General features: G+C 63.9%; 100 protein-coding genes, 1 tRNA gene and 1 pseudogene (2 of these 102 only partly in view). 62 read left to right on the plus strand and 40 right to left on the minus strand.

Going from position 1 to position 115,343, the window contains the following annotated elements:
• From ACUXVH_RS05930 to ACUXVH_RS05950, 5 genes are all read left to right on the plus strand, one after another.
• Positions 1–706 carry the 3' portion of an ABC transporter ATP-binding protein gene (locus ACUXVH_RS05930; RefSeq protein WP_011058719.1) on the plus strand. 68 nt of this gene lie to the left of the window's left edge, so the window shows 706 of its 774 coding nt (coding positions 69–774); its start codon lies off the left edge, out of view; its stop codon occupies positions 704–706.
• 13 nt (positions 707–719) lie between these two features.
• Positions 720–1,472 carry an ABC transporter substrate-binding protein gene (locus ACUXVH_RS05935; protein WP_047283533.1) on the plus strand — a complete coding sequence of 251 codons (753 nt, stop codon included), beginning with the start codon at positions 720–722 and terminating at the stop codon, positions 1,470–1,472.
• Between the two features lie 65 nt (positions 1,473–1,537).
• Positions 1,538–2,230, plus strand: a complete 693-nt coding sequence (locus ACUXVH_RS05940) for an ABC transporter permease (protein WP_047283532.1) — start codon at positions 1,538–1,540, stop codon at positions 2,228–2,230.
• The gene (locus tag ACUXVH_RS05945) at positions 2,230–2,919 is read left to right on the plus strand and encodes an ABC transporter permease (RefSeq protein WP_047283531.1); all 690 of its coding nucleotides are present in this window, start codon (positions 2,230–2,232) and stop codon (positions 2,917–2,919) included. Before ACUXVH_RS05940 ends, ACUXVH_RS05945 begins: the two co-directional genes overlap by 1 nt.
• A 48-nt stretch (positions 2,920–2,967) precedes the next feature.
• Positions 2,968–4,176 carry a methyltransferase gene (locus ACUXVH_RS05950; protein WP_065364816.1) on the plus strand — a complete coding sequence of 403 codons (1,209 nt, stop codon included), beginning with the start codon at positions 2,968–2,970 and terminating at the stop codon, positions 4,174–4,176.
• Between the two features lie 285 nt (positions 4,177–4,461).
• Here ACUXVH_RS05950 and ACUXVH_RS05955 read toward each other — a convergent pair whose 3' ends face one another.
• The gene (locus ACUXVH_RS05955) at positions 4,462–6,363 is read right to left on the minus strand and encodes an acyltransferase family protein (protein ID WP_065364815.1); all 1,902 of its coding nucleotides are present in this window, start codon (positions 6,361–6,363) and stop codon (positions 4,462–4,464) included.
• A gap of 144 nt (positions 6,364–6,507) precedes the next feature.
• Positions 6,508–8,091: a peptidase M20 gene (locus tag ACUXVH_RS05960; RefSeq protein WP_065364814.1), complete on the minus strand. Its 1,584-nt coding sequence runs from the start codon at positions 8,089–8,091 to the stop codon at positions 6,508–6,510.
• A 283-nt stretch (positions 8,092–8,374) separates the two neighbouring features.
• Here ACUXVH_RS05960 and ACUXVH_RS05965 point away from each other — a divergent pair, with 283 nt between their 5' ends.
• The 9 genes from ACUXVH_RS05965 (at position 8,375) to ACUXVH_RS06005 (ending at position 18,954) form a co-directional block, all read left to right on the plus strand.
• Complete coding sequence (locus ACUXVH_RS05965) at positions 8,375–9,292, plus strand: LysR substrate-binding domain-containing protein (RefSeq protein WP_011058712.1); 918 nt, start codon at positions 8,375–8,377, stop codon at positions 9,290–9,292.
• A 149-nt stretch (positions 9,293–9,441) separates the two neighbouring features.
• The gene (locus ACUXVH_RS05970) at positions 9,442–10,533 is read left to right on the plus strand and encodes an ABC transporter ATP-binding protein (RefSeq protein WP_019093895.1); all 1,092 of its coding nucleotides are present in this window, start codon (positions 9,442–9,444) and stop codon (positions 10,531–10,533) included.
• Positions 10,534–10,618: 85 nt separating this feature from the next.
• Positions 10,619–11,731 carry an ABC transporter substrate-binding protein gene (locus ACUXVH_RS05975; RefSeq protein ID WP_015633809.1) on the plus strand — a complete coding sequence of 371 codons (1,113 nt, stop codon included), beginning with the start codon at positions 10,619–10,621 and terminating at the stop codon, positions 11,729–11,731.
• Positions 11,732–11,741: 10 nt separating this feature from the next.
• Positions 11,742–12,578 carry an ABC transporter permease gene (locus ACUXVH_RS05980; RefSeq protein WP_047283525.1) on the plus strand — a complete coding sequence of 279 codons (837 nt, stop codon included), beginning with the start codon at positions 11,742–11,744 and terminating at the stop codon, positions 12,576–12,578.
• 7 nt (positions 12,579–12,585) lie between these two features.
• Positions 12,586–13,401, plus strand: coding sequence for an ABC transporter permease (locus ACUXVH_RS05985; protein ID WP_065364813.1), 816 nt, complete (start codon positions 12,586–12,588; stop codon positions 13,399–13,401).
• Positions 13,402–13,806: 405 nt separating this feature from the next.
• Entirely contained in the window at positions 13,807–14,283 is a 477-nt protein-coding gene (locus ACUXVH_RS05990) for a formate dehydrogenase subunit gamma (protein ID WP_065364812.1), read from the plus strand.
• On the plus strand, positions 14,283–15,842 hold the full coding sequence (locus ACUXVH_RS05995; RefSeq protein ID WP_065364811.1) for a formate dehydrogenase beta subunit: 1,560 nt from the start codon (positions 14,283–14,285) through the stop codon (positions 15,840–15,842). Before ACUXVH_RS05990 ends, ACUXVH_RS05995 begins: the two co-directional genes overlap by 1 nt.
• Entirely contained in the window at positions 15,839–18,736 is a 2,898-nt protein-coding gene (gene fdhF / locus ACUXVH_RS06000; RefSeq protein WP_445494204.1) for a formate dehydrogenase subunit alpha, read from the plus strand. The genes ACUXVH_RS05995 and fdhF overlap by 4 nt, the downstream gene beginning before the upstream one ends.
• Positions 18,733–18,954, plus strand: coding sequence for a formate dehydrogenase subunit delta (locus tag ACUXVH_RS06005; protein ID WP_011058705.1), 222 nt, complete (start codon positions 18,733–18,735; stop codon positions 18,952–18,954). The genes fdhF and ACUXVH_RS06005 overlap by 4 nt, the downstream gene beginning before the upstream one ends.
• Before the next feature lie 53 nt (positions 18,955–19,007).
• Here the strand turns inward: ACUXVH_RS06005 and ACUXVH_RS06010 are convergent, their stop codons facing one another.
• Positions 19,008–19,652: an amidase gene (locus ACUXVH_RS06010; RefSeq protein WP_065364809.1), complete on the minus strand. Its 645-nt coding sequence runs from the start codon at positions 19,650–19,652 to the stop codon at positions 19,008–19,010.
• Between the two features lie 198 nt (positions 19,653–19,850).
• On the opposite strand from ACUXVH_RS06010, the gene ACUXVH_RS06015 reads away from it, so the two are divergent.
• From ACUXVH_RS06015 to ACUXVH_RS06060, 10 genes and pseudogenes are all read left to right on the plus strand, one after another.
• Positions 19,851–21,236: a sodium:solute symporter gene (locus ACUXVH_RS06015; protein WP_065364808.1), complete on the plus strand. Its 1,386-nt coding sequence runs from the start codon at positions 19,851–19,853 to the stop codon at positions 21,234–21,236.
• A gap of 29 nt (positions 21,237–21,265) precedes the next feature.
• Complete coding sequence (gene speB / locus ACUXVH_RS06020) at positions 21,266–22,222, plus strand: agmatinase (protein WP_065364807.1); 957 nt, start codon at positions 21,266–21,268, stop codon at positions 22,220–22,222.
• A 113-nt stretch (positions 22,223–22,335) separates the two neighbouring features.
• Positions 22,336–22,411 (plus strand) — tRNA-Thr (locus ACUXVH_RS06025).
• A gap of 264 nt (positions 22,412–22,675) precedes the next feature.
• A complete protein-coding gene (locus tag ACUXVH_RS06030; RefSeq protein ID WP_065364806.1) occupies positions 22,676–23,659 on the plus strand; it encodes a helix-turn-helix domain-containing protein in 984 nt (327 codons plus the stop codon).
• Between the two features lie 161 nt (positions 23,660–23,820).
• Complete coding sequence (locus ACUXVH_RS06035; RefSeq protein ID WP_011058700.1) at positions 23,821–24,855, plus strand: DUF1254 domain-containing protein; 1,035 nt, start codon at positions 23,821–23,823, stop codon at positions 24,853–24,855.
• A gap of 213 nt (positions 24,856–25,068) precedes the next feature.
• Positions 25,069–25,920 carry a MipA/OmpV family protein gene (locus ACUXVH_RS06040; protein ID WP_342403516.1) on the plus strand — a complete coding sequence of 284 codons (852 nt, stop codon included), beginning with the start codon at positions 25,069–25,071 and terminating at the stop codon, positions 25,918–25,920.
• A gap of 35 nt (positions 25,921–25,955) precedes the next feature.
• Positions 25,956–26,784 (plus strand): annotated as a pseudogene (locus ACUXVH_RS06045) (acid phosphatase).
• 13 nt (positions 26,785–26,797) lie between these two features.
• Positions 26,798–27,592, plus strand: a complete 795-nt coding sequence (locus ACUXVH_RS06050) for a hypothetical protein (RefSeq protein WP_011058697.1) — start codon at positions 26,798–26,800, stop codon at positions 27,590–27,592.
• Positions 27,593–27,671: 79 nt separating this feature from the next.
• Entirely contained in the window at positions 27,672–28,058 is a 387-nt protein-coding gene (locus tag ACUXVH_RS06055) for a c-type cytochrome (protein WP_011058696.1), read from the plus strand.
• Positions 28,059–28,082: 24 nt separating this feature from the next.
• Positions 28,083–29,213 carry a lysozyme inhibitor LprI family protein gene (locus tag ACUXVH_RS06060; RefSeq protein WP_342403518.1) on the plus strand — a complete coding sequence of 377 codons (1,131 nt, stop codon included), beginning with the start codon at positions 28,083–28,085 and terminating at the stop codon, positions 29,211–29,213.
• Positions 29,214–29,285: 72 nt separating this feature from the next.
• On the opposite strand, the gene ACUXVH_RS06065 is transcribed toward ACUXVH_RS06060, so the two are convergent.
• The 5 genes from ACUXVH_RS06065 to ACUXVH_RS06085 form a co-directional block, all read right to left on the minus strand.
• Positions 29,286–29,981, minus strand: coding sequence for a tetratricopeptide repeat protein (locus ACUXVH_RS06065; protein ID WP_342403519.1), 696 nt, complete (start codon positions 29,979–29,981; stop codon positions 29,286–29,288).
• A 5-nt stretch (positions 29,982–29,986) separates the two neighbouring features.
• Complete coding sequence (locus ACUXVH_RS06070) at positions 29,987–30,652, minus strand: hypothetical protein (RefSeq protein ID WP_232643933.1); 666 nt, start codon at positions 30,650–30,652, stop codon at positions 29,987–29,989.
• Between the two features lie 208 nt (positions 30,653–30,860).
• Positions 30,861–32,144 carry an OprD family porin gene (locus tag ACUXVH_RS06075; protein ID WP_065364801.1) on the minus strand — a complete coding sequence of 428 codons (1,284 nt, stop codon included), beginning with the start codon at positions 32,142–32,144 and terminating at the stop codon, positions 30,861–30,863.
• A gap of 238 nt (positions 32,145–32,382) precedes the next feature.
• Positions 32,383–32,772 (minus strand): nuclear transport factor 2 family protein, encoded by a 390-nt coding sequence (locus tag ACUXVH_RS06080; protein WP_015633792.1) that lies wholly within the window; start codon positions 32,770–32,772, stop codon positions 32,383–32,385.
• A 27-nt stretch (positions 32,773–32,799) separates the two neighbouring features.
• A complete protein-coding gene (locus ACUXVH_RS06085) occupies positions 32,800–33,495 on the minus strand; it encodes a DsbA family protein (RefSeq protein ID WP_072443796.1) in 696 nt (231 codons plus the stop codon).
• A 262-nt stretch (positions 33,496–33,757) separates the two neighbouring features.
• Between ACUXVH_RS06085 and ACUXVH_RS06090 the strand changes: the two genes are divergently transcribed.
• Positions 33,758–35,857, plus strand: coding sequence for a TonB-dependent receptor (locus tag ACUXVH_RS06090; protein ID WP_065364800.1), 2,100 nt, complete (start codon positions 33,758–33,760; stop codon positions 35,855–35,857).
• A gap of 81 nt (positions 35,858–35,938) precedes the next feature.
• On the opposite strand, the gene ACUXVH_RS06095 is transcribed toward ACUXVH_RS06090, so the two are convergent.
• The 4 genes from ACUXVH_RS06095 to ACUXVH_RS06110 all read right to left on the minus strand — a co-directional run bounded on the left by ACUXVH_RS06095 (position 35,939) and on the right by ACUXVH_RS06110 (position 41,562).
• On the minus strand, positions 35,939–36,139 hold the full coding sequence (locus ACUXVH_RS06095; RefSeq protein ID WP_011058687.1) for a hypothetical protein: 201 nt from the start codon (positions 36,137–36,139) through the stop codon (positions 35,939–35,941).
• A gap of 244 nt (positions 36,140–36,383) precedes the next feature.
• Positions 36,384–37,490, minus strand: a complete 1,107-nt coding sequence (gene aguA, locus ACUXVH_RS06100) for an agmatine deiminase (RefSeq protein ID WP_065364799.1) — start codon at positions 37,488–37,490, stop codon at positions 36,384–36,386.
• A gap of 5 nt (positions 37,491–37,495) precedes the next feature.
• A complete protein-coding gene (gene aguB, locus ACUXVH_RS06105; RefSeq protein ID WP_011058685.1) occupies positions 37,496–38,374 on the minus strand; it encodes an N-carbamoylputrescine amidase in 879 nt (292 codons plus the stop codon).
• A 269-nt stretch (positions 38,375–38,643) separates the two neighbouring features.
• The gene (locus tag ACUXVH_RS06110) at positions 38,644–41,562 is read right to left on the minus strand and encodes an aminotransferase (RefSeq protein ID WP_065364798.1); all 2,919 of its coding nucleotides are present in this window, start codon (positions 41,560–41,562) and stop codon (positions 38,644–38,646) included.
• 238 nt (positions 41,563–41,800) lie between these two features.
• On the opposite strand from ACUXVH_RS06110, the gene rfbB reads away from it, so the two are divergent.
• From rfbB to ACUXVH_RS06145, 7 genes are all read left to right on the plus strand, one after another.
• Positions 41,801–42,883, plus strand: coding sequence for a dTDP-glucose 4,6-dehydratase (gene rfbB / locus ACUXVH_RS06115; protein WP_065364797.1), 1,083 nt, complete (start codon positions 41,801–41,803; stop codon positions 42,881–42,883).
• A complete protein-coding gene (gene rfbA, locus ACUXVH_RS06120; RefSeq protein ID WP_065364796.1) occupies positions 42,880–43,755 on the plus strand; it encodes a glucose-1-phosphate thymidylyltransferase RfbA in 876 nt (291 codons plus the stop codon). The genes rfbB and rfbA overlap by 4 nt, the downstream gene beginning before the upstream one ends.
• The gene (gene rfbC / locus ACUXVH_RS06125; RefSeq protein ID WP_015633784.1) at positions 43,752–44,297 is read left to right on the plus strand and encodes a dTDP-4-dehydrorhamnose 3,5-epimerase; all 546 of its coding nucleotides are present in this window, start codon (positions 43,752–43,754) and stop codon (positions 44,295–44,297) included. The genes rfbA and rfbC overlap by 4 nt, the downstream gene beginning before the upstream one ends.
• Positions 44,294–45,175 carry a dTDP-4-dehydrorhamnose reductase gene (gene rfbD / locus ACUXVH_RS06130; RefSeq protein ID WP_015633783.1) on the plus strand — a complete coding sequence of 294 codons (882 nt, stop codon included), beginning with the start codon at positions 44,294–44,296 and terminating at the stop codon, positions 45,173–45,175. Before rfbC ends, rfbD begins: the two co-directional genes overlap by 4 nt.
• A 34-nt stretch (positions 45,176–45,209) precedes the next feature.
• The gene (locus ACUXVH_RS06135) at positions 45,210–47,018 is read left to right on the plus strand and encodes a sensor histidine kinase (protein WP_011058679.1); all 1,809 of its coding nucleotides are present in this window, start codon (positions 45,210–45,212) and stop codon (positions 47,016–47,018) included.
• Between the two features lie 74 nt (positions 47,019–47,092).
• Complete coding sequence (locus tag ACUXVH_RS06140) at positions 47,093–48,499, plus strand: sigma-54-dependent transcriptional regulator (RefSeq protein ID WP_445494216.1); 1,407 nt, start codon at positions 47,093–47,095, stop codon at positions 48,497–48,499.
• A 37-nt stretch (positions 48,500–48,536) separates the two neighbouring features.
• On the plus strand, positions 48,537–48,992 hold the full coding sequence (locus tag ACUXVH_RS06145; RefSeq protein ID WP_011058677.1) for a YiiD C-terminal domain-containing protein: 456 nt from the start codon (positions 48,537–48,539) through the stop codon (positions 48,990–48,992).
• 141 nt (positions 48,993–49,133) lie between these two features.
• On the opposite strand, the gene cysQ is transcribed toward ACUXVH_RS06145, so the two are convergent.
• Entirely contained in the window at positions 49,134–49,961 is an 828-nt protein-coding gene (gene cysQ / locus ACUXVH_RS06150; RefSeq protein WP_011058676.1) for a 3'(2'),5'-bisphosphate nucleotidase CysQ, read from the minus strand.
• Positions 49,962–49,972: 11 nt separating this feature from the next.
• Positions 49,973–50,539: an ADP compounds hydrolase NudE gene (gene nudE, locus ACUXVH_RS06155; RefSeq protein ID WP_011058675.1), complete on the minus strand. Its 567-nt coding sequence runs from the start codon at positions 50,537–50,539 to the stop codon at positions 49,973–49,975.
• Between the two features lie 224 nt (positions 50,540–50,763).
• On the opposite strand from nudE, the gene yrfG reads away from it, so the two are divergent.
• Positions 50,764–51,426: a GMP/IMP nucleotidase gene (gene yrfG, locus ACUXVH_RS06160; protein WP_011058674.1), complete on the plus strand. Its 663-nt coding sequence runs from the start codon at positions 50,764–50,766 to the stop codon at positions 51,424–51,426.
• 68 nt (positions 51,427–51,494) lie between these two features.
• Here the strand turns inward: yrfG and lysM are convergent, their stop codons facing one another.
• Positions 51,495–51,935 (minus strand): peptidoglycan-binding protein LysM, encoded by a 441-nt coding sequence (lysM, locus tag ACUXVH_RS06165; protein ID WP_011058673.1) that lies wholly within the window; start codon positions 51,933–51,935, stop codon positions 51,495–51,497.
• A 136-nt stretch (positions 51,936–52,071) separates the two neighbouring features.
• Between lysM and ACUXVH_RS06170 the strand changes: the two genes are divergently transcribed.
• From ACUXVH_RS06170 to ACUXVH_RS06180, 3 genes are all read left to right on the plus strand, one after another.
• On the plus strand, positions 52,072–52,959 hold the full coding sequence (locus ACUXVH_RS06170; RefSeq protein WP_065364793.1) for a LysR family transcriptional regulator: 888 nt from the start codon (positions 52,072–52,074) through the stop codon (positions 52,957–52,959).
• Positions 52,960–53,240: 281 nt separating this feature from the next.
• Entirely contained in the window at positions 53,241–55,589 is a 2,349-nt protein-coding gene (locus ACUXVH_RS06175) for an FdhF/YdeP family oxidoreductase (protein WP_065364792.1), read from the plus strand.
• A gap of 291 nt (positions 55,590–55,880) precedes the next feature.
• Positions 55,881–56,354: a YMGG-like glycine zipper-containing protein gene (locus tag ACUXVH_RS06180; RefSeq protein ID WP_011058670.1), complete on the plus strand. Its 474-nt coding sequence runs from the start codon at positions 55,881–55,883 to the stop codon at positions 56,352–56,354.
• A 223-nt stretch (positions 56,355–56,577) separates the two neighbouring features.
• Here the strand turns inward: ACUXVH_RS06180 and ACUXVH_RS06185 are convergent, their stop codons facing one another.
• The 5 genes from ACUXVH_RS06185 to ACUXVH_RS06205 form a co-directional block, all read right to left on the minus strand.
• Entirely contained in the window at positions 56,578–57,012 is a 435-nt protein-coding gene (locus ACUXVH_RS06185) for an acyl-CoA thioesterase (RefSeq protein WP_011058669.1), read from the minus strand.
• Between the two features lie 67 nt (positions 57,013–57,079).
• Positions 57,080–58,306 carry a 3-hydroxyacyl-CoA dehydrogenase gene (locus ACUXVH_RS06190; protein ID WP_065364791.1) on the minus strand — a complete coding sequence of 409 codons (1,227 nt, stop codon included), beginning with the start codon at positions 58,304–58,306 and terminating at the stop codon, positions 57,080–57,082.
• Positions 58,307–58,410: 104 nt separating this feature from the next.
• Positions 58,411–60,345 (minus strand): RecQ family ATP-dependent DNA helicase, encoded by a 1,935-nt coding sequence (locus tag ACUXVH_RS06195; protein WP_065364790.1) that lies wholly within the window; start codon positions 60,343–60,345, stop codon positions 58,411–58,413.
• Between the two features lie 168 nt (positions 60,346–60,513).
• Complete coding sequence (locus ACUXVH_RS06200; protein WP_065364789.1) at positions 60,514–61,644, minus strand: polysaccharide deacetylase family protein; 1,131 nt, start codon at positions 61,642–61,644, stop codon at positions 60,514–60,516.
• A 67-nt stretch (positions 61,645–61,711) separates the two neighbouring features.
• Positions 61,712–62,869: a YfaP family protein gene (locus ACUXVH_RS06205; RefSeq protein WP_053148509.1), complete on the minus strand. Its 1,158-nt coding sequence runs from the start codon at positions 62,867–62,869 to the stop codon at positions 61,712–61,714.
• 233 nt (positions 62,870–63,102) lie between these two features.
• Between ACUXVH_RS06205 and ACUXVH_RS06210 the strand changes: the two genes are divergently transcribed.
• Both ACUXVH_RS06210 and ACUXVH_RS06215 read left to right on the plus strand, forming a co-directional pair.
• Entirely contained in the window at positions 63,103–63,456 is a 354-nt protein-coding gene (locus tag ACUXVH_RS06210; RefSeq protein ID WP_065364788.1) for a DUF1493 family protein, read from the plus strand.
• Positions 63,457–63,496: 40 nt separating this feature from the next.
• The gene (locus ACUXVH_RS06215; RefSeq protein WP_176707110.1) at positions 63,497–64,351 is read left to right on the plus strand and encodes a DMT family transporter; all 855 of its coding nucleotides are present in this window, start codon (positions 63,497–63,499) and stop codon (positions 64,349–64,351) included.
• 115 nt (positions 64,352–64,466) lie between these two features.
• Here the strand turns inward: ACUXVH_RS06215 and ACUXVH_RS06220 are convergent, their stop codons facing one another.
• Positions 64,467–66,011 carry a phosphoenolpyruvate carboxykinase gene (locus ACUXVH_RS06220; protein ID WP_011058662.1) on the minus strand — a complete coding sequence of 515 codons (1,545 nt, stop codon included), beginning with the start codon at positions 66,009–66,011 and terminating at the stop codon, positions 64,467–64,469.
• Positions 66,012–66,190: 179 nt separating this feature from the next.
• Positions 66,191–67,093 carry an Hsp33 family molecular chaperone HslO gene (gene hslO, locus ACUXVH_RS06225; protein WP_011058661.1) on the minus strand — a complete coding sequence of 301 codons (903 nt, stop codon included), beginning with the start codon at positions 67,091–67,093 and terminating at the stop codon, positions 66,191–66,193.
• A 98-nt stretch (positions 67,094–67,191) separates the two neighbouring features.
• Between hslO and ACUXVH_RS06230 the strand changes: the two genes are divergently transcribed.
• The gene (locus ACUXVH_RS06230) at positions 67,192–68,004 is read left to right on the plus strand and encodes a phosphatase PAP2 family protein (RefSeq protein ID WP_011058660.1); all 813 of its coding nucleotides are present in this window, start codon (positions 67,192–67,194) and stop codon (positions 68,002–68,004) included.
• Between the two features lie 38 nt (positions 68,005–68,042).
• Here the strand turns inward: ACUXVH_RS06230 and ACUXVH_RS06235 are convergent, their stop codons facing one another.
• Positions 68,043–68,447, minus strand: coding sequence for an RNA-binding S4 domain-containing protein (locus ACUXVH_RS06235; protein WP_011058659.1), 405 nt, complete (start codon positions 68,445–68,447; stop codon positions 68,043–68,045).
• A gap of 115 nt (positions 68,448–68,562) precedes the next feature.
• Here ACUXVH_RS06235 and rimA point away from each other — a divergent pair, with 115 nt between their 5' ends.
• Genes rimA through rimK form a run of 3 tightly spaced genes read left to right on the plus strand, consistent with a single transcriptional unit; the run spans position 68,563 to position 70,743 of the window.
• Positions 68,563–69,342 carry a S6 modification regulatory phosphodiesterase RimA gene (gene rimA, locus ACUXVH_RS06240; protein ID WP_065364786.1) on the plus strand — a complete coding sequence of 260 codons (780 nt, stop codon included), beginning with the start codon at positions 68,563–68,565 and terminating at the stop codon, positions 69,340–69,342.
• Between the two features lie 16 nt (positions 69,343–69,358).
• Positions 69,359–69,841 carry a retropepsin-like aspartic endopeptidase RimB gene (gene rimB / locus ACUXVH_RS06245; RefSeq protein ID WP_007931742.1) on the plus strand — a complete coding sequence of 161 codons (483 nt, stop codon included), beginning with the start codon at positions 69,359–69,361 and terminating at the stop codon, positions 69,839–69,841.
• On the plus strand, positions 69,838–70,743 hold the full coding sequence (rimK, locus tag ACUXVH_RS06250) for a 30S ribosomal protein S6--L-glutamate ligase (RefSeq protein ID WP_007931744.1): 906 nt from the start codon (positions 69,838–69,840) through the stop codon (positions 70,741–70,743). Before rimB ends, rimK begins: the two co-directional genes overlap by 4 nt.
• Before the next feature lie 75 nt (positions 70,744–70,818).
• Here the strand turns inward: rimK and ACUXVH_RS06255 are convergent, their stop codons facing one another.
• Positions 70,819–72,132, minus strand: a complete 1,314-nt coding sequence (locus tag ACUXVH_RS06255; protein WP_011058657.1) for an ATP-binding protein — start codon at positions 72,130–72,132, stop codon at positions 70,819–70,821.
• Between the two features lie 105 nt (positions 72,133–72,237).
• On the minus strand, positions 72,238–72,978 hold the full coding sequence (ompR, locus tag ACUXVH_RS06260; protein WP_011058656.1) for an osmolarity response regulator transcription factor OmpR: 741 nt from the start codon (positions 72,976–72,978) through the stop codon (positions 72,238–72,240).
• A 359-nt stretch (positions 72,979–73,337) separates the two neighbouring features.
• Here ompR and ACUXVH_RS06265 point away from each other — a divergent pair, with 359 nt between their 5' ends.
• The 7 genes from ACUXVH_RS06265 (at position 73,338) to tauD (ending at position 81,744) form a co-directional block, all read left to right on the plus strand.
• On the plus strand, positions 73,338–75,662 hold the full coding sequence (locus ACUXVH_RS06265; protein ID WP_011058655.1) for a Tex family protein: 2,325 nt from the start codon (positions 73,338–73,340) through the stop codon (positions 75,660–75,662).
• Positions 75,662–76,045: a PaaI family thioesterase gene (locus ACUXVH_RS06270; protein WP_011058654.1), complete on the plus strand. Its 384-nt coding sequence runs from the start codon at positions 75,662–75,664 to the stop codon at positions 76,043–76,045. The genes ACUXVH_RS06265 and ACUXVH_RS06270 overlap by 1 nt, the downstream gene beginning before the upstream one ends.
• A gap of 215 nt (positions 76,046–76,260) precedes the next feature.
• Entirely contained in the window at positions 76,261–77,844 is a 1,584-nt protein-coding gene (gshA, locus tag ACUXVH_RS06275) for a glutamate--cysteine ligase (protein WP_065364785.1), read from the plus strand.
• Between the two features lie 173 nt (positions 77,845–78,017).
• Positions 78,018–78,995, plus strand: coding sequence for a taurine ABC transporter substrate-binding protein (gene tauA, locus ACUXVH_RS06280; RefSeq protein ID WP_065364784.1), 978 nt, complete (start codon positions 78,018–78,020; stop codon positions 78,993–78,995).
• 27 nt (positions 78,996–79,022) lie between these two features.
• The gene (gene tauB, locus ACUXVH_RS06285) at positions 79,023–79,817 is read left to right on the plus strand and encodes a taurine ABC transporter ATP-binding subunit (RefSeq protein ID WP_011058651.1); all 795 of its coding nucleotides are present in this window, start codon (positions 79,023–79,025) and stop codon (positions 79,815–79,817) included.
• Entirely contained in the window at positions 79,814–80,653 is an 840-nt protein-coding gene (gene tauC / locus ACUXVH_RS06290) for a taurine ABC transporter permease TauC (RefSeq protein WP_053148493.1), read from the plus strand. The genes tauB and tauC overlap by 4 nt, the downstream gene beginning before the upstream one ends.
• A 251-nt stretch (positions 80,654–80,904) precedes the next feature.
• Positions 80,905–81,744, plus strand: a complete 840-nt coding sequence (gene tauD / locus ACUXVH_RS06295) for a taurine dioxygenase (RefSeq protein ID WP_065364783.1) — start codon at positions 80,905–80,907, stop codon at positions 81,742–81,744.
• Positions 81,745–81,801: 57 nt separating this feature from the next.
• On the opposite strand, the gene lpdA is transcribed toward tauD, so the two are convergent.
• From lpdA to ACUXVH_RS06335, 8 genes are all read right to left on the minus strand, one after another.
• A complete protein-coding gene (gene lpdA / locus ACUXVH_RS06300) occupies positions 81,802–83,256 on the minus strand; it encodes a dihydrolipoyl dehydrogenase (RefSeq protein WP_015633763.1) in 1,455 nt (484 codons plus the stop codon).
• Positions 83,253–84,014 carry an alpha/beta hydrolase gene (locus ACUXVH_RS06305; RefSeq protein WP_169892889.1) on the minus strand — a complete coding sequence of 254 codons (762 nt, stop codon included), beginning with the start codon at positions 84,012–84,014 and terminating at the stop codon, positions 83,253–83,255. The genes lpdA and ACUXVH_RS06305 overlap by 4 nt, the downstream gene beginning before the upstream one ends.
• Positions 84,015–84,216: 202 nt before the next feature.
• Positions 84,217–84,414: a rubredoxin gene (locus ACUXVH_RS06310; protein ID WP_011058646.1), complete on the minus strand. Its 198-nt coding sequence runs from the start codon at positions 84,412–84,414 to the stop codon at positions 84,217–84,219.
• Positions 84,415–84,451: 37 nt separating this feature from the next.
• The gene (locus tag ACUXVH_RS06315) at positions 84,452–86,431 is read right to left on the minus strand and encodes an alpha/beta fold hydrolase (protein WP_015633761.1); all 1,980 of its coding nucleotides are present in this window, start codon (positions 86,429–86,431) and stop codon (positions 84,452–84,454) included.
• An 18-nt stretch (positions 86,432–86,449) separates the two neighbouring features.
• Entirely contained in the window at positions 86,450–86,770 is a 321-nt protein-coding gene (locus ACUXVH_RS06320; RefSeq protein ID WP_011058644.1) for an acyl carrier protein, read from the minus strand.
• A gap of 52 nt (positions 86,771–86,822) precedes the next feature.
• Positions 86,823–87,779 carry an acyl-CoA desaturase gene (locus ACUXVH_RS06325; RefSeq protein WP_015633760.1) on the minus strand — a complete coding sequence of 319 codons (957 nt, stop codon included), beginning with the start codon at positions 87,777–87,779 and terminating at the stop codon, positions 86,823–86,825.
• 31 nt (positions 87,780–87,810) lie between these two features.
• Entirely contained in the window at positions 87,811–88,719 is a 909-nt protein-coding gene (locus ACUXVH_RS06330) for an acyl-CoA desaturase (RefSeq protein WP_015633759.1), read from the minus strand.
• Complete coding sequence (locus ACUXVH_RS06335) at positions 88,716–90,497, minus strand: fatty acyl-AMP ligase (protein WP_065364782.1); 1,782 nt, start codon at positions 90,495–90,497, stop codon at positions 88,716–88,718. The genes ACUXVH_RS06330 and ACUXVH_RS06335 overlap by 4 nt, the downstream gene beginning before the upstream one ends.
• A gap of 371 nt (positions 90,498–90,868) precedes the next feature.
• On the opposite strand from ACUXVH_RS06335, the gene ACUXVH_RS06340 reads away from it, so the two are divergent.
• Positions 90,869–91,915 (plus strand): GlxA family transcriptional regulator, encoded by a 1,047-nt coding sequence (locus tag ACUXVH_RS06340; protein ID WP_011058640.1) that lies wholly within the window; start codon positions 90,869–90,871, stop codon positions 91,913–91,915.
• A gap of 14 nt (positions 91,916–91,929) precedes the next feature.
• Here the strand turns inward: ACUXVH_RS06340 and ACUXVH_RS06345 are convergent, their stop codons facing one another.
• Complete coding sequence (locus ACUXVH_RS06345) at positions 91,930–93,525, minus strand: DHA2 family efflux MFS transporter permease subunit (protein WP_123431244.1); 1,596 nt, start codon at positions 93,523–93,525, stop codon at positions 91,930–91,932.
• Positions 93,526–93,602: 77 nt separating this feature from the next.
• Here ACUXVH_RS06345 and ACUXVH_RS06350 point away from each other — a divergent pair, with 77 nt between their 5' ends.
• Positions 93,603–94,790, plus strand: coding sequence for an HlyD family secretion protein (locus ACUXVH_RS06350; protein ID WP_072452145.1), 1,188 nt, complete (start codon positions 93,603–93,605; stop codon positions 94,788–94,790).
• Between the two features lie 95 nt (positions 94,791–94,885).
• On the opposite strand, the gene mgrA is transcribed toward ACUXVH_RS06350, so the two are convergent.
• The 3 genes from mgrA to ACUXVH_RS06365 form a co-directional block, all read right to left on the minus strand.
• On the minus strand, positions 94,886–95,923 hold the full coding sequence (gene mgrA / locus ACUXVH_RS06355; protein ID WP_019094917.1) for an L-glyceraldehyde 3-phosphate reductase: 1,038 nt from the start codon (positions 95,921–95,923) through the stop codon (positions 94,886–94,888).
• Between the two features lie 149 nt (positions 95,924–96,072).
• Positions 96,073–97,410, minus strand: coding sequence for an LLM class flavin-dependent oxidoreductase (locus tag ACUXVH_RS06360; RefSeq protein WP_445494238.1), 1,338 nt, complete (start codon positions 97,408–97,410; stop codon positions 96,073–96,075).
• A 143-nt stretch (positions 97,411–97,553) separates the two neighbouring features.
• Positions 97,554–99,812 (minus strand): TonB-dependent receptor, encoded by a 2,259-nt coding sequence (locus ACUXVH_RS06365; protein ID WP_103407114.1) that lies wholly within the window; start codon positions 99,810–99,812, stop codon positions 97,554–97,556.
• Between the two features lie 205 nt (positions 99,813–100,017).
• Between ACUXVH_RS06365 and ACUXVH_RS06370 the strand changes: the two genes are divergently transcribed.
• On the plus strand, positions 100,018–101,064 hold the full coding sequence (locus tag ACUXVH_RS06370) for a LacI family DNA-binding transcriptional regulator (RefSeq protein WP_011058634.1): 1,047 nt from the start codon (positions 100,018–100,020) through the stop codon (positions 101,062–101,064).
• 139 nt (positions 101,065–101,203) lie between these two features.
• Here the strand turns inward: ACUXVH_RS06370 and ACUXVH_RS06375 are convergent, their stop codons facing one another.
• Positions 101,204–102,094 carry a LysR family transcriptional regulator gene (locus tag ACUXVH_RS06375; protein ID WP_011058633.1) on the minus strand — a complete coding sequence of 297 codons (891 nt, stop codon included), beginning with the start codon at positions 102,092–102,094 and terminating at the stop codon, positions 101,204–101,206.
• A gap of 132 nt (positions 102,095–102,226) precedes the next feature.
• Between ACUXVH_RS06375 and ACUXVH_RS06380 the strand changes: the two genes are divergently transcribed.
• Entirely contained in the window at positions 102,227–102,967 is a 741-nt protein-coding gene (locus tag ACUXVH_RS06380) for an SDR family oxidoreductase (protein ID WP_019094920.1), read from the plus strand.
• A gap of 52 nt (positions 102,968–103,019) precedes the next feature.
• Positions 103,020–103,277, plus strand: a complete 258-nt coding sequence (locus tag ACUXVH_RS06385) for a hypothetical protein (RefSeq protein ID WP_015633747.1) — start codon at positions 103,020–103,022, stop codon at positions 103,275–103,277.
• A 9-nt stretch (positions 103,278–103,286) separates the two neighbouring features.
• Here the strand turns inward: ACUXVH_RS06385 and betT are convergent, their stop codons facing one another.
• A complete protein-coding gene (gene betT / locus ACUXVH_RS06390; protein WP_161466434.1) occupies positions 103,287–105,248 on the minus strand; it encodes a choline transporter BetT in 1,962 nt (653 codons plus the stop codon).
• 493 nt (positions 105,249–105,741) lie between these two features.
• Positions 105,742–106,668, minus strand: coding sequence for a serine O-acetyltransferase EpsC (gene epsC / locus ACUXVH_RS06395; RefSeq protein WP_011058630.1), 927 nt, complete (start codon positions 106,666–106,668; stop codon positions 105,742–105,744).
• Positions 106,669–106,857: 189 nt separating this feature from the next.
• Between epsC and ACUXVH_RS06400 the strand changes: the two genes are divergently transcribed.
• The 8 genes from ACUXVH_RS06400 to ACUXVH_RS06435 form a co-directional block, all read left to right on the plus strand.
• Positions 106,858–107,853: a D-cysteine desulfhydrase gene (locus ACUXVH_RS06400; RefSeq protein ID WP_123397757.1), complete on the plus strand. Its 996-nt coding sequence runs from the start codon at positions 106,858–106,860 to the stop codon at positions 107,851–107,853.
• Between the two features lie 273 nt (positions 107,854–108,126).
• Positions 108,127–108,924 (plus strand): cystine ABC transporter substrate-binding protein, encoded by a 798-nt coding sequence (gene tcyJ, locus ACUXVH_RS06405; RefSeq protein ID WP_445494243.1) that lies wholly within the window; start codon positions 108,127–108,129, stop codon positions 108,922–108,924.
• Entirely contained in the window at positions 108,924–109,589 is a 666-nt protein-coding gene (gene tcyL / locus ACUXVH_RS06410; protein ID WP_015633746.1) for a cystine ABC transporter permease, read from the plus strand. The genes tcyJ and tcyL overlap by 1 nt, the downstream gene beginning before the upstream one ends.
• 4 nt (positions 109,590–109,593) lie before the next feature.
• Positions 109,594–110,355 carry an L-cystine ABC transporter ATP-binding protein TcyN gene (tcyN, locus tag ACUXVH_RS06415; RefSeq protein ID WP_445494245.1) on the plus strand — a complete coding sequence of 254 codons (762 nt, stop codon included), beginning with the start codon at positions 109,594–109,596 and terminating at the stop codon, positions 110,353–110,355.
• Between the two features lie 590 nt (positions 110,356–110,945).
• Positions 110,946–112,187, plus strand: coding sequence for an SfnB family sulfur acquisition oxidoreductase (locus ACUXVH_RS06420; RefSeq protein ID WP_053148467.1), 1,242 nt, complete (start codon positions 110,946–110,948; stop codon positions 112,185–112,187).
• A gap of 39 nt (positions 112,188–112,226) precedes the next feature.
• On the plus strand, positions 112,227–113,426 hold the full coding sequence (locus ACUXVH_RS06425) for an SfnB family sulfur acquisition oxidoreductase (RefSeq protein WP_445494248.1): 1,200 nt from the start codon (positions 112,227–112,229) through the stop codon (positions 113,424–113,426).
• Complete coding sequence (locus tag ACUXVH_RS06430; protein WP_047335399.1) at positions 113,426–114,793, plus strand: LLM class flavin-dependent oxidoreductase; 1,368 nt, start codon at positions 113,426–113,428, stop codon at positions 114,791–114,793. The genes ACUXVH_RS06425 and ACUXVH_RS06430 overlap by 1 nt, the downstream gene beginning before the upstream one ends.
• Before the next feature lie 112 nt (positions 114,794–114,905).
• On the plus strand, positions 114,906–115,343 hold the 5' portion of the coding sequence (locus ACUXVH_RS06435; protein WP_445494250.1) for a MetQ/NlpA family ABC transporter substrate-binding protein. It continues 372 nt past the right edge of the window; 438 of the gene's 810 nt are visible here — the first part of the coding sequence; the start codon lies at positions 114,906–114,908; its stop codon lies beyond the right edge, outside the window.

Consider the following 115,343-nt stretch of genomic DNA (forward strand, 5'->3'; position numbering starts at 1 on the left):
CAAGGGTATCTCGCTGACCGCACGCGACGGTGACGTGATATCGATCCTGGGTTCCTCCGGCTCCGGCAAGTCCACTTTCCTGCGTTGCATCAACCTGCTGGAAAACCCGCACCAGGGCCAGATCCTGGTGGCCGGCGAAGAGCTCAAGCTCAAGGCCGCGAAAAACGGCGAGCTGGTAGCCGCCGACGGCAAGCAGATCAACCGCCTGCGCAGCGAAATCGGGTTCGTCTTCCAGAATTTCAATCTCTGGCCGCACATGAGCGTGCTCGACAACATCATCGAGGCGCCACGCCGGGTGCTGGGCCAGAGCAAGGCCGAGGCCATCGAAGTGGCCGAGGCGCTGCTGGCCAAGGTCGGCATCGCCGACAAGCGCCACGCCTACCCGGCACAACTGTCCGGCGGCCAGCAGCAGCGCGCCGCTATCGCCCGGACCCTGGCGATGCAACCCAAAGTCATCCTGTTCGACGAGCCGACCTCGGCCCTGGACCCGGAAATGGTCCAGGAAGTCCTCAACGTGATCCGCGCCCTCGCCGAAGAAGGCCGCACCATGCTGCTGGTCACCCACGAAATGAGCTTTGCCCGTCAGGTCTCCAGCGAAGTGGTGTTTCTGCACCAGGGTCTGGTAGAAGAGCAAGGATCGCCACAGCAGGTCTTCGAGAACCCGCTTTCGGCACGCTGCAAACAATTCATGTCCAGCAACCGCTAACGGAGCTACACGCATGCAGAGCTATAAGAAAATCCTCCTGGCCGCTGCCGTCACCCTGGCCTTCAGCGCCAGCGCTGCCGCCGAGACCCTGAAGATGGGCATCGAAGCAGCCTACCCACCGTTCAACAACAAGGATGCCAGCGGCCAAGTGGTCGGCTTCGACAAGGACATCGGCGACGCCCTGTGCGCCAAGATGAAAGTCGAGTGCACCGTGGTCACCTCCGACTGGGACGGCATCATCCCGGCCCTGAACGCGAAGAAGTTCGACTTCCTGATCTCCTCGCTGTCGATCACCGATGAGCGCAAGCAGGCGGTGGACTTCACCGACCCGTACTACTCCAACAAGCTGCAGTTCATCGCGCCCAAGGCCAACACCGACTTCAAGACCGACAAGGCCTCGCTCAAGGGCAAGATCATCGGCGCGCAACGGGCGACCCTGGCCGGCACCTGGCTGGAAGACAACCTGGGCGACGACATCACCATCAAGCTCTACGACACCCAGGAAAACGCTTACCTGGACCTGACCTCCGGCCGCCTGGACGCGATCCTGGCCGACAAGTACGTCAACTACGAGTGGCTCAAGAGCGACGCGGGCAAGCCTTATGAGTTCAAGGGCGAGCCAATGGTGGAAAGCGACAAGATCGGGATTGCCGTGCGCAAGAAAGATCCACTGCGCGAGAGGCTGAACGCCGCCCTGAAGGAAATCGTGGCCGACGGCACCTACAAGAAGATCAACGACAAGTACTTCCCGTTCAGCATCTATTGATACTGACTTGCCTGACCGGCGCTCACCCCCTGGGCGCCGGTCCTTAGCAAAGCCATCCAGACCCCATGAATATCGATCTCTTCGGATTCGGCCCGGCGCTCGCCGCCGGCGCGCTGATGACCGTCAAGCTGGCCCTCTCGGCGTTATGCCTGGGGCTGGTGCTCGGTCTGCTCGGCGCCTTGGCCAAGACTTCCCCGTACAAGCCGCTGCGCTGGCTTGGCGAAACCTATTCGACCATCGTGCGCGGCGTCCCGGAACTGCTGTGGGTGCTGCTGATCTACCTGGGCACGGTGAATACGATGAACGCGCTGGGGGAGCATTTCGGCAACCCCGACCTGGCCCTCAGCCCGTTCCTTGCCGGGGTGATCGCCCTCGGGCTGTGCTTCGGCGCCTATGCCACGGAAGTGTTTCGCGGCGCGATACTGGCCATCCCCAAGGGCCACCGCGAGGCCGGCACCGCGCTGGGCCTTTCCAAGTGGCGGATTTTCAGCCGCCTGATCCTGCCGCAGATGTGGCGCATCGCCCTGCCGGGCCTGGGCAACCTGTTCATGATCCTGATGAAGGACACCGCGCTGGTGTCGGTGATCGGTCTTGAAGAAATCATGCGCAACGCGCAGAACGCCGTGACCTTCGCCAAGCACCCGTTCACCTTCTACATGGTCGCGGCCGTCATGTACCTGGGCCTGACCGTGCTGGCCATGATCGGCATGCACTTCCTGGAAAAACGCGCCGCCCGCGGCTTTGTGAGGACGACGTAATGGAATGGGAAGTCATCTACAAATGGCTGCCGAAGTTCATCCAGGGCGCGACACTGACCCTGGAGCTGGTGGGCATCGCGGTGATTCTCGGCCTGCTGCTGGCCATCCCGCTGGGCATCGCCCGCTCGTCCAAGCTCTGGTACGTGCGCGCCCTGCCCTACGCCTACATCTTCTTCTTTCGCGGTACGCCGCTGCTGGTGCAGCTGTTCCTGGTGTATTACGGCCTGGCGCAGTTCGACGCGGTGCGCGAGAGCTTCATGTGGCCCTACCTGCGCGATCCGTTCTGGTGTGCCACCGCCACCATGACCCTGCACACCGCGGCCTATATCGCCGAGATCCTGCGTGGCGCAATCCAGGCCATTCCGCCCGGTGAAATCGAAGCGGCGCGGGCCCTGGGCATGTCCAGGCCCAAGGCGCTGTTCTACATCGTCCTGCCACGGGCGGCACGCATCGGCCTGCCGGCCTACAGCAACGAAGTCATCCTGATGCTCAAGGCCAGCTCCCTGGCCAGCACCGTGACCCTGCTGGAGCTGACCGGCATGGCGCGCACCATCATCGCCCGCAACTACCTGACGGTGGACATGTTCTTCACCGCCGGGGTGTTCTACCTGTTGATGTCGTTCATCCTGGTCCAGGCCTTCCGCCAACTGGAACGCTGGCTGCGGGTCGACGCCTGCCAGGGACGCTGACCCTCTCCCGCTCCCGCCAGGGAGCGGGCCTGCCCCGGACTCGACACCATGCCCGTCATCCTCCAAGGCCCCGCGCTGCTCGATCGCTTCCAGGCCCTGGACGGCTTCCTGCTTGAACACCAGGATCTCTGGCGGCCCCGTCCGTTCCAGTATCTGCAGCTGCCCTGGGAAACCTCCTACCCGGAACTCGCCCAGTGGCTGCGCCAGCGCACCCTGGAAGACGCCGAGGCTGCCCACAACCACCCGGAACACCTCCAGGCACCCGCCCCCTTCGGCGAATTGGCCGCGCGCTCCGGGGCCCTGTCTGCCGTGGCCGAATGGTCCGGCCAGGCATTGCCGCCCCTGCGCCAGCGCCTCAGTGTCGACGTCCCCGGGCGCAAATGGCAGCAGATCGAAGCCTTCGCCGGCCGCCTGCACTTCACCCGGGCAACCGAGCACTGGCTCGACTGGTGTTCGGGCAAGGGCCACCTGGGGCGGCGCCTGCTGCAGCCCGGGCAACAACTGACCTGCCTGGAATACGATCCGGCGCTGGTGACCAGCGGCGCGCAGCTGAGCCAGCACCACGGCCTGCCTGCCCGGCACCTGCACCAGGATGTACTGGCCGCCGACGCCGACCGCCACCTCGATGCCCGACACACCCCAGTGGCCCTGCACGCCTGCGGCGACCTGCATGTGCGCCTGATCCAGCTGGCCAGCCAGAACGGCTGCCAACAACTGGCCATTGCCCCTTGTTGCTACAACCGCACCAGCGCCAGCCACTATCAGGGGTTATCCACAGCGGCCCAGGCATCACACCTGCAACTGTCCCTGGAGGACCTGGCCCTGCCCATGAGCGAAACCGTCACCGCCGGCGCCCGGGTGCGGCGCCAGCGCGACAGCTCCATGGCCCGCCGCCTGGCTTTCGACCTGCTGCAGCGGCAAGTGCGCGGGGTCGATGAATACCTGTCTACCCCGTCGCTGCCCAGCCACTGGCTGGACAAGCCCTTCGCCGACTACTGCCGCGACCTTGCCGCGCTCAAGGAGTTATCCACAGTGGGCCAGCCAGACTGGCCGGCACTGGAAGCCGCCGGCTGGCAGCGCCTGGCCCAGGTGCGCAACCTGGAACTGCTGCGCGGCCTGTTCCGCCGGCCATTGGAACTGTGGCTGGTGCTGGACCGGGCATTGTTTCTGCAACAGCAGGGCTACCAGGTACGCCTGGGCACCTTCTGCCCTGCGCACCTGACCCCGCGCAATCTGCTGCTTCTGGCGGAGCGTTGAGAGCCTGCGACGGCCTGTCGCGACCTGTGGATAAGTCTGTTGATGGAATTCAATGAAAGCCCATGAAAGCCTGGCCTGGAGCCAAAAACATAGGCTGGTCATTTTTTGTTCACAAAATAAACCGTCGAAAAAACAGCCAGTTGCGCAAAAAATGAGAAACGGTCCACAAAACCGGTCCATCCAGGCCCTGGCAACCCATCCGTTGTGCATAAAGCCTTGGGCAAAGGGCATAAACAATGCGCTGTTCAGTCTATGTCGCGCAGCTTATGCCCTACCCCGTAGCCCTCAACTGTCCTTGATCAAGCCCTTGAACAACCCTCTGAGCAACTGGTTTCCGGAGTCGACCAAATGGTTGTCATCGAAGTACAGCGGCACACCATCCTGGGAGCCCATGCAACGGCCATTGGGACACAGATAAGGCGTGGGATCGAGGATCTGGGCGTTGCACGCTTGAGCGGCCACTTCAATGGCCTGGATCGCCAGGTGATTGCGGCGCTGGTAGTCCTCAAGAGAGGTGCTGATGTCAGAGGTCCGTCCAAAGATACGAGTATGCAGATTCAGGCCTTTGTAGACGCTGAAAGGCATCTCGGGAATAGGCTTGACGATGTAGACAGGGTGATCCTGGGCAATCGAACACACGGTTCGTGTGTACTCGGCCATGTAATCGCGAGCAAAGGCTGCCTGGTCCTGACGCTCATTGCCATTGAAGAACGCTCGGTAGCTATTGTCCCGATTGGTATCGGAATACATCGCGGCGCGACTGAAGAGAATGACCGGCACACCGTGATACTCCTCTTTCAGGCGCGTCAGGAACTCATTGTTAAACCCCAGGCACTGGCTCTGCTGCTTCTTGTCCCGCATCTCAAAGTGCTGAAGGGTTGGACAGCCGCCACGCGCCCAGGATATCGCCGCCTGCTTGTTCTCCAACTGCACCGCAGCACCGGTGGACTGAGCATGACTATCGCCAAAGAGAATGACCGAGACCCTGCCGGAGCCAAACTTGCAGGTGGCGGCACTGTAGTCATTGGGACTGCACTCTTGGGTGTAAAGCTTGCTCGTATATTGCGGCTGGCCCAGATCGACAAATGCAAATCGGACTTGAGGATAGTCTTTGACCACGGACGCGGTAATCGCCGAAACAGCAACTACCGCGACAGTAACACCGGCATATTTGAACAGTGTGTTTCGCGCTGAAGTGCTCTTACTGACTTTCGACTCCACCAGATAATAAGAGAACGCGCCCAACACAAAAGAAAGAACAATGGCGAACACAACCGCTTCCCACTGAATCAACAGCCCGCAGGTGTACAGAAACACCACAATTGGCCAGTGCCACAAGTAAGTTGAATAAGAAGTGCTCCCAAAAAACTGCAAGAACTTATTATTACTGAATAACGACTGGGTATTGCCGTAGATCACCAATACTGTCCCGAGCACAGGTACCAGGGCCAGGTAGCCTGGCCATAGATCACCCTCGGAGAAACCCAGGACACTGCCCAGAATCAACCCCAGACCCAGTAGCTCGAACACTTGCCCATGGCGTTTGCTCAGATGCAGCGGGAACAGGAATACCAGGCCGCCAGCGATCATTTCCCAGGCCCGGGTGGGCAACATATAGAAGGCAAAGACTGGATGGGTCTGGGTAACGATGGCAGAGGCCACCAGAGAAGCGGCAGCGCTGAACAGCAGCACCCACTTGGCTTTCTGCAAACTTAGGTACTTGCCGATGGCCATCAACAGCAACGGATAGATCAGATAGAACTGCCACTCCACAGACAACGACCAGGTATGCAGCAACCAGTTTTCGTGCAAGGGGGCATCAAAGTAGTTACCGCTCTTGGCGAAGTCGAAGTTGGAACTGAACAGCAAACTGCTCTTGATGGTTCTGATGGTGTCGCGATAGTCATCCAGAGGCAGAAATATAAAACCGAAGGCCAACAGCGCCAGACACAGTATCGCCAGAGCAGGAATGATCCGACGCGCCCTGGCAGCATAGAATCCGACCAAGGAGAAACGCTGCTCCCGTAGCCCGGAAAAGATAATTCCAGTCATCAAGTAGCCGGAAATTACAAAAAAGATATCGACCCCGGCAAAGCCTCCAGAAAACCCTGAAACTTTGAAGTGGAACAACACAACTGAAATAACGGCTATTGCCCGTAAGGCATTTATATTCTTTCTGAACTGCATCTGCCAATCCGTGATCAGGTCCTTCGTTCGCGGCCGGCATGGTATCCGAGAAGACACAATAGGACTACGAAAGATAAATAAATCGGCAGCTCATGTATGAGCTGCCTCGACCTTCATCCTTCATCCCGACGCAAACTGACGCGCCTACTCATCCGCTCGCGCCGGGATCCACCATTCTTCGCCCCGGGCGGTACTGATGTACTCCGGCCAACGGAAATCGTGGGGCACCTTGAAGTCCTCGGGCAGCAGTGGCGCCTGCCAGCGAGTGCCGCCGATACCGCCACCGGTGCGCTCCACGAACTCGGCCTTGGCCGCACTCAACAGGGCTTCGTCGGTCAGCAGGTCCACCAGGGTCGCGGCAATGGTCTTGGCCGCCACTTCGATCATCGGGTCGATGGTCTGGCGGATGCCGCCCAGGGCGTTGGACACCCAGTCCGGATAGACCGTGCCAGCTGGCGCGCTGAGCATCGGCCGGGCCACCAGCAGGCGCACGGTGGGGCAGTGCCAGGTGTATTCCGGGTAGTCATCGGAGGTCAGGTAGTTCTGCCAGGCGGGCATTTGCAGGCGCATCTGGCGCTCGCATTCCTGGGGTTCGATCAAGGCTTCGGTGGCCGGCAGAAATGGCCGTTCCATGGCTTCGAGGCCAAGGTTGCGCTGGATTTCCCGAGCGATCTCCCGGGCTTCTTCGTCCCACTGTGGAGCGCCCACCGCCGCCAGGTTGTCGTAGGTGGCCTGGGCCATGACGTGGTTGGGCAGGCCGCCCCGGGACTTGCACACCCAGGTCTTTTTCCAGCGGCAGCCGGTGGCCATGGCGGCCGCTGCGGCGTTGTTGTCCATGACCTGGGAGATGGTCTCGGCCTGCTCGATGGAATCGCAGCGCAGCAGGTACTGGATCTGCGACAGGTGCGGCGGCAGGTTGTCCGCGGTGGCCTGGCCGGCGGTGAGAATCGCCTCGTTGTAGCTCCACAGGCCGGTGAACGGCAGGGTCGAACGGCGCAGGCTTTCGTTCAGGGTGTAGAAATGCACCAGGGCGTCGTTGGCCCCCGGCGCCCGGGCCGCCAGATGGTTCTGCGGGATCGGGCTGTAGCGATCGGCGGCGATCCAGTTCTGCGGATCCTCGCAGGTGAAGCTGTAGATGTAGGCGTAGGCGATGCCGCAGTGGGTGTCCCAGGTGGTGGTGTTGTTCAGCGGCAACATGTAGGTGGGGTGGAAACTGATGGCGGCATCCAGGTCATCGTAGTAGCCCTTGGCGGCGTGGACCGGCTTGGAGGCGCGGAGCTTTTCCGCCGGCTCGCCAAAGAACCTGATGCTGCCCTGCAGGCCGAATTCCACCATGGTCGCCTTGGCCGCCAGGGCCCCGCCGAGGGCGCTGATGCCCAGGGCCGAGTGCGGGTCGGTGTGCCCCGGAGCGAAGCGCGACAGGCCATCGCGCGGCTGCTTGCGGGTAGTGGCCGCCTGGCAGTTGCCGGGCACCGCATCGTATTCGCCGTAGGTAGCCAGCAGCGGTCCCTGGCCCTGGGTGAAGGTGGCGCAGAAGGCCGTGGGCATGCCGCCGCTGGCGCGCTCGACGGTGAAGCCCTCGGCTTCCAGCAGTTGCACGTACCAGGCGCTGGACTTGTATTCACGAAAGGCCGGCTCGGCGTAATGCCAGATGATCTGGTGCCAGTCCGACAGTTGCTGGCGGTGGCGTTCAACCCAATCAATGGCGAATTCTTTGTAACGGGACATCCGCGGCACTCCTGGTTATCCAGGTTCCGGCCGGCCGGCGCCAGGACGCCACAGCGCCCCCACTCGGCCTGCGGGACCTCTTGTTGTTATTAGGCTTGTCCGGTCGGCTGAAGGCCGGATCGAGGCTCAGTATTGGTGAAGCACCGATTACATCAATCGAATTTTTTAGGCGGCAATGTCAAAGTAAATTGACCAGTTTGCCGAGAGGGCGGCCCATACTGCGCCGCACTATGTGCGGAATACGAACGCCGTCGAACACAGGTTCCCTTGACCCGGAGGTTGTATGCGCTACCCCTCGATCACCGCCCTGCGCGCCCTCGACGCGGTCGCCCGGCTGGGCAGCGTCACTGCTGCCGCCCAGCAACTGAGCCTGACCCGCAGCGCCATCAGCCACCAGATCATCAGCCTGGAACAGAGCCTGGGTTTTGCCCTCACCGAACGGGTCGGGCGCGGCATCGGCCTGACCTACCAGGGCCAGTGCTATGCCCGGGAGGTGCGGCGCATCCTGGCCGACATCCAGGACGCCGGGAGGCGTTTCGACGGCCTGTCGGTGTCCGGAAAACTGCGCATCAGCTGCAACCCGGGGTTCGCCAGTTTCTGGCTGTGCAATCACATCAACGGTTTCCTGCGCCAGTACCCCCAGGTGCAGTTGCAGGTGGTCAGCCCGCGCTCCCAGGACGACACCAGCGATGCCGAAGCCGACCTGTTCATCGCCTATGGCATCGGCGACTGGCCGGGGCTGCTGGTGGAGCAGATCGTTACCCTGCGCTTCTCGCCGGTGTGCAGCCCACGCCTGATCAACGCCATCGGCGGCCTGAAGACCCCACTGGACCTCAAGGACTTCCCGCTGATCCACATGAGCGACACCAGCGACTGGCGGGTCTGGCTGGCAGCGGCGGGCGCCAGCCAGGTCAACGCCGACAGCGGCATCACCTTCTCCGATGCGCACTGTGCCCAGTCGGCCTGCATCGCCGCCCAGGGCGTGGCGATTGGCGACAACCTGCTCAGTGGCGACGCCCTGGCCCGGGGCCTGCTGGTGCGCCCGTTCGACATCAGCATCAGCGCCTTGCGCGGCTACTTCCTGGTGATCGACCCGGCCAAGGCCGAGCGTTCGGTGGTCCAGGCCTTCAGCGCATGGTTGAAGAACCAGTTGCAGACCAGCGCCCAGCACATCTCGGACGCCCCCTCCGGCGAACCCTGAGGCGCTCGCGACTGGGAAATTTCACTCACCAATGAGACAAAAATTATTCCATTGATGTGGCGTTGCTTTTCACAATAATGAGCCGACCGCCTGCTGTTCCGACAATAAAAATTCCATAGCGCAGGCCGGCTTTGCGGGAGATCTCCGTAGTGTCCAGCAGTCCCTCGACTCAACTCAGCGCCCAAGGAATCAGCCAGTTCTACGGCAACTTCACTGCCCTGGACGGCATCGACCTCGACGTTCGCCAAGGCGAATTCCTCACCCTGCTCGGCCCCTCGGGCTCAGGCAAGACCACCCTGTTGATGATCCTCGCGGGCTTCCTCACCCCCAGCGCCGGCAAGCTGCTGGAGCGCGGTGTGGACATCAGCCGGCGGCCGGCGGAAAAACGCAACTACGGCATGGTGTTCCAGGGCTACGCGCTGTTTCCCCACATGAGCGTGGCCGACAACGTCGCCTACCCGTTGCGCATCCGAGGCGTGAAAGCCGAGGAGCGCCAGCGCCGGGTCAAGCACATCCTCGAAGTGGTGGGCCTGGGCGCCCACCTGAACAAGAAGCCGTCCGAACTTTCCGGTGGCCAGCAACAGCGCGTCGCCATCGCCCGGGCCCTGGTGTTCGAGCCGGACATGCTGCTGCTGGACGAGCCGCTCTCGGCCCTGGACAAGAACCTGCGCGAGCAACTGCAGACCGAGCTGCAACGCATTCATCGCCAGGTCGGCACCAGCTTCGTCTTCGTCACCCATGACCAGGGTGAAGCCCTGGCGCTGTCGACCCGCATCGCCATCTTCAACCAGGGGCGGTTGGCACAGATCGACACCCCGGAAACCATCTACGACCGCCCGCGCAACCGCTTCGTCGCCGAGTTCCTGGGCAAGATGAACCTGTTCCCGCTGCAAGGCATTTCCCGCAACGGCAGCCAGGCCAGCGGACGCTTTGGCGACAGCCCGCTGCAGGCCACCACGTCCGGGGAAATCAGCAGCCAGCCGCAATTGCTGGCGGTACGCCCGGAACACATGACCCTGCACACCGAGCGCCCGCAAGCCGGCGAGCACAACGTGCTGCCCGCCTGCCTCGGCGAGCGGGTGTACCAGGGCTCCAGCACCCACCTGGCGCTGAACATCAGCCCGGAACTGGCACCGGTGAACCTCTCGGTGCCCGGCGACCACCCCGGCGCCCGATTGCCCAGCGGCACCCCGGTGTGGCTGAGCTGGCCGGTACGCCACAGCTTCCTGCTGGAAGCCTGAGCCGGCCGCTCCCCCATCGCGCACAGCTCTCCCATAACAATAATCGGCCGGCGCGCCCTGCACCGGCCTCGCGAGGACTTGCCCCATGAGCCAGCACCATCAACGCGACTGCATTGAAATCCTCATCGAAAAAGCCCGCGGCGGGCAGGTCAGCCGCCGCACCTTCCTCCAGGCCATGGGCCTGCTGGCGGCGGTGCCCCTGGCATTGCGCAGCGGTATCAGCTGGGCCGCCGACAAGCCCCTGGTGGTGGTCAACTGGGGCGGCGACGCACTCAATGCCTTTCGCAGCGCCTGGACCGACAGCTTCACCAAGAGCACCGGCATCCCGGTGCGCATCGACGGCGCCGGCCCCACCGAAGGGGCCATCCGTTCGCAGCTGGCCAGCGGCCGGCCGAGCTGGGACGTGGTCGACGTGGACAGCTATAGCGCCATGACCCTGGGCCGCGACAAGGTCCTGCAACCCCTGGACTACAGCGTGGTGCAGCGGGACCTGGTGGCGCCGTCGCTGTCCCACGAGCACGGCATCGCCGGCTACCTGTTCAGCTACGTGATCGCCTGGGACAGCCAGAAGTTCGGCGACAACGGCCCCAAGGACTGGGCGGATTTCTGGAACGTGGAGAAATTCCCCGGCAAGCGCACCCTCTACAAGTGGATGAACGGCATGCTCGAAGCCGCGCTGCTGGCCGATGGCGTGGCCGCCGAGCAGTTGTACCCGCTGGACGTGCCCCGCGCCTTGCGCAAGATCGATGAGCTCAAGCCACATGTCCTGTCGTTCTGGGGCTCGGGCGCCGAAAGCCAGCAGCTGATGATCGAAGGCGAAGCCTCCATGGGCGCCATCTGGCACACCCGCGCCACCCTGCTCCACGAAGACAGCGGCGGCCGCATCAAGTGGGGCTTCGACCATGCCTTCCTCAACGCCAGCAGCTGGGGCGTGCTCAAGGACAACCCCGCGGGCACCGCACCGGCCATGCAGTTCATCCAGCACGCCTTGCAGCCGGCCGGGCAACTGAAGCTGTTCGAGGCCCTGGGCAACGGCCCATCCAACGCCGCCACCCAGCAACTGATGAGCGCCGAACAGCGGGAGATCAACTGCGCCTCCGAAGCCAACATGAAGAAGCAGATCTTCCTCGACACCCAGTGGTACGCCGACCACTACTCCAGCACCCTGGAGCAGTACCTGACCCACCTGTCCAAATGAGCCGCCAACCATGAGTGCAACCCGAACCGCACGCCTGGAACGCAGCCTGCTGCTGTTCCCGCTGCCGCTGCTGCTGGTGGTGTTCTATCTGTTGCCGTTCTTCGGCGTGGTGAGCTGGAGCTTCACCCTGCCGGAGACGGGCTTGGGGCAGTACCAGCGCATCGCAACCGACCCGGCGATCCACGACATGCTCCTGCGCACCCTGCGCCTGTGCCTGACCGTGAGCCTCTTGGCCCTGGTGATCGGCTACCTGCTGGCCTACTGCTGGGTGTTCAGCCCGCCGTTCTGGCAACGCATGGTGGAGATCTGCGTGTTCATCCCGTTCTGGATCTCGGTGCTGGTGCGGGCCTTCGGCTGGCTGATCGCCCTGCGCAGCAACGGCGTGGTCAACGACAGCCTGCTGTCCCTGGGCTGGATCGATCACCCCTTGCAACTGACCCGCAACGAACTGGGGGTGGTGATCGGCATGCTGCACTTCATGATCCCCTATGCCCTGTTCCCGCTGCTGTCGAGCATGCGCCAGCTGGATCAACGGGTGCTGCTGGCCTCACGCGGCCTGGGGGCCGGCGCCCTGCGCACCTTCTGGCAGGTGCTGCTGCCGCAGACCCTGCCGGGGCTGCTGGGGGCCTTCATCATGGTCTTCGTGTTCTGCCTGGGCTTCTTCATCACCCCGGTGCTGCTGGGCGGTGGGCAGACGGTGATGATTGCCGAATACGTGTTCCTGCAGATGTTCCAGACCAGCAACTGGGGCCTGGGCGCGGCCCTGAGCCTGGTGCTGCTGACCCTGGTCAGCGCGCTGATCTGGCTGCTGATGCGCATCACCCGTGTCAATCGACTGGTGGGTTGAGGTCACTATGAATACACATCGCACTGCCCTGAGTACCCGGCTGATCGCCGTGGTCGCCATGGCCTTCATGCTGTTCCCGCTGCTGACGGTGATCCCGGTTTCCTTCACCGCCAAACGCTACCTGTCGATGCCCGACGGCCACTGGTCGCTGCGCCACTACGAGGCGCTGCTAAGCAACCCCGACTGGCTGTCGAGCATCGGCCAGAGCCTGGCCATCGCCAGCGCCACCAGCCTGATCGCCACCCTGCTGGCGGTGAGTTTCAGCCTCGGCATCTGGTACCTGCGTTCGCGCCTGGCAACCCTGCTGATCGGCCTGGTGCTGCTGCCCATGGCCATTCCGCCGGTGATCTCGGCGCTGGTGCTGTACTTCATGGAAACCAACCTCGGGCGCATCGCCCCGGGCTGGGGCTACGACACCCTGCCCGGGGTGGTGATCGCCCATGTGGTGATGGTGGTGCCCTACGGCGTGGTGACCATGCTGGTGGCGCTGAGCCAGGTGGACCGGCGCATCGAACTGGCCTCGCGCAACCTGGGGGCGAGCCTGATGCAGACCACCTTCCTGGTGATGTTGCCGAACCTCAAGCTGGGGATCTTCTCCACCGCGCTGCTGAGCTTTGCCCTGTCCTGGGAGGAAGTGGCGGTGACCCTGTTCATCACCAGTGTCGACGTCAACACCCTGCCGCGGCGGATCTGGAGCGGCCTGCGCGATAACGTCGACCCCAGCGTGGCGGCGATCTCGGTGCTGCTGATCTGCCTGACCCTGCTGGTACTCATGGGCCGCCTGGCCTTGCAGTACGCCGCCCAGCGCCGCGCCCGCTCCTAGCGCCCTGTGGCGAGGGAGCTTGCTCCCTCGCCACAGGGCCCACCCTACTCCCTGGCTATTCGCTTCCGAGCTGACCGAAGTCATCCCTCACTCCCCGCGTTTTATCCGATAGTGCCCCGCTCGCCCACCCGGTTGCCCAGGCTCTTCTAGACTCAATGGGTGGTCGTAGATGGAACCGAACAAGTCGCTTTCGTGCAGATGAACCAGAAGCAGCGTGTCAAGCTGCCCTTTATGCCCTGAACAGGTGCGGCAACGACCGCGCCGGGTACAACAAGATGCCCATTCAGGGTGCATGGCCAACGGCCTGAAACGCTGCGCTACCGTGACGCGGCAACCAGCGCCGCAGCCGACACTTTCGGACAGCCGACAACCACCAGGTGTGTCCGTGACCGTGAGGAATGCTGTATGCCTGATGAAACACTGCACCTGCCTCTGATCCACCGCCTGCTGGAGCGCCACAAAGACTCCCCGGGCGCGCTGCTGCCGATCCTCCACCAGATCCAGGAAGAGCTCGGCTACATCCCCGATCCCGCCATCCCGGAAATAGCCCACAGCCTCAACCTGAGCCAGGCCGAAGTGCACGGGGTAATCAGCTTCTACCATGACTTTCGTACCTCGCCGCCGGCGCGGCACATCCTGCGCCTGTGCCGCGCCGAATCCTGCCAGAGCCGCGGCGCCGAGCAACTGGCGGCGCAACTGCGCGAGCGCCTGCAACTGGACGACCACGGCAGCAGCGCCGACGGCAACATCAGCCTGCGGCCGGTGTATTGCCTGGGGGCCTGCGCCTGCTCGCCAGCCCTGGAGCTGGATGGCCAGCTGCATGCACGCCTGAGCGCCGAGCGCCTGGACGCGCTGCTCGACAGCTGCCGGGAGGACGCGTGATGCCCAGCCTCTACCTGCCCTGTGATTCCCTGGCCCGCGCCGTGGGCGCCGATGAAGTGGCCAAGGCCATCGCCACCCAGGCCGAACAGCGCCAGCTGCCGCTGCAGCTGCAACGCACCAGCTCCCGTGGCCTGTACTGGCTGGAGCCGCTGCTGGAAGTCGACACCCCGGACGGGCGCCTGGGCTTCGGCCCGGTGGGCGCCGCCGACGTACCGGCGCTGCTGGACGCCCTGCAAGGCGATGCCGCAAGCCATCCCCTGGCCCTGGGCCGGGTCGAAGACCTGCCCTACCTGAAGAACCAGCAACGCCTGCTGTTCGCCCGCGCCGGCATTACCCGGCCGCTGTCCCTGGCCGACTACCGGGCCCACGGCGGCTTCGAGGGCCTGACCCGCTCCATCGCCCTGGGCGGCGAGCAGACCGTGGCCGCGGTGCTCGATTCCGGCCTGCGCGGCCGTGGCGGCGCGGCCTTCCCCGCCGGGATCAAATGGCGCACCGTGCGCGACACGCCGCAGCAGCAGAAGTACGTGGTGTGCAACGCCGACGAAGGCGACTCCGGCACCTTCGCCGACCGCATGCTGATGGAAGGCGACCCGTTCCTGCTGATCGAAGGCATGGCCATTGCCGGCATCGCAGTCGGCGCCAGCTACGGCTATATCTACGTGCGCTCGGAATATCCCCAGGCGGTGGCCACCCTGCGCGAAGCCCTGGACATCGCCCGGGATGCCGGTTATCTCGGGGCCAATGCCGGCGGTAGCGGCCAGGCCTTCGACATGGAGGTGCGGGTCGGTGCCGGGGCCTATATCTGCGGCGAGGAGACCGCCCTGCTGGATTCCCTGGAAGGCAAGCGCGGCATCGTTCGCGCCAAGCCGCCGATCCCGGCGCTGCAAGGCCTGTTCGGCCAGCCGACCCTGGTGCACAACGTGCTGACCCTGGCCTCGGTGCCGCTGATCCTGGCCAAGGGCGCGCCGTTCTATCGTGACTACGGCATGGGCCGGTCCCTGGGCACCATGCCCTTCCAACTGGCGGGCAACGTGCGCCACGGCGGTCTGGTGGAACGGGCCTTCGGCCTGACCCTGCGCGAGCTGGTGGAAGGCTATGGCGGCGGCACCGCCAGCGGCCGGCCACTGAAGGCGGCGCAAGTCGGTGGCCCCCTGGGCGCCTGGGTACCGCCTTCGCAGTTCGATACGCCGCTGGATTACGAAGCCTTCGCCGCCATGGGCGCGATGCTCGGCCACGGCGGCGTGGTGGTGGCCGATGACAGCCTGGACATGGCCCACATGGCGCGCTTCGCCCTGCAGTTCTGCGCCGAGGAATCCTGCGGCAAATGCACCCCGTGCCGCATCGGCTCGACCCGCGGCGTGGAGGTCATCGATCGCCTGCTGGCCGCTCCCGATCAAGGCCGCCGCGATGAGCAGGCGCTGATCCTCAAGGACCTGTGCGACACCCTGCAATACGGCTCGCTGTGCGCCCTGGGCGGGATGACCTCCTACCCGGTGGCCAGCGCCCTGAAGCACTTCCCCGCCGACTTCGGTCTGGCGCCCTCGGAGGCCGAGCAATGATCACTCTTTTCGACCCAGCCACAGATATCGATCTCAATGCCGTGGACTTCGGCACCCCGGCCCGCGACAGCCAGGTGCAGGTCAGCCTGAACATCGACGGGCGCAGCATCAGCGTGCCCCAGGGCACCTCGGTGATGCGCGCCGCAGCCTTGTTGGGCACCACAATCCCCAAACTCTGCGCCACCGACAGCCTGGAAGCCTTCGGTTCGTGCCGCATGTGCCTGGTGGAGATCGACGGCATGCGCGGCTACCCGGCCTCCTGCACCACCCCGGTCAGCGAAGGCATGGTGGTGCATACGCAAACGCCGAAACTGGCGACCCTGCGCCGCAACGTGATGGAGCTGTACATCTCCGACCACCCCCTGGACTGCCTGACCTGCTCGGCCAATGGCAACTGCGAACTGCAGACCGTCGCCGGCCAGGTGGGCCTGCGGGAAGTGCGCTACGGCTATGACGGCGCCAACCACCTGCAGGATCAGAAAGACACCTCCAACCCCTACTTCGACTACGACCCGAGCAAGTGCATCGTCTGCAACCGCTGCGTGCGCGCCTGCGAGGAAACCCAGGGCACCTTCGCCCTGACCATCAGCGGCCGCGGCTTCGAATCCCGGGTTGCGGCGGCCGGTGGCGACAACTTCCTGGACTCCGAATGCGTGTCCTGCGGCGCCTGCGTGCAGGCCTGCCCCACCGCCACCCTGATGGAAAAGAGCGTGGTGCAGATGGGCCAGCCGGAGCGGGCGGTGATCACCACCTGCGCCTACTGCGGCGTGGGTTGCTCGTTCCGCGCCGAGATGAAGGGCGACCAGCTGGTGCGCATGGTTCCGTACAAGAACGGCCAGGCCAACCACGGCCACTCCTGCGTCAAGGGCCGCTTCGCCTGGGGCTACGCCACCCACCCGGACCGCATCACCAAGCCGATGATTCGCAAGCACATCAGCGACCCGTGGCAGGAAGTCAGCTGGGACGAAGCAGTGACCTACGCCGCCAGCGAGCTGCGGCGCATCCAGTTCAAATATGGCCGCGATTCCATCGGCGGCATCACCTCCAGCCGGTGCACCAACGAGGAAACCTACCTGGTGCAGAAGCTGGTGCGGGCGGCCTTCGGCAACAACAACGTCGATACCTGCGCCCGGGTCTGCCACTCGCCTACCGGCTACGGCCTAAAGCAGACCCTGGGGGAATCCGCCGGGACCCAGAGCTTCGACTCGGTGATGCAGGCCGACGTAATCCTGGTGATGGGCGCCAACCCCAGCGACGCGCACCCGGTGTTCGGTTCCCAGCTCAAACGGCGCCTGCGTGAAGGGGCCAAGCTGATCGTCATCGACCCGCGGCGCATCGACCTGGTGGACTCGGTGCACGCCCGCGCCGAGCTGCACCTGGCCCTGCGCCCCGGCACCAACGTGGCCATGCTCAATGCCCTGGCGCATGTGATCGTCACTGAAGGGCTGGTCGACCAGGAGTTCGTCAGCGCCCGCTGCGAGCCCGAGGCCTTCGCCCTGTGGAGCGCTTTCGTCAGCCGCGCGGACAACTCGCCGGAAGTGCTCGGCGCCATCTGCGGCGTGCCCGCCGCCGACATCCGTGCCGCTGCCCGCCTCTACGCCACCGGCGGCAACGCGGCGATCTACTACGGCCTGGGGGTCACTGAGCACAGCCAGGGCAGCACCTCGGTCATGGGCATCGCCAACCTGGCCATGGCCACCGGCAACATCGGCCGCGAAGGGGTGGGCGTGAACCCGCTGCGAGGGCAGAACAACGTCCAGGGTTCCTGCGACATGGGCTCCTTCCCCCACGAGCTGCCGGGCTATCGGCACATCTCCAACCAGGCGGTGCGCCAGCAGTTCGAGCAGGCCTGGAACGTCACCCTGCAGGCCGATCCCGGGCTGCGCATTCCCAACATGTTCGAAGCAGCCCTGGGCGGCAGCTTCAAGGGCCTGTACTGCCAGGGCGAGGACATCGCCCAGAGCGACCCCAACACCCAGCACGTGACCGCGGCCCTGTCGGCCATGGAATGCGTGGTGGTGCAGGACATCTTCCTCAACGAAACCGCCAAGTTCGCCCACGTGTTCCTGCCGGGCAGCTCGTTCCTGGAAAAGGACGGCACTTTCACCAACGCCGAACGGCGCATCTCCCGGGTGCGCAAGGTCATGGAACCGCTGGGCGGCAAGGCCGACTGGGAAGGCACCCTGGCCCTGGCCGCGGCCCTGGGCTACCCGATGCACTACAGCCATCCCTCGGAAATCATGGATGAGATCGCCCGCCTGACCCCGACCTTCACCGGCGTCAGCTACGCCAGCCTGGACCGCCACGGCAGCCTGCAATGGCCGTGCAACGACGCCGCGCCGGACGGCACGCCGACCATGCACATCGACGAGTTCGTGCGTGGCAAGGGGCGCTTCATGCTCACCGGCTACGTGCCCACCGACGAGAAGGTCAACGGTCGCTACCCGCTGCTGCTGACCACCGGCCGCATCCTCAGCCAGTACAACGTCGGCGCCCAGACCCGACGCACCGACAACGTCGCCTGGCACGCCGAGGACCGCCTGGAAATCCACCCCACCGATGCCGAGAGCCGGGGCATCAACGAAGGCGATTGGGTGGGCATCGGCAGCCGCGCCGGGCAGACCGTGCTGCGGGCCCGGGTCACTGAGCGGGTGGCACCGGGGGTGGTCTACACCACCTTCCACTTCCCCGAGTCGGGGGCCAACGTGATCACCACCGACAACTCCGACTGGGCCACCAACTGTCCGGAATACAAGGTCACCGCGGTGGAAGTCAGCCGCGTCTACCACCCTTCCGAATGGCAGAAGCGCTACCAGGCATTCAGCGAAGAGCAGCATCGCCTGCTGGACAAGCGTGGCCGCTCCCGGGGCGGCAAGGCGGAGGTGCGCCGATGAGCACCGCCAACCTGATCAAGATGGCCAACCAGATCGCCTCGTACTTCGCCAATGAGCCGGACCAGGTACAGGCCGTGCTCAGCGTGCGCAACCACATGCAGATGTTCTGGACCCCAGGCATGCGCAAGGAACTGCTGGCCTGGCAGACCGAGCAGCAAGGGGCCGAACTGCATCCACTCGTGCAGCAGGCGGTGCGCGACGCGGGCTGGGAGGCCTAGACCAGCCCTCACCCCCGGCCTGCTACCCCAGGCCGGGGCTACCCTCCAACGGCTCAGCTACCCGGGCACTTGCTGTCCACCGGCGGCTTGGCCTGGACCGCCATCGGCATGACCGCTCCCGGCTTGCCCAGTGGCAACAACTGGTACACCGCAAAGGCACACATGGCTGCGGTTTCGCCGTTCGCCTGGGGGATGTAGTTCAGGCCGACATAGGCCTCGTAGCTCTTGCCCGGCTCGAACAGCACCACCTTCCTCACCTCGGGGCAGGTGCTGTAGGTGCTGCCATAGCCACCCGCCGCCACGCCCCCGCCTTCCAGCAGGAAAGGCCGGCCCGCCGGTACCCGGTACTCGGTGGCGATCTCGTTGTAGGCGCCCTCGCCCCTGCGGATCGCCCCTGCGTAGGCCGGCAGTTTCGGCGCGAACCTGGGCAGCATGTCGATCTGCCGGGGCTGCACCGGGAACTGCGGGTAGTTGATGTTGGCCTGTTGATCGCTGCCGAAACGCCCGGCCTTGGCCAGGCGCTTGCTGTCCCCCAGGCACCCGGCATAGGCGTCCCCGCGCACCTCGCCGTTGGTGATCACCCGCAACTGCGCGGTCGGCACGCTCAGGGGCGGTTCCGAATAGGGCTGTACCGGTTTGACACTGCAAGCGCTGAGCAACGCCAACGCGGCCAGCAGGGTGGGAGTTGCGAGATTCATCACTGAAGTTTCCTTTGACTGAGGCGGCCACCGGGCCCGCACAGGCTATCGGCCGAATGCCCGCAGCCTTCACTGCCACCCGGGCACTTTCCACAAAACACAAGCCAGCTTGTGCCCGCCGGGATGTACCCGGCAACCCCTGCCACCTACCCTGCGCCGACCTGCCTTCAACAACAAAAACAAAAGGAAGCGACGGTTATGGCACTCGATTATCTGGTAATGGCGATCTACGTCCTGCTGATGGCCGGCCTCGGCTGGTGGGGCATGCGCAAAGTGAAAAGCCAGGATGACTTTCTGGTGGCCGGGCGCCGCCTGGGCCCGGCCCTGTACCTGGGCACGCTGTCGGCGGTGATGCTCGGCGGCGCTTCCACCATAGGCTCGGTGCGCCTGGGCTACAGCTACGGCATTTCCGGGCTGTGGCTGGTGTTCATGCTGGGCCTTGGGATCATCGTGCTGAGCCTGGTGTTCTCCCGGCAGATCGCCCAGTTGCGGGTCTTTACCGTGACCCAGATCCTGGAGCAGCGCTATCAGGCGTCCTCGCGGCTGATCGGTGGCTGCGTGATGGTGGCCTACGACCTGATGGTGGCGGTGACCGCCACCATCGCCATCGGCTCGATCACCGAAGTGGTGTTCGAGATCCCGCGGATCACAGCGATCCTCTGCGGCGGCGGCCTGGTGATTTTCTACTCGGTGATCGGCGGCATGTGGTCGCTGACCCTCACCGACATCATCCAGTTCGTGATCATGACCCTGGGGATCTTCGGCGTCCTGCTGCCCATGAGCCTGGGCCAGGCCGGCGGCCTGGAAGCCTTGCAGGCCAACCTGCCGGCGGGCTTCTTCGAGCTGGGCAATATCGGCCTGGACACCATCCTCACCTACTTCCTGCTGTACTTCTTCGGCGCCCTGATCGGCCAGGACATCTGGCAGCGTCTGTTCACCGCCCGCAGTGAAAGCGTGGTGCGCTACGCCGGGCTCGGCGCCGGGATCTACTGCATGTTCTATGGCGCCGCCTGCGCCCTGGTGGGGGCCGCCGCCAAGCTGCTGTTGCCGGACCTGGCGGTGGCGGAAAACGCCTTCGCCGAAGTCACCCGCAGCGTGTTGCCCGCCGGCCTGCGCGGCTTGGTGGTGGCCGCTGCCCTGGCCGCCATCATGTCTACCGCCAGCGCCTGCCTGCTGGCGTCGGCCACGGTGCTCAAGGAAGACATCTACAGCCGCTTCCTTACCCGGGGCGGGGAAAACCACCTGGCCAGCAGCCGCTGGATCACCCTCGGGCTGGGCGCGGCGATGCTGTTGATGGCGTGCCTGGTGAACGACGTGATCGCCGGGCTGAGCATCGCCTACAACCTGCTGGTGGGCGGCCTGCTGGTGCCGATTATGGGCGCGCTGCTGTGGCACCGCGCCTCGGCCAGGGGCGCCATCGCCTGCATGCTCACCGGCAGCCTGACGGTGATCGCATTCATGGTCCGCGACGGCATTCTCGCCAACACCCCGATCTACTACGGGCTCGGGGTCAGCCTGCTGACCTTTGTCGGCGTTAGCCTGACAAGCCGGGCGGCACCGGCACTGCGCAGCGCCACCGAATAAATCCTTCACAGCGAACAAGGAACCCCGCCATGTCCAAGCCCTTTCCCCAACCCGTGGATGCCGCCCTGGTCCCACGCTTCGCCGGCATTCCAAGCTTCATGCGCCTGCCGCTGTTCAACGACCCGGCCCAGGTGCAGATCGCCCTGGTGGGCGTGCCCTGGGACGGCGGCACCACCAACCGTGCCGGTGCCCGCCACGGCCCGCGGGAGGTGCGCAACCAGTCGAGCCTGATGCGCAAGGTGCACCATGTCAGCCGCATCGCCCCCTATGACCTGGTCCGGGTCGGTGACCTGGGTGATGCACCGGTGAACCCCATCGACCTGCTGGATTCGCTGAAACAGATCGAAGGTTTCTTCAGCCAATTGCACCAGGCCGGCGCCGTGCCCCTGGCGGTGGGTGGCGACCACCTGGTGACCCTGCCGATCTTCCGCGCCCTGGCCCGCCACCGCCCCATCGGCATGGTGCACTTCGATGCCCACTCCGACACCAACGACCGCTACTTCGGCGACAACCTCTACACCCACGGCACGCCCTTTCGCCGCGCCATCGAAGAAGGCCTGCTGGACCCCAAGCGCACGGTGCAGATCGGCATTCGCGGTTCGATCTACAGCGCCGACGACGAGGCTTTCGCCCGGGACTGCGGGATTCGCGTGATCCACATGGAAGAGTTCACCGACATCGGCGTCGAAGCCACCCTGGCCGAAGCCCGGCGCGTGGTGGGCGACGGCCCGACCTACATCAGCTTCGACGTCGACGTGCTCGACCCGGCCTTCGCCCCCGGCACCGGCACCCCGGAGATCGGCGGCATGACCACCCTCCAGGCCCAGCAGATGATCCGCGGCCTGCGCGGCCTGAACCTGGTCGGCGCCGACGTGGTGGAAGTCTCGCCGCCCTTCGACGTCGGCGGCGCCACCGCCCTGGTGGGCGCGACCCTGATGTTCGAGTTGCTGTGCATCCTCGCCGAATCGATAGCGCAAGGCTCCTGAGGAGGGCCAGCCAATCGTTTGCCAGCGAACACGGCCCTGAGCGCTTCGCAAAAATAGTCAGATTTCAGGGGTTTACAGAAGCCCGCCAATCGCTATAATCGTCGCCCTGACACGCCGGTATAGCTCAGTTGGTAGAGCAACTGACTTGTAATCAGTAGGTCCCGGGTTCGACTCCTGGTGCCGGCACCATACAAAACAAAGCCCTCGCAGCGATGCGAGGGCTTTGTTGTTTCCAGGGTCAAACAATCCTCTCCCGATGCCTTCAGCACCTTGCTGGACCCGGTATCGCCGCGCTTCAGCCCCCTTACCCTTCTTCGCAAGTCCCACAAGCACAATGTCCTTCGTGTTTAATGCACATCGCCAGCACGACTCCGGCAGGTGTTTTGCGCTAGTGTTTCCTGCGGATTCGGACGTTCCTCACGTGCACGGCCTTTGAACCAGGTGCAAACGCTCATGACCCATGCAACGCCCTCCATCAAACTCAGCACGCTTCAGCAAATAGCGCCCTACCTGAGCATGCGCGGGGTGTCGCCGCTGGAGTTCTTCCGGCGTTACGGGATTTCCCCGCAGGTTTTTCAATACCCAGATGCCTGGGTGCCGCGAGCGACCTGTTTTCACATCGCCAATGAAATGGCCGCGGTCGCACAGGACCCCTTCGCGGGTGCAACGGTGGGGCATCTGATCGAAGTACGCTCACTCGGCGCCTGGGGCGGATTGATCCTGGGTTCGACCAACCTTGCCCAGGCGTGCGCAGTGGCAGCGATCCATACGGACTTACTGCATCAAGGAAGTGACGTAAGAATCGTTACCGAAGGCCGTACGACGAAGCTGATCCAGCAATTCACCGGGCAGCACGGGGCTGATCCGAAGCAGGTCATTCTCGGCACTCTGGCGCTGCTGAGGAAAGTGCCGCTCATGTCCGGCGAGCCTTGCGCCATAAGGGTGCATCTGCAAAACCCGCGGGAGCGAGGAGATGAGGCGCTGGAGGAGTACCTGGGGCCGAATCTGCACATGAACGCGAAGCACAACATGATCGAATTCGATCGTGAGCTGCTCGACACCCCTCTGCAACCTGCCCGGGATGACGCCTGGAAAGTCACCGAGGCCTTGAAGTCGACCGCGCAAGCCGCCGGTGTGCTGATCGAACGGATCGCGGATCAGGATCGATCCAAACTTACCGCCATTTCAAGAAACATCGGCTTGTCTTCCCGAACGCTACAGCGTCGCCTCAAGTACTGCGGCATCGACTTCGAAGACCTGCGTGACGAGACCCGTCGCAGCGAAGCACTGCAATTGATTGCCAGCGGCAAATACACCGCGACCGAGATTGCCTACATGGTGGGCTACAGTGATCAGGCGCACTTTACCCGAGCCTTCAAGCGCTGGACCGGAAGTTCGCCGTCGCGCTACCGCTCGCTCTTGAAAAATGATCGTTAACCTCTTCGCCTGACCCTCCCGCCCCACTATCGGGCGCCTTCAAATAACCCACTTCGCGGTACTTGCCTGTTGTGCTTTTGGCACCAAATGGCAAGTTTCCAGCAGGGTGTTCTTATAAAGTCTGAAAAGGTAATGCCCACTTAAAAGAGCTAGAGGTTTTCATGCCCGATTCATCCACGGCCTGCATCGTCGCCCTGACGCTGGCCACTTTTGCCAGTGCACACGCTCAGTCATCCGCTGATGCGACGGTGCGGGTAAATGTCGATAACTTTGCTCGCGCCGAGTCCGACCTCTACATGGGCAAGAGTGTGAAGAGTGGAGGCTTGGGGCGGTTTGTTCACAGCCGCGAAGCGGTTGCCATCGACGCTCAGGATGTCATCCGCATGAACAGGGACACGCTTTACTCGTCAGCGGTGTTCGATCTCGATGCCGGCCCGGTGACTGTCACCTTGCCTGAAGCCGGTGAGAGGTTCATGTCGATGCAAGTGGTCAACGAAGATCACTACGTGCCGGCAGTCATTTATGGGCCCGGTCCCCATACGCTGGCGAAAGAGGACATCGGCACACGCTATGTATTTGTCGCTATCCGCCTGTTCTTCGACCCCACGGATCGCAAAGACCTCGAGCAGGTGCATGCGCTGCAGGACGCCATCCAGGTCAGCCAGGCCAGGCACGGGGAGTTCGTGGTTCCGAAGTGGGATCAGGCGAGCCAGAAAAAAGTGCGTGATGCCCTGGCTGTTCTGGGTTCGACCCTTCCCGACTACAACCAGTCCTTTGGCCCGAAAGGCAGGGTCGATCCGGTGCGCCACCTGATCGGAACCGCTACGGGCTGGGGCGGCAACCCGAGCAGGGACGCCATCTACCTCGGAGCAGTATTGCCGCACAACGATGGAAAAACCGTCTACCGGCTCAAGGTCGAACAGGTACCGGTCAAGAGTTTCTGGTCTGTGAGTGTTTACAACGCCGACGGGTACTTTCAGAAAAACCCCTATGACGCCTACTCGCTGAACAACCTCACTGCCAAGAAAAGTGCCGATGGTTCAATTGTCATCCAGTTCGGGGGTTGCGAGGCCAAGGTCGTCAATTGCCTGGTTACGACACCCGGCTGGAACTACACCGTCAGGCTCTATCGACCGAGTAACGAAATACTCAGTGGCCAATGGCGTTTTCCAACGCCCGAGCCCGTCGATTTGTAAATTCGATTATTCGAGCAAGTGCAAGTTTGTCGAAACGACGGACTCCTGCCATCGGTACTTGTAAACGCACTGGGGCGATCCATGAGGCCAGCGCTTGCGCCGGGGGTTTACCGGCCTGCACTCGCCTCGGATACCAGCACCTGCAAGTTGAATATTGGTGATCAACTCAGCAATGGCTCTGCACTACAGAGTTCACCCCCAAGGAAATGAACAATGACACTCAAGGATCATTCACATTCTTTCAGGTCTCCCGTGGTGTTCTCCCTAGGTGCAGCCCTTGCATTGATGCTGGTGCCGCCTGCCCAGGCTGCCCCGGCCGATTCAGGCGGCACGCCATCGGTAACGGTAGGCGGCGGCTTGGCTGTTGGCCCGTTGTACCAGGGCTCTTCCCACTACGCCGCCTTCCCGTCACTGAAGCTCAAGGCGGTCATGCCGACCCAGGACTGGGGCACCTTTACCGCAGCCTTTCCGGAAGGGCTGCGATGGGATCTGCCGGGGCTGGCGCCTTTCGGCGTGGCCCTGCTGGTGGGTTATGACCCGGGGCGCAAGGAACGCATTCACACCCTGGACGGCCGTGATGACTACCTGCGGGGCATGGGCAACCTGGACAGCACCGCCCTGGTGGGGGCGGAAGCATACTGGGTCCTGCCCGCCGGCCGCTTGTTCGTACGCGGCCTGCAATCGAGCCAGAGGCGCAATTACGGTGGCGAAAGCCTGGGCCGTACGACGTACCTGGAAGCCGGGGTCGCCACCACCTACCCGCTGTCTTCGACCTTGACCCTGGACTCGACGCTGTACGGCACCTGGAGCAACGAGAACGACATGATGGCCCGCTTTGGCGTCACCGCCCAGCAAGCCGCACGCACCCGGTTCGATGAATACCACCCCGGTGGCGGGATGCGCGACGTGACCTTGAAACTGGGCCTGACCTGGCAATGGCAGCCACAGCTGGCGCTGGAAGGTGGCATCAAGACCTACGCCCTGGTCTCCGACGCCCGTGACAGCCCGCTGACGGGGGAAAAGGTCGGTGCCGGAGCCTATCTGGACGCCTTGTACCGGTTCTGATCAGCCGTGGTCATGGATAGAAAAGAGAACGCACGATGAAAAAAATACCTGAACCCTTCGCGGTGACACTGTCCCTGGCCGGCCTGCTCTGGTCGGCATGGGCGCCGGCCGAGGACGCCGCCACGAAGGTCACCGACCCGCACTTCAAGCTGGCGCCAGGCTACCTTGAACCGGCTGACTTGCCTGTACGCCTGGCCTTGCTCGGGGCCCCGCCAAAACCGGGCTCCGCGGCCCTCGCGCGGGATGAAGAAGCACGGCGTGCGGCGCTGGCGCTGCGTGGCTCGAGCCGGGAGAAACTCGCGGCAACCGATGCAGAACTGTCATTCCCCGGCCCGGCGAAAACCTTCTCTTGCGCGCTGGGCACGCAGATCAGCGAAAAGAGCACCCCCCATCTCTATACCTTGATGCAGCGCACCCTGACCGATGCGGGGGGGCTCCACCTACGCCGGAAAGAATGCCTACAACCGTACTCGCCCCTTCGTGGTGCATGACGAAGGCACGTGCCGCAAGGACATGGAGCCACTGCTGCGCACGGATGGCTCCTGGCCCTCCGGCCACTCCGCAGCGGGCTGGGCCTGGAGCCTGGTCCTGGCCGAGATCAGCCCGGCCCGCGCCACCGAACTGATGACCCGTGGCCTGGCATACGGCCAGAGCCGGGTCATCTGCGATGCCCACTGGCAGAGCGACGTGGACGCTGGCCGCATCATGGGGGCCGCGACGGTCGCCAGCCTGCATGGCAATCCGGCATTCCTCGCCGATCTGGCGGCCGCGAAGGAGGAGGTCAAGGCGGCGCATCAGGCCGGCCTGAAGCCTGCCGAGGACTGCGCAGCCGAAGGCGTGGCCCTTGGGCTGACCCAGCACTGATCGGAGAAACAGCATGATCCACCGTGACCATCCGCACTCACCGTTGCTGCACCGGCGTACCCGCCTGGCGCTGCTGCTGGGCGCCTTGACGACCGCCGGAACCAGCCTGCCGCCCGTGGCCATGGCGGCAGACGACGATGGCTGGCGGTTCAACGGCGGCCCGTACGTGTGGGGCGCCGGGATCCGCGGGCACGTAGGCCACCGCAGCACAGGGACCCAGTTCATCAAGTCCGACTTCTCGGACATCGCGCGCAGTGTCGACATGTCGGTGATGCTGATGGGCGAAGCGCGGCGCGGCCCCTACAGCGTGCTCGCCGACCTGATGTACATCGACACCGACACCCGCAACCGGCTGCCAGCCGGAGCGCTGGCGTCCAAGCTAGAGGTGCAGAGCAAGACCGCCTCGGGTTTCCTGGGGGGCGGCTACCAGGTGCTGGGGGATGACGATCATCGCCTGGACATCGCCGGCGGCGTGCGCGTCTGGTACAGCAGCACCAGCATCACCCTGCACGGTGGTCCGGCCGGGGGCCTGTCGGGCTCGGACAAGGCCACCTGGGCCGACGCGATGGCGGGGTTGCGCGGGCACTACGCCGTGAACGAGCGATTCTGGCTCTCCGCCTGGGGCATGGCGGGCGCCGGGCAGTCCCGGGAAGACTGGGACCTGGCCGCACTGGCGGGCTGGGAGTTCCTGCCGGGCTTTTCGGCGGTGGCCGGCTACCGGGCCATGGGGGTCGATTATCGCCATGACGGGTTTGTCTACGACATCGTCCAGAAGGGCCCGCTGCTGGGTATCAGTGGGCGCTTCTGAGCCTTGTATCGCAAGGCTCCCCCCAGGCATGCGCTTCATGCTCCAATAGCCGCCGATTCCAGCTGCACGCAGGCCGCCCATGAAGCCCATCGCCGTATCGATCCTGACCCTGTTGCTCCACTCCCTGCTATTCAGCGCCCCGGCCCTGGCCGGTGATGCCGAAGCCGGCGCCAAGCTGTTCAAGCGCCTGTGCAGCGGCTGCCATAACATCGGGCCTTCGGTGCGCAGTTCCTTCGGGCCGCAGCTCAATGGCATCATCGACCGCCCTGCCGGCAGCGCCGCGGACTACCAGTACTCGACGGCCATGAAGTCCTCGGGCATTGTCTGGAGCCGGGACAAGCTCATCCAGTACCTGGAAGACCCCAAGGCCGTGGTGCCCGGTACCCGGATGATTTTCTGGGGGCTGAGCGATGAGGAAAAAATCGATAATCTGCTGGCCTATCTGCAGACGTTCCAGACCCCCTGACCCGTTTTCGACAAGGATGTGTTGATGAAGCTCCCTTTGCTCTCGCTGGCGGCCATGAGCCTCGCCCTGGGCGCGCTGGCGCCCGATCTGCAGGCCGCCGGCTTCGACTGCGCCAAGGCCTCGACCCAAGTGGAAAAGACTGTCTGCGCCACGCCGACGCTGTCCGCCAAGGACGAGGAGATGACCCGCCGCTACCAGGCGCTGAAGCACTTGCAGGTGTTCCGCCTGCTGCAAGGCCACTGGTTGAAGAACACCCGCAATACCTGCCCCGACACCGATTGCCTGGAGTCGGTCTACCGGGCCCAGGTGAAAATGCTCACGTCGCTGCCGATTCCTCCCGAGCCCGCCCCGGACGCACTGCGCCCACTGGCTCCCGGCGAGGCGTACCTGGTCTATGACCCGGACGACTGGCAGAACTTCACCCTGGCCACCTTCAACAGCACCCTGCCCCAGGGCGACCAGCAGATCGTCGATGCCCAGGTGATAGCCGGGGTGCTGCATGTGGTGCTGTTTGTCGGGCGCTATCAGCAGGGCAAGCCGGTGTATGTCGGCACCCTGTATGAGTACGCCGATGACCAGCCGGGGCTGCATCCCATCGCCCAGGACATCGCCTTCGCCGGCTGGGCCAATCCCGGGGCCAACGACCAGGGGCCGCGCTACGCCGGGATAGTCGATGGCCAGTTCTACTACCGCGAGCAGATGGCGGGCCAGTTGCAGCAAAGCATGGTCTACCGCCTGGGTTCGCGCAGCGCGCCCGCCAGCACCCAGCAGGTGTTCCAGGTTGGCTCCAACACCTTCATGCACGCCCGGGCGCGGGTGGAGCAGGACCTCAATCGCGACAGCAGCCAGCTGTCCCTGAACTATGAGCGCGCCAACGCGGGCAGCCATTCGGAGAACATCACCGAGCAGAAACAGCCCGATGCCGGATGGGCCATCGTCAACCCGACCTGGAGCACCACGCGCCCGGTGCTGTACTTCGATAACCAAGGGCCCCGGGCCTGTATCTGGCGGGTCGATATGCGGGGCAAGGAGTTGTCGAAGATAGTCACCGATCACGACGCAATGTCGGCCCGGCCGGTGGATATCCATGGCCGTGAAGCGGTGGTCTACCTGCAGGGCAACCAGCTGAAGTTCGCCATCAATCCGGACGACTGACGAACAGCGTTCGCGGATAAAAAAAGGCTCGCGATCAGGCGAGCCTTTTTTATTGCATCAACCACGCTGCATTCAAGGCAGCTTGATCTTGTACTCGGCCAGCTTGGCCTGGTGCTGCGGCTCGACGTACTTCTGGTTCACCAGCTTGGCGAACTGTGCAAAGTCGGCGCGGGCGTCGTCGGTCTGGCCCAGTTTGTCGTAGGCCAGGCCGCGGTGGTAGAAGGCCCAGGCATAGTCGGGCTGCTTCAACAGGCCGGTGCTGTAGGCTTCCGCGGCCTCGCGATAGCGCCCCAGGTCGTACAGCGTCTGGCCCAGGTGGTAGTAGGTCGGCATGTTGAAACCGCTGCCCTTGCCCGCCTCGCCCAGGTTGTTGTCAAGGTTGGACTGCACCAGCTCCAGGGCCTTTTGCGGGTTGCCCGCTTCGCGATACAGACGGCTCAGGTCCAGCACCGCCCGAGCATCGGGCTTGGGGCCCAGCTCGATGGATTTTTCCTTGGCGGCGATGGCTTCCGGGTAACGCTTGAAGCTGGCGTAGGCATCGGATTTGAGCCAGTACACCAGGCTCTGCATGGGCTGGCTCAGCGGGTTCTTCTCAAGGCACAGGTCGGCCTCTTGCAGCACCACGTCGAATTTTTCGGCCTTGGAAGCCTGGCCCACCATGCGGCAATGGGCGTAGTTGATCTGGTCCTGGCTCTGCAGGCTGGCGCAGCCAGTCACAGCAAGGGCACACACAAGCAGGAGCGACCCGCGTACAGACAATGAAGGCATGTTTTTCAATCCAGCAGATGGGCGTTGAGGTCAGGGCGATACACCTGCAGCAACGGCGCGGTGACCGTACCCTGCAAGCTGCAGAAGATCGTGGTGCGGCCGGCAATCGGTGCGTGGGTGGTACCGATGTCGATGCTCAGGATGCGTTCGACATAACCGAACGGCGTAGCCACGCCACCGCCCGCCAGGCCTTCGGTGCGCCACTGGTCGATGGGGTCGCCGACCCGGCGGATCTCCACCCGGCTCATGGCGCTGCGGTCTGCCTTCAGGCGGCTGTTGTCCACCAGCAGCGGCTTGAGCGCCGCGGCCACGTCCTTGGGCTGGCCCTCGGCGACAAAGCCCCAGAACAGCAGGTTGCCCACCGACTTCAGCGACTGAGCTTCGTTGTAGTAGCCCACCAGGCGCACGCCATTGACCAGCAGCGGCTGTTCGAAGGCCTGGTAGCGCCCGCCTTCCTGCAAAGGGTTCATGACCTTGGGCGCGCTTACCGCACCGTACCGGGCCAGGCTCAAGGTGCCGGTCGGCAGTCGGGCGGTATTCAGGTTCTGGAAGAACTGCGCATCGCAGCGGGAGAAGTCGCTCAGCAACTGCTCGGGCGCAGTCGCTTGCTGGCCGTGGGCGATGCTGGCGACGCTCAGCAGGCACAGGCCGGATAGCAGGGTACGGAACATCGAAATCATCCGTGACGAGACAGGGGGGGTGGACTGTAACAAGATTGATATGCGCCAACCACTGGCTGAAACAGACACCCGGGCGAAAACAGTCACCCGCCATCCCGGGCATTTCTGCAACCCGGATGCCCAGGCACAAAAAAGCCCCGAACCAGCCGGGGCTTCTTGCGTTGCAGCCACCTGCAATCAGGTGGTGATCAAACGCTCATCAGAACACGTTGATCGGGTAGTCGACGAACACACGCAGTTCGTTGCCACCTTTGTTGTACTCATACGACTTCTGCGACACACGCAGAACCGAGCTGCGCACTTTGACGCTCAGGTCCTTGGCCGGGCCGCTCTGCACTACGTACTTGAGCTGGTTGAAGATTTCTCGCTCGCTGCCACCAGTGCTGTTGACGGTGGTGATGTTGTCGCCACGCACGTAGGCCACGTTGTAGGTCAGGCCCGGTACGCCGAAGGCGCCGAAGTCCAGACCGTAGCCCAGTTGCCAGCTGCGTTCGTCTTCCGCGTTGAAGTCGGACCAGTAGGAGTTGGCCAGGTAGATGGTGTTGCCGCCATCACCCACATAGCCGGACTTCTGATAACCGCCATAGGCGTAGCCCAAGTGGCTGTCGCCGGTGCTGCGCTGATGGGCGACGGTAAACGAGTGCGGGCCAGTGGCGAAGGTCGCCGCCAGGCTCCAGATCTTGTTGTCCTGGCCGCCGGCGTTGAGGTCCTTGGCGAAGGATTTGTCCAGCTTGGTGCGGTAACCGTTGAAGTCCAGGGTCAGGGACTGGTCGGTGGCCAGTGGGAACACGTAGTTGAGGTTCACGTATTGTTTCTTCAGCACGTCTTCGACGTCGGAAGCGTACAGCGCGCCCTTGAACTGTTCGGTGAACTGGTAGCTACCACCCAATACGTTGATCGACTTCAGGCCACCGCTGTCACGGCCTTCGGCGCTCTTGCGCGATTCGGCGGTGAAGTGACCGGCGTTCAGCTCCAGGCCCTTGATCTCCTTGGAGGTGATCAGGGTGCCGGTGTAGCTTTCCGGCAGCAGGCGCGAGTTGTCGTAGTTCAGCACCGGCAGGGCCGGCATCTGGTCACCGTAGGTCAGCACAGTGTTGGAGAAACGGAACTTGACTGCAGCACCGGCCTTGGCCAGGTCGTCTGCAGCGCTACCGCTGTCACCCTGCTTGAAGAAGTCGATGCCGCCGGCACCGCTGCGACCCTTGCCGCCGTCCAGGCGCAGTGCGTACAGGCCGAAGGCGTCAACGCCCACGCCCACGGTGCCTTGGGTGAAGCCCGAGGAGAAGGTGCCGATGAAACCCTGGCCCCATTCAGCCTTGTCCGGGTTGCCATCTTTGTAGTCACGGTTGATGTAGGCGTTGCGCAACAGCACTTTCAGGCTGCTGTCTTCAACAAAACCCTTGGCGTCGGCCTGGCCGTCGGCCATGGCCTGTGTAGCGCTCAAAATCCCCAGTGCAATCAAGCAGATCCGCTGTTTAAACATTTTATTTTCCTTATTACGGTTTGGTGACGCGCTGTGAGCTCCGCGGCTATGGCGATTGAACGCTCTTCTACCGTTGAAACAAAAAAGCCCGACCGCGGGTGAGCGCGACGGGCCTTTTATTATTCTGAAATATGGCTCCTGGCCACAGGCGTTGGGGCGAATCCTATCTGCGCCTTTAACAACGTGTCAATTTCGTGAATCGTCTTTGAATAGCTGAAAATATTCTAAGAACTGCGGGCTAGAGCATTGCCAGCTGCACACTGTGACTGTCCACGAATTGTTCGAAGTGGGTGACCTTGCCATCTTTAAGTGTCCACAAGTGAGCCACCCGTACATCGATCGGTTTGCCCGAGGCCTTGTAGACGCCCTGGTAATTGCCATAGGCGAACACCTTGTCGCCCTGGGCCACATAGTTCTCGACCTTGAAGGTGAAGTCCTGCCATTCCGAGCCCAGGCGCTTGAAGACGTGCTCCAGCACCGCCTCGAACCCTATATAGGTGCCGGCATAGGGAAAGCCCGCCGCCTCGGTCCAGCGGGCATCGGGGGCCAGGGCCGCTGCGGTGTTGCGCGCATTTTCCTGGGAGTTGGCACCTTCGTAGGTGCTCTTGATCAACGCTAGGTTATCCATGGGTGACTCCACGCAGGTCAGGTGAGTTCAGGGTGTGCAACCGTCCAGGCCACAGGCCTGGGCCACGCCATCGTGAGGGCCGCTATCGGCGCCCAGGGAGGTCTTCAGCCAGTCGGCGAAGGCCTCGGGTTTGCCCAGCCAGGGGCTGATGTCGAGCAGCTGGTAACGACCATCGCGCTCCAGCACCAGAGTCGGGAAGCCTTGCCCGCCGACCTTGGCCAACAGGGCCCGGCTGGCCTTTATATGGTTGTCCAGTTCATGGGCCACCGCCTGGTCGAAGGCCGCCTCGAAGGCAGCCGGGGCAAACCCCTGGGCCTGCGCCAGCTCCAGCAGCACCTGCCGGTCGGCGATCCTGCGCCCTTCCAGATAATGCGCCGTCTGCAACCGGCCCAGAAATTCCAGGCCCCGCCCTTCCATAGCCTGGGCCGCCAGTACGGCGGCAATCGGCGGCGCCGAGTCGAAGGTGGCCGTCTCATCCCGCAGCAGGCCCTCGAAATAGGCCTGGCCAAAAGGCTGCCCGGTGTACTCGGCGATCCGCCGGTCATGGGGCATGACGTAATCGCGCAGTTGCGGCGAGACCGGCTGGCGATTGCGCCCGGTCATCATGCCGCCGGCATGGGCCACCACCGGCACCACCGCCTGGGCGGCCTGCACCAGCGGCTTGGCACCGTAGCACCAGCCGCACAGGGGGTCATAAATATAGTGAAGGGTGGCCAAGGACATATCTGGGCTCCAGCAAGGTCTTGAAAATTCGATGTCACGCAGACTAGGCCGCGCGCGCCAAGGAAAAAACCTCGAATTGGCTTTTAGTCTGTTGCTGTAACCGGTCGAATCCGTCTGTTTAGCCTCAGTATGCGAACCGAAACCCGAAAGATACATTCAGAAACAAATAGCCCGGGGAACTTATTAGGGAATATTTAACATCTGTTAATGACAAGCATTACCATTCGCACCCTCGAATTTCCCCTTCTCGGATGCGTTTCAGATGCCTGCCCATTTCCGCCTCATGCCCCTGTCCCTGGGTCTTTGCACCCTGCTGGCCAGCGGTTTTGCCTGCGCTGCCAGCACTACCCTGCCGATGACCTCCATCAGTGCCGAGGCCGAAGCCGACCCCGATGACCCACGGGTCAAGGAAGTCAGCACTGCAACCCGTACCTCGACCCCGGCGCGCTACGTGCCCCAGGCCATCGACACAATCAAGACCGCCAACGTGCTGGACTACGGCGTCAACGACCTGGGCAGCGCCCTGAGTGGCATTCCCAACGTCAGCAGCGGCTCGGACACGCGCTTCGACAGCCTGCGGATCCGCGGCTTCGATGCCAGTAACGACTTCTACCTGGACGGCATCCGCGACGACAGCCAATACGTGCGCGACCTGCACAACATCGAGCGCATCGAAGTGCTCAAGGGCCCGGCGGCAGTGCTCTACGGCCGTGGCAGCCAGGGCGGGATCATCAACCGGGTGAGCAAGCTGCCGGAATTCGGCCGCCGCTCCAGCGTCGAAGTCCAGGGCGGCAGCCAGGACCTGCGCAGCCTGTATGCCGACCTCAGCGCCGACCCGACAGAGAACATCAGCCTGCGCCTGAACCTGGGCAACGAGGACCGGAACAGTTTCCGCAAAGGCGTCAGCGGCAACCGCCAATTGTTCGCCCCGTCCATGAGCTGGCAACTGACCCCGGACCTGAACTGGCTGGTGCAGTACGAATACAGCCGCTACAACCGCACCCCGGACCGCGGCATCCCCGGGGTCAACGGACGCCCGGCGGACGTCAGCCGCGACACCACCTACGGCGATCACCGCGACTACATCGACGACAAGTCCCAGTCCCTGCGCTCCAAGCTGAGCTACGAGCTCAGCGAGAACTGGCAACTGCGCCACACCCTGGGGGTATTCAAGCTCGACAGCGACTTCGACAACACCTACCAGACCGGCTACAACGCCACGACGGGCAAGGTCCAACGCCAACGCTGGCAGCAAGACCTGAAGACCCGCAACGTCTACAACAACACCGAACTGGAGGGCCGTTTCGACACCTTCGGCCTGGAACATCGCCTGCTCACCGGCCTGGAGCTCGGCAGCCAGCGCCGCGACCCGATCCTCTACAACGCCGCCACTTCCGGGCCGGGCAGCCAGGCGGTGCCCGCCGTCGACCTGTACAACCCCAACCCGTACCAGAGCCACACCGGCCGCATGCAGGTCTCCAGCAACAACCACACCGAGGTCGAAAGCCGGGCCCTCTATATGCAGGACCAACTGCGCCTGAACGATCAATGGCAATTGCTCGCCGGCCTGCGCTACGACAACTTTGATGTGCAGACCAGCAACCGCAAGAACGGGCTCTCCGAAAGCCGCGAAAGCCACAGCGTCAGCCCGCGCCTGGGGGTGGTCTGGACGCCGCTGGAGCACCACTCGTTCTATGCCTCATGGAGCAAGTCGTTCTCACCGGTGGGCGGCGGCCTGATCGGCATCACCCCGAACGCCGCCGGTAACGGCAACGACCTGAGCCCTGAGCTCACCCGGCAGAAGGAAGTCGGAGTCAAGAGCGACTGGCTGGGCGAACGCCTGAGCACCACCCTGGCGGTGTATGAGCTGGAGCTCTACAACCGTCGCACCTCCGATCCGCAGGACCGCAGCATCACCCTGCTCACCGGGCTGCAACGCTCCCGCGGCATCGAGCTGACGGGCACCGGCAAGATCGTCGGCAACTGGTACCTGCGCGGCGGCATCGGCCTGCAGGACGCCGTGGTGGTCAAGGACAACAACGGCTTCGAAGACAAGCGCGTGAACAACGTCGCCAAGCGCAATGGCAGCCTGTTCATCACCTGGAAACCGGAACTGGGCTGGTACGCCGAGACCGGCCTGACCCTGGTCGGCGACCGCTTCGCCGATAGCAGCAACACCGTGGCGCTGCCCGGTTATGGCCGCTGGGACGCCCTGGCCGGTTACCGGCACAAGGACTGGGACGTACGCGCTGCGCTGAACAACATCGCCGACCGCGAGTACTACAGTTCCGCCACCAGCGCCTTCCAGATCCAGCCGGGCGACCCTCGCAGCCTGGTGGTCACCGGCAACTACCGCTTCTGATGCCCGGATGCCCGGCATCTGAATGCCAGGCAAAAAAAAGCGCTGCCATCCCGGCAGCGCTTCGCACAATCCCTTGTTTATCTATCCTTTCACCACATCCCACAACGCCTGCAGTTCCGCCTCGCTGAGCAATCCAGCGGGGTAACGCTCAATGATGATCCGGCGCGGATCAGGTTCCCTGATCTGACGCGTTCCATTGGACTTCAACCACTGGGCCAGCACCTGCAGCGACTCGTTATTCATTGCCAAGGGATGGGACGCCCGCTCGCTGACCATGTTCATTCCAGCGCTCTCCTGGTATCTGAGCGGCCTAACTTATCCAAGCTTTATGACAGAACAACACCGTTCTCCATGTCTCAGAATCACGCCAGGAGAGATACAAGAGCTATGCCAATGTGCCACCCGTGCCGATATACGGCCATGAAAAAGCCCGCGGCCTGTCTAGGCTGCGGGCTGGCTGGTGAAGCTCAGGCCACGGGCCGGGCCGGCACCGGCAAACAACCGGCATCGGCTGTTACAACGGCACTCAAATCCGCTGTGGCGCGGGCTGTTGCTGGGTAAGGCAGTGGATATTGCCGCCCCCCAGTAACAGTTCACGGCCCGGCACCATCACCACTTCGTGCTCGGGGAACAGCTGCTGCAGGATGGCCTTGGCCTGGGCGTCCATCGGGTCGTCAAAGCTGGGCGCGATGATCCCGCCGTTGACGATCAGGAAGTTCACGTAGGAACCCGCCAGGCGCACCGAAGGGTTGCGCTCCTGGCTGCCCTCTACCGCGTCGACCCCGGCGCATTCCTCTTCGGTGGCGTACAAGGGGCCGGGAACCGGCATCTTGTGCACCTTGAAGGTGCGGCCCTTGGCGTCACGGGTGTTTTCCAGCACCTGCAGGGCGGCCTGGCAACGCGGGTAGTTCGGGTCCTGGGGGTCGTCGGTCCAGGCCAGCAGCACTTCGCCCGGGCGCACATAGCAGCAGAAGTTATCCACATGGCCGTCGGTTTCGTCGTTGTACAGGCCGTCCGGCAGCCAGACGATCTGCTCCACCGCTAGATGCTCGCGCAGTACCGCCTCGATCTCTTCGCGGGACAGGTGCGGGTTGCGGTTGTGGTTGAGCAGGCATTCCTCGGTGGTGATCAGGGTGCCTTCGCCATCGACGTGGATCGAGCCACCTTCGAGCACGAAGCCCTCGGTGCGGTACTCCTGGCAACGTTCGATTTCCAGCACCTTGCTGGCGACCTGCTCGTCACGGTTCCACGGCGAATACAGGCCGCCTTCGAAGCCGCCCCAGGCGTTGAAGCCCCAGTGCACGCCGCGCACTTCGCCGCTGGCGTTGATGACGAAAGTCGGGCCGGTGTCGCGGACCCAGGCGTCGTCGCTGGACATTTCCACCACACGGATATTGGGCACGTCCAGGCGTGCCCGGGCGTTTTCATACTGGGCCGCGGACACGGCCACTGTCACCGGTTCGAAGCGGGCGATGGCCTTGGCCACCGCGGCATGGGCGGCCTGCGCCGGCTTGCCGCCCAGGCGCCAGTTGTCCGGGCGCTCGGGCCAGATCATCCAGGCCTGGGTCTGGGTCGCCCATTCGGCGGGCATGTAGAAACCGTCGGCGCGCGGCGTGCTGTGCAAAGTGCTCATAGTGTTCAGGACTCCAGGGAACCGTCGAGGGTTTTCAGCGCGCCATAGAGGTTCGGACGACGGTCACGGAAACTGCCCCAGGCGCTGCGGATGTGCTCGAGCTCGTCGAGGTCGAAGCTGTGCACAAGGATACCTTCTTCAGTTTGGTTGAGCTCCTGAACCTTCTCGCCGAACTGATTGGCGATGAAGGACGAGCCGTAGAAGGTGATGTCGTAGCCGTCCTGCTCTTCGTTGCCGATGCGGTTGCTGGCGATCAGCGGCATCAGGTTGGCCCCGGCATGGCCCTGCTGCACCCGCTGCCAGTGGTCGCGGGAGGAAATTGTCTGGTCGTGGGGCTCGCTGCCGATGGCGGTGGGGTAGAAGAGAATTTCCGCGCCTTGCAGGGCCATGCTGCGGGCGCACTCGGGGAACCACTGGTCCCAGCAGATGCCCACGCCGATCTTCGCGTAGCGGGTGTTCCATACCTTGAAGCCGGTATCGCCCGGGTTGAAGTAGTACTTTTCGTGGTAGCCGGGGCCATCCGGGATGTGGCTTTTCCGATAAATCCCGAGGTTGCTGCCATCGGCATCGATGATCGCGATGCTGTTGAAACGCGCCCGCCCGGCCAGCTCGTAGAAGCTGATGGGCAGCACCACTTGCAGCTCCCTGGCGACTTTCTGGAAGTGCGCGATGGCGGCGTTGCTGTCCACCGTGGTGGCCAGTTGCAGGTAATCCGGATTGGGCTTCTGGCAGAAGTAAGGCGCCTCGAACAGTTCCTGGATCAGGATGATCTGCGCCCCCTTGGCCGCGGCTTCGCGCACCAGTTTCTCAGCGGTTTCGAGGTTGGCCTCAAGGTCCCAGGAACAGGCCATCTGGGTAGCGGCGACGGTAACGGTACGGCTCATGGATCAACTCCTGGGCAAGGCGAAGCGGTCGATGACAACGGACACAAGGCACCGGGCACGGCGAGGCCGGGCCTGGATATGGCCACTTTATATCCGATAAATATCGACTTTAAAAGCTGAAGAACCATTAGCCACGATAAATTACCGACAAAAAGCCGATAACAATCGAATTATCAAGAAACGCATTCGCCGGCAAGCCGGCTCCTACCAAGCGTTGCAGGAGCCGGACTGCCGGCGAATGGAGGTCAACGCAAAGCAGAGCCCTGCGCCTACAGCTCTTCGCTCAACACCTTGGCCAGCATGTCGACGAAGAAATCCACGCTCTGGCGAGTCGTGACCATCGGCGGCTTGATCTTGAGGATGTTCAGGTGATCGCCGGTAGGTTGCATGAAAATCCCCAGCTCGCGCAGGCGTTCGCACAGCAGGGTGGTTTCCTCGGTGGCCGGTTCCAGGGTGGCGTGATCGCGGATCAGTTCCAGCCCCAGGTAGAAACCGGAACCATGCACCGCTCCCACCAGCGGGTGGTTTTCCTTGAGCGCCTCCAGGCGCTGCCGGAAGTGTTCACCGACCACCTGGGCGTTTTCCCAGAGTTTCTCTTCCTGCATCACGTCCAGCACCGCAATGCCGATGCGGCAACTGACCGGGCTGCCGCCGGACGAGGAGAAGAAATAGCCTTCGGCCTCCAGCGCTTCGGCGATTTCCCGCCGGGTGATCACCGCACCCAAGGGCTGGCCGTTGCCCATGCCCTTGGCCATGGTGATGATGTCCGGGGTCACGCCCTGCTCCTCGAAGCCCCAGAAGAACTGGCCCATGCGCCCGTAGCCGACCTGGATCTCGTCGGCGATGCACACCCCGCCCCGGGCCCGCACCCGCTCGTAGACCTGCTGCAGGTAGCCCGGTGGCAGCGAAATCCCTCCGGCGTTGCCATACACGGGTTCGCAGATGAAACCGGCCAGCTGGCGTTGCTGCTCATCCAGCTTGTGCAGTTGCTGGTCGACGCTGCGCAGGTAGTGCGGGGTGCTGTCCTGGCCGCGAAACTCGCCGCGATAGGTGTTGGGCGCGGTCACCGGGTGCACCCACTCCGGACGGCTGGTGAGGGCCTGGGGGTTGTCGGCGATGGAGGTGGACACTGCGTCAGCCGCCACCGACCAGCCGTGGTAGGCCTCCAGCACACTGAGCATATCGCGCCCGCCGCTGTAGGCCCAGGCCAGGCGGATCGCCAGGTCATTGGCCTCGGTGCCGCTGTTGACCAGGAACACCCGGTCCATGGAATCCGGTGCCAGGGCCAGCAGGCGCTCGGAGAACTCGGCGATCGCCGCATAGTGGAAACGCGAGTTGGTGTTGAGCAGCGACCATTGCCGCGCCGCTTCAGCGGCCATGCGCGGGTGACCGTGGCCCAGCACCGCGACGTTGTTGAGCATGTCCAGGTAGGAACGCCCCTGCATGTCGATCAAGTGGTTGCGCCAGCCGCGCTCGATCCGCGGCGGATCGAGGTAATAGTGCTTCTGCGAGCGGGCAAAACTGGCGTCACGACGCTCCAGCAGGGTTTGCGGATCCAGTTCCGGTTCGGCATCGCAGGCCAGCCCCAGCAGCGCCGCCGGCGAGGGGCAAAGGGCTTGCCAGGCCGGGGCTCGGGACGGTGTACAAAACAGCGGCGGATCCAGTTCGGCAGCGCGACACAGCTGCACCTTGAGCCGACCATCCGCCGCCACGGCGCCCAGCACCTGGCCCTTGACCAGCGCCGCTCCCGGGTGCAGCGAAGGCTCGACGCCCCACAGGTGCACACTCAGGGTCGGGCCATCGAGGCGCAACAGGCCTTGCTCGCCGCGGTGCAGGACCCCGGCGAACGGCGCTTCCACGGCGGTGCCTGGCGGCACTTGCAGTTGTACATGCAAGGGGCAGGTCGAGGGTTCCTCGGCGCTATCGGGACGGGTCTGCGACAGGCGGTACTGTCCATAGCGGCTGGCGGCCAGGCCATGGGCGGCGCCAGCTTCGGCCAACAGGCGATCGTCGATCCCCGGCTGCTCCCAATTGCCCGCCTCGAAGTGCGGGCTGAGCACGCCCAGGTCGATCAGGGCGAATTCGCGCCCCACCAGGCTCGGCAACAGCGGGGCGAACCCCTCACCGCCGATGGCAGGCAGTGCGTGCCCGACAGCGGTGAGAATCGCCGCCTCCATGAACTCGAACGACACCGAGTTGGCGACCTGGAAAATCTCCCACTCGTGGCTCAGGTTGGCACGGCTGTAGGCATTGCCCGGGTCGATGCTGACCTGCTGCTCGCCACTGAGCACCAGCACCGCCGCCCGGGCCACGATCAGAGGCCAGAGCGCCAGCAGCTCCGCCCGTTGCAACGGGTTGACCTGATGGTAGGCCTGGATCGCCGGGAGGATGCGCAGCGGGTCGCCCTCGGCGTGATGCAGCAGCGCCGCGCAGGTCACCGACAGGTCGGTGATGCGCCAGGTGCGGATCAGGTCGCCGAAATCGATCACCCCCTGCACCTGCCAATGCCGTGCTTCATCCCGCTGCCAGACCACGTTGTCATCGGTGATGTCCATATGGATGGCCTGCACCGGCAGTTGCTCCAGCAGCGGATGCAGGCGGCGCTCGGCGCGTTGCGCGGCGCTGGCGATCACCGCTCGTTGCTGCGGGTCGGCAATGACCGGCAGCAGATGCCCGATCAATGCCTGGGCATGCCGGGCGTCCCATTGCAGGGTGCGCTCCAGGCCCGGATGCTCGAAATCCGCCAGGGCCAGGTCCATCTGCCCGCACAGCCGGCCCAGGCCCGCCACCAGCTCGCCGCCCAGGTGCGGCAGGTGGGTCAGGGAGCGGCCTTCTATATAGTCCAGCAGGCGTACGTGCAGCGCTTGCCCGGCAATCTCCACGGACAGCAGGTCCGCGCCGTTTGTCGCCGGGATGACCCTGGGCACTCGCAGCTCCGGGCGCTGTTGCAGATGCTTGAGGCCGGCGTGCTGCGCCTGCAACTCCAGGACCGAGTAGTCGCCGCGGCAGATCTTCAGGACAAACCGCCCCTGGGGGCTGTCGACGCGGTAGTTGAGGTCTTGCTGACTGCCCAGCGAGTGCAGGGTACCGTGCAGGCCGTAGTGGCTTTCCAGCAACTCCAGCGCTTGCTGCGCTAAGACTTGCGGGCTGGGCAGACTGGCACGGTGGATCAAGGTGGCGAGCAACATACAACGACCCCTGGAATTGTTATAGGCCGCTTATATCGCCACTGCGCAAGGTAATGCGCAACCCCAAAGCGCGCAGGCAAGACCAGAGCCTTGCCTGCTGTAAACTTCACCCTTGAAATTTCCGACGGTTCGCAGAGCAATCAAGCGGTTGTTGCTATTGCACCCTAGGCTCCCTATCGACAAGCTATGCTGCATTCGTCGCAGCAAATGACCGTTTTCAAGGATACAGGCCCCCAACATGCGCATTCTCGTTACCGGCGGAGCCGGTTTTATTGGCTCGGCTCTTGTCCGCCACCTGATTCAGCACACGGAACACGAAGTGCTGAACCTGGACAAACTGACCTACGCAGGCAACCTGGAATCGCTGCACAGCATCGCCAGCAACAGCCGCTATGAGTTCGTCAAGGCCGATATCGTCGACCAGGCCACCGTCAGCGCCGTGCTGGCGCGCTTCCAGCCCCACGCGATCATGCACCTGGCTGCCGAGTCCCATGTCGACCGCTCCATCGACGGGCCGTCCGACTTCATCCAGACCAATATCGTCGGCACCTACAGCCTGCTGGAAGCGACCCGCGCCTACTGGCACACATTGCCCGAGGCGGAAAAAGCCGCTTTCCGTTTCCACCATATTTCCACCGATGAGGTCTATGGCGACCTGCATGGCGTCGATGACCTGTTCACCGAAACCACGCCCTACGCCCCCAGCTCTCCCTACTCCGCCAGCAAGGCCGCATCCGACCACCTGGTCCGCGCCTGGCAGCGTACCTATGGGCTGCCGGTGCTGATCACCAACTGCTCCAACAACTACGGCCCGTTCCACTTCCCCGAAAAGCTGATTCCGCTGGTGATCCTCAACGCCCTGGCAGGCAAGCCGCTGCCGGTGTACGGCAACGGCCTGCAGGTGCGCGACTGGCTGTATGTCGAGGATCACGCCCGGGCCCTGTTCAAGGTGATGACCGAAGGCGCGGTCGGCGAGACCTACAACATCGGCGGCCACAACGAGCAGAAGAACATCGACGTGGTACGCGGCATCTGCAGCCTGCTGGAAGAGCTGGCCCCGCAGAAACCCCAGGGCGTGGCTCACTACGCCGACCTCATCACCTTCGTCCAGGACCGCCCCGGCCACGACCTGCGCTACGCCATCGACGCCGGCAAGATCGAGCGCGAGCTGGGCTGGGTTCCGGAAGAAACCTTCACCAGTGGCCTGCGCAAGACCGTGCAGTGGTACCTGGAAAACCTCGAGTGGTGCCGCCGGGTACAAGACGGCAGCTACCAGGGCCAACGCCTGGGTTCCACCGACATCAAGGATCTGATTGCATGATCAAAGGCATTGTTCTGGCGGGCGGCTCCGGCACCCGTCTGCACCCCATCACCCTCGGTGTGTCCAAGCAGCTGCTGCCGATCTACGACAAGCCGATGATCTACTACCCGATCTCGGTACTGATGCTGGCCGGCATCCAGGACATCCTGATCATCTCCACCCCTCAGGACCTGCCGCAATACCGCAACCTGCTGGGTGACGGCAGCCAGTTCGGCGTGCGTTTCAGCTATGCCGAACAGCCTTCGCCGGATGGCCTGGCCCAGGCCTTCCTGATTGGCGAGGAGTTCATCGGCAATGACCCGGTGTGCCTGATCCTGGGCGACAACATCTTCCACGGCCAGTACTTCGGCGAACAGCTGCGCGATGCCGCCAAGCGCACCCGCGGCGCCACGGTGTTCGGCTACTGGGTCAAGGACCCGGAGCGTTTCGGGGTCATCGACTTCGACAGCGAGGGCCGTGCCCTGTCCATCGAAGAAAAGCCCAAGAAGCCGAAGTCCAGCTACGCGGTCACCGGCCTGTACTTCTACGACAATGACGTGGTGCAGATTGCCAGGGACGTCAAGCCTTCGCCCCGGGGCGAACTGGAGATCACCGACGTCAACAACGCCTACCTTAAGCGTGGCGACCTGCACGTGGAGCGTTTTGGCCGGGGCTTTGCCTGGCTCGACACCGGCACCCACGACAGCCTGCTGGAGGCCTCGCAATACGTGCAGACCATCGAGCATCGCCAGGGCCTGAAAGTCGCCTGTCTGGAAGAGATCGCCTATGAGAACCGCTGGATCAGCCGCGAGCACCTGCTGGAGCGCGCCGCTTACTTCGGCAAGACCGGCTATGGCCAGTACCTGTTCACTCTGGCGGGGGAAACCCAATGAACATCATTCAGACAGAGCTCACCGGTGTACTGATTATCGAGCCCAAGGTCTTTGGCGACGAGCGTGGCTTCTTCTACGAGAGCTTCAATGCCAAGGCCTTCGAAGAGGCCACCGGCTTGCAGAAGAGCTTTGTACAGGACAATCACTCGCGATCCGTCAAGAACGTCCTGCGTGGTCTGCACTACCAGATTGAGCACCCGCAGGGAAAACTGGTCCGGGTGATTGCCGGCGAGGTTCTGGACGTAGCCGTCGATATCCGGCGTAGCTCCCCGAACTTTGGCCGTTGGGCAAGTGTTCGCCTGTCTGCACATAACAATCGCCAACTATGGATTCCCGAAGGGTTCGCCCATGGCTTCGTAGTACTCAGCGACGCTGCCGAGTTTCTCTACAAGACCACCGATTACTACACGCCTTCTGCTGAGCGTTGCATCAGCTGGGACGATCCGACCCTGGCGATCAACTGGCAGTTGCAGGATATGCCAACGCTCTCGGCCAAGGACCAGAAAGGTAAAAGCCTAGAAGAGGCCGATCTGTTCCCATGAACGCTCCTCTGAAAATCCTTATCAGCGGCCAGCACGGCCAGGTCTCCCGGGAGCTGCAGCAGCGCCTCGGCGACCTGGGCGAGCTGGTGGTCCTGGGTCGTGAGCAACTGGACCTGAGCCACCCGGAACAGATCCGCCAGCAAGTGCGCGCCATTCGCCCGGACCTGATCATCAATGCCGCCGCCCACACCGCCGTCGACCAGGCCCAGAGCGAGCCGGAGCTGGCTTTTGCTATCAACGCCACGGCCCCCGGGATCTTCGCCCAGGAAGCCTTCGAGCTGGGTGTGCCGCTGATTCACTACTCCACCGACTACGTGTTCGATGGCAGCAAGGAAACGCCCTATGTTGAGGACGACGAGCCCAACCCGCTGAGTGTCTACGGCGAGAGCAAGCTGGCTGGCGAACGGGCGATCCGGCTGGTCCAGGGCCAGCATTTGATCCTGCGCACCAGCTGGGTCTATTCCAGCCATGGCAAGAACTTCCTGCTGACCATGCAGCGCCTGCTGCAGGAAAAACCCGAGCTGCGGGTAGTGGCCGACCAGATCGGCGCGCCCACCTGGGCCGGCACCATCGCCACCAGCACCCGGGCGCTGATCGAGCGTTGGCGAGCCGGGCAGCCCGGCGCCTGGGGCACCTACCACCTCACCGCCCACGGCGAGACTTCCTGGTTCGGCTTTGCCCAGGCCATCGGTGAGCAGTTGCTGGCCATGGACAAACCCTGCGCCGTCCTTGAAGCCATCCCTTCCAGCGCTTACCCGACACCGGCGCCGCGGCCGTTGAACTCGCGCCTGGACTGCAGCCGCCTGGCACGGGAGTGGGGCGTGGTCCAGCCGGACTGGCACACCGCATTGCGCGAGTGTCTTGCCGAGCAGGGCTAGGCATAATGCGCCTGTATCCACAGGCGCCTTTTCCATGACCCCACCCCTTCCCCGTCGCCCTCGCTGGCGCAGCCTGGCCTTGCTGGCACTGTGCCTGGCGCCGTTGCTGTGGCCGCTGGAGCATCTGGCGGAGCGCTACTACCGCAACGAGCTGACCAGCCAGAACCGCCAGACCCTCGACCTGTACGTGGCCAACCTGCTGGGCACCCTGCACCGCTACGAAGTGCTGCCGCAGATCCTCGGCGACTTGCCGGCACTGCGCGCGGTACTCGGCGCCCCGGACGATGGCGTGACCCAGGGCAACGCCAACCGCCTGCTGAAGAACATCAGTGCCCAGACCGGCGCCGAGGTGATGTACCTGATGGACACCAGCGGCAAGACCCTGGCGGCCTCCAACTGGGACAAGCACGACAGCTTCGTCGGTCGCAATTTCGCCTTCCGCCCCTATTTCAGCGAGGCCATGGCCGGGCGCCTGGGGCGCTTCTTCGGCCTGGGCACCACCTCGGCCAAGCGCGGTTACTTCTTTGCTGCCGCGGTGCGCGATGGCGAGCGGATCCTTGGCGTGCTGGTGGTCAAGGTCGACCTGGACCACACCGAAAGCCTGTGGGGCAAGACCCCGGAACAGTTGCTGATGACCGACCACAATGGCGTGGTGATCCTCACCTCGCGCCCGGAATGGCGCTTTCGCGCGACCCGGCCGCTGAGCGACGAGGAACGCCAGGCGATCGTCGCCATCCAGCCCTATCCGACTCGCGACCCAAGGCCGCTGAACCTCAACCCCAATGCCTGGCTGACCCAGACCCAGCAGATCGACGAAACCCGCTGGGCCGTGAGCATCCTCGCACCGCGCACTCTGATCGACCGGCCGGTGCGCACGGTAGTGGCCGTGGGCGCCGCCGCGCTGCTGGTGCTGATGCTGTTGCTCGGCCTGATGATGCAGCGCCGCCGCCACTACCTGGAGCGGATCGCCTTCGAAGCCAAGGCGCGGCGCGAGCTGGAGATGCGTGTGGCCGAGCGCACCAGCGACCTGGAAAGCCTCAACCGGCGCCTGAAGCAGGAAGTGCTGGAGCGCGAAACCGCCCAGCAGGAACTGGTGCGGGCCCAGGACAACCTGGTCCAGGCCGGCAAGCTCTCGGCTCTGGGCACCATGTCGGCCAGCATCAGCCACGAGCTCAACCAGCCCCTGGCGGCGATCCGCAGCTATGCCGAGAACGCCGAAGTGCTGCTGGACCACCAGCGCACCGACGACGCCCGAGGCAACCTCAAACTGATCAGCGAACTGACCGGGCGCATGGCCTCGATCATTGCCCACCTGCGGGCCTTCGCCCGGCGCGATCACCACGCCCCGGAAAGCGTGGCCCTGCAACCGGCCCTGGACGACGCCCTGGCGCTACTGGCCAAGCGCCGCCGGGCCATGGAAGTGGAACTGATCCGCGACCTGCCGGCCGCCACCCTGTGGGTCGAAGCCGGGGAAACCCGCCTGCGCCAGGTACTGGGCAACCTGCTGGCCAATGCCCTGGATGCCCTGACCGAAAAAGGCCCCCCGCGCAAACTCTGGCTGAGTGCCGAATCCACCGCCACCGGCGTCAACCTGTACATTCGCGACAACGGTCCGGGCTTCTGCATGGAAGCGCTGGGTCGCGCCGGAGAGCCGTTCTACACCACCAAGACCCGTACTCAGGGCCTGGGCCTGGGGCTGGCCATCTGCGACACCCTGATGCGTGCCTTCGGTGGTGAACTGTCATTCGCCAACCACCGCGAAGGCGGGGCCCTGATCACCCTGCGCCTGCGGGCCGGGGCCCCCGGAGTCAGCCTGCAGCCCTCCGAGGACCGCGGGGTATGAAGCAGAGCGGCAACCCGATATCAACCCTGTCCGGCCCGGCGCTCCCGGCCCCGACACGATCTGGAAAGTGAGCGATGAGCCATCCCGAGAGCCTCGATCCTCAGTTGCAAGTGGTGCTGATCGACGACGATCCCCACCTGCGCCAGGCCCTGAGCCAGACCCTGGACCTGGCGGGGCTCAAGGTGCTGTCCCTCGACGAAGCCCAGGGCCTGGCGCCGCGCCTGGAGCGGGATTGGCCGGGGGTGGTGGTCAGCGACATCCGCATGCCCGGCATGGACGGCCTGGAGCTGCTCAACCAGCTGCATGCCCAGGACCCGGAGCTGCCGGTGCTGCTGATCACCGGCCACGGCGACGTGCCCCTGGCCGTGCAGGCCATGCGTGCCGGCGCCTATGACTTTCTGGAAAAGCCCTTCGCCAGCGATGCCCTGCTGGACAGTGTGCGCCGCGCCCTGGACTGGCGGCGCCTGGTGCTGGACAACCGCAGCCTGCGCCTGGCCCTCAGCGACCGTCAGGAACTCAGTGCACGGCTGGTAGGCCAGTCGGCGCCGATGCTGCGCCTGCGCCAGCAGATCGGCGCCCTGGCGGCGACCCGGGCCGATGTGCTGATCCTCGGCGAGACCGGCGCCGGCAAGGAAGTGGTGGCCCGTGCCCTGCACGATCTCTCCGGACGGCGCAACGGGCCGTTCGTGGCGATCAACGCCGGGGCCCTGGCGGAATCGGTGGTGGAAAGCGAGCTGTTCGGCCACGAGCCGGGGGCCTTCACCGGTGCGCAGAAACGCCGCATCGGCAAGTTCGAATTTGCCAACGGCGGCACCCTGTTCCTCGATGAGATCGAAAGCATGAGCCTGGATGTCCAGGTCAAGCTGCTGCGCCTGCTGCAGGAGCGGGTGGTGGAACGCCTGGGGGGCAATCAATTGATCCCGCTGGATATCCGCATCATCGCCGCCACCAAGGAAGACCTGCGCCAGGCCGCGGACCAGGGACGCTTTCGCGCCGACCTCTACTACCGCCTGAACGTCGCGCCGCTGCGCATTCCGCCGCTACGCGAGCGTGGCGAAGACGTGCTGATGCTGTTCCAGCACTTCGCCGACGAAGCCAGCACCCGCCACGGCCTGCCCCCCCAGGAACTGCAACCCGGACACCGTGCCTTGCTGCTGCGCCACAGCTGGCCGGGCAACGTGCGCGAGCTGCAGAACGCCGCCGAACGCTTCGCCCTGGGCCTGGAACTGGCCCTGGACAACAACGAGCCGGGTACTCCCGCGGCTGCGGCCCCGAGCCTGATCGAAGGTGGCTTGAGCGAGCAGGTGGAGCACTTCGAAAAGACCCTGATCGCCGCTGAAATGGCCCAGCCCCACAGCTCCATGCGCAGCCTCGCCGAAGCCCTGGGGATTCCACGCAAGACCCTGCACGACAAGCTGCGCAAGCACGGTTTGAACTTCGCCGACGGCGGCGCCAACCAGCCCGGCGACGAATCAGAATGAAGCGTTCCGCTATTCCCTTTACCCCTGAGGCCCCGGCATGAATCGCGACAGTCGATACCTGGAATCCATCCTCCACCACGACATCCCCCTGACACGGGACATGGGTCTGCAGGTGCTCGACTGGCAGGGGCAAGAGTTGCGCCTGCACTTGCCCCTGGAGGCCAACGTCAACCACAAGAGCACCATGTTCGGCGGCAGCCTGTACTGCGGTGCGGTGCTCGCCGGCTGGGGCTGGCTGCACCTGCGGCTCAAGGAACAGGGCATCGATGACGGGCACATCGTCATCCAGGAAGGCCAGATCAGTTACCCGCTGCCGGTGACCGGCGACGCCGTGGCGATCTGCGCCGCACCGGATGACAAGGTCTGGAACAAATTCCTCGCCATGTATCAGCGCTACGGCCGTGCCCGGCTGACCTTGCACACCCGGGTCGTCAATGCCGGCAGCGCAGAAGACGCCGTGCGTTTTACCGGCCAGTACGTCCTGCACCGCTAACCCGTTTGCGACCCGGCTCAAATCTGTAGGAGCTGGCTTGCCAGCGAAGAGGCCGGAAATGCTTGCACAGGGCCCAAGGGCCCCGTCGCCGGCAAGCCGGCTCCTGCACAAGAGTGGCAGAGGCAAGTCGCCGCGAGGTGATCAGGAGCGGGCCAGTTCCAGCAACTTGGCGCGCCAGGGCGCCTTGGCCGGCAGGGCCAGGAAGAAGCCGTTGAGCAACGACTCCCGAGGTGGATAGCAGAACGGCGCACCGCTGAGATCCAGCACCTCGCCGCCCGCGCCTTCGAGCACGCCCTGGGCCGCCGCGGTGTCCCACTGCGAGGTGGGCGCCAGGCGCGGATAGCAGTCCGCCGCGCCTTCGGCCAGCAGGCAGAACTTCAGCGAACTGCCGATATTGGCCAGTTGCAATTCACCCAGGGCGGCGCTCAAACCACTGAGCAGACGTTCCTGCTCCGGGCTCGAATGCCGGCGGCTGGCCACCACGGTAAACGCCTCGCCGGCCCCCGGTTGCTCACGCACCTGGATCGCCTGCGGTGCCTGCCCGCGATCCACGCGCCAGGCCCCAAGGCCTGCGCCGCCCAGGTAGCAGCGGCCACTGGTGGGCATCGACACCACGCCGAACACCACCCGCCCCTGCTCGATCAGGGCGATATTGACGGTGAATTCTTCACTGCCGGAAATGAATTCCTTGGTGCCGTCCAGCGGGTCCACCAGCCACCAGCGCTGCCAGCTGGCGCGGGTGGCCTGGGGAATGTCCGCATCCTCTTCGGACAGCACCGGGATGCTCGGGTCCAGGGCCGTGAGGCCGGCCACGATCAGGTGATGGGCGGCCAGGTCGGCGGCGGTCACCGGCGACTCGTCGGCCTTGTGATTGACCGCCACATCGGCGCGCCAGAACGGCAGGATCGCTTCACCGGCACGCAGGGCCAGCTCGGCAACCGGCGCCAGCAAGGGGTGGGGAAAATTCATTGACGTCTCGCTCATGCTTGAAAGACCCCGCGCTGGCTCAGCAGGTCGCGGGTCAGGTACAGCGCAGCCAGGGCCCGGCCTTCGCTGAACTGAGGGTTCTGCGCCAGGCTCGCCAGTTCGCGCAGGTTGACCTTGTCGACCCGCATCGGCTCCGGCTCGTCGCCTTCCAGGCGCTCCTCATACAGATCGGTGGCCAGCACTACCTGGATCTTCTGGCTCATGTAGCCCGGGGACAGCGACAGCTCGGTCAGGTGCTCCAGTTGCCGCGCGCCAAACCCGGCCTCTTCCTTGAGCTCGCGCTCGGCCGCTGCCAGCACATCCTCCCCCGGCTCGATCAGGCCCTTGGGCAACGACAGCTCGTAGGCGTCGGTGCCACCGCAGTATTCCTCCACCAACACTGCATGCTCGGCGTCGAGCATTGCCACGATCATCACCGCGCCATAGCCGGCGCCCTTGCCCACCAGGCGCTCATAGGTACGTTCGACGCCATTGGAAAACCGCAACTGCACCTCCTCGACACAGAACAGACGACTGGTGGCGACGATCTCGCGGGCGAGTACGGTGGGTTTCTGGCGCATAGCGGGCTCCTTGGCGATAGCGGGTTACTATACAGCCTGTTTTAAAGTGACTGGGTTGCAGATTGCCGGTGCACGGCACCACGGCGGAACCTATTGTTTACTGCGTGTGACCGTCCTCTTCGAGGCGGCTCCTTTCTATCCGTTCTAGTGACCGGGCCTCCCTGCCCCACTGGCCTTGTCGACCCCGCCGGTCGGCTGTTTTCTTACCACTGGAGAAGTGTTCGATGGCCCTACTGCCCTGGCACCAGATCGATACCGTCCTGCTGGACATGGACGGCACCTTGCTGGACCTGCACTACGACAACCATTTCTGGATGGAACACCTGCCCCAGCGCTACGCCGAGCTGCACGGGGTCAGCCGGGCCATGGCCGAGCTGGAGCTGGAGCCCCTGTTCGAACGCAACGCCGGCCAGTTGCAGTGGTATTGCCTGGACTTCTGGAGCGCCGAACTGCAACTGCCGGTGCGCGAGTTGAAGCTGGAAACCGCGCACCTGATCGCCCTGCGTCCGGACGCAGACACCTTTCTTGCAGCCATCAAGCAAGCCGGCAAGCGGGTGATCCTGATCACCAACGCCCATCGCGACTCCCTGTCATTGAAGCTGGAACGGATCGAACTGGCGCCATACTTCGAACGCCTGATCAGTTCACACGACTACGGTTTCCCCAAGGAAAGCCCACAGTTCTGGGACGCCTTGCAGGCCGATATCCGCTTCGACCCGGCCCGCAGCCTGTTCATCGACGACACCCTGCCCATCCTGCGCAGTGCGCGGGACTTTGGTGTGGCGCAGTTGCTGGCGGTGAGCCAGCCGGACAGCCGCAGAGGGCCGAAAGACACCGCGGAGTTCGCGGCGGTGGGGGATTACCGGGCGTTGATCGAAGGCTTGTGAAGCCCTTCGCGGGCAAGCTCGCTCCTACAGAACCCCGTGGGAGCGGACTTGCCGGCGAAGAGAACCGATCATTCGGGAATACGCAGCACCTGGCCCGGGTAGATCTTGTCCGGGTGGGACAGCAGCGGCTTGTTGGCCTCGAAGATCTTGTTGTACTTGTTGGCATCGCCGTACTGCACCTTGGCGATGGCGCTCAGGGTGTCGCCTTTCTTCACGGTGACGAATACCGCAGAAACCACCGCCGGACCGGTCACGGTGATCTGGTCCTCGACACTGCCGACGCCGGAAATGTTGCCCAGGGCCAGCAGGATCTTCTCCTTCTCTTCCTGGCTCGCCACTTCACCGCTGACAATCACCTTGTCACCTTCCACCGTGGCATGAACATTGGGATTGCCCAGGCCAACCTTTTCGATGTGCTCCTTGAGTTGCTCACTGGCATTGGCGTTACCCGGGGTCAACAGGTCGATCAGTTTCTCACCGGCTTCCTTCACAAAGCTGAAAATGCTCATGTCGCACACTCCTTGGTTGATAGATCCAGACGCGAAAGACTAGACCAGCCTGGCCGGATGAGGTTCCCGGGCGACCAGTGACCCAAGGTCACAGGCCCGCGGTAGAATCCCGGCCTTTTGCCGCTCCGGAGCGAAGATGGACCTCAAGCAGCTGAAATTCCTCATCGCCCTCGACGAAACCCGGCATTTCGGCCAAGCCGCCGCGCGCTGCCACATCACCCAGCCGACCCTCTCCATGCGCCTGCGCAGCCTGGAAGAAGAGCTCGACTTGCCGCTGGTCAAGCGCGGCCAGCGTTTCGAAGGCTTCACCGCACCCGGCGAGCGGGTGCTGGCGTGGGCCCGCACCGTGCTCACCGCCCATGACGGGCTATTGGCCGAGGCCGCCGCCTGCCGCGGCAACCTGGTGGGCACCCTGCGCGTAGGGGTGGTGCCGCTGTCGAGTTTCAATCCCCAGCCACTGCTGCAGCGCCTGCATGCCGAGCACCCGAACCTGCGCTTCGAACTCTCGTCCCTGAGCTCGGAACAGATCCTCGAACAGTTGGCCAGCAATCGCCTGGACCTCGGGGTTTCCTACCTGGAGCGCCTGGACAGCGAGAACTTCGACTCCCTGCCCCTGGAGCCGACCCACATGGGCCTGCTCTACGACCACCGGCACTTCAGCTTCGGCGAGCAGCCCCTGAGCTGGGAGGCGCTGATCGAACTGCCCCTGGGCCTGCTCACCAGCGGCATGCACTTTCGCCAGTCCATCGACCACAACTTCCACATCCGCGGCCTGCAACCGCAGCCGGTGCTGCAGACCGACGCCGTCCATCAGCTGGTGCAGATGGTCCATGGCGGCCTGTGCTGCGCCGTAATGCCTCTGGACAGCGGCCTGGAAACCCTCACCGAGCACCTGCGCCTGCAACCCATCGCCGATGCCCAGACCCTGGCCCGCCTGGGCCTGATCATGCGCCGCAGCGCGCCGCGCTCGGCCCTGGCGCAAGCCTGCTTCGCCCTCTACCAGCGAGCCTTCGGCGATTCTTGATCGACGCCATCTATCAATAGATCAGTACTAGCAATTAGACGCGACAGATTGCCGCGCTTAGTCTTGGGAGCCGTTACGCCGCTGGTCACCCCGGCGCGGCGCCAGCCCCGGCGAAACGGGCACCCGCACTCGCTGCCAGCCAGCCCCACAGCATCCCTCGAACGCTAGTACGCGAAGGCATTTGCCCGGCCAGACGCCGGCCGCGCGAGCAGCGTCTCAACCTTGTCCACCTGCCGCCGAGCGTGCGCTGCGGGTCAGCAGCCTGCGATGGAGAGTCGCCCGTGAGTACACATAACCAAGCCGATCAGAAACCCGTAGCCCGCTACAAGCCCTACAAGGGACCCGCCGGTGGCTGGGGCGCCCTGATCAGCGTGGCCCAGGCGTGGCTGACCAGCGACAACGCGCTGAAGAACATCCGCATGATGCTCAAGACCAACCAGAACGGCGGCTTCGACTGCCCGGGCTGCGCCTGGGGCGACTCGCCGGAAAGCGGCATGGTCAAGTTCTGCGAGAACGGCGCCAAGGCGGTCAACTGGGAAGCCACCAAGCGCCGGGTGGACGCAGCGTTCTTCGCCAAGCACAGCGTCACTTCGCTGCTGGAGCAGAGCGACTACTGGCTGGAGTACCAGGGCCGGCTGACCGAGCCGATGAGCTACAACGCCGAGACCGACCGCTACCAGCCCATCAGTTGGGAAAATGCCTTCAGCCTGATCGCCAGGCACCTGCACAACCTGCCCAGCCCGGACATGGCCGAGTTCTACACCTCGGGCCGGGCCAGCAACGAAGCGGCATACCTGTACCAGCTGTTCGTGCGCGCCTATGGCACCAACAACTTCCCCGACTGCTCGAACATGTGCCACGAGGCCAGCGGCGTGGCTCTGGCGCAGAGCGTCGGGGTCGGCAAAGGCACGGTGACCTTCGACGACTTCGAACACGCGGACGCCATCTTCGTCTGGGGCCAGAACCCCGGCACCAACCACCCACGCATGCTCGAACCGCTGCGTGAAGCAGTGAAGCGTGGCGCCCAGGTGGTGTGCATCAACCCGCTCAAGGAGCGCGGCCTGGAACGTTTCCAGCACCCGCAAAGCCCGATCGAGATGCTCACCAACGGCAACCGCCCGACCAATACCGCCTACTTCCGCCCGGCCCTGGGCGGCGACATGGCGCTGCTGCGGGGCATGGCCAAGTTCCTCCTGCAGTGGGAGCGCGATGCGCAGAAAGCCGGCGCGGCGTCGGTGTTCGACCACGACTTCCTCAATGCCCACACCGCCAACGTGCTCGACTACCTGGGCACCATCGACGACACCCCGTGGGAGCAGATCGTCGAGCAGTCCGGCCTGGCCCTGGTGGAGATCGAGCAAGCGGCGCGCATGTATGCCAAGGGCAAGAACGTCATCATGTGCTGGGCCATGGGCATCACCCAGCACCGCCACTCGGTGCCGACCATCCAGGAAATCGCCAACCTGATGCTGCTACGCGGCAACATCGGCAAGCCCGGCGCCGGGCTGTGCCCGGTGCGCGGCCACAGCAACGTGCAGGGCGACCGCACCATGGGCATCAACGAACGCCCGCCAGTGGCCTTCCTCGACTCCCTGGAGCGGCGCTTCCAGTTCAAGGTCCCCCGGGACAACGGCCACAACGTGGTCGAGGCGATCCACGCCATGCTCGAAGGCCGCTCCAAGGTATTCATCGGCCTGGGGGGCAACTTCGCCCAGGCTACCCCGGACAGCCCGCGCACCTTCCAGGCCCTGAGCAACTGCGACCTCACCGTGCAGATCAGCACCAAGCTCAACCGCAGCCACCTGGCCCACGGCAAGGACGCACTGATCCTGCCGTGCCTGGGACGTACCGATATCGACCAGCAGGCGGGCGGCCCGCAAGCGGTGACCGTGGAAGACTCCTTCAGCATGGTCCACGCCTCCAACGGCCAGTTGCAGCCGCTGTCGACGCAGATGCGCTCCGAGCCCTGGATCCTCGCCGGTATCGCCGCTGCAACCCTGGGCAGCCGGCCGGTGGACTGGAACTGGCTGGCGGCCGACTACGGACGCATCCGCGACCTGATCGCCGACACCATTCCCGGCTTCAAGGACTTCAACGAACGGCTCAAGCATCCTGGCGGTTTCTACCTGGGCAACAGTGCCGGCGCCCGCCAGTGGAACACCCCGTCGGGGCGCGCCAACTTCCGCGCCAACTCGTTGCCCAAGGACCTGATCCACGAGCGCACCCGGGCCACCGGCCAACTGCCGGACCTGATCCTGCAATCGATGCGCTCCCACGACCAGTACAACACCACCATCTATGGGCTGGACGACCGCTACCGCGGGGTCAAGGGCCAGCGCGACGTGTTGTTCGCCAACGAGGCGGACATCATCCGCCTGGGCTTCAAGCCGGGGCAAAAGGCCGATATCGTCTCGCTCTGGGACGACGGCCGCGAGCGCCGGGTCAAGGGCTTCACCCTGCTGGCCTTCGACATTCCGGCCGGCCAGGCCGCGGCCTACTACCCGGAAGTGAACCCCCTGGTACCGCTGGAAAGCACCGGCGACGGCAGCCACACCCCGACTTCCAAGTTCATCGCCATTCGCCTGGAAGCGGCCAGCGACAGCGGCCTGATCATGGCTCGCTCGGCCTGATTCCTGGCTTGAGGGCCTCTTCGCTGGCAAGCCAGCTCCTACGGTTAGCGCGTGAACCGTAGGAGCCGGCGACAGCCGCTGCGCAGCCTTGAACCGCAGGCACAAAAAAGGCCGCTTTTGTATCAAAGCGGCCGTTCCGAAGTAGCTAAAGACCCGCAAAAATCACTTAAGTTCCGCATTAAAAACAATAAGTTACGAGATTGTGTACAATTCGTGCTATTCGTCGGATTTCGTTTGTAAGCCCCTCGATACAGCCTCAGGATCGCGCCGTCATCCCTTTGAGGCTCCTCTATGAAGTTCTCCTCGATTCTCTTGTTGTCCCTTGGCCTGGTCAGCGGCGTCGCCTCTGCCGGAGGCACCACTGAAGCAGGTGTGGGCGGCGCATTGGGCGGGGTTCTAGGCTCGGTGGTCGGTCAGCAGATCGGCGGCAATACCGGTTCCGCCATCGGTGCGGCCCTGGGCGGCGCCGGCGGTAGCGCAGTGGGCGCGGACAAACGCAGCCGTGGCCAGGCAGCCATTGGCGGCGCCCTGGGCGCAGCCGGTGGCAACGTGGTGGGCCGCAGCATGGGCGGTAACACCGGCAGCCTGATCGGCGCAGCGGCAGGCGGTGGCGCCGGCGGCGCGCTGGGCAACTACATGGGCAATGAAAGTGCCCGGGAAGATCGCGACTACCGCGGCCGCGACGACCGCCGCTACTACCGCGACGGCCACCGTGGCCGTGGCCATGCCTACGGGCATCGCAAGCACCGCCACTACCGCGACTGATCCCCTGTAGCCGCTGCCGCAGGCTGCGAACGAGGCCGCAGGACTCGCCAGAGCAGGCGCTGCGGTGTGTCAGGCGGCTCGTGGAGACAGGTTAGCGTCTCCTGCGGAGCCGATCGCAGCCTACAGCAGCGGCTACAGATTCCAGATTCCAGATTCCAGATTCCAGATTCCAGATTCCAGATTCCAGATTCCAGATTCCAGATTCCAGATCGATTATCGACGTTCACGCCACCAGCAGCTGTTCCAGCGCCGCCCGCAATGCGGGCGGAATCGGCACCGGCTGGTTCGATGCCCGGTCCACGAACACATGGACAAAACGCCCCGCTGCACAGGCATCCGCCTCTCCCGCCTTGAACACCGCCAGTTCGTACTGCACTGAACTGTTGCCCAGCTTGCCGACCCGCAAACCGATCTCGATGCGTTCGGGAAAGGCGATGGACGCAAAGTAATCGCAAGCCGAGCTGACCACGAATCCCACCACCTCGCCGTCATGGATATCCAGCCCGCCCCGTTCGATCAGGTAGGTGTTCACCGCCGTGTCGAAGAAGCTGTAGTAGGTGACATTGTTCACGTGGCCGTAGACATCGTTGTCATGCCAGCGGGTGATGATCGGCTGGAAATGGCGATAGTCGCCGCGTTGCGGCATAGGCTCGGACATCAGGGCTCTCTCCCATCGATTGAAGGCCGGGCGATCGGTTGATCGCCCGGCATTTCACCCCAGGCAGCTAAGCCTGGGCAAACCCTTTTCCGGCCGCGGCCAGTTCCTCGATCAACTGCGCCGGGCGCCAATGCGCCCCGTGTTCGGCTTGCAGGTGCTGCAAACGCTGGCGGACCTGCTCCAGCCCCTGGGCATCCGCCCAGCTCATCGGCCCACCCTGCTCCTTGGGAAAACCGTAGCCATTGAGATAGACCCGGTCGATGTCGGCGGCCGACTGGGCGATGCCCTCCTGGAGAATCTTCGCACCTTCGTTGACCAGCGCCAGCAGGCAGCGCTCGAGGATCTCCTCGGGGCCGATGTCCCGGCGCCGGTAACCCAGCTCCTCGCTGACCTGCAGCACCAGCGCATCCACCTGCAGGTCATGCTCGGCCTGGCGGCTGCCGGGTTCGTAGTGGTAGTAGCCGTCGCCACTCTTCTGGCCGAAACGACCCGACTCGCACAACCGGTTGTCGATCTGCACCTCGGGCGCATCCTGGCCCACACCGTCCAGTTGCCGGGCGCGCCAGCCCAGGTCGACGCCCACCACGTCATACATGCGGAACGGGCCCATGGCGAAACCGAACCCCTGCAAGGCGCCATCCACCTGATAGGGAAACGCCCCTTCCAGCAGCATCTTGCGCGCCTCGAGCACGTAGGTGTTGAGCATGCGATTGCCGATGAAGCCGAAGCAGTTGCCCGCCACGACACTGACCTTGCCCATGCGCTGCCCCAGGGCCAGGGCAGCGTCGAGCACCGCAGGCGCGGTCTTGGCCGCGCGCACCACCTCCAGCAGTTTCATGATGTGGGCCGGGCTGAAGAAGTGCAGGCCCAGTACCTGTGGCGCCCGCTGGGTGACTGCGGCAATCGCGTCGATATCCAGGGCCGAGGTGTTGCTGGCAAGGATCGCCTCGGGCTTGAGAGTCGCGTCCAGCTGGCGAAAGATCTGCTGCTTGAGCTCGAGGTTTTCGTAGACTGCCTCGATCACTAGGTCCACGTCGGCGAGCTGTGGATAATCCGCCGCCGGCTTGATCCGCGCCACCCGCGCATCGGCCTCGGCCTGATCGATGCGCCCCTGGCGCACGTTGTGGGCATAGGTGTCCGCCACCGCCGCCAGGGCCTGCTGGAGCATCTGCGGGTTGTTGTCCAGCCACAGTACCGGCAGGCCGGCATTGGCCAGGCACATGACAATGCCACGGCCCATGGTGCCGGCACCGATCACGGCGGCGCGCTGAATATCGAAAGCTGTCTGGCTCATGTTGGCTCTCTTGTGGGCGATCCAAAGACAGCCCCCACCATAGTCAGGCCCTCATCATTTTTGAAATTTATTCCTGTGATGAGCAGCATTCAGCAGATGGATTTTCAGCCTGGCAAATGGGCCTCGCACCACACCCGCACCGCGGCATAAGGGTAATCTTCCAATGCCGCGAAACCGGGGATGCTACGAGCCTTGAGCCGGGTGAACAACGGCACGCTGATACCACAGAGAAAACGGGTCAGGCGTTCCGCCCCGGGTACATCGCCGGTGTGCTGCTGGTGCCTGTGGATAAACTGGCCACACAGCCCGTCGAAACTCTTATCCACAAGCGCGGGCAAAACCGGCGGCTCCGGCAGCCGCGCCACCTGGCCATGGCACACCGAACAATGCCCGCAACGCTGAGGTGCCTGCCGGTCGCCGAAATACTCCGCCAGGCGGTAACCCAGGCACTGCTCGGTGGCGAACAGGTCGAGCATGGCATGGATCCGCGCAATTTCACTGCCCTCGTGGCGGGTGAAATAACCGTGCAGATCGGCACTCAGTGCCGCCAGGTCAAAGTCCGTCTGCAACAGGCTGTAGACCTCGGTCATCTGCTTGCTTTCCAGCTCTACCCAGCCTTTTTCCTGGAAGTAGTCCAGGGCCTTGACCACCCGGCTGCGCGGCGCCTGGTACTGCTCGTAGAGCGCGTCGAAATTCACCGTGGCCCAGGTCCTGGCGCGGCTTGACGTGTTGATCACGGCCTCGACGAAGTCCCTCCGCTCGCCTTCGAAACGCGCCAGCAGGGCCTCGGTTTCCAGCAGCAGTTTGAAGCGGTATTCCGCGAAATAGGCATAGCGCGGCGCGATCAGGCCCCGCAGTTCCAACTGCACCAGCAAGGTCTTGAGTGGCAGTTGGCGAATGTTGCTCTGGTCCGCCAGGGGGCCGAGCAGGAACTCCCATTGCCCGTCCGCCGCCGATGCCTGCAACTCCTCCAGCACACAACGGATGCCACTCAATTCCGGGGTGTCGCCGTAGACGAAGTTTTCCAGCACGTTGAGGCTGTCGCGGTTGGCCAGCACCAGGCAATCCGAAGGCTGGCCGTCGCGCCCGGCACGACCGATTTCCTGGCTGTAGTTCTCGATGGACTTGGGCAGATCGAAGTGCACCACGTTGCGGATGTCGCTCTTGTCGATGCCCATGCCGAAGGCGATGGTGGCGACGATGCAGTGGCTGCGGCCCTCCATGAAGCGACGCTGGATCGACTCGCGCTGCTCGTGGGGCAGGCCGGCGTGGTAGGCCTCGGCGGCGATGCCTTGCTGGCTCAGGTGCTCGGCGATCTGCTCGGCGGTTTTCTGCAGGGTCACGTAGACAATGCTCGGCTGCCCGGCCCGGTCGCTCATCCACTGCACCAGCCGCCGACGCTTGTCGGCGCCCCGAACCGGCTCCACCAGCAGGTTGAGGTTGGGCCGGTAGAAACCGGTGGTTACTACGTCCTGCTGGGCGATGGCGAACTTGGCCTGCATGTCGACGATCACTTTGGGGGTCGCCGTGGCCGTCAGTAGCAGGGCCTGGGGGATGTTGAACTGGCGCTGGTAGCCCGGAAGTTTCAGGTAGTCGGGGCGGAAATTGTGGCCCCATTCGGAGATGCAGTGCGCCTCGTCCACCACCAGCAGGGAGATGGGCACCTGCTGCAGAAAGTTGCGAAAGCGTTCGTTCTTCAGCCGCTCCACCGAGATCATCAGGATCTTCAGCTCCCCGGAACGAGCCCGGGCCATGACCTCATTGGCTTCATCCCGGCCCTGGGCCGAGTCGATGCTGGCAGCGGCAATGCCGTGGCGCTGGAGGAAGGCCAACTGGTCCTGCATCAGCGCCAGCAGCGGCGAGACCACCAGGGTCAGGTGCGGCAGCAGCAGGGCCGGCAACTGGTAGCACAGGGACTTGCCCGAGCCGGTGGGAAAGATCGCTGCCGCCGAGCGCCCGGCGAGCACCGCGCTGACTGCGGCCTCCTGGCCCGGACGAAACTGTGGATAACCGAAGACCTGTTCCAGGGTGCTGTGCATAAGGGTCACTCCTTGGACCACTGACCTGTCTTGAAGACTAGCGGGACAGGTCGGCGGGGCCAGAAAAGGTCGAAGGAAAAGCGCTACCGGATGATACCGGGCGCAAGAAGCTTCATCGGCAAGCCAGCCCCAGCGCAGGAGCCGGCTTGCCGGCAAAGGAGGCCACCGCTAGCGCAAGGTCCGGCAATCCAGCCACTGCACGCCGTTGTGCTGATTGGCCTTGAGCAAGGCCGGCACCGCCTGGGCGGCCTTGGCATGGGTGTCATGGAACAGAATGATGCCCCGGCGCCAGAGCAGCATCAGTGTCTGCACCCGCTGCGCGGCCGCCTCGGCGCTGACCTTCTTGCTCCAGTCCTGGGAGTCGATGTTCCACAGCATCACCTGCACCCCCTGGGCCTTGAAGAACCCGGCGCTGTCACTGCGACGCTGCCCGTAGGGCGGCCGGAACAGCGGCAGGTACTCATTGGTCAACGTGCGGTTGGCCAGGTTGGCGCTGCGAATCACCGAGCTTTGCCATTCGTTCCAGGATGAGTGGGACTTGTGCTCCCAGCCGTGTACGCCCGCACACTGACCGTCGTACAACTCGCGCATTTTCCCTGCCGAAGACTGGCTCAGGCGCGCCTGAAACGAGTCCCCCAGGACAAAGAAAAGGCTATGCAGATCGTAGGCCCGCAGCACCTCGATCAACTGATCCGTAGGCCCGTCTCTCAGGCTCGGCCCATCGTCGAAGGTCAGCAGAAACTGCCGGTCTGCCAGTTCGTCGCCCAGGCGCTCTGCCGGGTCCATGCGCTGGATCTCACTGCTGACGGCGGGAAACAAGGCGGCCAGGCGCAGCTGTTCATTGAGGTACTGCTGATGAAACTGCCCACTGGCCTCACCCCAGGCGCCGTAGGCCGCCTTGCTGGCGCCGGTGAAACTGGCCGCCAGTTGCCGCAGCTCCCCAAGGCTGCGTACCTGCAGACAGAAAGGCTGGCCATCACAGTCCTGGCTGGCCTGCCGGTAGTTGTCCAGCAATTGCTCCCAAAAACGCTGGCGCAGTTGATCCACCGACTTGCGGTCAAGCTGCCGCACTCCAAGCCGCTGCTTGAGGGCCTTGTCATCCAAGGCCTCGGTGGCCAGCAGGGCTTTGCTGAACATCAGAATCTCGGCACGGGAGGCGGTATCGAAATCTGCGGCGCTGGTCAGCGGATTCGGCCAGCCACTGCGGTCGATGGTGGCGAACACCAGCGGCCCGGCCGCCTGGGCCACCCCTGTGGTCAGACACAGCGCCAGCAACCAGGGGAAAACACGAATTCGCATACCAACCTCCATAAATGCACAACGCGCCACTGCCGGCGCGTTGTGGAGATAACTTCTGCCTGTGTGATCAGCGGTTCTGCAACCGCTCTATCGCCTTGTCGTACACCGGGTTGGCCTTCTGCTCTCGGGCCTTGCGGTAGTGCTCCAGCGCCGTGACCAATTGCCCGGCGTCTTCGTAGATGCGCCCCATGTCGTAGTAGGCGCTGGCGCGTATGGTGGGCGCCGATGGGCCACTGGCCAGGGCGATTGCCTGGCGATCGGCGGCCACGGCCTCGTCGGGGCGGCTGTTCTTGCGGTTGGACAGCGCCAGGTTGCTGTAGGCCTGGGCAAAGCCAGGATCCAGCTCGATGGCTTCGCGATAATAGATACCCGCACTGCCGAAGTCGCCCTTGCGGTAGGAAGCCTCGCCTTTCTGGTTGAGGCTCTTGGCATCCACCGGCCCCTCGTCCCTGGCCAGCACTTCATCGATGGGCTTGCCATTGGCCAGTAGCAGCGGATCGAGGTTGCTCATCCGCGACTCCACTTCCTCGTTGCCTTGCAGCACCCGATCGATGTCCTGCAGTTGGCCATTGGCCGTCAGGCGAAACACTACCCAGAGGTTGCCCTGGCGGTTCTGTGGCACCCGGTAGCTGCGCATCAGCGTCGGGCCCTTATAGACAAAGACTTGCGCCTGGCTGCGGCCCAGGCGCAAGGATTCGGGATTATTGCCGTTGGTAAAGTCGTGCACCGCATACACGTAGGCATCGCCCGGCACAGGCTGTTCGATGGTGAGGGTCTCCGGCCCGCGGCTGTCGGTGCTATCCACATTCATCCGCGCCCCCGGCCCGGTGCCGGTGGCGTAATACAGCAACCGGTGGGGATAGCTCAAATGCGCATCCAGGTCTTCCCCCGGTGCACTCCAGCTCAGCACCACGCGCAGGCTTTGCGGATCCTTGAGCACCGGGCTCATGGCGTAGCTCAGCCCCTGGCACGGGCACTTGGCCCGCAGGTCGGCATAACCGAGCTTGCGGATCAGCAGTTCACTGCCCGGCGAATCGGCGGCCTCCAGCGTCACTCGCCCCTGGGCATCGGTCCGCCCGGAAGCCTGCCCCAACTGCACTTCGGCATCGGCCAGTACCGCGTCCTTGACCACCGCATCCAGCACCTGGAGCGACAACGACTGAGCCTGCACCGGACTCATCAGCATCCCTAGCCACAACAACGCCGCCAGGCGGAAAAAAGCCATAACAAAATCCCTGTAGATAACGATGGCCGGACCTCTGTCCCGCCCCACCCATCAGCGGCGAACCATACACAGTTTTGCCCGCCAATGCTCGGCCTGGCGCCGTAAATACAGCGCAAAACGACAGTCTTGCCTACCCGGAGCAACGCCCCCCGTCCCGACCTCCGAGCACTTGCAAGCCAAACCCCTACTCGCCTTACACTGCAGCTCCTGGAAACCGCAAGTGAACCCCGACCATGCAACTGGCCCCCGGCTTTCCCGACGACGTCATCATGCGCCAGCTCATGCAACTGCTGCATGAGGAAATAGGCCTGCCCGAGCGCAAGACTCTTCGCCTGAACACCGCGATCAATCTCGACCTGGGTTGCGACGGCGCCGACGCCCGGCATTTACTCAACACTCTGGAAGAACAGTTCGATATCGATTTTGTCGATTTCGACAGCTATCGCTACTTCCAGCCCGAAGGCTACGATGTGTCCCTCAAGCGTCGCGCCAAGGGTCGGGGAGACAAGCTCCCGCTGACCATCGGCATGCTGTACCGGGCGCTCAAGGAGCAACGCTGGGACACTCAGGAGCTGGAAGGCCTCTAAGGTCCACGGCAGTACATAAGGAAATGTCGTGGACGTACTGATGGGCTTGCTCGCCGCCCTGCTCTGGGGCGGCACCGATTTTCTCGTGGGGCTCAACGTGCGCGCCGTGGGCGTGAAACGTGCGGTGTTCTTCAGCCAGAGCCTGGGGTTCACCCTGATGAGCCTGCTGCTGGTGATCTTTCCCGCCTTCCTGCTCAAGGCCATGGCCGCGCCCCTGGAGGTCTGGCTGATGGGCCTGGTCGCCGCGGCCTTCACCGTCTCCGGCGCCCTGGCCCTGGGCAAGGCCTTCGCCCTGGGCAAAGCCTCCATCGTCGCCCCGTTGGTGACCTCCTACGGTGTGGTCACCACCTTGCTGTCCTGGGCCAGTGGCGAGCAGATCAGCCTGCTGCAGCTCATGTGCATCCTGTTGTGCGTGATCGGCGTGATCCTCTCCAGCCTGCACTCGGACTCCAAGCTGCCCCACAGCACCGCCGCCGGCCGCTCGATCTTCTTCGCCCTGCTCTCGGCCTTCCTCTATGGCACCAGCTTCTGGCTGCAGGGCCGCTACACCCTGCCGCAACTGGGGCCGATCAGCATGCTCTGGCTGGGTTACGCGGTGGGCAGCGGCGTGATGCTACTGATGGTGCTCAAAGTCGTGGACGGGCTGAAGATCCCGCCGCTGAAGAACTGCGGCCTGCTGGCCTCCACCAGCCTGATGAACCTGGGCGCCTTCTTCGCCTTTTCCTGGGGTGCCATGAGCGGCTCGGTGTCGGTGGTGACGGTAATCAGCACCCTGTCCGGCGGCATCGCTGCGGTGCTGGGCTATGTGTTCTTCAAGGAGCGGCTGACGGCGGTGCAGGTGACGGGGGTGGTGCTGGTGTTGCTGGGGGCGTTGGTGTTGCACTTGAAGACGTGAGGGTGTCTGGCTGGCCCAGGGGATGCCGCGCATCCCATCGCAGCCTGCGCCTGCGGCTACAGCGGCGCACAAAAAAGCCGCCCCGAAGGGCGGCTTTTTAATGGCAGGTCGAAGCTTACAGCTTCGGACCAGCAGCCTTGATCGCGTCGCTCACGTCGAACTTCTTGAAGTTCTCGATGAACAGGCCGGCCAGGGCCTTGGCGGCTTCGTCGTAGGCGGCTTTGTCAGCCCAGGTGTTGCGTGGGTTGAGCAGGCCGGTTTCAACGCCCGGTACGGCTTTTGGCACGTCCAGGTTGACGATGTCCAGGTGCTCGGTCTCGGCACCGATCAGCGCGCCGCTCTGGATCGCTGCAATCACGCCACGGGTGGTGGGGATGTTGAAGCGTTTGCCCACGCCGTAGCCACCGCCGGTCCAGCCGGTGTTGACCAGGTAGACCTTGGAGCCGAAGCCGCGGATGCGCTTGATCAGCAGCTCGGCGTATTCGCCCGCCGGACGCGGGAAGAACGGTGCGCCGAAGCAGGTGGAGAAGGTCGACTTGATGCCCGAGCCCGAACCCATTTCAGTCGAGCCCACCAGAGCGGTGTAGCCGGACAGGAAGTGGTAGGCGGCTTGTTCTTCGCTGAGGATCGACACCGGCGGCAGTACGCCGGTCAGGTCGCAGGTCAGGAAGATCACGGCGTTAGGCTCGCCACCGAGGTTCTTCGGTGCGCGTTTTTCGATCAGCTCGCGCGGGTAGGCGGCGCGGCTGTTCTGGGTCAGGCTGTCGTCGGCGTAGTCGGCTTTCTTGGTGACCGGGTCGATCACCACGTTTTCCAGAACGGCACCGTGCTGGATGGCTTTCCAGATCACCGGCTCGTTCTTTTCCGACAGGTCGATGCACTTGGCATAGCAACCGCCTTCGATGTTGAACACCACGCCCACGCCCCAACCGTGTTCGTCGTCACCGATCAGGTAACGGCTTTCGTCAGCGGACAGGGTGGTCTTGCCGGTGCCCGACAGACCGAAGAACAGGGTCACGTCGCCTTCTTCGCCCATGTTTGCAGCGCAGTGCATCGGCAGTACGTCGGCAGCCGGCAGCAGGAAGTTCTGCACGGAGAACAGGGCTTTCTTCATTTCACCGGCGTAGCGCATGCCGGCGATCAGCACTTTCTTGGCCGCGAAGTTGAGGATCACGGTGCCATCGGAGTTGGTGCCGTCGCGCTCTGGCTCGCAGACGAAGTTCGGCGCGTTGAGGATCTGCCACTCATCCTTGCCACCGGCGTTGTACTGCTCGGGGTTGATGAACAGGCAGCGGCCGAACAGGTTGTGCCAGGCGGTCTCGGTGGTCATTTTCACCGGCAGGTAGTGCGCCGGATCGGAACCTACATGCACATGGGAAACAAAACGCTCGCGCTCGCCCAGGTAGGCTTCAACGCGGTCCCACAGGGCGTCGAACTTGGCCGCCGGGAACTTGCGGTTGATCGGGCCCCAGGCGATAGCGTCCTGGGTGCTGGGCTCTTCTACGATGAAACGATCCACTGGCGAACGGCCGGTACGATGACCGGTGCGAACCACCAGAGCGCCGGTATCGGCAAGCTCGCCCTCACCGCGGTTCAGGGCTTCTTTGACCAGATCATCCACACTCAGATCGGTGTACACGGCGTTATTGGCTTGCGTCATGAGGTTCCCCGTCGGCCATTGGCCGAGTGCTCCAAACGTTTTGTAGTAGAAACTCGCGCACTACTACCGCGAAAAAAGTGCGCCGGATTATGCCAGAAAAGCCCCAAAATAGTAGGGCCCTCCCGTCAGCACGGCGTAATTCCGGCGTTTGCCAGGTGATTTACCTGCGCTGAATCGTTTTAGTGACGAGTATCTGACGGCGTGTCCACGCCCGCCCCCGCGAACAATTGCGCGATATCAGCGGCATCGAACAGGTAGCGTTCGTTGCAGAACTGGCAATCGATCTCGATGCTGCCGCCATGTTCGACCACCAGTTGCTGGGCATCTTCCAGACCCAGGCTGACCAGCGCATTGCCCGAGCGTTCCCGCGAGCAACTGCAGCGAAAACGCAGCGGCTGCACGTCGAACAGGCGCACGGCTTCTTCGTGGTACAGGCGGTGGAGCACGGTTTCGTTGTCCAGGCTCAGCAGCTCATCGGCGGTCAGGGTGCTGGCCAGGGCAGTGAGGTGCTGCCAGCTGGCGTCACGCTCTTCCTGATCACGCAGGCGGTCGGCGGGCAGTTGTTGCAGGAGCAGGCCACGGGCGCTGCGGCCGTCGGCATAGAGCCAGAAACGGGTGCCGGTCTGTTGCGACATGACGAAGTAGTTGGTGAAGCATTCCGCCAGGTTGGTGCCGTCCAGGTCGACGATGCCCTGGTAGCGCTGGCCATTGGTCGGGTCCACGGTCAGGGCCAGGACGCCGTTGGGCATCAGGTCGGCGAGGGTGGCATCAGGGGCGATCTGCTCCGCGTCGTAACGGGCCAGGCCACGGATCTCGCGCTCGCTGGAGCACTCGATCATCAGCAGCGGCACCGGGCCTTCGGAACGGGCCTGGAGAATCAGCAAGCCATCGAATTTCAGGGTGCCGACCAGCAACGATGCCGCCGCCATCAGTTCGCCAAGCAGCTGTGCAACTGGCTCGGGATAGGGGTGTTTGGCGAGGACTTCCGCGTAACTGCGCTCCAGCGCCACCAGCTCGCCGCGGGTGTCGCTCTCATCGAAGATGAAGCGTTGAGTGAAGTCGGTATCCGGCAAATCAGTCATAGGTCTGGGTATCTGAATGATGACAAAAAGGTGACAAGCACCGAAAATTGCGGCTTTGCACCATGAGGGTGCAGTTTTGCGGTGATTGGAGATATTTTATGAACAATCCGGGTTTGTTCCAAGCAAGGTGGAACCTCGGCAAGCTGGTTCTGTGCAATTTACTCCCTTTGGCCCTGCTGGGTTTCTGGTTGTGGCCCACCGGGCAGGCGCTCTGCACGGTCTTCGACGAATGGCTGTTCCACCACCTCAACGCCCCTCTGGCAAGCAACTCGACCTGGCTGCATATCTGGGCCGTGGCCAGCCTGCGGCCGTTCGATATCGTGGTGGGGCTGATCATGCTCGGCCTGCTGATTCGCGGTGACTGGGTGTTCAAGGCGGTGGACGTGCGCCGTGCCTTCTTCGGCTTTCTATCGATCCTGATTCTGATGGTGGTGATTCGCGCGCTGTTTTCCAAGCTGGTGGCCGTCATGAACTGGCAGCACAACAGCCCGTCCATGGTGCTGGAAGGCGCCGTGCACATGAGCGACTACTTCCCGGGCTGGGAAAAGACCTGGGAACTCAAGGACCGCTCCAGCCAGAGCTTCCCGGGCGACCACGCTTCGGTGCTGCTGATCTGGGGCCTGTTCATGGGGATCTTCAGCCGCAGCATCGGCCAGTTCCTGATCGTCTGGGGCCTGACCCTGCTGTTCATGATGCCGCGCCTGGTGGCAGGCGCCCACTGGGGCCAGGACGACTACATCGGCGGTGTGCTGCTGGCGGTGCTGGCCCTGGGCTGGGGCTACTACACCCCGTACGCGGCGCGGATGTCGAACTTCCTGCTGCGCCTGACCCACCCGCTGTTCAACCTGTTGAGCCGGATGCCCGTGCTCTCGCGCATGAGCGTGGTGCGCGCCAGCAGCCTGCTGCGCTAAGCAGCCCCGTAGGAGCCGGCTTACCGGCTCCTACGGTTTCATTCGTGGTTGCTGCCGTGGAACTTGAACAGGTCCCGGCGCTGTTTCTTGCTCGGTTTACCGTCGGTGCTCACTCCTAGGGCACCAGCCTTGCGCTGGGCCGCAGCGGCTTCGCGCTTGGCGATGCTGGCCTCGGTTTCCGCGTACAGAGCCTGCGCTTCAGGAGCGCCACGGCGGACGATGGACAGGGCCTGGACCACCACGGTGCGTTCGTCGAAGCCAGCGCGAATCTGGTATTCATCGCCTACCCGCGGCTCCTTGCCCGGTTTGCAGCGCTCGCCCCGGTGATGCACCTTGCCGCTTTCAATCGCTGTCTTGGCCAGGGCACGAGTCTTGTAGAAGCGCGCTGCCCACAGCCATTTATCCAGACGAACCTTGTCCTCTTCTTCCTGCTTGTGCGCCACTGGAATTCCCCTCGCTGAAAAATGTCGCAACTTTACCGCCTGCAAGCGGGCTCTCATAAACCCTGCCGCTCACCTAAAATAACCCAGGTTGCGCCCTGATACGCGAGGAGTCCCCGTGACTGACTTCCCCACTTCCCTGACCTCGCCCGGCAACCGTTGCGAAGGTTGCCAGCAAAGCCAGCCACTGGGCTTCGATTTTTCCTTCGCCTACCAGCCCATAGTCGATCTGCGGGACCACTCGGTCTTCGCCCATGAAGCCCTGGTGCGCGGGGTCAATGGCGAAGGGGCGAGAACGGTGCTGGGCCAGGTCAATGACAGCAATCGCTACCGTTTCGACCAGCGCTGCCGGACCCAGGCAATCACCCTCGCCGCCCAGTTGGGGATGCAAAGCCACCTGTCGATCAACTTCATGCCCAACGCCGTGTACCGGCCGGAACTGTGCATCCGCAGCACCCTGGAGGCGGCCCGAGCCCAGCGTTTTCCCCTGGACCGGCTGATTTTCGAAACCCTGGAAAGCCAGCACGTAGATAACTATCGCCATTTGACCAATATTCTGCGTGAATACCGCGAATTCGGCTTCAAGACCGCCATCGACGACTTCGGCTCGGGGTACTCGGGGCTGAACCTGCTGGCGGATTTCCAACCCGACCTGATCAAGCTCGACATGGCGCTGGTGCGCGATGTGGACCAGGATCGCGTACGCCAGGCGATCATCCGCGCGATTGTCACAATGTGTGCGGAGTTGGGGGTTACAGTCATCGCCGAAGGTATTGAAAGCGCCGGTGAACGGGACTTTCTCAGCGACTGTGGAATTTATCTGATGCAGGGCTACTGGTTCGCCAAGCCTGCATTCAAAGCCCTGGCCGAGGTTCCGGCCGCGGCCTGGAACAGCTAATTGCGGATTTTCCTTATTGAAGACTTTTGACCATTTGACCGTTGTCGGTCTGCGCGAGTGGGTGGCGCTCCCGGATCTGGGCGTGGCCGGCCTGCGCGCCAAGATCGACACCGGGGCCAGCACCTCCAGCCTGCATGCCACCGAGATCGAGCCCTTCGAGCGCGACGGTGAGCAGTGGGTGCGCTTCAATGCCCACCTGGGCAGTGTGGTGCAGTTGCGTCACCGGCGCTGCGAAGCACCGCTGGTGGCGATGAAAACCATTAAAAGCTCCAACGGCCAGGCCCAGGTGCGCTACGTGATCAGCACCACCCTGGCCCTGGGCGATCGGGTGTGGCGGGTGGAGTTCACCCTCGCCTGCCGCAAGGCCATGCGCTATCGCCTGCTGCTGGGTTCCAAGGCTCTGATCGACGGCCAACTGGTGGTCAATCCGGGCATCAAGTACGTACAAGACAAACCGGTGTTCCCGGTATCCACTACCTCTGCCACAGGTGTTGCATGAAGATCGCTGTGCTGTCGCGTAACCCGCGTCTGTATTCCACTCGTCGTCTGGTCGAGGCCGGCACCGAGCGTGGCCATGAAATGGTAGTGGTCGATACCCTGCGCGCCTACATGAACATCGCCAGTCACAAGCCGCAGATCCACTACCGCGGCAAGCCCCTGGAAGGCTTCGATGCGGTGATCCCGCGGATCGGTGCCTCGGTGACCTTCTATGGCTGCGCGGTGCTGCGCCAGTTCGAAATGATGGGGGTGTTCCCCCTCAACGAATCGGTGGCCATCGCCCGCTCCCGGGACAAGCTGCGCTCGCTGCAGTTGCTGTCGCGGCGTGGCATCGGCCTGCCGGTGACCGGCTTCGCCCATTCCCCGGACGACATTCCCGACCTGATCGAGATGGTCAATGGCGCGCCATTGGTGATCAAGGTGCTGGAAGGCACCCAGGGCATCGGCGTGGTGCTGTGTGAAACCGCCACGGCGGCGGAATCGGTGATCGAGGCCTTCATGGGCCTGAAGCAGAACATCATGGTCCAGGAGTACATCAAGGAGGCCGGCGGCGCCGACATCCGCTGCTTCGTGGTGGGGGACAAGGTGATCGCGGCGATGAAACGCCAGGCCAAGCCGGGGGAGTTTCGCTCCAACCTGCATCGCGGCGGCAGCGCCAGCCTGATCAAGATCACCCCGGAAGAACGCATGACTGCGCTGCGGGCGGCCAAGGTCATGGGCCTGAGCGTGGCAGGAGTGGATATCCTGCGTTCCAATCACGGGCCGCTGGTGATGGAAGTCAATTCCTCGCCGGGCCTGGAAGGCATCGAGACCACCACCGGCAAGAACGTGGCGGGAATCATCATCGAGCACATCGAGAAGAACGGCGGGCCGAACATGACCCGGACCAAGGGCAAGGGCTAGGGATCGCGTTGCCGGCCTTGCGCTGGCAAGCCAGCTCCTACGGGCTATGTGCTGCCTGCAGGAGCGAAGCCCCGATCAATCCGCATCACGGGGCAGCAGCAAGCCCAGCGGCAGGCGTACTCGCGCTTCCAGGCCACCATCGGGGCGGTTGCGCAGTTCGACATTGCCACCGTGCATGGCGGCAATCCGCTTGACGATGGCCAGCCCCAGCCCGGTGCCCTTGCCGCCGCGGGCACGGTCGCCACGGGTGAAGGGGTTGAAGATCGCTTCCAGTTCCGAAGGATCGATCCCCGCGCCACGGTCCATCACGCTGAGCACCACATAGGGCGCATTGGTGTCACCGGACACATAGGCCGCCACTTCCACTTCCGTACCCGCATGATTCAGGGCGTTACCGATCAGGTTGTTGAGCAGGCGCTTCATCGACACCCGGCGCAGCGGGAACGGCTGGATCGGCTCCAGGCGCAGGTGCACCCGCTCTTCGTTCTGGTTGTAGGGCGCCGCCACTTCCTGCACCAGATCGCCCAGGTCCACCTCTTCCACCGATTCGTCGCGCCCATCGCGAATGAAGGCCAGGAACTGGTCGAGAATGGCGTCCATGTCCTCGATATCCCGCACCATGTCGTCGGTCAGGTCAGTGTGATCGCCCATCAATTCCAGGGACAGGCGCAGCCGGGTCAGCGGCGTGCGCAGGTCGTGGGACACCCCGGCCAGCATCAACTCCCGTTCTCGCCCTGCCTGTTCCACGTCCTCGGCCATCTGGTTGAACGCACGGTAGACCTCGGTCATTTCGCTGGGCGTATCGCTGATGGGCAGGCGCACGCTGCGTCCCTGGCCCAGTTGCCGGGCGGCATACACCAGGCGCTTGAGGGGCTGGTTGAGCTGGCTGACGAAAATCCAGGCCGAGGCGGTGGACAAGAGGCCAATGGCCAGGAACCAGCCCAGCACGCTCCAGATCTTCTGCCCCCGCAGCGGATGGGGGTACAGCGGCACCTTGAGCCAGCCGTCCCCCAGGCTCGGCGCCCGCACCCAGAGCGCCGGCGGCGCATGCATGCGCAGGCGCACTTCGGTGTCGGCGCCCAGTTCGGCCTGCATCTGCCGCTGGTAGATCTCGCTGTAGGGCCAATGCTGCTCGCCGGCCGGTACGCCGCTGCCCACCACCTTGATCAGGCCGGCAGCCTCGGCGATCTGGTCACGGTTGGATTCATCGGCGGCCCAGTAGGCGCGCAGGGTCAGGGCCACGCCGTGGCTGTACTGCCGGTCCACCAGCACGTCCTCGTTCATCAACAGATAAACCAGGGTCAATGCCTTGGAAAACAGCACCACGATCAGCACCAGCCACAGGGTGCGGGAGAAGAAACTCTGGGGGAACCACAGCGGGGTTTTCATAACAGCCACTACACACTTTGCAGGAGCGACTCGCGCTCGCACCGTTGCGGAATGCGAACGCCCGGGTCGTTACCGGCCCGGGCGTTGGCTCCTACAAATCAATGATCACTTGGTCGCGGTGCCATCCGGCACAAAGACATAACCCACGCCCCAGACGGTCTGGATGTAGCGCGGCTTAGAAGGATCGGGCTCGATCATCCGACGCAGGCGGGAGATCTGCACGTCAATGGAGCGCTCCAGGGCGTCCCATTCGCGACCACGGGCCAGGTTCATCAACTTGTCCCGGGTCAGCGGCTGGCGGGCGTTCATCACCAGCGCCTTGAGCACCGCGAATTCACCGGTGGTGAGCATGTGCACTTCATTGCCGCGCTTGAGCTCGCGGGTGGCCAGGGACAACTCGTAGTCGCCGAAGGTCACGCTTTCGTCTTCGCTGCCCGGCGCACCCGGCACCGGGGCAGACTGGCGACGCAATACGGCCTTGACCCGCGCCATCAACTCGTCGGGGTTGAACGGCTTGGCCAGGTAATCGTCGGCGCCCAGTTCCAGGCCCTTGATGCGGCTCAGCTCGTCGCCCTTGGCGGTGAGCATGATGATCGGAATCTGGTTGTTCGCGCTGCGCAGGCGGCGGCATGCGGTCAAGCCGTCTTCGCCGGGCAGCATCAGGTCGAGTACCACCAGGTTGAACACTTCGCGACCCAGCAGGCGGTCCATTTGCTCGGTGTTCGGTACTGCGCGGGCACGGTAGCCCTTGCTGACGAAGAAACGCTCCAGCAGGCTGCTCAGCCCCGGGTCGTCGTCAACAATAAGAATTTTTTCGCCTTCAGCAGTTTGTACAGTGCTGCTCATTGGATGCTCCTCTAATCTCGGTGCGCATTATGGCGTAGCTGCCGTTATACGCACCGAGTGCATTGTTAGCAGATTTTTCCTCTATCGCCAGCAAACCCGCTGTCGGCCTGAGGCTGGCGATCACCCCGCAACGGCTAACGCTGGGTATAATGCGCCGCCTTTTGTGTTGGGCAATATCTGATCAGTACGCCTGCGGCCGGTTTATTTTTTTACCCGGGCCGGCAGTATTTTTTCGATTTCACGGGTCAACAGGCAGCCTTTTGATCCAGGTGGCGGCGCGGGCCAGGCCGCTCAACCAGACTCGCCGGGCCTTATTTTCGTGCCCGCGGGCCTGCTTTCACAATTTGTCAGGTGGTTTTATGGACAGCATCAACAGCCGCATTGCCGAGGAACTCGGCGTACGCCCACAACAGGTCGAAGCGGCCGTCGCTCTATTGGATGAAGGCTCCACCGTGCCCTTCATCGCCCGCTACCGGAAAGAAGTCACCGGCAGCCTCGATGACACCCAGCTGCGTCATCTGGAAGAGCGCCTGCGCTACCTGCGAGAACTCGACGAACGGCGGATCAGCATCCTGGCCAGCATCGAAGAGCAAGGCAAGCTGACCCCGGAGCTGGCCCGCGACATCAAGCTGGCCGACACCAAGACCCGCCTCGAAGACCTTTACCTGCCTTATAAGCAGAAGCGCCGCACCAAGGGCCAGATCGCCCTGGAAGCCGGCCTCGGCGAACTGGCCGACGGCCTGTTCAACGACCCGAACCTGGCTCCGGAAACCGAAGCCGCACGCTTCGTCGACGCCGAAAAAGGCGTGGCCGACGTCAAGGCCGCCCTGGAAGGCGCCAAGTACATCCTGATGGAGCGCTTCGCCGAAGACGCCAGCCTGCTGGAAAAGCTGCGCAATTTCCTCAAGCAGGAAGCCACCATCAGCGCCCGCGTGATCGCCGGCAAGGAAGAGGAAGGCGCCAAGTTCCGCGACTACTTCGAACACGATGAACCACTCAAAAGCATGCCGTCGCACCGCGCCCTGGCAATTTTCCGTGGCCGCAACGAAGGCATTCTCAGCTCCGCGCTGAAAGTCGGTGACGAACTGCCGGGCACCATGCACCCGTGCGAAGGCATGATCGGCCAGCAATTCGGCATCCAGAACCAGAACCGCCCGGCCGACAAATGGCTCGGCGAAGTGGTGCGCTGGACCTGGAAGGTCAAGCTCTACACCCACCTAGAAACCGACCTGCTGGGCGAACTGCGCGATGGCGCGGAAACCGAGGCGATCAACGTCTTCGCCCACAACCTGCACGACCTGCTGCTGGCCGCTCCGGCCGGCCCGCGCGCCACCCTGGGCCTGGACCCGGGCCTGCGCACCGGCTGCAAGGTGGCGGTGGTGGATGCCACCGGCAAGCTGCTGGACCACGCCACCGTCTACCCCCATGTGCCGCACAACAAGTGGGACCAGACCCTGGGCATACTGGCTGCCCTGTGCGCCAAGCACTCGGTGGACCTGATCGCCATCGGCAACGGCACCGCCAGCCGGGAAACCGACAAGCTGGCGGCCGAGCTGATCAAGAAATACCCGGCCATGAAGATGACCAAGGTCATGGTCTCCGAAGCCGGTGCATCGGTGTACTCGGCCTCGGAGCTGGCGGCCAAGGAATTCCCGGACCTGGACGTATCGATCCGTGGCGCGGTGTCCATCGCCCGCCGCCTGCAGGATCCACTGGCCGAGCTGGTGAAGATCGACCCGAAATCCATCGGTGTCGGCCAGTACCAGCACGATGTCTCGCAACTGAAACTGGCCCGTGGCCTGGACGCGGTGGTGGAAGACTGCGTGAACGCCGTGGGCGTCGACGTCAACACCGCCTCCGTGGCCCTGCTGGCGCGGATCTCCGGCCTCAACGCAACCCTGGCGCAGAACATCGTCAGCCACCGCGACGAACACGGTGCCTTCAAGACCCGCGCCGCGCTGAAAAAAGTCGCCCGCCTGGGTGAAAAGACCTTCGAACAGGCCGCCGGCTTCCTGCGTGTGATGAACGGCGACAACCCGCTGGACGCTTCCGCAGTGCACCCGGAAGCCTACCCGCTGGTACAACGCATCGCTGCCGACACCGGCCGCGACATCCGCTCGCTGATCGGCGACAGCGGCTTCCTCAAGCGCCTGGACCCGAAAAAGTTCACCGACGAAACCTTCGGCCTGCCCACCGTCACCGACATCCTCCAGGAATTGGACAAGCCCGGCCGCGACCCGCGCCCCGAGTTCAAGACCGCCGAGTTCCAGGACGGTGTCGAAGACCTCAAGGACCTGCAACTGGGGATGATCCTCGAAGGCGTGGTGACCAACGTCACCAATTTCGGGGCCTTCGTCGACATCGGCGTGCACCAGGACGGCCTGGTGCACATCTCGGCGCTGTCGGAGAAGTTCATCAAGGACCCACGCGAAGCGGTGAAGGCCGGTGACGTGGTGAAAGTGAAGGTCATGGAAGTCGATATCCCGCGCAAACGCGTCGGCCTGTCGATGCGCATGGGCGACACCCCGGGCGAGAAGATCGACGGTGCCCGTGGCTCCCGCCCCGGCTCGGCGCCACGCTCCTCCCAGGGCAATGCACCGCGCAAGGAGAGCGCCGCGCCCGCTCCGAGCAACAACGCCATGGCCTCGCTGTTCGCCAACGCCAAGCAGTTGAAGAAACGCTGATGCAGATCCCTGCCGGCCTGACCGAAAGCGCCTTCAGCCAATTGCTCGGCTGCCGTCTGCAACGCCTGGAAACCGGCGAAGCGGACGTCGCCCTGGAGCTGACCCCGCAACTGCGCAATCGCGGGCAGAAGCTGCACGGCGGGGCGATCTTCAGCCTGGTGGACATTGCCATGGGGCTGGCCTGCTCCAGCACCCACGGCTTCGACCAGCAGAGCGCCACCATCGAGTGCAAGATCAACTACATCCGCGCCGTGGCCGAGGGCGAGGTGCTGTGCCGGGCCAAGGTGATCCACCCCGGCCGCCGCACCCTGGTGGTGGAAGCGGATGTGATCCAGGGCGACAAACTGGTCGCAAAAGCACAAGGCACCTTCGCGGTCCTATAGCTCCCTGTCATGTATTTGGGTTAATTTCGGCGCTGCAAAAGCGGCGTCGGAGTTTTCTGCCCGCGCTAAAGCCAGATTCAGGGATGAAGGATTGGCGTTTTCAGGCGAGTCGGCTTGACTCAAAAACCAGGCGAAAACGCCAGTTTTAACTTCACCCTTGTAGACCGTCCTGCCCACCCCCATATTGGGGCGACTGACGCGTGAAGGAATCCAACTTGAGCGAACTTCTCAACCGCCGCCTGGCTCTGCTCGGCGAGCGCGCTAACCTCTCTCTGCTCGAGCAGTGCCTGCACGGTATCGAACGTGAATGCCTGCGTGTCACCGGCGAAGGCCGCCTGGCACAGACCCCGCACCCGGAAGAACTGGGTTCCGCGCTGACCAACGAACAGATCACCACGGACTACTCCGAGTCGCTGCTGGAGTTCATCACCCCGGCCCTCAAGGACCCGGCGGACACCCTGGCCAGCCTCGACAAGATTCATCGCTTCGCCTACAGCAAGCTCGGCAACGAGTACCTGTGGAGTCCATCGATGCCGTGCCCGTTGCCGGCCGAGGAAGATATCCCCATCGCCTACTACGGCACCTCCAACATCGGTCAGCTCAAGTACGTGTACCGCAAGGGCCTGGCCCTGCGCTACGGCAAGACCATGCAGTGCATTGCCGGGATCCACTACAACTTTTCCCTGCCGGAACAGCTATGGCCGCTGCTCAAGCAGGCCGAGGGCTTTGTCGGTACCGACCGTGACTACCAGTCCTCGGCCTATATCGCGCTGATCCGCAATTTCCGTCGCTACAGCTGGCTGCTGATGTACCTGTTCGGTGCCTCGCCGGCCCTGGACGCGGGCTTCCTGCGCGGCCGCTCGCACCAGCTGGAGCAGTTGGACGCCGAGACCCTGTACCTGCCCTACGCCACCAGCCTGCGCATGAGCGACCTGGGCTACCAGAGCAAGGCCCAGGCCGGCCTGACCCCTTGCTACAACGACCTGAACAGCTACACCGACAGCCTGCGCAAGGCCGTGGCCACGCCCTACGTGCCCTATGTGGAAGTCGGCACCCACAAGGATGGCGAGTGGGTGCAACTGAACACCAACATCCTGCAGATCGAAAACGAGTACTACTCCAACATCCGCCCCAAGCGCGTGACCTACACCGGCGAGCGGCCGATCCAGGCGCTGATGGCCCGGGGTATCCAGTACGTCGAAGTACGCTGCCTGGACATCAACCCGTTCCTGCCACTGGGCATCGACATCCAGGAAGCCCGCTTCCTCGACGCCTTCCTGCTGTATTGCGCACTCAACGACAGCCCGCTGTTCGAGAACAACGAGTGCGGCAATGCCACCTCGAACTTCCTCGCCGTGGTCAAGGAAGGCCGGCGCCCGGGCCTGCAGCTGCAACGCCATGGCCAGCCGGTGGAAATGAAGGAGTGGGCCGCCCAACTGCTGGAGCAGATCGCCCCTCTGGCCGCCCTGCTCGACCAGAGCCATGGCAGCGACGTGCACAGCAAGGCCCTGGACGCCCAATTGGCCAAGGTCAAGGATTCGTCCCTGACCCCTTCGGCCCAGGTGCTGGCGGCCATGAGCGAGCACAAGGAGAGCTTCACCCAGTTCTCCCTGCGCCAGAGCCAGGCCCATGCCGAGTACTTCCGCAGCCAGGCCCTGAGCAAGGAAGAGCAAGCCGCGTTCGAAGAAGCGGCGCGCAAATCCCTGGAACAGCAGACCGAGCTTGAACAGAACGAGGTGGGTGATTTCGACGTGTTCGTCGGTGCCTACCAGGCCAGCATCCTGGCCATCAGCAACTGACGCTTCGCCGGCCGGCCGGCTCCTACACCCCTCCCGTAGGAGCCGGCTGGCCGGCGAACAACACGCTGCATATTCCCCTCATAAGCTAATGCAAATAAGTTATTTATTTCTGCATTCTTAGATCATTTAGTCTCCTCCCACGCCGATCACCGGCCGCCTATGAGGAGCCTCCCATGAAACTGCATTTCCCCCTTCGCCTCCTGGCGGCCGCGTCCCTGGCCGCAGCGAGTTTCTTCGCCCAGGCGGCCGACGTCACCGTCGCCTACCAGACCACCGTCGACCCGGCCAAAGTGGCCCAGGCCGATGGCAGCTACGAAAAAGCCACCCAGGCCAAAATCAACTGGCGCAAATTCGATAACGGCGCCGACGTCATCGCCGCCATCGCTTCCAGCGATGTGCAGATCGGCTACCTGGGCTCCAGCCCGCTGACCGCCGCCATCACCCGCAAGGTGCCGGTGCAGACCTTCCTCATCGCCACCCAGATCGGCGCCGCCGAAGCCCTGGTGGCCCGGGACGGTTCCGGGATCAACAGCCCTCAGGATCTGGTCGGCAAGAAAGTCGCCGTGCCCTTCGTTTCCACCGGCCACTACAGCCTGCTGGCAGCCCTGAAGCACTGGAACATCGACCCCTCGAAAGTGCAGATCCTCAACCTCGCGCCACCGGCGATCATCGCCGCCTGGAAGCGCGGCGATATCGATGCCACCTACGTCTGGGACCCGGCCCTGGGCGTGGCCAAGGAAAACGGCAAGGTGCTGATCACCTCCGGTGAACTGGCCAAGTTCGGCGCACCGACCTTCGATGCCTGGATCGTGCGCAAGGATTTTGCCGAGAAGCATCCGGAAATCGTCACGGCCTTCGCCAAGGTGACCCTGGATGCCTACGCCCAGTACCGCAAGGACCCGCAAGCCTGGCTGGCCAACCAGGGCAACGTCGACAAGCTGGTGAAGCTCTCCGGGGCCAAGGCCAGCGATATTCCGCTGCTGCTGCAGGGCAACGTCTACCCGCTGGCCGCCGACCAGGTGGTCAGCCTCGGTGCGCCGACCACCAAGGCCATCACCGACACCGCCGCGTTCCTCAAGGAGCAGGGCAAGGTGGAGGCAGTGCTGCCGGACTACGCCCCCTACGTCAGCGCCAAGTTCATCCCTGAATAACCCGCGTCAGGACAGGAGATAGCCGTCATGGCCTTGCTACAACTGGAGCGCATCAGCGCACAGTACCCCGGCGCCGCCGAACCGGTGCTGGCGGATATTTCCCTGACCCTGGGGCCACAGCAACTGCTGGTCGCCCTGGGCCCTTCCGGCAGCGGCAAGACCTCGCTGCTGAACCTGATTGCCGGCTTCGTCGAACCCAGCGCCGGGCGCATCCAGCTCGATGGCGTACCGGTGCAGGGCCCCAGCGCCGAACGCGGCGTGGTGTTCCAGGACGATGCCCTGCTGCCCTGGCAGGACGTGCTGGGCAACGTCGCCTTCGGCCTGGAGCTGGCCGGCGTGGCCCGCGACAAGCGCGAAGCCCGGGCTCGGGAAATGCTTGCCCTGGTGGACCTGGCCGGCTTCGACAAGCGCCGCATCTGGCAGCTCTCCGGTGGCCAGAAGCAGCGTGTGGGCCTGGCCCGCGCCCTGGCGGCCGACCCGCGGGTGCTGCTGATGGACGAACCCTTCGGTGCCCTGGATGCCTTCACTCGCGAGCAGATGCAGGAGCTGTTGCTGCAAGTCTGGCGGCGCACTGCCAAGCCGGTGTTCCTGATTACCCACGACATCGAGGAAGCGGTGTTCCTGGCCACCGACCTGATTCTCCTGGCGCCCAACCCGGGGCAGATCGTCGAACGCCTGAACCTGGACTTCGGCCAGCGCTACGCCGCCGGTGAGTCGGCGCGGGCGATCAAGTCCGACCCGCGGTTCATCGAAACCCGCGAACACGTGCTGGCCCGGGTGTTCTCCCAGCGCAGCGCCACCCAGCAGCAGGAGCGGCCATGAGCAGCTACGAGATTCCCGCCACCGCCACCGGCGAGGCCAACCCCAAAGCGCCACAAATCGCGCGCCGCAGCCTGAGCACCCGCTGGATCAGCGTGCTGACCCTGGTGGTCCTGCTGGCCTTGTGGTGGGCCGTCACCGCCACCGGCCTGATCGAGCCGCTGTTCCTGCCGCCCCCTTCTGCGGTGCTGCAAAAGGGCTGGTTGCTGGCCACCAGCGGCTACATGGATTCCACCCTATGGCAGCACCTGGCGGCGAGCCTGCAACGCATCGGCCTGGCCCTGGGCTTTGCCGTGCTGACGGCGATTCCGGTGGGCATCGCCATCGGCGCCAACCGCATCGCCCGTGGCGTGCTCGACCCTTTGATCGAGTTCTACCGGCCGATTCCGCCCCTGGCCTACCTGCCGCTGATCGTCATCTGGTGCGGCATTGGCGAGCTGTCCAAGGTGCTGCTGATCTACCTTGCGATCTTCGCCCCGATCGCCATCGCCACCGCCACCGGCGTGCGCACCGTGGACCCGGCGAAGCTGCGCGCCGCCCAGTCTCTGGGGGCTACCCGGGCCCAGCTGATTCGCCATGTGATCCTGCCCAGCGCCTTGCCGGACATCCTCACCGGCGTGCGCATCGGCCTGGGCGTGGGCTGGTCGACCCTGGTGGCGGCAGAGCTGATTGCCGCCACCAGCGGCCTGGGTTTCATGGTGCAGTCCGCCGCGCAATTCCTGGTCACCGATGTGGTGGTGCTGGGGATCCTGGTGATTGCCCTGATCGCCTTCGCCATGGAAATGGGCCTGCGCGCCCTGCAGCGCAAGCTGGTGCCCTGGCATGGCCAGAGCCACTGACTGGCGCCTGCCTTGCGTCGATTGCCTCGGCTGTCTGTAGCCCCCGCGAAGCTGCGACCGAGCGCACAGCGCTCGCAGCGATCGACCAGGACGACCGCGCTGCAAGGGTTTGCGTCTGCTGCGCAGCCGTTCGCAGCCTCGCCAAGGCTCGGCAGCGGCTACAAGAGCCGTGCATGCCAGCGATTTCAAGATTGATGCAGATAAACCGAATCCGACCACGCCGACGTCCGGCGCCGTACAAGAGAACGACCATGAGCCTGACCATCACTCCTCTAAGCTCCGCCCTCGGCGCCCAGATCGGCGGCATCGATATCAGCCAGCCCTTGAGCATCGAACATCGTGACGCCATCGAGCAGGCGCTGCTCAAGCATCAGGTACTGTTCTTTCGCAACCAGCCGGTCACCCCGCAGCAGCAGGCGCGTTTCGCCGCCTGCTTCGGCGACCTGCACATCCACCCGATCTACCCCAATGTGCCGGAGCAGCCGGAGGTATTGATCCTCGATACCGCCGAGACCGACGTGCGCGACAACGCCATCTGGCACACCGACGTAACCTTTCTGCCGACCCCGGCCCTGGGCGCGGTGCTCAGCGCCAAGCTGCTGCCGGAGTTCGGCGGCGATACCCTGTGGGCCAGCGGCATTGCCGCCTACGAGGCGCTGTCGGAGCCAATGAAGAATCTGCTGCAGGGCCTGACCGCGACCCACGACTTCACCAAGTCCTTCCCTCTGGAGCGCTTCGGCAACACCCCCGAGGACCTGGCGCGCTGGGAAGAAACCCGGCGCAAGAACCCGCCGCTGTCGCACCCGGTGATCCGCACGCACCCGGTGAGCGGGCGCAAGTCGCTGTTCGTCAACGACGGCTTCACCACCCGGATCAACGAGCTGTCGGAAAGCGAAAGCGCAGCCATCCTGCAACTGCTGTTCGCCCACGCCACCCGCCCGGAATTCACCATTCGCTGGCGCTGGCAGGAGAACGACATTGCCTTCTGGGACAACCGCGTGACCCAGCACTATGCGGTGGACGACTACCGTCCACAGCGCCGGGTGATGCAGCGCGCGACCATTCTTGGGGATGTGCCGTTCTTTCGCTGAAACGCGGGGATGCAGCAAACCCCGGCCGCGCTGCATGAGCGGGGCCGGGGCCACTGGCTATTTGACGCCGGCGGGGGCTTTCTTCTTGCGATTGCCGATATGGATCGCCTGGCCATTCACGGCCAGCGCGGCTTCATGCAGGGCTTCGGACAGGGTCGGATGGGAGAACACCATCATCCCCAGGTCCTCGGCACTGGTGCCGAACTCCATGCCGATGGCCCCTTCCTGAACCAGCTCCGCCGCGCCCGGCCCGATCACATGCACGCCCAGCACGCGGTCGGTGCCTGCATCGGCAATCACCTTGACCAGCCCGGCGGTGTCGTTGGCCGCCATGGCCCGGCTGCTGGCAGCGAACGGGAAGGTGCCGATGTTCAACTCGACGCCCTCGGCCTTGAGGGCCTGCTCGGTCTGGCCGACCCAGGCGATTTCCGGGTGGGTGTAGATTACCGAGGGGATCAGGTCGTAGTTCAACGGGTGCCGATGCCCGGCAATCCCCTCGGCCACCATCACCCCCTCTTCAGAAGCCTTGTGCGCCAGCATCGGGCCGCGTACCACGTCACCAATGGCGAACACCCCGGGGACGCTGGTGCAGCACTGGCCATCGACGTGGATAAAACCGCGTTCGTCCAGGTGCACGCCGCTGTCGGCGGCCAACAGATCGGTGGTCAGGGGGCGGCGACCGACGGCGACGATCAGCCGGTCGAACACCTGCTGCTTGTCCTCGCCGGCCTCACTGAGGCTGACCTTGACGCTGTCGCCCTGCACTTCGCAGGCCGTCACCCGGGCGCCCAGGCGGATATCCAAGCCCTGCTTGCCGAGGATCTTCTGTGCCTCCTTGGCGATCTGCGCATCCACCGCCGGGAGGAAGCTGTCGAGGGCTTCCAGCACTGTGACTTCAGCCCCCAGGCGTGCCCAGACCGACCCCAGTTCCAGGCCGATGACGCCGGCACCGATCACCCCGAGGCGCTTGGGCACCTGGGTGAATTCCAGGGCGCCGGTGGAGTCCACTATCACCTCGCCGGCCAGGGGCGCCGCGGGAATGTCGATCGGCCGCGAGCCGGGAGCCAGGATGATATTGCCGGCGCTGATGCGTTGCGTGCTGCCATCGGCGGCGGTGACTTCCACTTCCTTGTTGGCCAGCAGCTTGCCGTGACCTTCCAGCAGGGCCACGCCATTGGCCTTGAACAGCGAGGCAATGCCGCCGTTGAAATTGCGCACCACGTTGTCCTTGCGCGCCAGCATGGCCGGCACATCCATCTGCGGATTGCTGATGGCGATGCCGTGCACTTCGAAGCCGTTGCGCGCTTCGTAGTAGTGGTGGGAACTGTCCAGCAGTGCCTTGGAGGGAATGCAGCCAACGTTCAGGCACGTCCCGCCCAGGGCGGTCTTGCCATCCTTGCCCTTGTAGCGCTCGATGCAGACTGTCTTGAGCCCCAGTTGCGCGGCCCGGATGGCGGCGACATAGCCGCCGGGACCCGCACCAATAACGATCACATCGTAACTTTCACTCATAGGTTGCCGTCCTTTGCACAGACAAACTCGACCACGGCCTCCATGGTCGCGCTGTCCTTGAGAATTTTCAGATGGCCCAACCCGCGAGTCTGCAAGACCCGCCGGTGTCGCAAGCCTTCGGCGAAGGATTGCAGGTCATCTGCCGGGACTTCCTGATCCTGCTGGTCATGCACCAGCAGCACCGGGACCTCCACCTGACGCCCATAACGGCTGACCGCCAGGCTGGCCATGTCCTTCTGATAGCGTTGCTCAACCAGAAGTTGCATGCGTTGCCTGACGTCATCGTTGATCCACAAAAATGCGCCAAAGCGCCGGACCACGTTTTCGATATCGGCCGGCGCGGCCACCAGGACCGCCCGCTGGAAACCCTTGCCGACCGGAGTGCTCAAGGCATACCCGGCGGCAGCGCCGCCCAGGGAGTGACCAATCACGGTGTCGAAGGGCCCCAGTTGCTTTTGCACCTGGTCGAGCATGCTGACGAAGGTCGGCAGCGAGGCCTGCCGACCGCCGCTGCCGCCATGGCCGATGCAGTCGAAGGAGAGGACCTCGCAGCCCTCCTCCAGCAACAGCGGGATCAGGTACTGCCACTGGGTGCTGGCGCCACTCCAACCGTGCACCAGCACCACCCGGCGCCGGACCTGCGGTGGAGTCCAGCGAAAGCAGCGCAGGCGCCCCTGGTCGGTTTCCAGGTCCTGCACCGTGGCGCTGGGCAAGGTCTGCGGAAAATGCTGGCGCAGCCGTTGTGGCGTCGTGAACATCTTCAGCGCCCGTGCTGCAGCGCGCTGGGGAAAAAGCCGCGACTCGATCCAGAAGCTGCAGCGAAGCAGCCCCAGAACCCCGTTGTAAATGCCCTTGAAGAGCATCTTCCTGAAGCTGTTGCGCCGGCCCCTGGCAGGTGCCGGCCTTGGCTCTTGGGTCGCCATCTTCCTTCCTCATCGACTACAGAATTCAAGCGCTGGGCTACAGCTTCACCATGTTGAAGTCCAACTTGCTCACGCCGCATTCCGGGCAGGTCCAATCCTCGGCAATGTCGTCCCAGGCGGTGCCCGGAGGCACCCCCGAATCCGGATCGCCAAGGCGTTGATCGTAGATCCAACCACAGATCAGGCACATCCACAGGCCGGATTCGGCCACAGCGTTTTCAGCGTAGGTGCTCATGGGTGGTCAACCATCATCAAAGGGTTATGCGTTGTTCTCATGCGCTGGCCTGAGCCACTTCGGCCACCTTGACGTTCTCCACGAGGAACTGCGCCACCTGCTCCAGTACCGCGGCATCGGAGAGGATCCGCACATGCCCGAGCCCGGACACCGGCTCCAGCTTGGCCCATGGCATCAGCGTGGTGATCTGCTGCGCTTCGCAGAACGGCACGATCGGGTCGTTGAGGTCATGCAGCACCAGGGTTGGCAGTTGCAGGGCGTTGCCCAGCGCCGGGATATCCCAGTGCTCCACCGGCACGCCGTTGCGTTTCCACAGTTCCCGGTGCATGGCCTGGACCACCGCCGGCTTGAGCTTCAGGTAGCCGTTGGCCCAGCGCTGGATCACCACCGGCAGGTTGGCCGGCGAGCCCAGCAGGCACAAGGCCTTGATCCGATGAGTCTCGGCCAGTTCGGCCAGGGCTCCGGTGGCGGCGATCCCGCCCAGGGAATGGGCAACGATACCCACCACGTCACCGAGGGCGACAATCGCCGCTTTCACCGCGTCCTTGAACTCGGTCATGGTGCTCAGCGAGCCCGGCGAGATGCCGTGGGCCGGCGCATCGAAGGTCGCGACCTTGAAGCCCTGGCGCTGCAGGACCCGGGTGAAGGAATACAGGCTGCGGCTGTCCGCACCCCAGCCATGGACCAGCAGGATGGTCTGGTTGCCCGTGCCCCACTGATAGCCATGGGGAACGCCGGGGATACCCTTGATATGGAAACGCTGGGCGCCCAGGGGGCTCATTTCCTTGTCCGGCTGCTTGATGTATTCCCGGGTGTAGCCGAACAGGTCGGTGGCCTTGGCCCCGGCGGTCTCCAGCGACACCGATCCCAGCACGCCCATGTAGCTGCGCAGCATCTGCTGCTTCATGGTCAACGGGCCGTTGGCGGCCCGGGCTCCGGGGGTGCTCGGGTCACCGGCCGCCTGGGCTGGTTGGTCGAAGGACTCATAGAAACCGTTCACCGGGTCGTACAGGTGGCAGCTACGCGCCACGTGCCACACGTCCTGCACGGTCATGGGCTTTTCCCGGACCATGCCGGGGAAGGCCGTCTTCAACGCGGCCTGGGCTTCGGGCAGGTTGTAGTGGGGAATGATCGGCGCCACATGGTGCGCGGTGTGCACCGAAATGTAGTGGGTCAGGAACAGCAGCCACTTGGGGTACATGTAGTCGGTGGTCAGCAGCAGGCGGCTGCTGTTGAAGCTCCAGTGTTCCTTGGTGAGGAACGGGGTCTCGTCGCTGATGTGGTGCATCATGGTGGTCAGGCTGAACCAGGCATGGGTCGCCAGCCACGGGGCGATGAAGTACAGGAACAGACCGGTGAAGCCGGTGAAGTAGACCAGGGTCGGCAGGTAGATCAGCGCAGCCACCACCATGAACAGGATCGAGCGACGCACTTCGTTGCGCGCTTCGAGCTTGTGGAACATCGACGGACGGAAGCCCGAGTGACGCTGGTAGTTGACCGTGCCCAGCCAGAACAGCCAGGTGCGGGTGCTGCTGTAGACCAGCTTGTCCCACCAGGGCATGGCGTCATATTGCACGCGCAGCACCGGGCGCCAGTCGACGTCCATTTCCAGGTTGTTGGTGTTGGCGTGGTGCATGTTGTGCATGTGGCGCCAGCCGTGGAACGGGTACAGCAACGGCAGCAGCGCGATGTGCCCGAGGATGTGGTTGAAGCTGCGGTTGCGCGAGAACGAGTTGTGCCCGCAATCGTGAGCGACACAGAACAGGCCCCAGCCGCCCAGGCCCGCCACCAGCCACAGCGGCAGGTAGAACATCCAGTGCACGTGGGCGACCGCCACGATGGCACCGATGTAGAGCATGTAGCTGACGACGAAGCTGAGCATCCCGCGCCATACCCGCGGCTGATACAGGTGCTTGGGGATTGCGTCGGTCAGACGCAGGCCCTCGATCTCCTGAGAGCGTCGGAGCAGGTCATTGAATTTATCGTTTTTTTGCGAGGGCATCTGTGCAATGGCCATGGCCAAGCTCCTGCGAAGTCAAACTTCGGATGTGGTCAGTTCATTGGCCAGGTATTTGGACAGGTCATCGATGCTGGAGTATTCGAACAGCAGGGCCGGCGACAGGCGCTGCTCCATGAACTTCTCCAGGTCACCCGCCACCTTCACCGCTACCAGCGAATCGAGGCCGTAGGACTCGAAGCTGCGGGCGGTATCGACCTGGGAAGGATCGATCTTCAAGAGCGCGCCCATCTTCTGCACCAGCCAATGCTTGATGCTGTCCTCGTTGAGTTCGACCGCCGCCTGTTTTTTCTCTGAGAAGCTCAGAGTGCTCAGCAAATTGGAGATGAAATTGGACATAGGATCTTCCTTGATGAGTGAGGTGGTTAATACGATCAGCCGATTGGGCGTTTCAGGACGAGGCCTGGCGCTTGCGGACTTTGTCGATCATTGCCTGGGACGGGGAACGCAGGTCTGAGACCAGTCTCAGCTTGCCCATTAACGCCAGTGTCCAGCCCGACAGGTCGGGCTCCCACCAGTGCACGCCATGCCGGTACCAGGCAGGGAATGCGTGGTGATTGTTTTGCAGCCCCTCGCCAAAGGTGAGGAAGGCCACGATCCAGTTGTTGGTGCTCTGGTCGTGGGTCACGAACGGGCGAGCGCCGTAGCGGTGGCAGATGGAGCCCACACACCAGGCCGCCTGGTTGGCGACGAAGATCCGCGCCAGGCCGCCGAAGATCAGGCCGCTCCAGGCACCGGACCAGCTCTGGCTGACCAGCCCGCCGATCACCCCTGGCAGGATTACCCCCAGGGCCACCCAGAACAGGTAGGTCTGGTTGTAGAAGAACAGCCGGCGGTCGCGCAGGATGTCCGGGGCGAAGAAGTTCCAGCTCGACATGTCCGGGGCCAGCATCCACGGCATGTGCGCATGCCACAGCCCCTTGGCCCGTTGCCAGCGGCTCTGGCCCATGAGGTTGGGGGAATGCGGGTCACCGTGCTGGTCGCTGTAGGTGTGGTGCCGGCGATGGGTGGTGACCCAGAACAGGATCGGCCCCTGGGCCGCCATGCAACCGGCGATCAGCATCAGGCTGCTCATCAGCCGCGAGGTCTTAAACGCACGATGGGCCAGGTAACGGTGGTAGCCCATGGAAACCCCGAACATCTGCACCGCGTAGAACACCGCGAAGAGGATGAAATCCAGGGCATGGACCTGGCCGGTGAACCATAGCCGGATTGCCTCGAAGGTCCCGAACAGGGGCACCAGCATGACTGCCAGCGCGATCCGCGCCTTGGTCCTGGCCGCACTCGGGCTCAGCTGGGCAACCCCGCCGACCTCTGGTGTCGCTGTGTTGGTGAGTATCTCGTCCATGAATTGCTTCCTGTGAGGTAGGGACCGGCAATCAGCTTTCTGAAGGTTCTGCAGCCACGGTCGGGCCGGGCCGTTTGACATCCCAGGCCAGGCCGCAGAGGGCGAGCAGCTCGATGAACAGGCCGCCAATATCCAACTGCCAGGGTTTCAGGCCGGCATGGGCCAGCGCCGGGAAGGCGTGGTGGTTGTTGTGCCAACCGCCCCCTACCGTCGGAATCGCCAGCCAGAACACGTTGCGGCTGGTATCCCGGGTCTTGTGGTCGCGGCCGCCAACCCGGTGGGCAAAGGAGTTGATGCACCAGGTGGCGTGGTCCACCAAGAAGATCCGCACGAAGCCGCCCCACAGCAGGCCGCTGAGCGCGCCCTCCCAGCTGCGGGTTATCAGCCCGCATGCCAGGCTGGGCAGCAGCAGGCCGAGGATGATCCACAGGTAGTAGCGCTGGTTGATCTGCATGATCAGTCGATCGCGCAGCAGGTCCGGCACGAACTGGCTCCAGTTCTGCTTGCGCAGGCTGAACAGCCAACCCAGGTGAGCGTGCCACCAGCCCTGGATATTGCCGATAAAACCCGCCTTGAGCGGACGCGGCGAATGCGGGTCGCCTTCCTTGTCGGTGAAGGCGTGGTGCTGGCGATGGGTCGCCGCCCAGAACAGGATCGGGCCCTGCGCCGCCATCGAACCGGCGATGCCGAAGAATGCGGTGATCACCGGGCCGGCCTTGAACGCATGGTGGGAAAAGAACCGGTGCATGCCCACTTCCACTCCCAGGGCGGTCAGCAGGTACATGCTGGCCAGCGCGCCGATTTCCAGCCAGCCGATGCCCTGATGCCAGGCCAGCACCAGGGCCACCACGGTGCCCACTGCCGGAGTTGCGACCGTCAGCCAGGCCAATTGCCGCTCGCGCTGGCCGGTGCGGTCGATATGAGGATTCATGGCCGTCATGACAGGGCATCCGTAGCAGTTTTAAGGGTAGGTGCCGCAGCCGCGCGACTGGCGCCATAGCGCGCCAGCGTGTCGTTGAGCAGGGCCTTGCGGGTGGCCTGGCGCTGGACCTTGCCACTGGTGGTCAGTGGAATGCCGCCCATGGGCGCCAGGTGGATGCGCGCCGGGGCCACGCCGAACTGGCTGACCAGCGCACTGGTGATCACCTGGCGCAGCTGTTCCTGCTGGGCTTCATCGAGTTTCTCGCTGCGCTTGACCTCGGCCACGATCGCCAGTTGTTCCTGCTGGCCGTTATCGATGCCCACCGCCACGCAGCCGTTGCTGCGGATGCGCGGGTCGGCGCTTTCCACCGCCAGCTCCAGGTCCTGGGGATACAGGTTGCGCCCGGCAATGATGATCAGGTCCTTGAGGCGCCCGGTGACGAACAGCTCATCGCGGTGCAGCGCGCCAAGATCGCCGGTGCGCATGAAACGCCCATGGATGCCCGGCAGGCTGGCGCGAAACACCTGCTGGCTCAGCGCTTCCTTGCCCCAGTAGCCGGCGCCCACGTTGTCGCCCTGGACCCAGATCTCGCCGATCTGGCCGTCCGCCACCGGTTGCAGGCTGACAGGGTCGACAATCGCCACGCGCAGGCCCGGGGCGACCCTGCCGCTACTGACCAGCGGCAGGGCCCGGGCATCCTCGGCATCGACGATGGCCAGGGTGCCACTGGCGAGTTGGTCCCGATCCACCTGGGTATTGAACGCCGGCTCATCGTGGCGCTTGCCCGAGACCAGTACGGTGGCCTCGGCCAACCCGTAGCAGGGGCCCAGGGCCGCCGGGTTGAAGCCGGCGGCGGCAAAACGTTCGGAGAAGCGCGCCAGGGTGCTCTGGCGCACCGGCTCGGCCCCGCAATAGATAGCCTTGAGCTTGCTCAGGTCGAGCTCTGCCAGTTCCTCGTCGGTGATGTTTTCGACACACAGGTCGAAGGCGAAGTTGGGCGCGATGGTGACGTCGGCGCCGTACCTGGACACCGCATCCAGCCAGCGCAGCGGCCGCTGGACAAAGTGCCCGGGGCTGATGAGCACGGTAGGGAAGGCATCGAAGATCGGCTGCAGGATTCCGCCCATCAGGCCCATGTCGTGATAGGGCGGCAGCCAGCTGCAACCCACGCGACTCCTGGCCGGGCCCATCCACTGGCTGGCACTGCGGCAATTACTGTAGAGGTTGTCGTGGGTCAGCATCACGCCCTTGGGCGCCGAGGTGGAGCCCGAGGTGTATTGCAGCAGGGCCAGTTGGCCGTGGGCGAGCGCCTGCCCGCGCCAGGATGAATCCGCCTCGGCCAACTGCTCCGGGTCAACCCACTGGGGCACGGACAAATCACCCTGGAGCAGAGCGTTGACCCGCTCCCGGGACCGCATGAAGCGCGAGCTGGTGAGCACCAGTTGCGGATGGGCATCAGCGCAGATCAGTGCCAGCCGCTCCAGCCCCCGGGTCCCCACTGGGGGAAAGGCCGGGATCGCCACGGCACCGGCCAGCAGCAGGCCGAACAGTGAAACGATGTAGTCGATACCGGTCTCGAACAGCATCAGCACCCGTTTTTCACGGGGCTCGAAGATCTGCAGCGCGGCGGCCAATCGTTGACTACGCTTCCACAGTTCGGCGTAGCTGATCGACGCCTCCTCCCGCTCGCCATCGAGCAGATGGATGAAGGCAATGGCATCGGGTTGCCGCCATGCGCGATAGGCCAGTACTTCGGTAACCGAACTTAAACATTCGATGCCCGGGACTTCAGCCAACGGCAGATCATCAACTGCTACATGCGCTGAGATGGCTGGATTGACATCATTAAGATAATCACGAGGCACGGCGTAGTTCATTCAAAATCCTTTTTAAATGGAGAGCCATATATTGACCTAAAGGTCGTTTATTATTTTCAGCACTAAGGAACCGAACAAACGCCCCTAAGAAGGGGAGCTCTTACTAGGCAGTAGACAAAGATGTCATTTTATTGACAGAGCAACGCATTCACTTGATGAATGCATATTTTTTTATGTCCCACAGGGAATAGCGTGGGCAGGAAAGTGAAATCTGGATGCGTTGAGAAGTCTGCCACCAGCTTGTATATTTTGCTAATGCACAAATGGACACTTACAGGGAGAAAATGGACATGGATGTGCTCACGCTTATTGCGCTGGAAGGTGCCATGGGATCGAGTGTCGCGATCACCCTGGATGTGCTGCGAACAGCTAACCAGGTCGCCGAAGTCATGGGCCGGCCAACCATCACCTGGAAGATTATCGGCAGCAGCGAATCGGTTCGCATGCGCAACGGCATGCGCCTGGATGCCCAGCCACTGGACAAGGTCCAGGCCATCGAAGGCAGCATGCTGGTGATCCCGGGACTGGGGCTGGAGAACACCCAGGAGCTGGATTTCTTTGGCTGTCGCCGGGAAAAAAGGCTGCCTGGGCTCAGCCTGTCCAGCGAACTGATCACCCGGCTCGGGCACGCCGATATCCGCAAGCTCAGCCAGCTGGTGCATGACCATCACCGCCGCGGGCAGCAGACGGCGGCGTCCTGTTCAGCAGTTTTCGTCCTGGGTGAGGCGGGGGTTCTGGAGGGGCATACGGTCACCACTCATTGGCAACTGTATGAAACTTTCAAAGAGCGTTATCCCGAAGCGATACTCGACACAAAACGCATGCTTATTCATGACGGAAATATGATTACAGCAGGCGCAGGCATGTCGCAAATGGATCTAATGCTCTACATATTGCGTAATAAGATGGGCAATCAGATTGCTGAATTGACCATGCGTTATCTGTTGATAGATGGTCGACCGGCGCAATATCACTACATGGCCCTGTCCAACTTGCAAACGGAAAACCGTGAAGTTTTGTTAATGGAGAAGTTCATCGAGGATTGCCTGCCCAACGTTCCGCCACTGAGCACCATTGCTGAACATTTGCGTATAACCGAGAAGACCTTATCCCGCAGAATTCGTAGCGCCACGGGAAAGCCGCCCATGGCCTTCATTCAGAAAGTTCGCCTGCAACATGTTCAAAGCTTATTGGAAACCACCAATATGAGCATTGAAGAAGTTGCTTTCAAAGTGGGCTATGCCGATTCCACCGCTCTACGCCGCCTGATGTGGAAAAACATGGGCTGCACCCCCAGCCAGTTGCGCAAGACCCGCTCCGGGCCGCCGATCATCTAGGCCCCGGCTGCTTATCACTTCTCCTCCTCGGCTGCGCCTGGCACGGCCGGGGGCACCTTGCACAACGGCACCAGCAACAACGCCACCACGAACATCATCGCCATCAGGCGGAACACATCGCCAAAGGCCAGGGTCAGCGCTTCACGCCCCACCAGGCGGCCGAGAATGCCCTGAGCCATCAGGAAAGCGTGGCTGGCATCCGGTGTATCGGCGGCAATCTTCAGCGCCAGTTGGCCCATGAGTTCCTGGGCAGCGACAGCCTTGCTCCCCAGCGACTCGGACAGGCGCAGGACCTGAGTCCGGGCATCGTCCTGCAGCCAGGTGTTGACCGTAGCAATACCAATGGCGCCGCCCAGGTTGCGCATCAGGTTGAACAGCCCGGAGGCCTGGCGCAGTTCAACCCCCTGGAACGAACTCAAGGCCATGTTCACGCTCGGCACGATGCACAGCATCAGGAACAGCCCACGCGCCACCTGCGGCACCAGCAACTCATCGAATCCCCAGTTGGAGGTGACCCGGGAAGTCAGCCACAGGCTCAGCGCCAGGCCGAGGAAACCCACCGAGATGATCAGGCGCCGATCAACTTTTTCCGAGGCCCGGGCAGCAATAATCGTACTGACCAACTGCCCGATGCCCACGACAAAAACCGTGGTGCCGATTTCCAGGCTATCGAAGCCACGCACCCGGCCAAGAAACACCGGCACCAGGTAGGTCGACGAATAAAGGCCAAAACCGATCACCAGGTTCAGCAGGCAGGCAATGGAAAAGGTGCGGTCGCGAAACGGCACCAGGGACACGATCGGGTTGTTCGAATACAACGAGCGCTCGATGAACAAACCAAAGGACACAAGGGACACCCAGGCCGCGATGACGATCCCGGTATCGCTGAACCAGTCCTTGCGCGGCCCCTCCTCCAGCACGTATTCAAAACACCCCAGGGCCAGCGCCATGGCGACGAAATGCAGCCAGTCGATACGCCGCAGCATGGACAGGTCCGGGCGATCCACATCGATCAGCAACGCCGCGCCGATGCAGATCACCAGCCCCGGCAGCACGTTGATGAAGAAGATCCAGCGCCAGTCCAGGTAGAAGGTCACCAGGCCGCCCACCGTGGGGCCCAGGGTCGGTGCCAACACCGCGGTCATGCCAAGGATTGCCGGGACCATCGCCCGCTGCTTGCCTTCGAACAACACGAACCCCACGGCGAATACCGTGGGCACCATCGCCCCGCCGGCAAAGCCTTGCAGGGCTCGCAGCACGATCATCGACTCGATGTTCCAGGCCATCCCGCAACCCACGCTGAACAGGGTAAAGAACGCCGCGCTGGCAGCGAACAGCCAGCGGGTGGAAATCGCCTGGGCGAGAAACGCCGAGAAGGGAATCATGATCAGTTCGGCAATCAGATAGGCGGTCTGCACCCAGCTCACTTCATCAGGGCCGGCACTGAGCCCGGCCTGCACGTCGTTGAGCGAGGCCGCCACGATCTGGATGTCGATCAGCGCCATGAACATGCCGAAAGCCATGATCGTGAAGACCAGAAACTTGCGCTTGGTGGACTGTTGGCCGGGCTGGGCACCCGCTTCGGAGAGGTCAGTTGCGCTTGTCGTCACGGTAGGTACTTCCCTGTAGTATTGCGACCGACATGTGAATATTATGATCGTAATTCAAAACAGCATGGAGCTTCAACATGGAGCAGAGCACCCAGACTCAGAACGCCATCCTGCAAGCCGCCCAAGAGTCCGAGAAGCCGCGCAAGCGTTCCAAGCGCCCGCTGATCGCCGGCGCTATCGCCCTGACATTGGTAGCAGTCGGGGTTGGCTGGGTGCTGATGGCGCCGTCGACGCAGGCCACGGACGATGCCTACATCGCCGCCGATGCGACCTCCGTCGCGCCGCGGGTCCATGGCCTGGTGACAGAGGTGCTGGTCAAGGATCACCAGAACGTCACCGCCGGGCAGCCCCTGGTGCGCATCAACAGCGAAGAGTTCGACAGCCGGGTATCCCTGGCCGAAGGCGATCTGGCGGACAACCAGGCCCAGGTCGCCCTGGCCGAGGCCGCGCTGACCATCCAGGACGCCGAGCAGCGCCTGGCCAGTGCCCGCGTGCAGGCGGCGCGCACCTCGATCCGCACCAACCAGGCCGAATCCAAGCGTGCCGGTGCGGAGCGCAATCGCTTCGATACCCTGGTCACCACCGGCGCCGTGGCACGCAATGAAGTGGAGAAATACAGCACCCAGGCCATCTCCGCCGAACAAGGCCTGGCCTATGCCCAGGCCATGTTGCAAGTGGCGGAGAACGACCTTGCGGTCACCACCGCGCAACGGCAACGCCTGCAAGCGCAATTGCAGATGGCCAAGGCCAAGGTGGTAACCGCCAAGGCGCGGCTGGAACTGGCCCAGCAGGACCTGCGCCACACCACCATCTATGCACCGATGGACGGCACCGTTGGCAATCGGCAGATTCAGGTCGGCGATTACGTGCAACCGGGTTCGCGCCTGCTGACCCTGGTGCCGCTGCATGACCTCTATGTCCTGGCCAACTTCAAGGAGACCCAGACCCAGCACATGTACCCGGGGCAATCGACGCAGATCAAGATCGATGCCCTGCCGGGCGTCAGCATCACCGGCACCGTGGAAAGCCTGGCTCCGGGTTCAGGCTCGACCTTTGCCCTGCTGCCCTTCGAACCGGGCACCGGCAACTTCACCAAGATCGTCCAGCGGGTGCCGGTGCGCATTCGCTTCGACGCCAACCAGTCCGGCCTCGAACGCCTGCGGCCGGGCCTGTCGGTGACCGCCAAGGTCGACCTCGATGCCCCCCAGGACCGCACCGTGGCCGGCAATCCGTCTTCCTTGAAAGTCAGCAGCACGACCAGATAACGACGCCTGCCGCCCCGCTCCAGGCGGCAAAGCCAACAGCCCCCGGCAGATCGCTCTGCCGGGGGCTGTTTTATCGGTGCAGGGGCAGACTTACCTCACTCTGCCGTCGAAGGTTTTTCCCACAGGTTGATGCGCCCTTCTTTGGCGAAATGATCGATTTCCGCCAGTTCCTCGACACTGAAGCTCAAGTTCTGCAACGCCCCGACGTTCTCGATGATCTGCTCCGGCCGGCTGGCGCCGATCAGCGCCGAGGTCACCCGCGGGTCGCGCAGGGTCCAGGCCAGGGCCAGTTGCGCCAGGCTCTGGCCGCGGTTCTTGGCGATCTCGTTGAGCGCGCGGACATGGGCGATATTGGCCTCCGACAAGTGCGAAGCCTGCAACGAGCCGCCCCCCGGACGATTGACCCGCGCATCCTCGGGAATGCCATTGAGGTACTTGTCGGTAAGCAGGCCCTGGGCCAGCGGCGTAAAGGCGATGACCCCGGCGCCGAGTTCCTCGGTGGTATCCAGCAGGTCCTTCTCGACCCAGCGGTTGAGCATGTTGTAGGCCGGTTGATGGATCAGCAGTGGCACCTTCCACTCCTTGAGCAACGCGGCGATTTCCCGGGTCTTGGCCCCCGAATAGGAAGAAATACCGATATACAGCGCCTTGCCCTGCTGCACGGCGGTGGCCAGGGCGCTGGCGGTTTCCTCCAGCGGCGTATCCGGGTCGAAGCGGTGGGAATAGAAGATATCCACATAGTCCAGGCCCAGGCGCTGCAGGCTCTGGTCGAGGCTGGCCAGTACGTACTTGCGCGAACCGCCGCCCTGGCCGTAAGGCCCGGGCCACATGTCCCAACCGGCCTTGCTGGAGATGATCAATTCATCGCGATAGGCCTTGAAGTCTTCACGCAGCAGGCGGCCGAAGTTGATTTCGGCGCTGCCGTAGGGCGGGCCGTAGTTGTTGGCCAGGTCGAAGTGGTTGATCCCCAGGTCGAAGGCGGTGCGCAGCAGGGCACGCTGGGTGTCGATCGGCGTGCTGTCGCCAAAGTTGTGCCACAGCCCCAGGGACAGCGCCGGCAGTACCAGGCCACTGCGGCCGACACGGCGATAGGGGATGGAGTCGTAGCGGTTTTCAGCAGCTATGTAAGTCATCGAATCCTCTCTGAGTCAGGTCTTTCCAAAACGACTAACGTCGATCAAAGCGCCCCACGGTAGGAGCCGGCTTGCCGGCCAAAGGCCCGCAAGCCTTGGCCACCACGAGCGCTTTCGCTGGCAAGCCGGCCCCTGCGCCAGCCGCGTTGTCACACAAACTGATTTTTCGGTCGCGCCAACCCCAGGTTTTCCCGCAGGGTTCGGCCCTCGTATTCAGTTCTGAACAGCCCGCGCCGCTGCAGTTCCGGAATCACCCCGCCGGCAAAGTCCCGTAGCCCGCCAGGGAGATGTGGCACCAGCACATTGAAACCATCGGCCGCGCCCTCCTCGAACCAGGCTTGCAGTTCGTCGGCTATCTGCCCGGGCGTACCGATCAGGCTGTAGTGCCCACGGCCACCGGCAATCCTGCGCCCCAGCTGGGCCAGGGTCAGGTTGTCCTTGCCGGCCAGCTCGGTGAGCAATTGCTGGCGGCTCTGCTGGCCGCTCTCGGTCAGTGGCAGCGCCGGCAACGGTGCATCCAGCGGGTAGCCGGACAAGTCGAAGTTGCCCAGCATCCTCCCCAACAGGGCCACGCCCACTTCGGGCTCCACCAGGTCCTGGAAGGCTTCGAACTTTTCCCGGGCCTGACTTTCGCTGTCCCCCACCACCACGAATACCCCAGGCATGATTTTCAGGGATTGCGTACTACGATCGTACTGCTTCAGGCGTCCTTTCAGGTCGGCATAGAAGGCCTGCGCGGCGGCCATGGAAGGCTGGGCGGTGAATACCACTTCGGCGGTCTGGGCCGCCAGCTCACGACCGCTCTCGGAAGAACCGGCCTGGACGATCACCGGGTATCCCTGGGGTGGGCGCGCCACATTCAGTGGCCCTTTGACCTGGAAGAATTCACCGCGATGGTCCAGTAAATGCTGCTTGTCTGGGTCGAAATACTCGCCACTGGCCTTGTCGCGGACAAAGGCGTCGTCCTCCCAGCTGTCCCAGAGCCCGGTGACCACCCGATGGAACTCCCGGGCCCTGCGATAACGTTCCGCGTGCCCAAAATGTTCCTCCCGACCGAAATTCCGCGCTTCGGCGGCATTGTCGGAAGTCACCAGGTTCCACCCCGCCCGACCACCTGAAAGATGGTCCAGCGACGCGAATTTACGTGCTACGTGGTACGGTACGTTATAGCTCGTAGTGCTAGTGGCAATTAGCCCTATCCGCTCGGTCACGGCCGCCACGGCCGCCAGGGCCGCCAGTAACGTCAAGGGTTCGAAGTAATCGGAGCGGGCCATGCGGCTGGCGATGGGGCCGGTAGGGGCTGCCAGGCTGTCGGCGACGAACAGTGCATCGAAGCGCGCGGCTTCGGCGATCTGCGCCAGTTCTTTATAGACGGCAAAATCCAGCCCTGCCTGGGCCGGAACATCCGGATGACGCCAGGCGGCAACGTGGTGACCGGTGGCCATGAGAAAGGCGCCGAGCTTGAGCTGGCGAGTGGAACGGGACATGGATCACTCCTTGTTTCATGCTGCAAAAAGGGCACCGCCAAAGCCCGCTGTAGGAGCTGGCTTGCCAGCGAAAGCGCCCACAAGACCTGCTCCCAGCTCGCCGACCCATTCGCCGGCAAGCCGGCTCCTACAACGGCAGGGCATCAGAAATCCTTGCGCAACTGCACGCCGAAATAACGTTCGTCATCCCGGGGCACGGCGCGGTAGATGTAGTTGCCGCCACTGGCCAGCAAGGGCGAATAGGACTTGTCGGCGAGGTTCTTGCCCAGCAACGCCACGCGCCAGCCATCGTTGTAGTCGGCCAGGGCAATGCTGGCGTTCCAGATGCCGTAGGCGCCCTGGCGGGTGTCGAGGTTCTGGCTGATGTCGTACTGCACTTCGCTTTGCCAGCTGTAGTCAGTGCCCAACTCGATATCCAGGCCGTTATCCAGGGGAATGCTGTAGTCGGCGCGCACGTAGCTTTTCCAGTCCGGGCTGAAAGGCAACGGCTTGCCGTTGACATTGCACGAAGCCGCCGCGCCCGCCGGGCAGGCGAATTCGTCGATGCGCGCCCGGGTGTAGGCCAGGGCCCCGGAGAACTTCAGTTGCTGGGTGGCCTGCAGGGCGTAATCCAGTTCCACGCCCTCGCTGCTGACGCTCCCGGCATTGATCAGGCGGGTCACTACCTGCCCGGCCACGGTGTCGAAGAAGTTGGCCTGGTAGTTGTCGTATTCGCTGTGGAACACCGCGAGGTTGGTGGTCAGCCGGTTGTTCCAGCTGCTGGCCTTGATCCCCACCTCCCAGGTGTTGGAGGTTTCGGGTTTCAGTGCTTGGGTGTCCCGCGGCTGCATGTTGAAGAACACGTTGTAGGCCGGGCCCTTGTAGCCCCGGGAATAGGTCAGGTAGCTGGTGACCGTGGCGCTGAGGTCATATTGCAGGCCCAGGCGCCCGGACCAGCCATCCTCGTCCACCGAGCCGGAACTCTGGGTGCCCGGCTGGATACCGCTGACCGTGGTCGCCGAAGTCGAGACCCGGCGGTGATCGTACTTCAGGTCATCGTGGGTCCAGCGCAGGCCGGCGATGCCACGAAAGTCCTCGGTGAAATTCAGGGTGCTCTCGCCAAATACCGCGTAGCTGTCGTTGGTGGTGCTGTAGTCGGCAATGCCCCGGTTGGCGCCGGTGGTCGTGGTCAGGGTGCGCTGGTATGTTTCTTCATCCTTGCCGTGCATGTAGAACAGGCCGCCGACGTACTCCAGGAACCGCCCCTTGGGCGATGCCAGGCGCAGCTCCTGCGAGTACTGGTTGTAGTCCAGGTCACCCTTGTCGGCGGTCCCGGGGAACGCCGCAGTGACCGTGCCAAGACGGTCGCCGTCCTGGTACTGGGTATTGTTCCAGCCGCGCCAGGCGGTGATCGAGGTCAGGGTGTAGTCGCCCAGGCTCCAGTCCAGCTGGCCGGAAAGGCCCTTGTTGATATCGTCCACATGGGTACGGGTGTCGGTGTTGATGTCCCGGTTGTCGCTGCTGGCCCGGACCGGGTTCAGGGCATTGGCGAAGGCGGGTGTCAGGGCCTTGCTCACCACCCCGTTGGGGGCGTCATCATGGGATTGCATATAGTCCGCCGCGAAGGTGAACTTGAGGTCCTCGCTGGGGGTGAACTCCAGCTTGCCGCGCACGCCCTTGCGGTTGTAGCCGTTGACCTCCTGGCCGTTGTGGCGGTTATCCACATTGCCGTCGTAACTGCCGAACAAGGTGGTGAGCGAGCCCTTGAGGGTGTCGGGAATCAGGCTGCCGCCAATGCCGAAACGGGTGCGGCTTTCATTGCCGCTGTAGTAGGCCTGGTCGATGTAGCCATGAGTCTCGGCGGTAGGCGCCTTGGTGATGACATTCAGCACCCCGGCCGAGGCGTTCTTGCCGAACAGGGTGCCCTGGGGCCCGCGCAGGACTTCGATCCGTTCCAGATCCAGCAGGTCCAGGGTGGCCTGGCCGGGGCGGCCGTAGACCACGCCGTCGATCACCGTCGCCACCGTGGGCTCCACCCCCGGTGAGGTGGAAATGGTGCCCACGCCACGGATGAACAGCGAGGTGTCCTTGTTCGAGGCACCCGTGCGGAAGTTCAGCGATGGCACCTGCTGCACGATGCTTGCAACGCCGTTGCGGTTATCCCGCTCCAGTTGCTCGCCCTCCACCACCGAGACCGCCACCGGGACTTTCTGCAGCGATTCCTCGCGGCGGGTGGCGGTGACGGTCACCGACTTCAGGGTCGGTTCCTGATCCTGTGCGCTGGCGCCGCTGCCAGCGGCATAAGCCGCCGGCAGCGGCAAGGCGGCCAGCCCCGCCAGCAACCAGCCCAGATGGGGTCGCAATGGCGTGGCACCACGGATCGACTGCGTGAGACTGTGCTGTTCCCCAAGAAAGTTCTGCATGCTGCACCTGCTGAAAAATGCCCCGAACCGCTGCCGATCTGTGCCGGCAGCGCCTGAAAACTGTCTTGGGCATTCGCTCGAGCGAGTAGCAGACATGGCGCTTTGTTAGCGCTAACATCGCCAGTATCGACAGGCTCCTGATAGAGCGTCCAATACTGAAAAATTACTTTTATATGCCTTTTTGTTCAGCCAAAGGAATGCGCTCATGAGCTCTGACCAAGCGCCTGGCCGCAAGCGCCGCGGCGCCGGCCGCGTAACCCTGAACACCGTGGCGCGCCAGGCCGGGGTGTCGGCGATCACTGTTTCGCGCTATTTCAACCAGCCCGACAGTGTTTCCCCCGAGCGCCGTGAACGCATCGCCGCGGTGGTCGCCGAACTCGGCTATGTACCGAACCTGGTGGCCGGCGGGCTGGCCTCGGCCCGCGGGCGGATTGTCGCCATGGTCATCCCGAACATTTCCGGGCCGATTTTCGCCCAGACCATCCAGGGCTTCAGCGACACCCTCAGCCGCCATGGCTACCAACTGCTGCTGGCTTCCAGCTACTTCGACGCAAGGCAGGAGGAGAGCGCGGTAAGGGCCTTTCTCGGCTGGTCGCCGGCAGCCCTGGTACTGACCAGCCACTTCCATAGCCCGGGCACGGAAAAGATGCTCGCCGACACCGAGATCCCGGTGATCGAAACCTGGGACTACCAGCCCCAGCGCCAACCGCTGCAGATCGGCTTTTCGCACTTTCAGGTGGGGGTCACGGCCGCTCGCCACCTGCACGCCAAAGGCTACCGGCGCATCGCCTTCGTGCAGAACAGCGCCCCCGGAGACTTCAGTGCCCTGGAGCGGCGCGACGGCTATCTGGCAACGCTGGCCGAGTTGGGGCTGGCGCCCCGGGTGTTTGCCCCGGATGCCGACCGCGCGCCCTTCGAGGCCGGCAAACAGGCCATGGAAGCGCTGATGGGCAGCCCGGAACGCCCCGACGCGATCATCTTCGCCAACGACAACCTGGCGGCCGGCGGCCTGCTGGCGGGGCAACGAGCCGGGCTGAAGATCCCCGAGGAATGTGCGGTGCTGGGCTTTGGCGACTATCCCTTTGCGCAGATGCTGCTGCCCAGCCTGAGCACCATCCAGCCACCGGCGCTTCAGATCGGCGTACTGGCCGCGACCCGGGTGCTGGAGAGCCTGGGAGTGCTGCCAGTGGCAGGCACGGTGCAACGCCTGAACCTGCTGCAATGCCGGCTGATCGAGCGCGAAAGCAGTTGAGCCCACCGCCCCTCAGGCAGAGAGCTCGCGCAGCGCCCCATACGCCACCGGCGTAGTCGGGGTTGTCCAGGTGATCCACTGGGTTGATCAATACGCTGGCGGCCCATAGCTCCTGCGCATGGCGTGCCATCGGGGGGCGTCAATGCGCCTCGGTAAACACCTGCGCCAGCCAGTCGACAAACACCCGCACCCGCGGCGACATGTGCCGGCTATGGGGGTAGACCACCGACACCGGCATTGCCGGGGGCGGCGTGTGACAGAGAATCTCGCGCATCGACCCCTGCTCGATCTGCCGCGCCACGTGATAACGCGGACACTGGATGATCCCCAGCCCCGCCAGGGCCGAGGCGCCGTAGATCTGCGCACCGAACACCGACAAGGCGCCATCGATGGCCACTTCGCGCACCTGCCCCTCGACCAGGAACTCGAAGGGGAACGAGCGGGTGGCGGTACGCGAAACGTAGTTCACCGCCCGATGCGCGCCGAGTTCGTCCAGGCTCTGCGGTTCGCCGTATCGCGCCAGGTAGGCGGGGCTGGCGCAGGTCACCTGCTGCAGGTTCGCCACCCGCCGGGCAATCAGCGAGGAGCCTTCCAGGTTGCCGGCACGCAGCACGCAGTCCACGCCCTCGGCGACCAGGTCGACAAAGTGGTCGGCCTCGCTGATGGCCAGTTCGATCTGTGGATAACGTTGCATGAACTCCCCCAGCCGCGGGATCACGAAGTGCTTGGCCAGGGTGCCGTGCATGTCCACCCGCAAGCGCCCATGGGGCTCCACAGTGCGAAACGCCAGTTCAGCCTCTTCCAGCTCCGCCAGCAGTTGCACGCAACGGGGGTAATAGGCCTGGCCATCCAGAGTCGGGCGTACCCGGCGGGTGCTGCGCTCCAGCAGCCGGGTACCGAGCCAGGCCTCGAACTGGTTGAGGGTGTGGGTCAGGGTCGCCCGGGGCAGGTTCAGGTCATCGGCGGCTAGAGTGAAGCTGCTGCGCTCGTAGATCCTTACGAACACTTTCATCCCTTTGACTTGGTCCACAGGTGGCTCCAGAAGCTCGATTGTTGGCGAATATTGAACAGTCAAGGCAACTCTGGCGCATTTATCCAGCACGGTAAATCCGTGAACCTGTTGCCCAGACAAGCCGTTCAACCTCCGTGAAGGACTGACCCCATGACCGCTCAAGCCGCAAAAGTCGCCATTGTCACCGGAGCCTCCCGAGGCATAGGCGCAGTAATCGCCCGCCAGTTGGCCAAGGAGGGTTACGCCGTGGCGATCAACTACGCCAGCAGCAGCGAGGAAGCTTCCCGGCTGGTGGTGGAACTGCGCCAGGCCGGGCACCGGGCCATAGCGGTCAAGGCCGACGTGGCCAGCGCCAGCGATGTGCGCCGGCTGTTCGAAGAGACCGAGACCCAACTGGGCAAGGTCGATGTGCTGATCAACAACGCCGGCATCCTCAAGGTGCTGCCCCTGGCCGAGCACAGCGACGAGCTCTACGAGCAGACCTTCGCCATCAACACTCGCGGTACCTTCAACACCCTGCGCGAAGCCGCCGGGCGCCTGAATGACGGCGGCCGTATCGTCAATTTCTCCAGCAGCACCGTCGGCCTCAACCTGCCGGGCTACGCGGTGTACATCGCCAGCAAGGCGGCGGTGGAATCCCTGACCCAGGTGTTTGCCAAGGAGCTGCGCGGGCGCCAGATCACGGTCAATGCCGTGGCGCCGGGGCCGGTGGCCACCGAACTGTTCCTCAAGGACAAGACTGCCGAGCAGGTGGCCAGCTTCGCCAGGATGCCACCCCTGGAACGCCTGGGGCAGCCGGAGGATATCGCCAGCATCATCAGCTTCCTGGCGAGCCCGGCGGCGGCCTGGGTCAACGGGCAGATCCTGCGGGCCAATGGCGGGCTGGTTTGACGCCTATGCTCGATATATGCGCCGGCACACCGGCTCCCGGGGAGTACCCATCATGCACACCACCATCATCATCACCTTTGGCCTGATCCTGCTGGCACTGGTGCTGTTTATCGGCGAGCGGCTGGGTTTCAGCCGCCAGACCCTGGGCTATGGCTTCTCGGGGCTGTGGCTGGCGTTGACGGTCATCAACGGTGCGGTGGGCATGGTCACCGCCCACCAGCCCCTGCGTTCGGAGCTGGCGGTCGGCAGCCTGGTGTTTGCCGTGCCGGTGCTGGCCCTGGTGTTCTACCTGTTGCTCACCAAGGCCTGAGCGAACGGCTCAGCGCACCAGATGCAGGAACTGCATATGGCGTTCGTACTGGTCGAGGATGTCGTTGATGATCTGTTCCTTGGTGTAGCCCATCAGGTCGTAATCCTGACTGCCCTCGGCCAGGTGCACCTCGGCCCGGTAGTAACGGCGGTTGCGCAGCTCCTTGGGCCCCATGCCGCCACGGGCGAAGGACGGGGTGAAGTAACCGCGCATCTGCACTTGGTAGATGAACGGGTGCTGATCGCCATGGCCGATTTCCAGGCTCACGCTGTCGTTGGCCGGGTCGGGCTGGGTCACCACGTTCAAGCCCTTCTCGACGAACACCGCGGTCACCTCTTCGATGGCCGGGCGCACTGTCTGGTCGAGGAAGCGATACACCTCATCCCGTGACGGGAAATGCACCGCCTGGCTCAGGCGCTGGCGCCAGCCGCCCTTGCCCCGCCGCGAAGGCGCAACCGGCGCCAGGGAATGCAACTGGGCGATGCGCCGCTGGGATTCCAGGTAGAACGCCTTGTGCAGCCCCCACATCATCAACAGCAGGATCAGCGAGAACGGCAGCGAGGTCAGCACCACCGCCGACTTCAGCGAGTCGATGCTGCCGGCGAACAACAGCGCACTGGTGACCAGGGCGGTCATCGCGCCCCAGAACACCCGCAGCCATTTCGGCCCGTCTTCATCGGCGTTGCCGCCCTTGGCCGACAGGGTCGAGAGCACCACGGTGCCGGAATCCGCCGAGGTGACGAAGAACACGAAGCTGATGAACACCGTGACCGCAATCACGGTCTTGCTCCAGGGGTAGGTTTCCAGCAGCAGGTAGAGGGTCATCGACGGGTTGTCGATAGCCGACATGCCCAGGGCGCTCATACCGTGGTTGAGCACCTGGTCGATGGCGCTGTTACCGAAGATCGACATCCACGCCAGGGTAAAGCCCAGGGGAATCAGCAGTACGCCGAACACGAACTCGCGGATGGTCCGGCCCCGGGAAATCCGCGCGATGAACAGGCCCACGAACGGCGACCATGCAATCCACCAGGCCCAGTAGAACACCGTCCAGCCGCCCAGCCAGTCGCTGGGCTTGTTGTAGGCGTAGACGTCGAAGCTCTTGGTGGGCAAGGCGCCCAGGTAGTCGCCCAGGTTCTGGATCAGGGTGTTGAGCAGGTGCTGGGTGGGCCCGGCGAACAGCACGAACAGCAGCAGCGCCACCGCCAGCAGCATGTTGATGTCGGACATCACCCGCACGCCCTTGTCGACCCCGGACACCGCGACAATGATCGCCGCGCCCATCATCAGGGTGATCAGGCCAACCTGGATCCACTGGGTGTGGGCGATGCCGAACAGGTAGTCGAGGCCGGAGTTCAGGTGCAGTACGCCAAAGCCCATGTCGGCGCCCAGGCCGAACACCGTGGCGATGATGCCGAAGCCATCCACCGCGTAGCCGATAGGGCCGTTGATGCGCTTGCCGATCAGTGGGTACAGCGCCGAACGCAGGGCCAGCGGCAGGTTGTGCCGATAGGCGAAGTACGCCAGGGCCATACCGACGAAGGCGAACACGCCCCAGCCGTGCAGGCCCCAGTGCAGGAACAGCAGCTGCATGCCCTGGCGCGCCGCCTCGGCGGTGCCGGCCTCGCCCTGGGGCGGTTGCAGCATGTGGGTCAGGGGCTCGGAAACGCAGAAGAAGAACAGGGTGATGCTGATCCCGGCGGCGAACAGCATGCCGGCCCAGGACAGGTAACTGAACTCGGGTTCGTCGTGGTCGGCACCGAGCTTGATCTTGCCGTAGCCGGACAAGGCGGTGACCACCACGAAGACCAGGTACAGGGTCATCGCCAGCATGTAGTACCAGCCGACCGTATTGGCCGCCCAGTTTTGCGCCGCCAGGAGCCAGGCGCCGGCCTGTTCCGGCATGGAAATGACCACCACGCCGAAGATCAGGATAAAGCTCGCGGCGAAGTAGAACACCGGAGGGTTCATGCGAATCAGAGCATTCGCGGAGGTGGATGGTGCACTCATGAACGGTGCACCTCGAAGGGATGAAACATGGCTGAAATAGACGGACTCAGCAAAGGCAAGCCTCCTGTTGTGAGCGGGCAGCGAACCACCGGTTTAACTTGAACAAGCGTTCAAGTTAAACATGGATAGGGGGCTCAGGACTAATCGCAGGGCTCAGCGGTACCTTTTGTACGCTAGCTCAGGGAAGGGTATGACGTGTGTCGGACGCAATCGTTCAGCAGAAAAAGCCCCTTGCCGGGCCGGCCTCTCTCCCGCAGGAGCCAGCTTGCCGGCGAAGAGGCCGGCAAGCCCTGCATCGCCCTCAGGGACGCCTTCGCTGGCAAGCCAGCACCTACAACAGGCGGGCGTACACCTTCTTCCGTAGGAGCCGGCTTGCCGGCGAATAGGCCCGCAAGTCCTGCATCGCTCTCAGAGACGCCTTCGCTGGCAAGCCAGCGCCTACACAAGCCAGCTCCTACTTCTGCGAGCCGTCGTCGTGCTGCAGGTTGGCCTGGGTCAGGTTGCAGCCGGCCGGCACGCTGCGGGTCAGCCAGACGTTGCCGCCAATGGTCGAGCCCTTGCCGATGGTGATGCGCCCCAGGATGGTCGCGCCGGCGTAGATCACCACGTCGTCCTCGACGATCGGGTGGCGCGGGTGGCCCTTCTGCAACTGGCCGTCCTCGTCCGCCGGGAAGCGCTTGGCGCCCAGGGTCACCGCCTGATAGATGCGCACCCGCTCGCCGATGATCGCGGTCTCGCCGATCACCACGCCGGTACCGTGGTCGATGAAGAAGCTGCGGCCGATCTGCGCACCCGGGTGGATGTCGATGCCGGTGGCCGAGTGGGCGATTTCCGAGCTGATCCGCGCCAGCAGCGGCAGGCCGGCGCGATACAGATGGTGCGCCAGGCGGTGGTGGATCACCGCCAGGATGCCGGGGTAGCACAGCAGCACCTCATCCACGCTGCGGGCCGCAGGGTCGCCGTGATAGGCCGCCAGCACATCGGTGTCCAGCAGCACCCGCAGGCCGGGCAGGGCCAGGGCGAAATCCTGGATCAGGCGGATCGCCCGGGCGTTGACTTCAGCATCGGCCTCGCCGCTCTGCCGGGCCACATAGCGCAGCTCCAGGCGCGCCTGGGCCAGCAAGGCGTTGAGCGCCGCGTCCAGGGTGTGGCCCACGTAGAAATCCTCGCTCTCTTCGCGCAGGTCCACCGGCCCCAGGCGCATGGGAAACAGGGCACCGCACAGGGCCTCGAGGATTTCCGCCATGGCCGCCCGCGACGGCAGCTCACGCCCGCCCTGCTCGCCGCTGACCCGACCGTTGCGGGTACGCCACTGGTCACGGGCATCACGCAGTTGGCCAACGATGGTCTGCAATTGCCAATGGCTGGAACGCTCGCTCACGATAAGACTCCTTACTCGGGCGGCCGGACAATCGGGCCGCGCAAACGGCGATCACTTTACGCCCGGCGACGGCGGCGCTTAAGAACTAATTGTCTGGCTTCAAGCACTTTTTCGCATAAGCGATTGGCGGTTGCCCGGGCAAAAAGGGCTGCCTATAGTCCTTGCACCTTCCCTGTTCCGTGCGGCCCCATGATCAAACAACAGCTCGCCCGCTTTAACCGTCTCGACCTGCTCAGGTCTACCACCGCCCTGGAAAAACTCGAACGCCTGTCGGCCTGGATCGGTCGGGATGTCTACGTCAAGCGTGACGACAGCACACCCCTGGCCATGGGCGGCAACAAGCTGCGCAAGCTCGAATACCTGGCCGCCGATGCCCTGGCCCAGGGCGCCGACACCCTGATCACCGCCGGTGCCATCCAGTCCAACCATGTGCGCCAGACCGCAGCCCTGGCCGCCAAGTTGGGGCTGGGCTGCGTGGCCCTGCTGGAAAACCCCACCGGCACCCAAGACCCCAACTACCTGGGCAATGGCAACCGCCTGCTGCTGGACCTGTTCGACGCCAAGGTGGAGCTGGTGGAAAACCTCGACCAGGCCGACGAGCAACTGCACGCCCTGGCCGCGCGCCTGCGCAGCAACGGCAAGAAACCCTACCTGGTGCCCATCGGCGGCTCCAACGCCCTGGGGGCCCTGGGCTACGTGCGCGCCGGCCTGGAGCTGGCGCAGCAGATCGAAGACAGCGGCCTGGAGTTTGCCGCCGTGGTCCTGGCCTCCGGCAGCGCCGGCACCCACAGCGGCCTGGCCCTGGCCTTGAGCGAAGTGCTGCCGCAACTGCCGGTGATCGGGGTCACCGTGTCGCGCAGCGAAGAAGACCAGCGGCCCAAGGTCCAGGGCCTGGCCGAGCGCACCGCCGAGTTGCTGGGAGTGAAGCTGCCCGACGCTTTCAACGTGCAGTTGTGGGACGAGTACTTCGCCCCGCGCTACGGTGAACCCAATGCCGGGACGCTGGCGGCGGTCAAGCTGCTGGCCAGCCAGGAAGGCCTGTTGCTGGACCCGGTGTACACCGGCAAGGCCATGGCCGGCATGCTGGACGGGGTCGGTCGCCAGCGCTTCGACGATGGCCCGCTGATTTTCCTGCACACCGGCGGCGCCCCGGCCCTGTTCGCCTACGCCGGCGCCTTCTCGTAGCAGCGCAAGCCTTGCATCGCCCTCGATGCCACCTTCGCTGGCAAGCCAGCTCCTGCGGAAGGATGGCGCGAGGAGAACCAAACAAAATGAAATAACAAAGTAAATTTATATTATTTTTAAACCTATAAATGCCGTCTTATAGTCGCGCCGCAGGCCCAATTGCCACGAGACGCGCCACGCGCATTTAAGGCAGGATAAAGCACAGTTCGCGCCTCACCGATTGACCTGCAACTCCACCCGCATCGTGCATAAGAAAACACACAGGGGCTTGTCATGAATTTTTCCGTACTGCGTCGCAATCTGCTGATTGGCACACTGGGCCTGGCCTTGGGTGCCGGACTGATGGGGCAAGCGGTTGCCGGCGAGCAACTGCAGAAAATCAAGGATGCCGGAGTCATCAACGTCGGCCTGGAAGGCACCTACCCACCGTTCAGCTATGTGGACGAAAACGGCAAGCTGACCGGCTTCGAGGTGGAATTCTCCGAAGCCCTGGCGAACAAGCTCGGGGTCAAGATCAAGCTGCAGCCGACCAAGTGGGACGGCATTCTCGCCGCCCTGGAGTCCAAGCGCCTGGACGCCGTGGTGAACCAGGTGACCATCTCTGAAGAGCGCAAGAAAAAGTACGATTTCTCCATCCCCTATACCGTCTCCGGCATCCAGGCCCTGACCCAGAAGAAGGACGAAGGCAAGTTCAAGACCGCCGCCGACCTGGGTGGGCACAAGGTCGGCGTGGGCCTGGGCACCAACTACGAGCAGTGGCTCAAGGACAACGTGCCCACCGCCATCATCAAGACCTACGACGACGATCCGACCAAGTACCAGGACCTGCGCGTAGGCCGTATCGAAGCCATCCTGGTGGACCGCCTGGCGGCCTTCGAGCTGATCAAGAAAACCAAGGACACTCTGGTGGTATCCGGCGAGCCCTTCTCCCGCCAGGAAGCCGGCGTGGCCCTGCGCAAGGGCGAACCTGAGCTGCTGGCGGCGGTGAACAAGGCCATCGAGGAACTGCGGGCGGACGGCACGTTGAAAAAACTCTCGGAAAAATACTTCAACGCTGACGTCACCCAATAATGGAAGCAGGCCTGCAACTGGCGCTGGAATCAGCGCCATTTCTTCTCAAAGGCGCGTACTACACGGTCATCCTCAGCCTCGGCGGCATGTTCTTCGGGCTGCTGCTGGGCTTTGGCCTGGCCTTGATGCGCCTGTCGCGCCTGGCCCTGGTGAGCTGGATCGCCCGCATCTACGTGTCGTTCTTTCGCGGCACGCCGCTCTTGGTGCAGCTCTTCGTGATCTATTACGGCCTGCCGCAACTGGGGCTGGAACTGGACCCGCTGCCCGCGGCACTGATCGGTTTCTCCCTGAACATGGCGGCCTATGCCTGTGAAATCCTCAGGGCTGCCATCGGCTCCATCGAGCGTGGCCAATGGGAAGCCGCCGCCAGCATCGGCATGACCCGCGCGCAGACCCTGCGCCGGGCGATCCTGCCCCAAGCCATGCGCACGGCCCTGCCGCCGCTGGGCAACAGCTTCATTTCCCTGGTCAAGGACACGGCCCTGGCCGCCACCATCCAGGTGCCTGAACTGTTCCGCCAGGCGCAGCTGATCACCGCCCGCACCTTCGAAATCTTCACCATGTATCTTGCCGCCGCCCTGATCTACTGGATTCTCGCCAGCGTGCTCGCGCACCTGCAGAACCGGCTTGAAGAGCGGGTCAATCGGCACGACCAGGAGTCCTGAAGCCATGATCGTGGTGGAAAAACTGACCAAGCAGTTCAAGGGCCAGACGGTGCTCAATGGCATCGACCTGGAGGTCAAGGAAGGCGAAGTGGTCGCCATCATCGGCCCCAGCGGCTCGGGCAAGACCACCTTCCTGCGCTGCCTGAATTTTCTCGAAGAACCCACCAGCGGCCGCATCCGCATCGGTGACATCAGCATCGACAGCAGCATCCCCCTGAGCCATCAGCAGGGCCGGATCCGCCAGTTGCGCCAGCAAGTGGGCTTCGTATTCCAGAACTTCAACCTGTTCCCCCACCGCACCGCCCTGGAGAACGTCATCGAAGGCCCGCTGGTGGTGAAGAAAACCCCGCGGGAGCAAGCCGTCGCCCTGGGTCGCGCGCTGCTGGCCAAGGTCGGGCTGGCAGGTAAGGAAGATGCCTACCCCAGGCGCCTGTCCGGCGGCCAGCAACAGCGGGTAGCGATCGCCCGGGCCCTGGCCATGGAACCGCGGGTGATCCTGTTCGACGAACCCACCTCGGCCCTGGACCCGGAGCTGGTGGGCGAAGTACTGGCCACCATCCGCAGCCTGGCCGAAGAGAAACGCACCATGGTCATCGTCACCCACGAGATGGGCTTTGCCCGGGACGTGGCCAACCGGGTGATCTTCTTCGACAAGGGGGTGATCGTCGAACAGGGCGAAGCCAAGGCGCTGTTCGCCAACCCCCAGCACGAACGCACCCGACAGTTTCTCAGCAAGTTCCTCGACGCAAGCCACGCCCCCTTGTAGGAGCCGGCTTGCCGGCGAAAAGGCCCTCAAGCCTTGCACCACCCTCACGGGCGCCTTCGCTGGCAAGCCAGCTCCTACAGCAGATCACGCCCCCTCCCTCGTAGGAGCCGGCTTGCCGGCGAAAAGGCCCTCGAGCCTTGCATCGCCCTCAAGGACGCCTTCGCTGGCAAGCCAGCTCCTACAGCAGATCACGCCCCCTCCCCCGTAGGAGCCGGCTTGCCGGCGAAGAGGCCCTCGAGCCTTGCATCGCCCTCGCGGACGCCTTCGCTGGCAAGCCAGCTCCTACGTGCAGGTACGGGGTGGTTCTGGGGGACATTCGTCGCTAGAACCACAGCCGTGGAAGCACGCTAAGGCCTTGATCCATAACGCCTGCGGGCTTCGATTCAACCCTTCTATTCATATTCCTAAAAGTTAGTTTATTTAATTTTTATACGCGCATAGGGTATATGCACCGGACCACCGGACATTCTTGATTCTGATTTCGCCGCATGACGCGGCCTATCCAAAAGATGTGAGGTAGGTATGGTCCGGAACACAATCACCCCAGTGCAGATCGCCAGGGCATTGCGTGCAGCCAAGGAGTGGCACTGATGTCCAGTCTGATCGAAGCCCAGGTCCAGAGTGACCTGGATATCGCTCCCCTTTTGCTGCCCGCTCGGGTTCTGCGCAACGACGCCGAAGCCCTTCAGGCTGCCCATGAATTGGCCGACGCGGCCCGCCAGCAGGCCGCCCAGCGCGACCGCCAGCGCAAGCTGCCCTGGGCGCAGATCGAACAATTCACCCGCAGCGGCCTGGGCAGTATTTCCGTGCCCCGCGCCTACGGCGGGCCACAGGTTTCCTTCGTCACCCTGGCCGAAGTCTTCGCCATCATTTCCGCGGCCGACCCGGCCCTGGGGCAGATCCCGCAGAACCAGTTCGGCATCCTCGGCCTGATTCTCGGCTGCGGCACCGAGCGGCAGAAGAAACAGCTGCTGCAGAGCGTCCTGGAAGGCTGGCGCATCGGCAATGCCGGCCCGGAACGCGGCACCAAGAACACCCTGGAACTCAAGGCACGGATCACCGCCGACGCCGACGGCCACGTGATCAATGGCCAGAAGTTCTACTCCACCGGCGCCCTGTTCGCCCACTGGGTGGCGGTCAAGGCACTCAACGAGGAGGGCCGCCAGGTGCTGGCCTTCGTCCGTCGTGGCACCCCGGGGCTGCGCATCGTCGACGACTGGTCGGGCTTCGGCCAGCGCACCACCGCCAGCGGCACCATCCTGCTCAACGATGTGCGGGTGGACGCCGAGCTGGTGCTGGACAACTGGCGGATCAACGAAACACCGAATATCCAGGGCGCGGTATCCCAGCTGATCCAGGCCGCCATTGACGCCGGCATCGCCCGGGAAGCCGTGGCCGACGCCATCCGTTTCGTTCGTGAACGAGCACGCCCGTGGATCGATGCCAACGTCGAGCGGGCCGGCGATGACCTGTATGTGATCGCCGACATCGGCAAGCTGCAGATCGAACTGCACGCCGCCGAAGCCCTGCTGCGCAAGGCCGGGCAGGTGCTGGACCAGGTCAGCGCGGCGCCGATCACTGCCGAGTCCGCGGCCCGCGCCTCCATCGCCGTAGCCGAAGCCAAGGTGCTGACCACCGAGATCTCGCTGCTGGCCAGTGAAAAGCTCTTCGAGCTGGCTGGCAGCCGCGCCACCCTCGCCGAATTCAACCTCGACCGTCACTGGCGCAACGCCCGGGTGCACACCCTGCACGACCCGGTGCGCTGGAAGTACCACGCCGTGGGCACCTATCACCTGAACGGCACCTTGCCTGCCCGGCACTCCTGGATTTAACCGCCCAGAACGCTTTTGACCAGATCTCTGGAGAAACACATGTCTCTTTCCCAACACGTCGCGGTCATTACCAGCGATGAGCAAGCCCTGATTGTCGCCAGCGACCTGGCGGAAGATTTCAAGCGCGACAGCGCCCTGCGCGACCGCGAGCGGCGCCTGCCGCACCCCGAGCTGGAAGCCTTTTCCCGCTCCGGCCTGTGGGGCATCAGCGTGCCCAAGGAATACGGCGGCGCCGGGGTTTCCAACGTCACCCTGGCCAAGGTCATCGCCCTGATCGCCGAGGCCGACGCCTCCCTGGGGCAGATCCCGCAGAACCATTTCTACGCCCTGGAAGTGCTGCGGGTGAATGGCAGCGAGCCGCAGAAGCAGCGGCTGTATGCCGAAGTCCTGGCCGGCCGGCGTTTCGGCAACGCCCTGGCCGAGCTGGGCACCAAGACCGCCCACGACCGCACCACCCGCCTGAGCCGCGACAGCAACGGCCCGGGCTACCGCATCGACGGGCGCAAGTTCTACGCCACCGGCGCCCTCTACGCCCAGCGCATCCCCACCTCGGTGGTGGATGAACACGGCGTGCAGCAACTGGCCTTCGTCCCCGCCGACGCCCAGGGCCTGGACGTGATCGACGACTGGAGCGGCTTCGGCCAGCGCACCACCGGCAGCGGCTCGGTGCAATTCGACCACGTGTGGGTGGACGAGGCCGACGTGGTGCCGTTCCAGAGCGCCTTCGAGCGCCCGACCCCAGTCGGCCCGCTGGCGCAGATTCTCCACGCCGCCATCGACACCGGCATCGCCCGCGCCGCCTATGAAGACGCCCTGCGCTTTGTGCGCACCAAGACCCGGCCGTGGATCGACTCCGGCAACGACAAGGCCACCGACGACCCGCTGACCATCAAGAGCTTCGGCCACCTGAGCATCCGCCTGCACGCCACCGAGGCCCTGCTGGAGCGCGCCGGGGAGTTCCTCGACAAGGCCCAGACCCAGACCAACGCCGACACCGTGGCCGCCGCGTCCATCGCCGTGGCCGAGGTCCGCGCCCTGAGCACGGAAATTTCCCTGGCCGCCGGCAGCACCCTGTTCGAACTGGCGGGCAGCCAGGCGACCCTGGCCGAGCATGGCCTGGACCGCCACTGGCGCAATGCCCGGGTACACACTCTGCACGACCCGGTGCGCTGGAAGTACCACGCGGTGGGCAACTACTACCTGAACCAGCAGAACCCGCCGCTGCGGGGGACCATCTGATGGCCGCGCCACAAACCACCAAGAAGAAGATCCTGCTCAACGCCTTCAACATGAACTGCGTCGGGCACATCAACCACGGCCTGTGGACCCACCCGCGGGACAACTCGACCCAGTACAAGACCCTCGAATACTGGACCGAACTGGCTCAGTTGCTGGAGCGCGGGCTGTTCGACGGGCTGTTCATCGCCGACATCGTCGGGGTCTACGACGTCTACCAGAACTCGGTGGACGTGCCCCTCAAGGAGTCTATCCAGCTGCCGGTGAACGACCCGCTGCTGCTGGTCTCGGCCATGGCCGCAGTCACCAAGAACCTGGGGTTCGGCCTCACCGCCAACCTCACCTACGAGGCGCCCTACCTGTTCGCCCGGCGCCTTTCCACCCTCGACCACCTGAGCCGTGGCCGGGTCGGCTGGAACATTGTCACCGGCTACCTGGACAGCGCCGCCCAGGCCATGGGGCTCAAGGAGCAGATCGAGCACGACCGCCGCTACGACCAGGCCGACGAGTACCTGGAGGTGCTGTACAAACTCTGGGAAGGCAGTTGGGAGGACGACGCGGTCCTTAACGACCGCGAGCAACGCATCTATGCCCAGCCGGGCAAGGTGCACAAGGTCGAGCACCAGGGCGAGTTCTACCAGGTCAGTGGCTACCACCTGTGCGAGCCGTCGCCGCAACGCACCCCGGTGCTGTTCCAGGCCGGCAGCTCGGACCGCGGCCTGCTGTTCGCCGGGCGCCACGCCGAGTGCGTGTTCATCAGCGGGCAGAACAAGGCCGCGACCAAGGCCCAGGTGGACAAGGTCCGCGCCAGCGCCGTGGCCGCCGGGCGCAATCCCGGAGACATCAAGGTGTTCATGGGCCTCAACGTGATAGTCGGCGAGACCGAGGAACTGGCCTGGAAGAAACACGCCGAATACCGCAGCCATGCCAGCGCCGAAGCCGGCGTGGCGCATTTTTCCGCGTCCACCGGGATCGATTTTTCCCAGTACGAGATCGACGAGCCGATCCAGTACGTGAAGAGCAATGCCATCCAGTCGGCCACCAAGAACCTGCAGAACAACGACTGGACCCGACGCAAGCTGCTGGACCAGCACGCCCTGGGCGGCCGCTACTTCACCGTGGTCGGCTCGCCGCAGCAGGTGGCCGACGACCTGGAATCCTGGATCGCCGAAACCGGCCTGGACGGCTTCAACCTGACCCGCATCGTCACCCCGGAAAGCTACGTCGACTTCATCGACCTGGTCATCCCCGAACTGCAGCGCCGCGGCTCCTACAAGACCGCCTACGACGATGGCACCCTGCGGGAAAAGCTCTTCCGCCAGGGCCGCAAGCTGCCCGAACAACACACCGGCGCGGCCTACCGCCGCTAAACGCTTCGCCGGCAAGCCGGCTCCTGCACACCTCACTGTAGGCGCTGGCTAGCCAGCGAAGAGGCCCGCAACCACACCCCATTCCCTGGCCCCGACTCGGACCCTGACCCCTATGAAAACCAAACGCCTGCGCCACCCGCTCAAAGCCCTGGCCCTCGCCCTCGGCCTGTTCAGCAGCGCCGTCTTCGCCGCCGACGCGCCGCTCAAGGTCGGCACCACCGCCGCCTTCGCCATTCCCCTGGAGGCCGCCGTGGAAGAGGCCGGCAAGCAGGGCCTGAAAGTCGAGCTGGTGGAGTTCACCGACTGGATCGCGCCCAACGTCAGCCTGGCCGCCGGTGACATCGACGTGAACTACTTCCAGCACATCCCGTTCCTGGAAAACGCCAAGGCCGCCGCCGGTTTCGACCTGGTGCCCTTCGCCCCGGGCATCATCAACAACGTCGGCCTGTACTCGAAGAAATACAAAAGCTTCGACGAACTGCCACAAGGCGCCAGCGTGGCCATCGCCAACGACCCGATCAACAGCGGGCGCGGCCTGCAACTGCTGGCC

The sequence above is a fragment of the Pseudomonas sp. 8(2025) genome, assembly GCF_052665325.1.

Coding starts and splice junctions, on each gene's coding strand:
- ACUXVH_RS05935 (WP_047283533.1), top strand. CDS start 720: ATGCAGAGCTATAAGAAAATCCTCCTGGCCGCTGCCGTCACCCTGGCC.
- ACUXVH_RS05940 (WP_047283532.1), top strand. CDS start 1,538: ATGAATATCGATCTCTTCGGATTCGGCCCGGCGCTCGCCGCCGGCGCG.
- ACUXVH_RS05945 (WP_047283531.1), top strand. CDS start 2,230: ATGGAATGGGAAGTCATCTACAAATGGCTGCCGAAGTTCATCCAGGGC.
- ACUXVH_RS05950 (WP_065364816.1), top strand. CDS start 2,968: ATGCCCGTCATCCTCCAAGGCCCCGCGCTGCTCGATCGCTTCCAGGCC.
- ACUXVH_RS05955 (WP_065364815.1), bottom strand. CDS start 6,363: ATGCAGTTCAGAAAGAATATAAATGCCTTACGGGCAATAGCCGTTATT.
- ACUXVH_RS05960 (WP_065364814.1), bottom strand. CDS start 8,091: ATGTCCCGTTACAAAGAATTCGCCATTGATTGGGTTGAACGCCACCGC.
- ACUXVH_RS05965 (WP_011058712.1), top strand. CDS start 8,375: ATGCGCTACCCCTCGATCACCGCCCTGCGCGCCCTCGACGCGGTCGCC.
- ACUXVH_RS05975 (WP_015633809.1), top strand. CDS start 10,619: ATGAGCCAGCACCATCAACGCGACTGCATTGAAATCCTCATCGAAAAA.
- ACUXVH_RS05980 (WP_047283525.1), top strand. CDS start 11,742: ATGAGTGCAACCCGAACCGCACGCCTGGAACGCAGCCTGCTGCTGTTC.
- ACUXVH_RS05985 (WP_065364813.1), top strand. CDS start 12,586: ATGAATACACATCGCACTGCCCTGAGTACCCGGCTGATCGCCGTGGTC.
- ACUXVH_RS05990 (WP_065364812.1), top strand. CDS start 13,807: ATGCCTGATGAAACACTGCACCTGCCTCTGATCCACCGCCTGCTGGAG.
- ACUXVH_RS05995 (WP_065364811.1), top strand. CDS start 14,283: ATGCCCAGCCTCTACCTGCCCTGTGATTCCCTGGCCCGCGCCGTGGGC.
- fdhF (WP_445494204.1), top strand. CDS start 15,839: ATGATCACTCTTTTCGACCCAGCCACAGATATCGATCTCAATGCCGTG.
- ACUXVH_RS06005 (WP_011058705.1), top strand. CDS start 18,733: ATGAGCACCGCCAACCTGATCAAGATGGCCAACCAGATCGCCTCGTAC.
- ACUXVH_RS06010 (WP_065364809.1), bottom strand. CDS start 19,652: ATGAATCTCGCAACTCCCACCCTGCTGGCCGCGTTGGCGTTGCTCAGC.
- ACUXVH_RS06015 (WP_065364808.1), top strand. CDS start 19,851: ATGGCACTCGATTATCTGGTAATGGCGATCTACGTCCTGCTGATGGCC.
- speB (WP_065364807.1), top strand. CDS start 21,266: ATGTCCAAGCCCTTTCCCCAACCCGTGGATGCCGCCCTGGTCCCACGC.
- ACUXVH_RS06030 (WP_065364806.1), top strand. CDS start 22,676: ATGACCCATGCAACGCCCTCCATCAAACTCAGCACGCTTCAGCAAATA.
- ACUXVH_RS06035 (WP_011058700.1), top strand. CDS start 23,821: ATGCCCGATTCATCCACGGCCTGCATCGTCGCCCTGACGCTGGCCACT.
- ACUXVH_RS06040 (WP_342403516.1), top strand. CDS start 25,069: ATGACACTCAAGGATCATTCACATTCTTTCAGGTCTCCCGTGGTGTTC.
- ACUXVH_RS06050 (WP_011058697.1), top strand. CDS start 26,798: ATGATCCACCGTGACCATCCGCACTCACCGTTGCTGCACCGGCGTACC.
- ACUXVH_RS06055 (WP_011058696.1), top strand. CDS start 27,672: ATGAAGCCCATCGCCGTATCGATCCTGACCCTGTTGCTCCACTCCCTG.
- ACUXVH_RS06060 (WP_342403518.1), top strand. CDS start 28,083: ATGAAGCTCCCTTTGCTCTCGCTGGCGGCCATGAGCCTCGCCCTGGGC.
- ACUXVH_RS06065 (WP_342403519.1), bottom strand. CDS start 29,981: ATGCCTTCATTGTCTGTACGCGGGTCGCTCCTGCTTGTGTGTGCCCTT.
- ACUXVH_RS06070 (WP_232643933.1), bottom strand. CDS start 30,652: ATGTTCCGTACCCTGCTATCCGGCCTGTGCCTGCTGAGCGTCGCCAGC.
- ACUXVH_RS06075 (WP_065364801.1), bottom strand. CDS start 32,144: ATGTTTAAACAGCGGATCTGCTTGATTGCACTGGGGATTTTGAGCGCT.
- ACUXVH_RS06080 (WP_015633792.1), bottom strand. CDS start 32,772: ATGGATAACCTAGCGTTGATCAAGAGCACCTACGAAGGTGCCAACTCC.
- ACUXVH_RS06085 (WP_072443796.1), bottom strand. CDS start 33,495: ATGTCCTTGGCCACCCTTCACTATATTTATGACCCCCTGTGCGGCTGG.
- ACUXVH_RS06090 (WP_065364800.1), top strand. CDS start 33,758: ATGCCTGCCCATTTCCGCCTCATGCCCCTGTCCCTGGGTCTTTGCACC.
- ACUXVH_RS06095 (WP_011058687.1), bottom strand. CDS start 36,139: ATGAACATGGTCAGCGAGCGGGCGTCCCATCCCTTGGCAATGAATAAC.
- aguA (WP_065364799.1), bottom strand. CDS start 37,490: ATGAGCACTTTGCACAGCACGCCGCGCGCCGACGGTTTCTACATGCCC.
- aguB (WP_011058685.1), bottom strand. CDS start 38,374: ATGAGCCGTACCGTTACCGTCGCCGCTACCCAGATGGCCTGTTCCTGG.
- ACUXVH_RS06110 (WP_065364798.1), bottom strand. CDS start 41,562: ATGTTGCTCGCCACCTTGATCCACCGTGCCAGTCTGCCCAGCCCGCAA.
- rfbB (WP_065364797.1), top strand. CDS start 41,801: ATGCGCATTCTCGTTACCGGCGGAGCCGGTTTTATTGGCTCGGCTCTT.
- rfbA (WP_065364796.1), top strand. CDS start 42,880: ATGATCAAAGGCATTGTTCTGGCGGGCGGCTCCGGCACCCGTCTGCAC.
- rfbC (WP_015633784.1), top strand. CDS start 43,752: ATGAACATCATTCAGACAGAGCTCACCGGTGTACTGATTATCGAGCCC.
- rfbD (WP_015633783.1), top strand. CDS start 44,294: ATGAACGCTCCTCTGAAAATCCTTATCAGCGGCCAGCACGGCCAGGTC.
- ACUXVH_RS06135 (WP_011058679.1), top strand. CDS start 45,210: ATGACCCCACCCCTTCCCCGTCGCCCTCGCTGGCGCAGCCTGGCCTTG.
- ACUXVH_RS06140 (WP_445494216.1), top strand. CDS start 47,093: ATGAGCCATCCCGAGAGCCTCGATCCTCAGTTGCAAGTGGTGCTGATC.
- ACUXVH_RS06145 (WP_011058677.1), top strand. CDS start 48,537: ATGAATCGCGACAGTCGATACCTGGAATCCATCCTCCACCACGACATC.
- cysQ (WP_011058676.1), bottom strand. CDS start 49,961: ATGAATTTTCCCCACCCCTTGCTGGCGCCGGTTGCCGAGCTGGCCCTG.
- nudE (WP_011058675.1), bottom strand. CDS start 50,539: ATGCGCCAGAAACCCACCGTACTCGCCCGCGAGATCGTCGCCACCAGT.
- yrfG (WP_011058674.1), top strand. CDS start 50,764: ATGGCCCTACTGCCCTGGCACCAGATCGATACCGTCCTGCTGGACATG.
- lysM (WP_011058673.1), bottom strand. CDS start 51,935: ATGAGCATTTTCAGCTTTGTGAAGGAAGCCGGTGAGAAACTGATCGAC.
- ACUXVH_RS06170 (WP_065364793.1), top strand. CDS start 52,072: ATGGACCTCAAGCAGCTGAAATTCCTCATCGCCCTCGACGAAACCCGG.
- ACUXVH_RS06180 (WP_011058670.1), top strand. CDS start 55,881: ATGAAGTTCTCCTCGATTCTCTTGTTGTCCCTTGGCCTGGTCAGCGGC.
- ACUXVH_RS06185 (WP_011058669.1), bottom strand. CDS start 57,012: ATGTCCGAGCCTATGCCGCAACGCGGCGACTATCGCCATTTCCAGCCG.
- ACUXVH_RS06190 (WP_065364791.1), bottom strand. CDS start 58,306: ATGAGCCAGACAGCTTTCGATATTCAGCGCGCCGCCGTGATCGGTGCC.
- ACUXVH_RS06195 (WP_065364790.1), bottom strand. CDS start 60,345: ATGCACAGCACCCTGGAACAGGTCTTCGGTTATCCACAGTTTCGTCCG.
- ACUXVH_RS06200 (WP_065364789.1), bottom strand. CDS start 61,644: ATGCGAATTCGTGTTTTCCCCTGGTTGCTGGCGCTGTGTCTGACCACA.
- ACUXVH_RS06205 (WP_053148509.1), bottom strand. CDS start 62,869: ATGGCTTTTTTCCGCCTGGCGGCGTTGTTGTGGCTAGGGATGCTGATG.
- ACUXVH_RS06210 (WP_065364788.1), top strand. CDS start 63,103: ATGCAACTGGCCCCCGGCTTTCCCGACGACGTCATCATGCGCCAGCTC.
- ACUXVH_RS06215 (WP_176707110.1), top strand. CDS start 63,497: ATGGGCTTGCTCGCCGCCCTGCTCTGGGGCGGCACCGATTTTCTCGTG.
- ACUXVH_RS06220 (WP_011058662.1), bottom strand. CDS start 66,011: ATGACGCAAGCCAATAACGCCGTGTACACCGATCTGAGTGTGGATGAT.
- hslO (WP_011058661.1), bottom strand. CDS start 67,093: ATGACTGATTTGCCGGATACCGACTTCACTCAACGCTTCATCTTCGAT.
- ACUXVH_RS06230 (WP_011058660.1), top strand. CDS start 67,192: ATGAACAATCCGGGTTTGTTCCAAGCAAGGTGGAACCTCGGCAAGCTG.
- rimK (WP_007931744.1), top strand. CDS start 69,838: ATGAAGATCGCTGTGCTGTCGCGTAACCCGCGTCTGTATTCCACTCGT.
- ACUXVH_RS06255 (WP_011058657.1), bottom strand. CDS start 72,132: ATGAAAACCCCGCTGTGGTTCCCCCAGAGTTTCTTCTCCCGCACCCTG.
- ompR (WP_011058656.1), bottom strand. CDS start 72,978: ATGAGCAGCACTGTACAAACTGCTGAAGGCGAAAAAATTCTTATTGTT.
- ACUXVH_RS06265 (WP_011058655.1), top strand. CDS start 73,338: ATGGACAGCATCAACAGCCGCATTGCCGAGGAACTCGGCGTACGCCCA.
- ACUXVH_RS06270 (WP_011058654.1), top strand. CDS start 75,662: ATGCAGATCCCTGCCGGCCTGACCGAAAGCGCCTTCAGCCAATTGCTC.
- tauA (WP_065364784.1), top strand. CDS start 78,018: ATGAAACTGCATTTCCCCCTTCGCCTCCTGGCGGCCGCGTCCCTGGCC.
- tauB (WP_011058651.1), top strand. CDS start 79,023: ATGGCCTTGCTACAACTGGAGCGCATCAGCGCACAGTACCCCGGCGCC.
- tauC (WP_053148493.1), top strand. CDS start 79,814: ATGAGCAGCTACGAGATTCCCGCCACCGCCACCGGCGAGGCCAACCCC.
- tauD (WP_065364783.1), top strand. CDS start 80,905: ATGAGCCTGACCATCACTCCTCTAAGCTCCGCCCTCGGCGCCCAGATC.
- lpdA (WP_015633763.1), bottom strand. CDS start 83,256: ATGAGTGAAAGTTACGATGTGATCGTTATTGGTGCGGGTCCCGGCGGC.
- ACUXVH_RS06305 (WP_169892889.1), bottom strand. CDS start 84,014: ATGTTCACGACGCCACAACGGCTGCGCCAGCATTTTCCGCAGACCTTG.
- ACUXVH_RS06310 (WP_011058646.1), bottom strand. CDS start 84,414: ATGAGCACCTACGCTGAAAACGCTGTGGCCGAATCCGGCCTGTGGATG.
- ACUXVH_RS06315 (WP_015633761.1), bottom strand. CDS start 86,431: ATGGCCATTGCACAGATGCCCTCGCAAAAAAACGATAAATTCAATGAC.
- ACUXVH_RS06320 (WP_011058644.1), bottom strand. CDS start 86,770: ATGTCCAATTTCATCTCCAATTTGCTGAGCACTCTGAGCTTCTCAGAG.
- ACUXVH_RS06325 (WP_015633760.1), bottom strand. CDS start 87,779: ATGGACGAGATACTCACCAACACAGCGACACCAGAGGTCGGCGGGGTT.
- ACUXVH_RS06330 (WP_015633759.1), bottom strand. CDS start 88,719: ATGACGGCCATGAATCCTCATATCGACCGCACCGGCCAGCGCGAGCGG.
- ACUXVH_RS06340 (WP_011058640.1), top strand. CDS start 90,869: ATGGATGTGCTCACGCTTATTGCGCTGGAAGGTGCCATGGGATCGAGT.
- ACUXVH_RS06350 (WP_072452145.1), top strand. CDS start 93,603: ATGGAGCAGAGCACCCAGACTCAGAACGCCATCCTGCAAGCCGCCCAA.
- mgrA (WP_019094917.1), bottom strand. CDS start 95,923: ATGACTTACATAGCTGCTGAAAACCGCTACGACTCCATCCCCTATCGC.
- ACUXVH_RS06360 (WP_445494238.1), bottom strand. CDS start 97,410: ATGTCCCGTTCCACTCGCCAGCTCAAGCTCGGCGCCTTTCTCATGGCC.
- ACUXVH_RS06365 (WP_103407114.1), bottom strand. CDS start 99,812: ATGCAGAACTTTCTTGGGGAACAGCACAGTCTCACGCAGTCGATCCGT.
- ACUXVH_RS06370 (WP_011058634.1), top strand. CDS start 100,018: ATGAGCTCTGACCAAGCGCCTGGCCGCAAGCGCCGCGGCGCCGGCCGC.
- ACUXVH_RS06380 (WP_019094920.1), top strand. CDS start 102,227: ATGACCGCTCAAGCCGCAAAAGTCGCCATTGTCACCGGAGCCTCCCGA.
- ACUXVH_RS06385 (WP_015633747.1), top strand. CDS start 103,020: ATGCACACCACCATCATCATCACCTTTGGCCTGATCCTGCTGGCACTG.
- betT (WP_161466434.1), bottom strand. CDS start 105,248: ATGAACCCTCCGGTGTTCTACTTCGCCGCGAGCTTTATCCTGATCTTC.
- ACUXVH_RS06400 (WP_123397757.1), top strand. CDS start 106,858: ATGATCAAACAACAGCTCGCCCGCTTTAACCGTCTCGACCTGCTCAGG.
- tcyJ (WP_445494243.1), top strand. CDS start 108,127: ATGAATTTTTCCGTACTGCGTCGCAATCTGCTGATTGGCACACTGGGC.
- tcyL (WP_015633746.1), top strand. CDS start 108,924: ATGGAAGCAGGCCTGCAACTGGCGCTGGAATCAGCGCCATTTCTTCTC.
- tcyN (WP_445494245.1), top strand. CDS start 109,594: ATGATCGTGGTGGAAAAACTGACCAAGCAGTTCAAGGGCCAGACGGTG.
- ACUXVH_RS06420 (WP_053148467.1), top strand. CDS start 110,946: ATGTCCAGTCTGATCGAAGCCCAGGTCCAGAGTGACCTGGATATCGCT.
- ACUXVH_RS06425 (WP_445494248.1), top strand. CDS start 112,227: ATGTCTCTTTCCCAACACGTCGCGGTCATTACCAGCGATGAGCAAGCC.
- ACUXVH_RS06430 (WP_047335399.1), top strand. CDS start 113,426: ATGGCCGCGCCACAAACCACCAAGAAGAAGATCCTGCTCAACGCCTTC.